This is a genomic window from Stenotrophomonas sp. GD04145 (genome assembly GCF_029835135.1).
In the GTDB taxonomy this organism is placed as follows: domain Bacteria; phylum Pseudomonadota; class Gammaproteobacteria; order Xanthomonadales; family Xanthomonadaceae; genus Stenotrophomonas; species Stenotrophomonas maltophilia_P.
In genome coordinates this window covers 113,615-228,957 of the sequence record NZ_JAODZG010000001.1, presented here as the reverse complement: position 1 = coordinate 228,957, position 115,343 = coordinate 113,615, and the positions used below count along the sequence as shown (strand labels likewise).

The window sequence follows — 115,343 nt, the reverse complement described above, 5'->3', positions numbered from 1 at the left end:
CCTGTGCACGATGGCCGCGCCCTGCGCGCCGGTCAGTGAAAGCAGGCTGTCGGGGTCGCGGCGGAGCGCGGCCATGAAGTCCTCGTCGCCGGCCATGCGGCCCAGCAGCTTGACCAGCAAGGACCGGCGCCCGACCCGTTCCTCCACGGCGCGTGCGCGCTGCTTCAGTGCGATCTGCAGCGACAGGATCTGCCCCATGAACTCGCAGGCCGTGCGCACGTGATAGGGCAGCCGGCGCGGCTGTGCGCTGTGGCACGACACCAGCCCCCACAGCTGTCCCTCGTGGATCAGCGAGACCGACATCGATGCCGCCGTGCCCATGTTGCGCATGTACTGCAGGTGCACCGGCGAGACGCTGCGGAGCGTGGAAAGGCTCAGGTCGGTGGGCGGGGCCTGGCGATGATGCCCGGCCCGCACCAGGGGCACGGGCGTGTAATCGCAATCGGCGATCAGCCGCACCCGGTTATGCAGATACAGGGCGCGCGCCTGCGCCGGAATATCCGATTCCGGGAAGCGCAGATCAAGATACGAAGGCAGGATGCCGTTGCCATCTTCGGCCACGACGGTTCCATTCCAGCCGGCGTCGAACTGGTAGACGAGGGTACGGTCGAATCCGGCGATCCTGCGTATGTGCGCAGCCGCCAGCTGGCAGAGATCCTCGACCGTCGCGGCCCCCTCGATGGCGAGCATCAGTTCGCGGATCGCGGGGTACAGCTCCTCCAGCGAGGCGGGTTGACCGGCAACGGGGGCTTCCAGTTCGATCAGAAGATCGTCATCTGAACGATGCGCGAGCAACTGGTGGCGCCCCAGCCCATCCAGGTGGACCGCGCCCAGGTGCAGCGTGCCGCCGGGTGCGATGTGCCGCAGGCGATGTACGAAGGGGCCGATCACACCGCCCAGTGCGTTCTCGACATGCTGCATCAACGGATCACCGTACTGGCGCAGCGCGATGGGCTGGCTAACGGCACATTCCCGCACCAGCAGCGTCAGCGGATCCAGCACCAGCAGCACGCCGTAGGGCTGGATGGCGCCCGGTGTGTGGATGGGTTCCCGCGCACAGTCCGACAGTGCATCGTTCCAGGTGCGATCAGCGGAAGGCATCAAGGGCGGTACTCATGATTCGTGACGGGCCGGGCGGAATGGAATGGTGACGGAAAATGCTGCTGCCGCATACCGTCCGGACGATGTGAATGCCTGTTCACGCATTGCTGAACACTTCAGCTGCGCAACGCCGCACGAATGCAAACGCCTGTTGAGCCGCGCTGCAGGCCTGCTGGCGTTGCTGCTGCGTGAGGGGTTCCGCATCCAGATGCGCGCGGGTGATCCGCCATTGCTCGGCCACGCCTGCAGGCGAAGGTGCAAGGTGACGGGCGCCATGGCCGGCACCCAGCCCCAGCGCGGCGGCGTACTTGAGCAGGACGGCCGAACCCAGGGCAGAACCCTCGACGGTATACAGCCAACCCAATGCCGACGCACGGGATGCGTGCTGCAGCCTGGGACGCCAGGCATGCGCGCGTGGCAGCGGGGCGCCCATATCCAGCAGATCCTGTTCAACCAGCTGCAGTCGTGCCGTTGCCGGAAGCATCAGCCCGTCCATGTACAGCGGCGCGGCGGCGTGGTGGAAATGCCATTGGACCTGGAGAAAGCGCCCGTAGCGCAATGTGGATTCGAACAGGCGTTGCCCGATCAGGAACGCATCGAGGCTGCCGTGCACCGACCGCGTGGCGTCCCTCAGGTACACGCTCAACGGACTACCGGCAGACTGCTGGCAGCGGGCGGGTGGATCGGAGGACGGCAATGGACTGTGCATCTGCGGCACCCTAGCAGAATCGGTCCGCGGCCCGCACAAGATTTCGCGGTCACTGCATGTGCACTGCACACCCGCTGCACGCCGGTTTCCATAACGTACGCAGGACACTTCCACTGGCGCTCCGTCGTGAACCTGCACACACCCCCGAACACGTCCCACTCCATGCGCGCGATGCCGGACAGCTGCCAGTTCCAGCTGCTGGATGTGGATCTTCTGCAGGACCCCGGCACCCGCCGCATCGTTCACCTGTATTCCATGGTGGCACGCTGCCTGCGCTGCGAGACGGTGTTCAAGGCGGTGGAGGGGCAGGGCCTGGTCAGTATGTCGGCCATCCGCGTGCTGCGCTGCCCGACCGGCTGCGGGCAGCAGTCGCTGAAGGGCGCGACCCTGCGCAGCTGGCAGCCTGCGCCTGAAGCAACCGCCTGAAGCGCGCACCGCCTTACAGGGCCCCGGGGTTGGCCTGCCACACCGCGTAGTTGAGTACGGCGGCGAACCCTACCCACAGCAGATAGGGCAGTAGCAGGATCGCCGCCAGCGTCCGGATGCGCGCGAAGGCAATCACGGTGGCGATGATGAGCGCCAGCAGGGCCAGGATATCCACGAAGGCGAGCGCACCCTGTTTCCATCCAAAGAACAGCCAGCTCCATGCGGTGTTGGCTGCCAGCTGCACGACGTAGAGCACCAATGCCACCATGTTGGGGCGCCGTTCCTTCTCGCGCCAGACCAGCCACGCGGCCACTGCCATCAGCGCGTACAACACCGTCCAGACCGGTCCGAACAGCCCGGCGGGAGGCGCCCACGCGGGCAGCGACAGGGTGGAGTAGAAATCCGATGCCGAGATCGAGGCCCGTGCGCCAAGCGCCGCTGCCACGAAGGTCAGCGTAAGCCAGCCGGCCAGTCCAAGGGCCTGCGTTGTTCGTTTCATCGGGCATCCTCGCGTGGGTCTCGAACCAATACGAACGAGTGGCACGTTTGGATGCAGCGCCGGCCGTCAGTCCCCAGGCGCTTGTTGCGCAGGTGCCGCCGAGGCGGGCAGCAGGGAGGGGCGCTCATCAAACCACTCGCGGGCCTTTGCCAGGTGCCAGCGGCGCTGCTCGCCGTCGAGCTCGAGGCCGGCGCCGAGCACGCCCCAGCGCAGATAGAGATCGCCGCGCTTGTGCTGACCGGGAAGATCGAGGCGGGCGCGGACGGACCACCGGTCATTCTCCGCAGTCAGCTCGTCCAGGGTGAGATGCCCCGGCCGCCAGCGCAGTGCGGTCTGCGCATCGACCTGGCCAGCGTCGAGCAGCGACAGCACCCAGCGCGGATAGTCGCCGCGCTCGGCAAACACCGCCAGCAGGGGCGAGGCATCGCTCATTGCCACGGCGCCACGTGCGTCCACCTGGAACGGCGACTGTGCATCGATGCGCCCGGACTGGATGTCGATACGTCCGCGCCACGGCGTCTTGCGTGCGACACCGGCCATCTGGATGTTGCGCAGCTCGACGGTGCTGCCGGAGACGTCGAAATGGCGGTCAGTGAAGTTGCCGCGGCGCAGGGCTGCATCCAGCTGCACGTCGCCGGCCAGTGACAGCCCGGCGACCTGCGCACGTGCCTGGCGGCCCAGCAGGCGGGCGCTGCCCTGGCCGATGCGACCATTGGTGTCCAGCCGCATCTCGCCGCTCACCTGGCCGGTGCCGCCGAGCAGCCGTACCTGGTCCGTGCCCAGATAGCGGTTGTAGGCCGCCAGGTCCGGAATGGTGGCGTCACTGAAACGCAGGTGCGCGCGCACACCGTTGCGCAGCTCGCGGATACGGCCGTCACCGCTCAGCGTCACCTGCAGATCGCGGCCATCGAACAGCCGTGTGCGCGGCGCGTCCGTCGGGTTGGCAGTGAAGCGGGGCAGGCGTACCGACAGCTCGGCGCGGGTGGGCGATCCGTCCTTGAGCTCACCATGCGCGCTGGCCGTGCCCGCCATCGTCACGCCGGCAATACCGGCAACCGCTTTGGCGGAGGGAATGTCGACCGTGCTGCCCGCCACCAGTTCACCGTTGCGGAGCTTCAGATCCGCCTGCAGGACGCCGCCGCCATCGAGCTGCAGCCAGGGTTTGCGAACGAACAGCGCGGGGATCCAGTTGAGCGAGGTGAAGGTCCACTCGCCGCGCACCGTTCCCGAGGTCCGTTCGATCAACTGGTCGATCTGGCGGAAAGGAATCTCACGGCCAGCAATCCGCAGATCGGCGTCCAGCGCTGCGCCCGTTCCTTCCTTGGGAGGCAGCCGGGCCTGCAGCCGAATGTCGTCGGCGGTGTTGAGCTGCAGGGCCAGAACGCCACGGCCGGGAGCGCCGTCACCGAGCAGCAGGGGCACGTGCCACAGCGCGTGGCTGCCGGGCTGCAGGCGTCCATGGTCCATGCGGATGTCCATCTGCAGTCGCCCCGGCACCGGGGCACTGGCGATCCGCGGCTGCGCCAGGCCGGTATCCAGGCGCAGCCCCTGGCTTCGTGCGTTGACCTCGAGCGCAGCCCGCAACAGGCCCAGTTTGGCCAGGCCGGGCGCCTGGTCGCGGAAATGGCGGGGATAGCTGAAGCGGGACGTGAGTTCTGTGTCCCCCAGCAGCTGAACGCCGTCATAGCTGACGTCGGCGGCATCGAAGCGGACCTGGGAATCGAACAGTTCTGACGGACCGCCGCGCAGTTGCTTGAGGAAACCGACCGTTCCGGCTCCCTTGCCGATGATCAGCAGCTTGCCCAGCCGGGCACTGCGGATGCTGTCGCTATGGATGGCGTTGAAGCGCAGCGTCCACCCGCGGGTGCCGCGGGGGGGCGAGGGGACGACCTGATCGACGCGACTGACGTCGGCCGAAACACCGGTCGCCTGCAGCCGCGGCACCCGGACTTCGCGCCGGAACAGGGGGAGGGGGGCAAGGCGCGCACTGGCACGTTCCGCATGCAGCACATAGACCGTGTGGTTGACGTGGCCGCGCATGTGCACGTTCCAGGCGATCACGTGGCCCGGCACCAGCGTGATCGCCGGGCCCGTGGTCATCACGAACTTCTGCGGCTTGCGGTTGGTGACGTTGTCGAACAGCGGCGTGTTGAGGAAGACGTTGCCCGCCAACAGATAGGCTGCGTAGAGGCCGAGCAGGATGTAGAGCGCTGTGCGCCACCGGCGAGGCAACTGCTTGAGGTGCGCGCGGACTGCTGCCATGAACGCTCAACATGATGACGAACTCCGGCCACTATGGCCGAGTGCCGTGGTTCACCATGTGAAGTGACTGGCGGCGCTGGTGCAGCATGGCCCAGGCGGAAACCGCATGAAGGTGGCGGCGTTCCGCTCGCGCAGGCAGCCGCACTGAACCCTGTGCCGGACCAGCGATGGCTCAGAGCAGCAGCAATGCCCCGAGCAGCGCGGGCGGCATCACCAGTACGCCGATGCGCAGGAAGTCGAGCCCGCTGACATGTTCGCCTTCCCGACGCAGGGCCACCAACCACAGCAGGGTCGCCAGCGAACCGGTCACCGACAGGTTCGGGCCGAGGTCTACACCAATCAGCAGTGCCGCGCGCGTCTGCGCCGGCAGGTCGGCCATCTGCCCCAGTGAGCCTGCGGCCAGGCCCACCGGCAGATTGTTGGCGAGGTTGCTGAGCAGGGCTGCGGCCGAGCCGGCCAGCCACCCGGCCTGGTGGGGTGAGGTGCGGGCAAGGGACTCCAGCGCACTGGCCGCCATCTGTATCACGCCGGTCTGTGCCACGCCTTCGACCAGAACGAACAGACCTGCCACCAGCGGCAGCACGCCCCAGGACACGTTGCGCAGCAGCGGCAGCGGACTCTGGCGCTGGCGAAGGGCGACGGCGACGACGCTCGCGCTGCCTGCGCAGAAGGTCACCAGACCCAGCGGGCCGTTCAACGCCGACGTCACCAGCAGCGCTGAGCCGGTGAACAGCACGCCGTAAGCACTCAGGCGACCGCCAGCAGACAGGGGGCGATGTTCCGGCGCCGGGGCCAGTGGCTGCGCGATCTCGCGGCGGTGCACCCAGCGCAGGACCAGGTAGGTCGCACCGATCGCCGCCAGCGACGGCAACGCGAACTGCGCCAGCCACTGCTGCAGCGGTGGCATGTGCCTGCCATACACCACCAGATTGGCCGGATTGGAGATGGGCAGCACGAAGCTTGCCGCATTGGCGATGAACGCACAGACGAACAGGTAGGGCAGGGGATTGGCGCGGGCCGCCCTGCACGCGGCATAGACCGCAGGGGTCAGCACGACCGCGGTTGCGTCGTTGGAGAGGAATACCGTCACCAGCGTGCCCACCAGGAACACCAGGTCGAACAGCCGCCGCCCGGAGCCCCCCGCGTGCCGCACCGCGTACAGCGCCAGCCAGTCGAACAGGCCCTCCCGCCGCGCGAGCTCTGCCAGAACCATCATCCCAACCAGGAACAGATAGACATCACCGCCTTCGGCGACCGCGCCCAGGACCGTGCCGACCTGCATCACACCGGTCAGCGGCAGCAGCGCCGCCGCCACGACGGCCCAGACATACTCGGGCAGGCGGAAAGGACGGAACAGCAGACCCACGGTGGCGAGCGCCACCGCCGACCAGATGATGGCGGAGGAGTAGGAAGCGAGCATGGGGAGGGGGAGCAGGAAACGCGGCATCATACCGTGTGGGTCGCGCCGCGGCCGCGTGTGCGATGCGCACAAAGGGACTGCCGCGGGAATGATTTGCTGCGCTGCACGGTGACAAGCGGGAACCAGGGTGATTAGTCTGCGCCTCAACGCGATGGTAGCGCTACCAATAGATTCGGGGTTTTGGGTCCAGGGGCTGCCTTCTTTACCGCGTGTTCGTCCTGGCAGGCTTGAAAGCGAGTTTGAGTCGCGGCGCGTCCGGCGCCGGCGATGTTCGGTTTGGAATACGGGCCTCGCCCGTGCGTGCCCCTGGGAGGGGGCGGTACATCCATTCGATCGTATGTCATAGGGGACTTTCATGAGCGCTCGCAGTTTCCGTGCTACTCCAGACCCGAGGACCCGTCCATGAGCCGGACCTTGGCGAAGTTCCGCTCCAGGGCCATGTTCACGTTCGTCGGCGGCGTCCTGGTGATCAATCCCGCCTTCGCACAGGAGGCCTCCACGACCACCGCACAACCGCCTACGGCGCAGACGCAGCCCACGCAGCCTACTCAGCTGGACGCGGTGCAGGTGACCGGTATCCGCAACAGCCTCAGCCAGGCCATGGACATCAAGCGTGATTCGGCTGGCGTGGTGGACGCGATCAGTGCCGAGGATATCGGCAAGTTCCCCGATACCAACCTGGCGGAGTCGCTGCAGCGCATCACCGGCATCTCCATCGAGCGTCGTGACGGCGAAGGTGCACAGGTCACTGCACGTGGCTTCGGTCCGCAGTTCAACATGGTGACCCTCAACGGACGCCAGATGCCTGGTGCCGATGCATTCGGTGCGTCCGGGCAGGTCGCCATCGGTGGCGTCGACGGTGGCACCCGCGCCTTCAACTTCGCGCAGCTGGCCGCCGAGGCCATCAACGGCATCGAGGTCTACAAGACCAGCCAGGCGCAGGTACCCAGCGGCGGCATCGGCGCGACGATCAACATCCTGACCGCGCGGCCGCTGGATCACGAAGGGATCATCGCCAATGCCGGCGCGAAGCTCGTCTCGGACCGCAGCCAGCCGTTCGACAATGATCTGACGCCGGAGCTGTCGGGCATCTTCAGTTACAGCAATCCGGAAAAGACCTTCGGTGTGAGCCTGAGCGCGAGCCAGCAGAAGCGCAAGGGCGGCTCGGTGCAGGCCACGGAGAACTACTGGAACGTGCAGCCGTGGACGGGCTCGATGCCCGGCAACCCGACGGTGGTCAACGCGCCGGAGATCGGCCAGCTCTATGCACGCCCGAACGACCTGCGCTATGCATTCTCGGAGTTCGAGCGGGAACGCGTGAACGGCCAGGCCGTTCTGCAGTTCGCGCCCACGGACAGCCTGACCCTGACCGTGGACTACACCTACTCGACCAACGAGATCACCGAGAACCGTGGCGAGCAGGGCATGTGGCTGCAGAACAGCAACTACACCAACGTCCAGTTCGATACCAGTGGTGCAGTGGCCACCCCGGTCTACATCCGCGAAATCGCCGGCACCAAGGATTTCGGGTTGGAACAGCAGCGCAGCATGCAGGAGTACAAGCTGGGATCGCTTGGCTTCAATGCCGTGTGGAATGTCACCGACCGCTTCAAGCTGAGCTTCGACGCACACAATTCGAAGAACGAGAGTCGTCCGAATGATCCGCTCACCGGCGGCGGCTCGATCTTCATGAGCATTGCCGGCACCAACAACTGTACCCGTGGCCCCCATTGCGGTGGTTCCTGGGTGCAGGAACTGGAGTTCAACAATGGTCTGCCGGTCGGCACCCAGACCTGGTATCCCAGCACGGCAGATGCGATCGCCGGCACCAACGGCGTGGTCAACCCGGGCTTCCAGGAGGGCGAGATCGGCACCCAGGTGCTGCGTGTCAACGCACAGTCGCAGGTGAGCGAGATCAAGCAGGCCCGCGTGGACGGCGAATGGAACTTCGACCAGGGGCGGTTCCAGTTCGGCGTGGATACCAACAAGTCGACCACGCACCGCATCCAGGCAGCCGAGGCCTACTCGACCCTGGGCGACTGGGGCGTGGCCAACGTGAACCGGGATACCGATGCAGGGCTCATGGATCTGCTGCGTCCGGTCAACATCGTCGGCCTGTTCGATGACTACAGCGCCAGCAGCTGGCCCGCATGGCGCGGCAACGCCGGCCAGCTCGCACAGTGGGCGGCGGACGAATATGGCGTGGGACTGGGAGTCAGCCCGCAACGCGCGGCCGACAACTTCGTGGAAGAGAAGACCAAGGCGGCCTACTTCCAGGTGGAACTGGATGGCCAGCTGGGCAGCATGCGCACCAATACCCGGCTGGGCGTGCGCTACGAGACCACCGACGTGGTCTCGACCTCGGTGATCGCCGTTCCCGAGTCCATCGAGTGGCAGGCCAACAACGATTTCCGCATCGTGCTGTCCGACGAGCAGCAGCCCTTCACCGAGAAGGCAAGGTACAGCTACATCCTGCCCAATCTCGATTTCAGCATCGATTTCACCGATGAGCTGAAGGGCCGTGCGTCGTTCGGCAAGAGCATCGCCCGCGCGCCCTACGGCAATCTCTATGCGGGCCCGGGCGCACAGCAGCCGTTCGGATCGGTGCTGATCGATCCGTCGTCGCGCGCGAGCGGCAACGCGCAGAATCCCAGCCTGAAGCCGCTGGAATCGGACAACCTCGACCTCGGGCTGGAGTGGTATTTCGCCGACGCCAGCTATGTGTCGTTGACCTACTGGAACAAGTCGGTCGACAACTTCATCGGCAATACCGTTGTCCAGGAGAGCCTGTACGGGCTGACCGATCCCACGTCCGGCCCGGATGCGCGTGCGGCTCTGGACTTCCTCACCAGTGCAGCCTGTGTCTCCCAGGTCGGTGCTGCCAATGCGGCCGCCTGCTCGGCCAACGACACCTCGCTGTTCACCGCGCTGGCGTTGCTGCGCAACAACCCCGCCGGACTGGCGGCCTACAACGGAACCGACGCGCAGGTGCTGGCCACCGAAGCGGCCTACGATCTGTATGGCCAGGCGGACGATCCGCTGTACCAGTTCAATGTCAACCGCCCGATCAACCAGAACAAGTCCAAGCTGCACGGCTGGGAGCTCGGCGGGCAGTACTTCTTCGGCGACACCGGTTTCGGCGTGCTGGCCAACTACACGATCGTCAGCGGCGACGTCGGCTACAACAATGGCGGCGATCCGGGCATCGACCAGTTCTCGCTCACCGGTCTGAGTGATACCGCCAACGCCATGCTCATGTACGAGAAGTACGGCTGGTCGGTCCGCCTGGCGTGGAACTGGCGCGACCAGTACCTGATCCTGGCCAACCAGGGCGCCAGCCGCAATCCCTACTATGTGGAGGCTTACGAGCAGTGGGATCTGAGCGTGAACTACACGCTGGACGACCACTGGTCGTTCGGACTGGAAGCGATCAACCTGACCGGCGAGGACGTACGCTGGCGCTCGCGCACGTCGCAGATGATCGTGAAGCTGGCTGACCAGAGCCCACGCTACATGCTGGGTGTCCGTTACAAGTTCTGAGTCTGGCGACGGACCCGTCCGGCGCGGTACCGTTGTCCCGGCAACGGTACCGCACGGGCCTGTCCTGACGCAGCACCTGTCGCACGTGCCGGCGGTACCCTGCCGGCCACTGGCCCCGCACCGGACTGGACGCCCTGATGGCCCGCTATGAAATGCTCAACAACATCGCCCATCGGGACCTGAGGGTCGCCACCGGCTTCGGCCCCGAGTTCGGCGACGCCGTGGGCATGGTGCCGGCCTATCCCAGCGAGTTCGCCGAACTGCAGCGGGAATATCCCATCTTCCTGCGCAAACAGGCCGGATCGGGCGAATGGCAGGCCGTCGCCCTGCTCGGGTTTGAACAGCACGAGAACCTGTTCCTGCAGGACGGCCGCTGGAACGCCTCCTATCTTCCGGGAGCCGCAGCGAAGGGGCCGTTCCTGATCGGATTCCAGGAGCATTACGTCGACGGTGTGCTCACCCGGGAGGCGGTGATGCATGTCGATCTGGACCATCCCCGGGTCAACACCGACGCCGGCGAGCCGCTGTTCCTGCCGCAGGGTGGGAACACCCCCTACCTCGACCACATTGCCGGCGTGCTGCGTGGCATCCATGATGGCAGCGCGTTCGGCGCCGCGATGTTTGCAATGCTCGACGAAAGCGGACTGATCCAGCCGGTCACGCTCGATGTGCAGATCACGCAGCATCACCGGGTGAGCGTGAACGGATTGCACGGCATCGACCGTGAGCGCCTGGCGCTGCTGGACGACTCGACGCTGGCCGCGCTGAATCGCGCTGGCTGCCTTGAGGGCGCCTACCTGATGCTGGCGTCGCTGCACAACATGCGCCGCCTGATCGCCGAGAAGCAGCGGCGCCTGCGCGCGCAGGATGCAGCAGCGTCCACGGCCAGGAACTGAGGGCGGGCGATGGGGGCTGCGATGCGGATACTGGAGGGCATCGATCCTGCTGCGCTGCCTCTGGCCTCGCTGGTCGAGGCCGGAGAGCCGGTAGTGCTGCGAGGCATTGCGTCAAACTGGCCGCTGGTCGAGGCTGGACAGCGCTCCACGCTGGACGCGCTGGCCTACCTGGGCGGCGTCGACGCGGGCGTGCCCATCCAGTACTCGTTCGGCGGGCCGGACATCGACGGGCGCCCGTTCTACGCCGCCGACTTCAGCCGGCTGAACTTCGAGGTCCGTCGGGCATCGCTCAGCGAGGTGCTGGACGGGATCGCCTCGACGCTGCATGAGCCAAGACCGCCCACCTACTACGTGGCGTCGCTGCCGGTGGAGCGGGCATTGCTGCCGGCATTCGCACAGGCCAACCAGGCAGGGTTGGCAGGGCAGGGCATCGACGCGTTGGCCAGCATCTGGATCGGCAACCGCGTCACCGCATCGTGCCATTTCGATACCCCCGACAACCTTGCGTGCTGCGCGGTGGGCCGGCGCGAGTTCACGCTGTTCCCGCCCGAACAGATCGACAATCTCTACCCAGGCCCGCTGGATCCCACGCCAGGCGGCCAGGTGGTGAGCGTGGTGGACTTCGAACGTCCCGACTTCGACCGGTATCCCCGCTTCAGGGAGGCCCTGGCGAGTGCACGCAGCGCAGTGCTGGAGCCAGGGGATGCCATCTTCATTCCCAGCATGTGGTGGCACCATGTGCGCAGCCTGGCGCCGTTCAATGTGCTGGTGAACTACTGGTGGCGTAGCTCGCCGGCCTTCCTCGGCTCGCCCCTGCCGGCGCTGCACCATGCGATGTGGGCCCTGCGCGATCTGCCCGCGCGTGAAAAGAAAGCGTGGGAAGCGCTCTTCCAGTATTACGTATTCGGCCCCGGCGAGCGCGCGGGGCAGCACCTGCCCGACGATGCGCGGGGGGATCTTGCACCGTTCGACGAGCAGCGCGCGCGCCGCATGCGCGCGATGCTGCTGGGCAGACTCAACCGCTGAGGGGCACCGTGATCGATACCGCGAGCACAGCAGAAGGGCGCATCCGCAAGGTGGTCATTGCCGGCGGTGGCACCGCCGGTTGGCTGGCCGGATGTGCGCTGTCCCATCAATTCCGCGACCAGCTGGACATCACCCTGGTCGAGTCCGAGCAGATCGGTACGGTCGGTGTCGGCGAGTCCACCGTACCGCCCATCCGCACTTTCCATCACTTTCTGCAGATCGACGAGCAGGAGTTCCTGCGCGCGGTGGCCGGCACGTTCAAGCTGTCGATCTCGTTCGAGAACTGGCGCCTGCCGGGCGAGCGCTTCTTCCATCCGTTCGGCACCATCGGACATGGCACCTGGGCCACGCCGTTCCACCATTTCTGGCTGGACAGCCTCCGCCGCGGGATGCCATCGGACCTGGGCGATTTCTGCCTGGAGAGCGTCGCCTCGCGCGACGACCGCTTCTCGCTGCAGACCCAGCCGCAGCCCAGCTACGCCTATCACTTCGATGCCGGTCTCTACGCCCGGTTCCTGCGCCGCAGAGCCGAGGCGCACGGCCTGCGACGGGTGGAGGGCAGGATCGCCGAGGTCAGACAGCATGCGCATGATGGTTCGGTGCAGTCGCTGGTGCTGGACGACGGGCAGGTCATCGAGGGCGATCTGTTCATCGACTGCACCGGCTTCCGTGGCCTTCTGATCGAGCAGACATTGAAGACCGGCTATGAGGACTGGCACGAATGGCTGCCGTGCGATCGTGCCGTCGCGGTACAGACCGAATCGGTCGCTCCACCGGTGCCGTACACCCGGGCCATCGCCCATGAAGCCGGATGGCGTTGGCATATCGCGCTGCAGCACCGCGTCGGATGCGGGCTGGTCTACTCCAGCCGGCACATGTCCGATGATGAGGCGAGGGCGAAGCTGCTGCGCGACGTGGGCGCACCGCCGCTGCGCGAACCCTGGCAGGTGCCCTTCCGCAGTGGACGCCGTCTGCAGGCCTGGAACAGGAACGTGGTTGCGCTGGGGCTGGCCAGTGGCTTCATCGAACCGTTGGAATCCACCAGCATCCATCTGACGATCAGCGCCGTGGTGCGGCTGATCCAGTTGTTTCCGTTCGATGGGATCGCGGCCTCACTGGTGCAGCTATACAACGAGGTCAGTTGCCAGGAGATGGAACACGTGCGCGATTTCATCATCCTTCATTACCACGCCACCCAGCGCGAAGAGCCGTTGTGGAAGGCGTGCCGCGAGATGGCGGTGCCCGAGTCGTTGCAGCAGCGGCTGCGCGCGTGGCGTGAGCGCGCGCACGCGTGGCAGGACCCCGGCGAGCTGTTCCGGGTCGAGTCGTGGACCAGTGTGCTGCTTGGCCAGGGCATCCAACCGGGCCGCCCGCACCCGCTTGCGCGGGCACTGAGTGACGCCGACCTGCGCACGCTGCTGAAACGCATCCAGCAGCCGGTGCGGCAGGCGGCCACGCAGATGCCATCGCAGGCGGAATTCATCGACCGCTATTGCCGGTCGGGCCCCGAGGTAGGGCACGCGAACAGGGCGGCGTCGTAACAGGTCTGCCTGCAGATGCCGCGACGGCGAGCAGGGTTTTGCATTGCAGCACGCTTTTTCCGCCGCGGCTGGTTACAGTGCGGCATCACGGCGGGCGGCACGCACGCCGTGCAAACGAGGAGGCAGTGCAACAAGGCCTCCTTTTTTGAATGTCAGAAATGGTAGCGCTAACGTTTCGGAGTTCGGAGGCGGTTTCGATGGGTCTGGTTGCCGGTGTCGACGCAGGAACGCAGAGTTTGAAGGTGCTGGTCTACGACCCGGAGGCGCGTGCCGTTGTCGCCCGCACCAGCGCGGCGCTGGAGATGAGCAGCGCCGCCGATGGCAGCCGGGAACAGGTGCCGGCCGACTGGGTGGCAGCGCTGCGCACCTGCTTCGACGGGATTGATCCATCGCTCCGGTCACGCATTGCAGGTCTGGCCGTATCGGGCCAGCAGCACGGCTTCGTGCCGCTGGATGCGGCGGGCGACGTGCTGGCGCCGGCCAAGCTCTGGTGCGATACCAGCACGTCGGCCGAATGCACCCTGATCATGGATGCCGCCGGCGGAATCGACCGGACCATCGCGCTGGCCGGCAATCCGATCCTTGCCGGCTATACGGCCTCCAAGCTGCCGTGGACGAAGACGCATCGCCCGGCAGCCTATGCGCGGCTGGCGACCATCCTGCTGCCGCACGACTATCTCAATTTCGTGTTGACCGGGCAGCGGTTCTGCGAGCACGGAGATGCCTCCGGCACGGGCTGGCTCGATGTGCGCACGCGCACGTGGTCGCAGGCGCTGCTGCGCGCCACGGATCCGGACCGCGATCTTGCCGCCTGCCTTCCCCCCATCGCCCCACCTGATGCGTTGTTCGATATCGACCCCGCGGCTGCCAGCATGCTCGGACTGCCGGTGACGGTGAAGGTGGCGGTCGGCGGTGGCGACAACATGATGGCGGCCATCGGCACCGGCTGCGTCACGGAAGGCCGCCTGGCGATGAGCCTGGGAACGTCGGGCACGTTGTTTGCCTACTCCGATTCACCGGTGATCGATCCGGACGGGGCCTGGGCCGCCTTCTGCTCTTCCACCGGCGGCTGGCTGCCGCTGATCTGCACGATGAACTGCACCGTCGTGACCGAGCAGGTAGCGAGTACCTTTGGTTTCAGTACGCGTGACGGCGATGCCCACCTCGACGCGACGTCGCCCGGCGCTGGCGGATTGGTCATGCTGCCGTTCCTCAATGGCGAGCGCACCCCCGACCTGCCGCTGGGCAAGGGCGTGCTGGCCGGCCTGGACACCCATAACTTCACGCCGGCGCACATTTACCGCGCTGCCATGGAAGGGGCGACCTACAGCCTGAAGTTCGGCTACGACGCGTTCAGGCGCGCCGGCATGCAGTTCGACCGCATCGTGCTTACCGGGGGTGGCAGCAACAGTGCCGCGTGGCGGCAGCTGGTGGCCGATGTGTTCGGACTGCCGGTCGACGTGCCGGTGCAGGCCGAAGGCGCGGCATTCGGTGCGGCGCTGCAGGCCCTGTGGGCCATCGGGCGGTCGCAGGGTGATGCCGCGCCGATCAGCGAGGTCACCGCGCAGCATGTCAGCGTGGACCCGGCACTGTCCGCGCGTCCGGATTCCGGCCGCAGTGCGGCCTATGCCTCCGCCTATTCGCGTTTTCTCCGCCATCTCGAGGCCGTCACGCCGCTGCAGCGCGGCTGAGGTCCGCCTCCCTCCAACATCCCGCACAACGACAGGAGCACGTACCATGACCACGCAGCCCTTCATCGGCGCCAAAGAGTACTTCCCGGGCGTCGGCCGCATTCCGTTCGAGGGCAGGGACTCGGACAATCCGCTCGCCTTCAAGGTCTACGACGCGAACCGGGTCATCGGCGGCAAGACCATGCAGGAGCACCTGCGCTTCGCCGTGTGCTACTGGCACACCTTCTGCAACGCCGGCCACGATCCGTTCGGACCGGGAACCCGGCAGTTTCCGTGGGAGGCCGGTTCGCCGCTGGCCACTGCAGAGGCGAAGGTCGATGCAGCCTTCGAGTTCTTCACCAAGCTGGGCGTGCCGTACTGGTGCTTCCATGACATCGACCTGGCGCCGGATGCAGACGACATTGACCAGTACCAGAAGAATCTCACGCACATGGTGCGCCTGGCCAAGGCCCGCCAGGACGCCACCGGGGTCAAGCTGCTGTGGGGTACGGCCAATCTGTTCTCGCACCCGCGCTACATGAACGGCGCATCGACCAATCCTGATTTCGCCGTGGTTGCCCGTGCCGCGGTGCAGGTGAAGGCCGCGCTGGATGCCACCGTCGAGCTGGGGGGCGAGCACTACGTGTTCTGGGGTGGGCGCGAAGGCTACGCGTCGCTGGCCAATACGCAGATGAAGCGCGAGATCGAGCATTTCGCGCGGTTCCTGACGATGGCCCGCGACTACGGCCGCAGCATCGGACTGAAGGGCAACTTCCTCATCGAGCCCAAGCCGATGGAGCCGATGAAGCACCAGTACGATTTCGACAGCGCGACCGTGGTGGGCTTCCTGAAGGAGCACGGGCTGGACAAGGACTTCAAGCTCAACATCGAAGCGAACCACGCCACGCTCTCGGGGCACACCTTCGAGCATGACCTGCAGGTGGCCTCCGACCATGGCCTGCTTGGCAGCATCGATGCCAACCGTGGCAATGCGCAGAACGGGTGGGACACCGATCAGTTCCCGAGCGATCTGTACGACACCGTAGGCGCGATGCTGGTCGTGCTGCGGCAGGGTGGCCTGGAGGGGGGGCTGAATTTCGACGCCAAGGTGCGCCGGGAGTCGACTGACCTGGAAGACCTGTTCATTGCCCACATCGGCGGCATGGACGCGTTCGCACGAGGTCTGGAAGTGGCACACGCACTGCTCACCGAGTCGCCGTGGGAGCAGTGGCGCAGGGAGCGCTACGCCAGCTTCGACACGGGAGCCGGCAAGGATTTCGAGCGCGGCACGCTGAGCCTTGCCGACCTGGCCACGCTGGCCGCCGATATCGGCGAGCCGCGCCAGACCAGCGGCAAGCAGGAACGCTACGAGAACCTGCTCAACCAGTATCTGCTGCGCTGAGCACGGCAGCGTCAAGGCGGCAATGGAGCGATCGAGGGGATGTCGATGAACCAGGCAGCAGATGGCGGAGAGAACACACGGCTGATCGTTCTGATCAGCGTGGTGGCAACGATTGGCGGGTTCCTGTTCGGGTTTGACAGTGGCGTCATCAACGGCACCCAGGACGGCCTGCACCAGGCGTTCCGCTCCGGGGAATGGATGCAGGGCTTCGAGATCGCCTCGATGTTGCTGGGCTGCGCCGTGGGCGCCTTCAGCGCCGGCAGGTTGGCCGACCGGCTGGGGCGGCGCAATGTGCTGATCCTGTCGGCGGTGATGTTCCTGCTATCGGCGCTGGGGGCCGGCGCTGCGGGTTCTTCCGCGTGGTTCATCGTCGCGCGGGTGATAGGGGGATTTGCAGTTGGCGCGGCGAGCGTGATTTCACCGGCCTACATCGCCGAGGTGGCACCCGCCCGTTACCGTGGCCGACTGGCTACGGTGCAGCAGATCGCGATCATCAGCGGGCTGACCGCAGCGTTCCTGTCCAACTACCTGCTGGCCGCCGCCGCCGGGGCATCGACGGAGCCTCTGTGGGCAGGGCAGGCCGCTTGGCGCTGGATGTTCTGGATGCAGGCGGTGCCCTCGCTGGTGTTCCTGCTGCTGTTGCTGACCATCCCCGAGAGCCCCCGCTACCTGGTGGTGAAGCGGCGCAAGGAGGACGCACTGCGGGTTCTCACCCGGCTGCTGGGCCGCGACAAGGCACAGCTCACGCTCGACGAGATCGAGGCCTCCCTGTCCACCGACCATCATCGTCCGCGGCTGTCCGACCTGAGGAGCAGGGCGACCGGGCGGATCCGTCCCATCGTCTGGGTGGGTGTCGGCCTGGCCTGTTTCCAGCAGCTGGTCGGCATCAACGTGGTCTTCTACTACGGCGCCGTGCTGTGGCAGGCGGTCGGGTTCTCGGAGAACGACGCGCTGCTGATCAATGTGCTGTCCGGCGCACTGAGCATCGGCGCATGCCTCGTCACCGTGCTGCTGATCGACCGTATCGGTCGCAAGCCGCTGCTGTGGATCGGCTCGGTGGGCATGTCCGTCTCCCTGGCGCTGGTGGTGGTGGCCTTCGCCAGCGGCTCGCTGGCCGACGGGCACCTGCAGCTGCCGGGCCGCATGGGCACCCTGGCGCTGGTCGCCGCCAATGCCTACGTCGTGTTCTTCAATCTGTCCTGGGGACCGGTGATGTGGGTGATGCTGGGCGAGATGTTCCCCAACCAGATCCGGGGCTCGGCACTGGCCGTCGCCGGTGCAGCGCAGTGGACGTCGAACTTCGCGGTCACGGTGACGTTTCCGATGCTGCTGGCCGCGGCCGGGCTGGCGGCAACCTACAGCATCTACCTGGTGGCCGCGGTGGTCTCGGTCGTGTTCGTGCTGCGCCATGTGCACGAGACCAAGGGCAAGGAACTGGAGCAGATGGAAGGATGAGCGCCATGACATCGCAGGATTCCATGCGCCGTGCCGGCGCGCTGATCGCCGGACTGATGCTGGCGCTGGTCGGTTGCAAGGGGGGAGACCGGCCAGCGCAGGCCACCGCTACCGAGGCTGATCCATGGCCACAGGTGGCCTGGCCCCTGGCCGAGGATGCCGCACTGGAGAAACGCATCACCGACCTGATGGCCGGCATGACCGTGGAGGAAAAGGTCGGCCAGCTGGTGCAGGGAGACATCGCCAGCATCACCCCCGACGACGTGCGCAGATACCGGCTCGGCTCGATCCTGGCCGGAGGCAACTCCGATCCTGGCGGTCGCTACGATGCATCACCCGCCGAGTGGCTGGCGCTGGCGGACGCGTTCTACGACGCCTCCATGGACACCTCGCAGGGTGGAAAGGCAATTCCGCTGCTGTTCGGCATCGACGCGGTGCACGGGCAGAGCAACATCATCGGCGCCACGCTGTTCCCACATAACATCGGGCTCGGCGCTGCTCGCAATCCCGAGCTGCTGCGCAGGATCGGCGAGATCACCGCGCTGGAGACACGCGTCACCGGCATGGAATGGACGTTCGCGCCAACGGTCGCGGTTCCGCAGGATGACCGCTGGGGGCGCACCTACGAGGGCTATTCGGAGTCTCCCACCGTAGTGGCCAGTTATGCGGGTGCCATGGTGGAGGGCCTGCAGGGCAGGATAGGGTCGCCTGACTTTCTTGATGGCCGCCATGTGATCGCGTCGGTGAAGCACTTCCTGGGCGATGGTGGCACGACCGGCGGGAAGGACCAGGGCGACACCCGCATCAGCGAGGCCGAGCTCGTGCGCATCCATGCGGCCGGCTATCCGCCGGCGATCGCTGCCGGAGCACAGACCGCCATGGCGTCGTTCAACAGCGTCAACGGCGAGAAGATGCACGGCCACCGGCACTACCTCACCGACGTGCTGAAAGGGCGGATGAACTTCGGCGGCTTCGTGGTCGGCGACTGGAATGGCCATGGACAGATCAAGGGCTGCACGACCACCGACTGTCCCGCCACCATCAATGCGGGCCTGGACATGGCCATGGCGTCGGACAGCTGGAAGGGCTTCTACGAAACCACCCTGGCAGCCGTGAAGGACGGCAGGATCACTGCTGAGCGGCTGGATGATGCGGTGCGCAGGATCCTGCGGGTGAAGTTCCGCCTGGGCCTGTTCGAGGCGGGCAGGCCTTCCACCCGGGCGGTCGGCGGCCAGTTCGCGCTGATCGGCGCCCCTGAGCATCGCGCGGTGGCGCGGCAGGCGGTGCGCAAGTCGCTGGTGCTGCTGAAGAACCAGAACGGCATCCTGCCGCTGTCGCCAAAGCAGCGGATCCTCGTGGCCGGCGACGGTGCCGATGATGTCGGCAAGCAGGCCGGCGGCTGGACGCTGAACTGGCAGGGCACCGGCACCACCCGCAAGGACTTCCCCAATGCGGATACGATCTTCGAGGGCATTGCGCAGCAGGCCAGGGCCGCGGGTGGCGAGGCCACGCTTGCCATCGATGGCAGATACACAGTGAAGCCGGATGTGGCGGTGGTGGTGTTCGGTGAAGATCCGTATGCCGAGTTCCAGGGCGACCTGCCCACGCTGGCCTACAAGCCCGGCGATGAAACGGATCTGGGATTGATTCGCCGGCTCAAGGAAGACGGCATTCCAGTGGTGGCGGTCTTCCTGAGCGGGCGACCACTCTGGGTGAACCGGGAAATCAATGCCGCGGACGCCTTCGTGGCGGCGTGGCTGCCGGGATCGGAAGGCGGTGGCGTTGCCGACGTACTGCTGCGTGGTCCGGATGGCCGCATGCAGCACGACTTCAAGGGCAGACTCAGCTTCAGCTGGCCACGTACGGCCACGCAGTACGCCAACAACGTCGGCCAGAAGGACTACGCCCCGCTGTTCCCATTCGGCTTCGGTCTGAGCTATGCCGACAAGGGCGATCTGGCGGCACTGCCGGAAGTTTCGGGCGTCACCGGCAACGAGGGGGCAACCGGTGTCTTCTTTGCCCGCGGCGATGCAGGTGCCGGCATGGCGCTGCGGCTGGAGGATGGTGCGGGGCAGGGCATGACCGTGATCAGCGTGCCGGATGCACTGGCAGATGACCGTCTGAAGATCACCGGTGTGGACCATCTTGCCCAGGAGGACGGCCGGCGTCTTGCCTGGTCGGGTCAGGGGGAAGCCGTGGCCGCACTGCAGTCGCACACGCCGCTGGACCTGCAGCGGGAAGCCAATGGTGATCTGATGCTGTTGACCACGCTGCGTGTCGACGTGGCACCACGTGGCGAGGCGTGGTTGTCGGTGGGCTGTGGTGCCGGGTGCTCGGCCCGCATCGCCATCGGGCCCACGCTGGCGGCGCTTCCGGTCGGCCAGTGGACGCGCGTGGGCATTCCCCTGAAATGCCTGGCTGCGGCCGGAGCGAAGGTGGGTGCGCTGGATCGGCCGTGGTCGGTGGGGACGGCTGATGCAATGACGATCTCCGTGTCCCGCGTGGCGCTGGGCGCGCTGAACGAAGCCGAGACCACCCTCGGATGCGGTGCGTGATGGCATCCTGCCTGAAGGCCAGCGCGCTCGACACAGGCACCGTGCGGGTGCCGGCATGACACGGGCCTGCGCGCTACCGGTGCGTGGGCGGGGCCGCCACCGAATCGCGTGCGATCAGGCGATGCGGCACGACATGATCCCGCAGTACGGGGGCGTTTCCCGCCGGGCGACGGATGGTGCGCAGCAGGATATCGATGGCAGCATTGGCCATCGAGGCGATCGGCTGATGGATCGTCGTCAGTTCCGGCCACACGGTGGTTGCGGCCGATGTGTCATCGAAGCCCACCACCGACAGGTCGCGGGGGACCTCCAGGCCGCGTCGGTGCGCCACGGAGATGGCGGCTGCCGCCATGTCATCGTTGCTGGCGAAGATGGCCGTCGGTGGCCGACGCTGGGACAGCAGCTTCTCGGCGGCGGCCAGTCCGGACCGGTAGGTGTAGTCGCCGTGCTGGACCAGGCCGGGTTCCACCGACAGTCCGGCTTCCTGCAACGCGGTGACGAAACCATCGTAGCGACGCGCACTCGCGCTCAGATCCCGGCGCCCTCGGATGAAGCCGATGCGGCTGTGGCCCTGCCGGATCAGGTGCTCGGTCATTTCCTTGCCTGCGTTGAAGTCGTCGATGCGGACGCAGGACAGGGCCTCGCTCAGGCGCCCCGATGCGATGGCCACCACCGGGATGCCGGCCTTCACCAGTTCACTCACGGCCGCCTGCGATTCGCACAGCGGCGGCGGCAGGATCACCCCGTCGACGCGGCTGGCCAGGGCACGCGCTGCCGTGCGCTCGGACTCATCGTCAAGGTTGTCCCAGTAGTCGATGACCAGTTGGATGGCAGAACTGGACGCGACGCGCAGCAGCCCGACCAGCAGTTCGCGCAGGTAGGCACCGCTGGGATTGGTATAGATCAACGCAATGCGCGTGTGCTGCGCAGCGGCCAGCGAACTGGCCGCCAGATTGGGCGTATAGCCCAGCTCACGCACGGCACGCATCACCCGCTCGCGGGTGACGTCCCGCACCTTGCCCTGGTTGATCACCCGCGACACGGTCATCGGCGAAACGCCGGCAAGGGCCGCAACCTCGTCGATCGTCACGCCAGCGGTTCTGCGGCGAACCGATTTCTTCGGCTTGTCCAATGCACGATCCCCTTGTTCTTGGTGGCGTTGCCGCGCAGGTGCGAGGGCAGATGATGAACCGTTCCGGCGCCGGTCGTAGTCTACAAAGTCGAATGTTAACGCCGTTGTTCCGTGCTGTCGGCGGACGGCTGTGCGCCGCCCTTGCCTTGCTGGCATGCGCCGGTGGCGCACATGCGGAGGATGGCTACGCATTGTGGATGCGCTACGTGCCGGCGGCCGCGGAGGTCGCTGCCGGCTATCGGCTGCAGCTGGGCGAGGTGGTCGCCCCTGACCAGACGCCCACCCAGCGCGCCGCGCGTGATGAACTGGCGCGCGGCCTTCCCGGGGTACTGGGAAAGGCACCGCCCATCCGCACGGACCTCGCCGGTGATCACGCCCTGGTGCTGGGCACGCCGCAGTCCTCGATGCTGGTCGCGCCGTTCCACGAAGACATTGCCACCTTGGGCGAGGATGGCTACCTGATCAGGAGGGTCCGCAGCGGAGGACGCGATCTTCTGCTGGTGGCGGCACGGCAGGACATCGGTGTGCTGTACGGCGTGTTCCACCTGCTGCGGCTGCTGCAGCGTGGCGGATCGCTGGAGTCGCTGGACGTGCGGGAATCGCCCCGGGTTGCGCTGCGGGTGCTCGATCACTGGGACAACCTGGATCGCTACGTCGAACGCGGCTACGCGGGCAGCTCCCTGTGGGACTGGCAGACCCTGCCGCAGTGGCGTGACCCGCGCTATACCGACTACGCCCGCGCCAACGCGTCGCTGGGCATCAATGGCACCGTACTGAACAACGTCAATGCCAGCGCCCTGAGCCTGTCGCCGGCCTATCTCGCCAAGGCCGCCGCGCTGGCGGACCTGTTCCGCCCCTACGGCATCCGTGTGTACCTGAGCGCACGCTTCAGCGCGCCCATCGAGCTCGGTGGCCTGGCCACGGCCGATCCGCTGGATCCGGAGGTGCAGCGCTGGTGGCGGAGAAAGGTCGAAGAGATCTACGCCCTCATCCCGGATTTCGGCGGCTTCCTGGTCAAGGCGAACTCGGAGGGCCAACCGGGCCCGCAGGATTACGGCCGCTCCCATGCCGACGGTGCCAACCTGCTGGGCGATGCCCTGGCGCCGCACAACGGCGTGGTGATGTGGCGTGCCTTCGTCTACTCGCACGAGGTACCCGAAGATCGCGCCAAGCAGGCCTACGGTGAGTTCATCGGCCTGGACGGTGCCTTCCGCCGCAACGTGATCGTGCAGGTGAAGAACGGGCCGATCGATTTCCAGCCCCGCGAGCCGTTCCATCCGCTGTTCGGCGCGATGCCACGCACGCCGTTGATGATGGAGTTCCAGATCACCAAGGAGTATCTGGGATTTGCGACGCACCTGGTGTACCTGGGCACGCTGTACGAGGAAGTGCTGCGGGCCGACACCCGGGTACGCGGGCCGGGCTCCACGGTCGCGCGTGTGGTCGACGGTTCGCTGCACGGCCATGCGCTGACCGGCATCGCCGGCGTCGCCAACATCGGCGTGGACCGGACCTGGAGCGGCTCGCACTTCGATCAGGCCAACTGGTATGCCTTCGGGCGGCTGGCCTGGAATCCGCAGCAGTCTGCCCGCGCCATTGCTGAAGACTGGGCCGCGCTGACGTTCTCGCCGGACCCGCAGGTGACCGGCCCGATCGTGCGGATGATGATGGCCTCGCGCGAAGCGGCGGTGGACTACATGACCCCGCTGGGCCTGCATCACCTCATGGCCCGTGGGCATCACTACGGCCCCGGTCCCTGGGTGGATGGGGGGCCGCGCGCCGACTGGACGTCCGTGTACTACCACCGCGCGGACCGGCACGGCGTGGGCTTCGACCGCACCTCGGCCGGGAGCAACGCGGTATCCCAGTACGCCCCGGCGGTCGCCGCGGAGTACGGCGACCTGGCGCGGGTGCCGGAGTCGCTGTTGCTGTGGTTCCATCATGTGCCGTGGGATCACCGCATGCGTTCGGGGCAGGTGCTGTGGGACGAACTGGTGGGACGCTACTCGCGTGGCGTGCGCCAGGTGCAGTCCTTGCAGGCTGCCTGGGCAACCCTGCAGGGCCGGATCGATCCACAACGCTATCAGCACGTGGCCGCGTTCCTGCAGATCCAGCAGGAGGAGGCGCAATGGTGGCGCGATGCCAGCGTGGCGTACTTCCAGTCGCTCAGCGGCCGGCCGTTGCCGCCCGGCGAACCGCCACCGCCGCACCCGCTGTCGTATTACCAGGCATTGCAGTTTCCTTTCGCACCGGGGGATGGACGATGAGCATGATCGGACGGGCCGGGCGGGCGGCCTTGCTGCTGGCCCTGGCTGCAATGGCCGGGTCCGTCGCGGCATGGGAGCCGGCGGCGTTGCTGCATCCGCTGTTCCAGGATCATGCCGTCCTGCAGCGTGATCAGCCGATCGCGGTCTGGGGCCAGGCGCCTGCGGGACAGGAGGTTTCCGTGACCTTCGCCGGGCAGGCAGTGACCACGCAGGCGGATGCCACGGGCCGATGGCACGCCACGCTGCAGCCGACTCCGGCAGGCGGCCCCCACATGCTGCAGGCAACGTCCGGCAAGGACATCCAGACCGCCCGCGACATCCTGGTCGGCGATGTCTGGCTGTGCTCCGGACAGTCGAACATGGAGCTGCCCGTGTGGCGCGCGCTCAATGCAGGCAGCGAGATCGCCTCCGCCACGCTGCCGACGATCCGCCTGTTCACCGTGCCGCAGGCCGCGGCGGTGCAGGCGCAGACGACATTCCAGAGCGCGGTTGCCTGGGCGCCAGCATCGCCCTCCACGGTGCGTGACTTCTCCGCGACCTGCCTCTACTTCGCACGCGAGCTGCAGCGCACGGTCGCCGTGCCGATGGGATTGATCCAGGCCGCCTGGGGCGGCTCGCGGATCGAGGCATGGACCAGCGTCGAGGCGCTGCGCGCGCAGCGGGGCATGGCAGAGCCCCTGGATATCCTCGCGCTGTATGCCGGTGCCCCCCTGGCGGCACGCGCACGCTGGGGGCGGTACTGGCAGCAGTGGTGGGTGACGCGCGATGAGGCTGTGCCCGGCGCATCGCCGTGGCGCGCCGAGGCCAGCGACAGCGGATGGCAACCGGCGCCTGCAGCGCTGGGCGCATGGGAGCGGTGGAACGTCCCGGCGCTTGCCGATTACAACGGCATGGTGTGGTATCGCACGCAGGTCACGCTGAGTGCGGAACAGGCGGCGCAGGGCGCGACGCTCGAACTGGCATCCGTTGACGAGACGGACATGACCTGGGTGAACGGTGTCGCCGTGGGCAGCCAGTATGGCGCCGGTGAGCGGCGCTATCCGCTGCCGAAGGGGCTGTTGAAGGCCGGGTCCAACAGTGTCGTGGTCAACGTGCTGGACACCTACGGTGAAGGTGGCCTGGCCGGCCCCGCCACCGCACATGCGGTGATCCTGGAGGACGGTCAGCGGGTGGTGCTGGATGCGTCCTGGCAGTACCGGATGGCACCTGGCGGACAAGCGCCCCCGTTCGCTCCCTGGCAGGCGGCGACGGGTCTGTCGACGTTGTACAACGGCATGATCGCGCCACTGGGCGAGGTCGGACTGCGCGGCATGCTGTGGTACCAGGGGGAGTCGAACACCGGCGACGGCGCCGGATATGCGGCACTGCTGCGCTCGCTGCGGGATGATTGGCGACGCCAGTTCGGTGCAGGCACGCCGTTGCTGCTGGTGCAACTGGCTGGCTATGGCCAACCGCCCGTCGCCCCTGCGGACAGCGGATGGGCGCAGGTGCGCGACGCACAGCGCCGGGTCGCGGCCGAAGATCCCCGCAGTGGCCTCGCCGTGGCCATCGACATCGGCGATGCCTACGACATCCACCCACCGAACAAGCAGGAACTGGGTCGCCGTCTGGCCCGGGTCGCGCGTCACGTCATCTACGGCGAGCACGCAGTGGCCCCGTCAGGGCCGGATGCGGCCAGGGCCCTGCGCGTGCCGACAGGCGTGGCCGTCGAATTCGAGGATGTCGACGGCGCCCTGGCAGCAATCGGTTCGAAGCACCCCATCGGCTTTGAACTCTGCGATGCCGCTGCCCCGCGCTGTGAGTACAGCGACGCCGAACTGGATGGACGCCGGGTGGTGTTGCGCAGCCTGCCTTCCCTGCGCCCGACGCATGTCCGCTACTGCTGGGCCGATGGCCCGGTGTGCACGCTGCGTGACAGCAGCGGGGCGCCGGCCGGTCCGTTCGAACTTCCCATTGCCGACGCCGAGGCCCGACGATGAAGATGTTGTCCCTGCAGCACCCTTCTGCCCGGCGCGCCCGGGTGTCACTGGCGCGCCGGATGCTGGCAGCGATGTTCGCGCTGTCGGCGGCGACCGCCCATGCCGCCTCGCCGGAGGCCGCGCCGCCGGTGTACTTCGACTGGTTCGAGTACCGCGGTCATGACACCGCGTTTGAAGCGCCGCTGCCGGCGGGCCACTACCGCAACCCGATCCTGGCCGGCTTCCACGCCGATCCGAGCATCGTGGGCGCGAACGGGAAGTTCTATCTGGTCAACTCCAGCTTCACCTACTACCCGGGCATTCCGGTGTTCGAGAGCGTCGACCTTGTCCACTGGAAGCAGATCGGCAACGTGATCGACCGTCCGACACAGCTGGATTTCGACGGTCTGAGCGTCTCCCGCGGCATCTTCGCGCCCACCATCGAGTTCCACGAGGGAACCTTCTACGTCGTCACCACCGCGACCGACAGTGGTGGCAATTTCATTGCCACCGCGCGGGATCCGGCGGGACCGTGGTCCGATCCGCACTGGTTGCCCAGCATCGATGGCATCGATCCGTCACTATTCTTCGACGACGATGGCAAGGTCTACCTGATCAACAATGATGTGCCGCCTGGTCCGGCCCGCTACGACGGCCACCGCGCCATCTGGATGCAGCAGATCGATCTGTCGGCCTTCAAGCCGGTCGGCCCGCGCAGGGTGCTGGTCGATGGTGGCGTGGAGCCGTCGAAGAACCCCATCTGGATCGAAGGGCCGCACATCTACAAGCGTGAGGGCTGGTACTACCTGTCCGACGCCGAAGGCGGCACAGGGCCGCAGCATTCGCAGGTGGTGCTGCGCAGCCGTGATGTATGGGGGCCGTACATCCCCTATCCGGGCAATCCCATCCTGACCCAGCGGGAGCTGCCGGACGACCGGCCGCTGCCGATCACCAATGCAGGGCACGCCGATCTGATCGAGGGCCCGGACGGCTCGTGGTGGGCAGTGTTCCTTGCCAGCCGCAATTACCAGAAGCGGCACTACAACACCGGGCGCGAAACCTATCTGCTGCCGGTTCGCTGGCAGGATGGCTGGCCGCAGATCCTGCCGACCGACCAGGCCATTCCCTATATGGTCAAGGCACCGTCCTGGATGCAGGGGCAGGCGTCCCAGGCGCCGCTGACCGGCAACTTCGTCGACCGCGACACCTTTGATGGGCCGACGCTTGCCGCCCACTGGCTGCGCGTTCGGGTGCCCAAACAGGCCTGGGCCGACCTGGGTGACCGGCCGGGCATGCTGGCCGTGCACCCGCTTGCGGAGAATCTGGACACGCTGCGCAATCCGGCGTTCCTCGGTCGCCGCCAGCAGCATCTGCGCTTCGAGGCGAGTACCGAGATGTCCCGTCCGGCCATCGGTGTCGCGGCGGGCCTGGCTGCATTCCAGAGCGAGGCCTACTGGTACTTCCTTGGCGTCCGCAGCGTGCGCGGTGATCGTCTGTCGGTCTTCCTCGAGGGTCGCGACGGCAGCGGCAGCACGCGAACGCTGGCCAGCCGCGAGGTACCCGCATCCGCGGTCCTGCGCCTGAAGATCGCCGGGGATGAGGCCGACTACGCGTTCTCGTTCGATACCGGTGACGGGCAGGGCTGGCAAACGCTGGCACGCGGTGTGGATGGCACGGTTCTGAGTACTGATCGCGCAGGCGGCTTCGTAGGCGCACTGCTGGGACCATTCGCGCGCGATGAGCGCGCCGGGAGGAGCAAGTGATGATATCGACTTCGTCCAACGGCGCTGTCCACCGCGGCACGCGGAATGGCCGGCGGGCGCTCTATGCTGCGCTGCTGTGCGTGGCGACCGCCGCGTCAGCCGCTGCACCGCGGCCATGGCTGGATGCGTCGGCCAGCTTCGAGCAGCGGGCCGCATCGCTGGTCGCACAGATGACGCTGGAGGAGAAAGCCGCGCAGATGCAGAATGCCGCGCCGGCGATCGAGCGCCTCGGCGTGCCGGCCTACGACTGGTGGAACGAGGGGCTGCATGGCGTGGCGCGGGCAGGGCAGGCCACTGTCTTTCCACAGGCCATCGGCCTGGCGGCAACGTTCGACGTGCCGCTGATGGGCGAGGTGGCGACGACCATCAGCGACGAGGCCCGTGCCAAGCATCACCAGTTTCTCCGCGAGGGCTCACACGGGCGTTACCAGGGGCTCACGTTCTGGTCCCCGAACGTCAACATCTTCCGTGACCCGCGCTGGGGCCGTGGCCAGGAAACCTACGGCGAGGATCCTTACCTGACTGCCCGCATGGGCGTCGCCTTCGTACGTGGCCTGCAGGGCGATGACCCGGTGTACCGCAAGCTCGATGCCACGGCCAAGCATCTGGCCGTGCACAGCGGGCCGGAGGCCGACCGTCACCACTTCGACGCGCGGCCCAGCCGGCGCGACCTGTACGACACCTACCTGCCGGCGTTCGAGGCGCTGGTGAAGGAGGGCGATGTCGATGCGGTGATGGGCGCATACAACCGGGTGTACGGCGAGTCAGCCAGTGCGAGCCGGTTCCTGCTGGGCGACGTGCTGCGGCGTGACTGGGGCTTCAAGGGCTACGTCGTCTCGGACTGCTGGGCGATCGTCGATATCTGGAAACATCACCGGATCGTTGCCACCCGAGAAGCCGCCGCAGCGCTGGCGGTCAGGAATGGCACCGAGCTGGAGTGCGGACAGGAGTACGCTACGCTGCCCGCAGCCGTGCGCCAGGGCCTGATCACCGAAGCGGAGATCGACGACGCGGTGACACGCCTGTTCGCCGCACGGATGCGCCTGGGCATGTTCGATCCACCGGAGCGGGTGCGTTGGGCGCGGATTCCCGCCTCGGTCAACCAGGCGCCCGCGCACGACACCCTGGCGCTGAAGGCCGCCCAGGAATCGCTGGTCCTGCTGAAGAACGAGGGGGTACTGCCCTTGTCGCGTGACCTCAAGCGCATTGCCGTGGTCGGTCCCACGGCTGACGACACCATGGCGCTGCTCGGCAACTACTTCGGCACACCGGCCGCGCCGGTCACGATACTGCAGGGTATCCGCGATGCGGCGAAGGGTATCGACGTGCGCTACGCCCGTGGCGTGGACCTGGTCGAGGGGCGTGATGATCCCAGCGCGACGCCGCTGATCGAGCCGACCTTCCTGCGGCCGTCGGCGGCGTCGACCGAGCGTGGCCTGCGTGGCGAGTACTTCCGCACGGCCGACCTGTCGGGCACGCCGGCACTGGTCCGCACCGACGCGCAGATCGGCTTCCGCTGGGACCGCGGCTCGCCAACCGACAATCTGCTTGCCCGTGGCGAGGCGGCGCCGGGGCAGGGCATTCCGAGCGATGGTTTCAGCATCCGCTGGACCGGACAGCTGCTGCCGCCGGTATCCGGACGCTATCGGCTGGAGGTGGCCGGCGACGACGGCTTCCGCCTGTATCTGGACGGCAAGCGCGTGCTGGACCACTGGGTGAACTCGGATCGTCTGCACGCCGAAGGTATCGACGTCGATCTGCAGGCGGGCCGCACCTACGAGCTGAAGCTGGAGTACTACGACGACGAGCGCGATGCGGGCGTGCGGCTGGGCTGGCGCATGCCGGGCGCCAAGGCACCCTTCGACGAAGCCCTTGATGCGGCCCGCGACGCCGATGTCGTGGTGTTTGTCGGCGGCCTGACCGGCGACGTCGAGGGCGAGGAGATGACCGTCAACTATCCGGGCTTCGCGGGTGGGGACCGGACCGATCTGCGGCTGCCGGCACCCCAGCGCACCCTGCTGGAGGCACTGCATGCCACTGGCAAGCCGGTGGTGATGGTGCTGACCGGCGGATCGGCAATGGCCGTTGACTGGGCCCAGGACCATCTGCCGGCGATCCTGATGAGCTGGTACCCGGGGCAGCGCGGCGGCACTGCCTTGGGCCAGGCGCTGTTCGGCGACGTCAACCCCGCGGGTCGCCTGCCGGTGACCTTCTACAAGGCCGGTGAAGCGCTGCCGGCGTTCGACGACTACAGCATGGAGGGCCGTACCTACCGGTACTTCCGCGGCACCCCCCTGTATCCGTTTGGCCACGGGCTCTCGTACACCCGTTTCGATTACGCAGCACTGCGCATTGATGCGGACAGGATCAATGCCGATGGCCGGCTGGGTGTGCACGTGGACGTGACCAACACCGGCACACGCAGCGGTGACGAGGTCGTGCAGCTCTATGTGCGACGCCAGCAGGCCGGCAGCGACGAGGCCGTGCAGGAACTGCGTGGCTTCCAGCGTGTCCATCTCGCCGCCGGCGAACGGCGCACCGTGACGTTCTCGCTTGAGGCACCGCGGGACCTGCGCCGTTATGACGAAGCGGGCGGTGCCTATGCGGTGCCACCCGGGGCCTACGAGGTGCGGGTCGGCGCCTCGAGTGCCGATATCCGCGCGCGGGCCGGGTTCTCGGTGGAGGCCTTGCATGGCAAGCACTGAACACACCCTCACGGTGCGCGAGAAGCTGGGCTACAGCCTGGGCGATCTCGCGGCGAACCTGATCTTCCAGACCCTGATCACCTATCTGGCGTTCTTCTACACCGATGTCTACCGGCTGCCGCCGGCAACGGCGGCTACGATCATCTTCGTGGTCGGCATGCTCGGCGCGTTCGTTTTCACCCCGCTGATCGGCATCGCCGCAGACCGCACCTCGACGCGGTGGGGGCGGTTCCGTCCGTGGATCCTGTGGACGGCGATCCCGTTCGGCGTGCTGTCGCTGCTGGCGTTCAGCACGCCAGAACTGGGCGAGCGCGGCAAGGTCATCTATGCGCTGGGCACCTACGCTCTGCTGGTCTTCGTCTATGCAGCGAACAATCTGCCGTACTCCGCACTGAGTGGTGTGCTGACCGGCAGCATGGCACAGCGCAACAGCCTGTCGGCCTACCGTTTCGTGGCCGTGATGATCGCGCAGTTCATCATCCAGGTCCTGCTGATGCCGCTGGTGCTGATCCTGGGTGACGGTGACCGCGTGCGTGGCTTCGAACAGGTGATGACCGTGTTCGCCATCGTCGGGACGGTGTTCTTCCTGATCACCTTCGCAACCACGCGCGAGCGCATCGTCCCCACCCGCGAGCAGACCGGAGGCGTGCTGCAGGATCTGTCTGACCTGCTGCACAACCGGCCGTGGCAGGTGATGCTGGCCCTGACCGTCCTGGTGTTCATCAACCTGGCGCTGAAGGGTGGCACGTACATCTACTACTTCCAGTACTACATGAGCGACGCTGCGCTGACCGGCTTCCTGGAAAACTCAGGATTCAACGGCCTGATCAGCGCGCTGAACGCGGGTCTGGGTAGTGCCGGATTCGCCGGCTTCAGCTGGCCCAGGGACGCGGCAACCTCGGCCTTCAGCCTCTTCAATGCCTGCGGAATCATCTGCATGATCCTGGGCATCGGCGTGTCGCGACGGCTGGCAGACCGCTTCGGCAAGCGTGACGTCTTCGGCGGCGCACTGTTCATCTCCACCCTGTTCCTGCTGGCCTTCTACCTGTTTCCGCCGACGGCGGTCGGCGTGGCCTTTGCTGCCTTCATGCTGCATGGATTCTGCTACGGCATCACCATCCCGCTGCTGTGGGCGATGATCGCCGACGTTGCCGACTACTCGGAATGGAAGAACCATCGCCGGGCCACCGCGATCATCTTCTCGGCGATGCTGTGCGGCCTGAAGATCGGCCTCAGCGTGGGAGGCGCCCTGGTCGCCGGCATTCTTGCCCACTACGGCTACCAGGCGGGCGTGGCGACACAGCCCGAGGGCGTGGTCGAGGGCATCCGCCTGACCGTGAGCGTCTACTGCTCCCTTCCTTTCCTGCTCGCCGTGGCGCTGCTGTTCGCGTACGAAATCGACAAGCGCGCGGAAGCCCGCATCGAACAGGACCTCCAACTGCGTCGCCGCACGGCCGACGCGTCCGCGTAACCCAACGATGACGACCATGATCGACCTCTCTCCAGGCGACGACGGCCGAGCCGACGACGCCCGCCTCGCGCAGCTCACCCGGCACGCCATCTCGCAGCCGCTGGTGACCCATATCTACACCGCCGATCCGTCGGCCCATGTCTTCGAGGGACGGCTCTACATCTATCCCTCGCACGACATCGACGGCGGCCAGCCGTTCGACGACGAGGGTGGGCACTTCGGCATGCAGGACTACCACGTACTGCGGATGGATGCGCCCGACGGCGACGCCATCGATTGCGGCCAGGCGCTGCACCTTGACGACGTGCCGTGGGCGCACAAGCAGATGTGGGCGCCCGACGCCGCCTGCCGCGACGGGCGCTACTACTTCTATTTCCCGGCCAAGGATGCGCAGGGCCTGTTCCGCATCGGTGTGGCGGTCGGCGAACGGCCGGAGGGACCATTCATTCCCCGGCCCGAACCGATGCAGGGCGCGTACTCGATCGACCCGGCCGTATTCGAGGACGAGGACGGCAGCCACTATCTGTACTTCGGTGGGATCTGGGGCGGACAGCTGCAGCACTACCGGGACAATCGGTACGATGCCGCGCACGAGGAGCCGACAGGCAGTGCGCCGGCGCTCGGGCCGAGGGTGGGCCGGCTCGATGCCGGCATGACCGAACTGGCCGAACCCACGCGCGAGGTGCAGATCCTGGACGAGCACGGCCAGCCGCTGCGCGCGGACGATCATGCGCGCCGCTTCTTTGAAGGGCCGTGGGTGCACAAGTATCAGGGCCGGTACTACCTGTCCTATTCCACGGGCAACACGCACCTGCTGTGCTACGCGATCGGCGACAGCCCCTATGGCCCGTTCACCTATGCCGGCGTACTGCTGACGCCCGTGGTGGGCTGGACCACGCACCACTCCATCTGCAGCTTCAAGGGACAGTGGTATCTGTTCTACCACGATGCGCTGATGTCCGGCGGCGTCACGCATCTGCGCTCGGCCAAGTGCACGCCGCTGCACATGGAGGCCGATGGCCGCATCCGGACCATCGACCCCTATGGTGCATGAGCGCAGGCTGCCGGTGGACGACGCACTCGCCCCGCTGCCGGCCGGTGAGCTGCACTGGCTGCAGGCAGGCGATCTCGAAGTGGCGCTGGCGGCCGGGGCAGGGGGGCGCCTGGCACAGATGCGTTACCGGGGCGTGGACTGGCTGGTGGACGCAGATGAGGGCGGAGCGGCGGCGATCGCCTGGGGCTGCTATCCGATGGTGCCGTGGGCTGGGCGCATTCGTCGTGGACACTTCAGCTTCGACGGTGCACCCCATGAATTGCCGGTCAACTTCGGCGGGCACGCCATTCACGGGGTCGGCTTCTCCAGGCCCTGGCAGATCGACAGCCTCGACGCGACGAGCGCCACGCTGACGCTTGATCTGCCACGTGACAGGTACTGGCCCTTCGGTGGCGTTGCCCGACAGGTCATACGCCTGCAGGCACACTGCCTGCAGCTGCACCTCTCGGTGCAGGCTGCGCAGCAGGCCATGCCGGCAGTACTGGGCTGGCACCCGTGGTTCCGCAAGCCGGACCGGCTGCTGTTCAAGCCTGGCGCGATGTACCCGCGTGACGAGGAGGGTATTGCCGTTCTGCCGTGCGTGCCGCCCACGCCAGGTCCATGGGATGACTGTTTCATCACCGACCGTGATCGTGACATCGCGCTGGTGCGCGGCGGGCAGCGCCTGCGGCTGCGATCGGACGGCGACCACTGGGTTGTCTACGACGGTGCCCCCCACGCCACCTGCGTCGAACCGCAGAGCGGGCCACCTGATGGCTTCACGCTTGCGCCGCGCCGGCTGCAGCCCGGTCAGCAGCTGGCGCAGACGTTCGAGCTGGTCTGGGAGCAGGACGCCCCCTGAACTGCGGCGCGGTTCAGCGCAGGGCGGGAACTGCGACGGAACGGGCCATCACAGGCTCCAATCGATGCGCAGGCCTGCAATCAGCGCATCCGGCAGGTCACGCTGGCGCGCAGGTTCGTTGAACTGGTCGGGATGGACGATGTAGTGCAGGTTCGGCGCAATCCGCAGCTGTGGGGTGAGCTGGATGCCGTAGCTCAGCTCCATCATCACCTGGCTCCCATGCGGGGTGCCGCTGCCACCGGCTGCGGCACGCGCCAGGCGCAGGTTCTCCAGGGCAATGCCGCTGTACTTCTGCTGGGTCACGACGAAGGCGATGCTGTCCTGTGGACGGCTAGCGAAGGTGCCTTTCTGCACCAGGCCGGCCTGCAGAAAGTGATCCTCGATCAACTGGCCGGAGGTGCCCTTGAGCGCGGCGCCGAAGACCGTCAGGCCGCGACCGCTGCCATCACCGGTCAGCTGCTGCTCGAAACGGGCAAATGCACCGGAGCGACCGTGGCGGTTCGCGTAGTCCTGGCCACTGAGCACGGCGGGCATTCCGTTGATGTCGCGCAACGGATCACGATAGGTCGAGTTGTCCTGCCAGCCACCCAGTTCATACCGGGCCCGCAATCGCGCCGAAGCCGGGCTGCGCCAGCCGATCGTGTACGGCACGATCCAGCCGGTGGCCTGGTGCGTGCTCCATTTCAGGCCATGCTGGCCGTCTTCGGCCTGACTCGGATCGACCTGGTAGGCGCCGACGCGCAGATAGACATCCGGCGTCAACCAGGTGGTGGCATCGGCCATCCAGCTCGACACCGGCCACCAGGTGAAGTTGCTGGTGCGGAACACGTAGGTCGGGTTGCCGCAGGCCGAATTGCCCTGGAAGTACTGGCACAGTTCGGAGCCGAGGAAGTGGATGTTGGCGACGCTGCGTCCGGCTTCGAGCACCAGGCGGTCGTCGAGCAGTTTCTGTTCGAGGGTCAGATTGGCCAGACGCGTCCCCTGGCCGCCGTAGATTTCCTGCACCGAGGTGCTGTTGCCGGTGCTGCTGGCAGCCAGGTTGGTGCCATGGCGGTTGATGCCGTAGGCCTTGATCGTTGCCCCCTGCCACCCGAACGCGGCCTCCAAGTTCACGTCAGCGCCGAACATCAACTGGCCGGCGTAGGCGGTGCCGCTGTTCTTGCCGCCGTCGAGCGTGGCCGCGGCTTCGCCGGTGTAGGAAAGCTTGGGTGAAACGACCTCGCCCCGGTCGGCGGCCGCGGCCAGCGAGGGCAGCGTCAGCAGGAGTGCGGCCAGCAGCAGGCGGCGGGAGGAGCGGGGCATGGGCGGAAGTCCTGTAGATGGGCAACGACGCGGCCCCGGAAAGCCGGGACAGCCGAGTGATCGAGGCAGGGAGAACGGTCAGGCCGCGGCGGTGACCGGCTTCTTGAGGAGACGGAGCGCGAGCGCCGTCACGGTGACGCCGGCCAGCAGCGCCAGCAGGTAGACGCCCAGATGGGTGACCGCGTTCGGGATCGGCAGCACGAACACGCCGCCATGGGGGACCTTCAGTTCGACGCCCGCGGCCATCGAGATCGCGCCGGCCACGGCCGAGCCAAGGATCAGCGCCGGAATGGTGCGCAGCGGATCGCGCGCGGCGTAGGGGATCGCACCTTCAGTGACGAAACTGAGACCGAGCACGCCGGCGGCTCCGGCAGTGCCGCGTTCCTCGGCCGTGAAGCGGTTGCTGAACAACCACGTCGCCAATGCGATGCCCAATGGCGGCGTCATGCCGCCGATCATCGTCGCTGCCATCGGCGTGTAGACCTGGCTGGAGATCAATGCAGTGGAGAATGCATAGGAAGCCTTGTTGACCGGGCCGCCCATGTCCACCGCCATCATTCCGCCCAGCAGCAGACCGAGCAGGATCGCGCTGCTGCCCTGCATGCCCCGCAGCCATTCGGTCAGCCAGGCCAGCAGCCCTGCGACCGGTGTGCCGATCACGTACATCATCAACAGGCCCACCAGCAGGGTGCCCAGCACCGGCAGGATCAATACCGGCTTGAGGCCCTCCAGGCTGCGCGGCAGGCGCAGCGCTCGGTTGATCCAGTGCACGCCATAGCCGGCAATGAAGCCGGCCAGGATGCCGCCGATGAAGCCCGCGTCCATGTTGACCGCGACCAGCCCGCCGATCATGCCGGGCGCGATGCCGGGGCGGTCGGCGATGGAATAGGCGATGTAGCCGGCAAGTGCCGGCACCATCAAAGTGAAGCCGGCCTTGGCGCCGATCTGGAACAGGGACCAGGCCAGCGTGCCCTTGTGTGCATCGTCGAAGGCATAGATGCCGCCGAGGGCGAATGCCAACGCGATCAGCAGGCCACCTGCGGTCACGAACGGCAGCATGAACGATACGCCGGTCATCAGGTGCTTGTAGGGGCCGGTGCCCTTGCTCTTCTCGGGTGCGCGGCCCGGCGCAGACGCGCCGGCGTGGACATTGGCCTCGGTCAGCGCCTTGCGGAGCAGGTTCTGGCCATCGTTGATCGCGGGCTTGGTGCCACTCTTGAACAGGCGCTTGCCGGCGAAGCGTGACAGATCCACTTCACGGTCTGCGGCGATCAGCACCAGGTCGGCGGCAGCGATTTCCTCGTCGCTCAACGCATCCTGCGCACCGACCGAGCCCTGCGTTTCGACCCGGATTGCGTGGTCAAGCGCCTTGCCGGCCTGCTGCAGGCCTTCGGCCGCCATGAACGTGTGGGCGATGCCGGTCGGGCAGGAGGTGACAGCGACGATGCGCTTGCGAGAGTCCGCCGCATCGGCCTTGGGCACAGCAGTTTCCAGTGATGCCAATGCAGCGAGTGGATCGTCCAGCACTTCGCCGAGGCCGGCGCGCACCACCGTCGCAGTGTCGAAGCGGGTCAGATCGGCCTCGCCGTCGCCCACCAGCAGGAGCGTCGTCGCGGTGGCGTGTGCGGCATCAAGTGCGCCGGTCACGCCCTGTTCGCTGCGGATCTCGATCACCAGTTCGAGGCCACGCTGGCGGGCGGCGCGGCGCAGCGCTTCGGCAGCGAGAACGGCCTCGATGCTGCGCGCGCCAGCGGCGATGATGACGGGGAAAGGGTGCATGGGAACTCCTGGAATTCTTCGGGTTCTGTTCTGCGGGAGGCGCTGGGGCGGGCCGTGGGGCCTGCAGCGCCGCCTGCAGGGTTTCAATCCAATCGTTCGATCAGTACATCGTCCGTCCACCCGCGGACCTGCGCCGGATCCAGCCGTCGCGCGTCGCCGCTGTGCAGGCGACTCATCGAAAAGGCCGTTGCCAGGCGCGCGCAGCTGGCCAGCTCGAAGGCCGGCTCAAGCAGTGCGGCGGCGATACCGGCCACCATGGCGTCGCCCGCACCGACCGTGCTGCCCTGCGACAGACGCGGGGGACGCGCGATCAGTGCGCCGTCGCGATCCATGAACAGCGCGCCGTCGACGCCCATCGAAATCACCACCAGCGCAACCCCGCGTTCAAGCAGGCGCTGGCCGGCAGCGCGCAGGGCGCTCCGATCCGGCAGCGGCGTGCCGGCCCAGGACTCCAGTTCGTGGCGGTTGGGCTTGACCGCATAGGGCACTGACGCGTGCGCGCTGCTCAGGGCGGCTCCGAGCGCATCGCCGCTGGTGTCCAGCAGCACCCGCGCGCCCGCGCTGCACGCCTGCGCCTGCAACCGCGCCCATGCATCGGCCGGCAGGCCGGAGGGCAGGCTGCCGGACAACACCACCGGCAGCTGCGGCTGGAGCAGGGTGGCGAGTCGTCGGCACACTACATCCAGATCGGCGCCGTTCAAGGGCAGGCCGGGCAGGTTGATATCAGTGGTCTCGCCGTGGGTCTCATCCACAAGCTTGATGTTGGTGCGGGTCCGGCCCGGCACGCGCAGGCAGCCGTCGGTGATGCCGCGCGCCGAGAACAGCGCACTGAACACGCCCGGGTTGTCCTCGCCGATCACACCCAGTGCGGCTGTTGGCACGCCCCAGTCGGCCAGGCAGGCGGCAACATTGATGCCCTTGCCCCCCGCGTCGTCGCGGCTGCTGAAGGCACGATGCACATGCCCCGGCTGCAGGCCCGCCAGGCGCACGGTCTGGTCGATCGCCGGGTTCAGGGTGACGGTGACGGCGCGGGGGTTCATGCGCGCGCTCCCTCAAGGGCACGCACCTGTTCGGTGGTTTCGCAGTCCAGTGCCTTGCCGGCCAGCGCCTGCAGATCGGCCAACCGGGTACTGCGCAGGCGGGCCTTCACCGCCGGAATATCGTTCGGGGTCATCGACAGCTCGTCCACGCCGAGACCGGCCAGCAGCATGGCGCCGAACGGGTCGCCAGCCAGGCCACCGCAGACGCCGACCCAGCGCCCATGCGTGCGTGCGCCGTCGACCGTGGCGCGGATCGCGCGCAGCACGGCGGGATGCAGGCTGTCGGCCTCGACGGCGAGTTCCGGATTCTGGCGATCGATCGCCAGCACGTACTGGGTCAGGTCATTGGTGCCGATCGAGAAGAAATCGGCATGGCGCGCCAGCACATCGCTCTGGGCTGCGGCTGCGGGCACTTCGATCATGATGCCGATCGGCACTTCGGGCGCCTCCAGCCCGATGCGCAACCGTTCGCAGATGGCACGCAGCGCGATCAGTTCCGGTACGGACGTGATCATCGGGAACATGATCGACAGGCGCGCACCGTCCCTCGCCGCGCGATACAGCGCCCGCAGCTGCGGCTCCAGAAGATCGGGACAGCGCAGCAGCAGGCGCGCGCCGCGCACGCCGAGGAACGGGTTGTCCTCATGCGGCAGCTCCAGGTGCGCAACCTGCTTGTCGCCGCCGATGTCGAGCGCGCGCACGATCAGCGGGCGGCCATCCAGGGCGCTGGCCATCGCTCGATACGTGGCGTACTGCTCATCCTCGCTGGGCGTGCTGCCGCGCTCGAGGAACAGGAACTCGGTCCGCATCAGGCCAACGCCTTCGGCGCCCTGTTCCAGTGCCAACGGCACCTGTTCGGGCAGGTTGACGTTGGCACCGATGTCGATGCGGTGGCCGTCGGTCGTCTGCGCCGGCTGCGCGCGTTGCGCGGCCTCGCGTTCGCGGATGTGCTGCTGCTCGGCGATCCAGGCGCGGGCCGAAGCGAGATCGGCATCGGACGGAGACAGATAGAGCCGCCCGCTGCTGCCGTCGACGATGGCCTCCACACCCGCTTCAATCGTCAGCAGATCCGCGCCACCGGCAACCAGCGCCGGCAACCCGAGCGTGCGCGAGAGGATCGCGGTATGTGAGGTTGGCCCGCCCTGTGCGGTGGCCAGACCGAGCACGCGACGGGTGTCGAGGTTGGCGGTGTCTGACGGTGACAGGTCGGCAGCGAGCAGGATGCAGGGGTAGGCGGGCAGGTCGGCGAGACCACCGCCGGCCGCAGACGGATCAAGCTGTGTCAGCACACGCCGACCCACGTCACGCAGGTCGGCTGCGCGCCCGGCGAGCACCGGATTGCCCAGCGCCGCCAGCCCGGAGGCAATCTGTTCGATGGCCTGGTGCCATGACCACGCGACGCCATGGCCTTCCACCATCAGCTGACAGGTACGGGTGATCAGGTCTGTGTCGTCGAGCAGCGCGGCCTGGGCCCCGAAGATCGCCGCGTCGGATGCGCCGAGCCGGCGCTGGGTGTCGTCCTGCAGCGCCGCCAGCTGCTGGCGGGTGCGGCCGAGCGCGTCCTGCAGGCGTGCACCGCCTTCCCCGAGCGGGGCGGGGTGGTCGGCGACGTTGGTCTGCCTGCTGGCGAGCACATGGATCCGGCCGATCGCCAACCCGGGGCTGGCACCAATGCCGACGATCGCTGCCTGTGCCTCCGGTGGATTCCAGCCCGCGACCGGCGCCGCCTTGCGCTGTGCCGCGCGTTCGGCATCGGCCTTTTCCTGAGCCACCAACCCCTCCATGACCCTGCGCAGTGCGGCCAGCAGTGCGGGCGCATCCGCGCCTTCGGCAGACACACTCACCGGGTCGCCATGACGCAGACCCAGCTGCAGCAGCGCGACCAGGCTCTTGGCATCGGCCGCCTGGTCGCCTGCGCGCACCTGGGCACGGGCGCTGAAACTGCGGGCCGTCTCGGCCCAGCGCGTGGCAGGCCGTGCATGCAGGCCATTGGGGTAGGCGATGGTCCAGCCGAAATGCTCGGCCAGATCCTGCGCTGGAACATCGTTGGCCAAGGTGGTGACGTCGCCGGCCAGCGCCGTCACGATCTCGCTCGCTTCGGCGGTCGTGAACAGACGCTGCAGCGTGGCGTCATCCTGGATGAGCCGGGTGAGCCGGCGCAGCAGGGTGATGTGGGTATCGGACTGGGCGGCGATGCCGACCACCAGCCGCGTCACCTGGCCCGGATTCCATTCGACACCGTCCGGCAACTGCAGCACGGCAATGCCATCGCGGCGCACCAGATGGCGGTCCTCGCCGAGCCCATGCGGGATCGCCACACCGTGGCCGAGGAAGGTGTTCGCCAGCTGCTCACGGCGGCCCATGCTGGTTTCGTAGCCCGGCGCAACGCAGCCGGCGGCCAGCAGCATCTGTGCGGCCTGGGCGATGGCGTCTGCCTTGTCACGGGCCCGTGCGCCGAGACGGATCAGTTCGTGGCTGACGGGAGCAGGGGCGGGGAGGGAAGACAAGGCGGGCTCCGGGAAGGGTGTGCTGGCGTATTGGGAACGTTCCCAGTCCGCATTTCAATGTGCACTGCACAAAAATCCAATAGTACTTTGGCGTTAGCATTGTCCTGAACGGCCGTCGAGCTGCGGCCAGCACAGTTGACCGGGAACGTTTCCAATCCAATGAGCATCAGCATCAACGACGTGGCGCGCGTGGCGGGCGTCTCCAAATCCACGGTGTCGCGCGTGCTGGGTGGCGGCCCGGTCAGTGGAGAGGTGCGCAGCCGGGTCGAGGCCGCCATCCGCCAGACCGGCTATCGCCCGAACCTGCAGGCCAGGCGCCTGCGCTCCCGGCATACCGGCATCATCGGGCTGGTCGTGGCGGACATCCGCAACCCCTTCTTTACCGCGCTGATCCGCGCGGTGGAGGAGGTCGCCTATCGCGAGGGCCTGCGCGTCACCCTGTGCAACACCGACGAGGACCCCGAGCGCGAGGCACTGTACCTGCAGTTGATGCACGAGGAGCGCATCAGCGGGCTGATCTTCGCGCCGACCCGAACCACGGTGGGGCGGCTGGAACGGCTCGCACTGGACTATCCGACGGTACTGGTCGACCGCGCCGCGCCGGGCGGGGCGATCGACAGCGTGGTGCTGGACAATCCGGCGGCCATGGCCGGCCTGGTCGAGCATCTGGTTGAACGCGGCTACCGACGCATCGGCGGCCTGTTCGGCAGCACCAGCACCACTGCGGCCGAACGTCGTGATGGCTATCTCGCGGCCATGCGCAGGCATGGGCTTGAACCGGACTACCGGGAAGTCGAACCCACGGCCGAGGCCGCCATCAGCACCGCCGGACAGTGGCTGGCTGGGCCCTCGAGGCCCGAGGCGCTGGTTACCAGCAACAGCCTGCTGCTGATGGGAGCACTGAAAGCGGCACGCAGCGCAGGACTGGCGATTCCAGGTGCGCTGGCGCTGGCGGGGTTCGACAACGAGCGCTGGACCGAGCTGGTTGAACCGGGCATCACCGTCGTCGAGCAACCGGTGGAAGAGATGGGGCGGGCGGCGATGTCGCTGCTGCTGGAGCGCCTGCGTGCACCGGAGATGCCAGTGCGCAGGCTGGTGATGACCGGCCGCTGCGTGGTCCGGGGATCAACCGCTTCGCGATAGTTTCCAGACGCCTGGGGCCTGCGGAACTGCGTTGCAGATCGTGGAGAACAGATGATCTGGGCCGATTCGTACCAATTAACGTGACGCGTCACGGTTAATGTGTAATGAGATGCCTTGCTGAGCGACCAGGAGCAGCTGCGCAACGCCAAGGGCGAATGGCTGCGCTGCCGTGAGTAGCAGAACAGGCATCAGTCGCGAGGCTGATGGTTACTCCAGCGAGCTGCGGGCCCGGCGACGGATTACGTCGGCCAGATCAATGATGCCGGCCCGACCAAACGGACGCTTCTGGCCACCTTGCGCGGTCTCCATCAAACGGCGCCATTCATGGGCCTGCACGGCAAGAAGGGAAAGCCATGCCAAGTCCTCGGGGAGCAGTTCACGACCCTCAGGCGTGACCAGTCGGCCGCCCTTGAACGAGAAGCCGGCCCAAGCACCGGTAAATTTCCGATCGCGCATCATTGTGGCTCGATGTCAGAGTAGGAGCCGGGACGCGGCAAGAGGCGTGCCGGGATGCCCTTGCAGGGCCGGGGCTAACATAATATACATTATGCGAAATGTCATGTCTGGCCTGATCCGGTTCGTGGGCTCCGCTTGGCAATGGCTCCGGCTCTGGCTTGGCTCTTGCCTGCCTGCTGGCTCCCCCGACAAGGATGATGACTGCCACAACGGAAACGCCCCAGATCCCACAGCTGTCCGCCCGTATTTCCCCACAAGGACGCCCGCGATTTCCAGATCTCCCCCAAAGATGCCCTTGATTCCTGGATCCGCACCTAAGACGCCCTCGATTTCTGGCTCCACATCCAGCTCGCCCTTGAGTTCCCAACTGCGCACCTGATCGGTCAGAGCTTGTCGCCTGCACTTCCCAGTTCCGCCAGTCGCGACATTGGTCGCAAGAACAATTAGACGAGATCTCGGGCCTGAACGTGCGAACAGTTCAGCGGGTTGAGCAGGACTACAACACCGCGACTTCCCTGGGTGACGCGCCACGCCCCGCTCCACCTGCTCAAGCGCGTCGCTCGCCCCCCTGACCAAGCTTTGACCTTAACTGGGCGTCGGTGACTCCCTCCCGTTCTGGTCGGCATCTGGGCCTTGTAGCGGCTCAAGCGCTGAGCTATAACGCCTTAGCCAGTCGCTATAAAGCGCCGGTGTTGTGCCCGCATAGCCAATAGGCTCCGGGTGCCCGAGGTCCACCCAATGGGGGCACGGGAATCCTTCGATTCCGGAGCCATCCATGACCGCCAAACGCCGCAGATCCCTTCGCACTTCTGCCTTCTACGCCCAATCGGGCCGTTGCTTCTATTGCGGCCTGCCGATGTGGCTCACTGCACCCTCAGAGCTCGGGCTGAAGGCCAGTAAGGCCCGAGCCTTTCAATGCACCGCCGAGCACCTGGTGGCCCAACAGGACGGGGGCAGAGACGTGTCCGGGAACGTGGTGGCCGCGCATAGCCGGTGCAACCAGGGCAGGCACCAGCGGAAGGGACCAGCCCCTTCCGCTGAAGCGTTCCGGGCGCTGGTTCAGACGCGGCTGGCAATGGGGAGATGGTGGTCCCGACTGCCATCAGGGATTGCACGTGCTTCCGTATGGCCAATTGAATTGAATCTTTGCAAGGAATCGGCAGCTGCTTGCCTGATTCGCTAGTCCACACTAGTGGCGCCCGGTTGCGGTGCTAGAACGGCGAGTCTGCTGCGAAATGGTCGCGCATTGGGCCTAACAAGGTCTGCGACCCTGTCAACACGTCCGAGAATTCCACCTGTCGCCACCTTCTCGTTCCAATATCGTTCCATCCACTCGGCTTTATCCAGGATCTTACCCGGAGCGCCTAGCAGCCTCTTGGCGATGAAATGCCGGATGAGAGCGGCCTGGCTATCGAGAATCACGACGCCCGCCCTTGGATTAGAGTCATAAGCGCTGTACGAGATCAGATAGTGGACATAGTGGCGGTCTGGCTCTTCGTCATCCCACGTCAACAGGTTGCTTAACCCCGCAGCGCGAGCATCCGATCGCACCTCTTCGCTCACGAGCACCATGGGATTGCGTGCTTCCTTACATTCCATGCGATAGGCGTCCAGCATCGCCGGTCCGAAGATCATCTGAGAATCATGATGAATGCTTCCAACTGTGAGCCCTCCACGTATCAATATATCAACCACTAGCAGGTTCTCGGCCAACATTCTGATGCAGCTCAGGATGTCGGCAAGGCCAGCAGGAGAGCGGCTGCTTGATATGACGATGCAGTCGCTGAAGTAAGTGAACAAAAGTCCTGTTGCTGGGTTGCAGCACGCTGTGTTCTTTAGTCTGTCGATGGCCTCTGCTATTTCATCAAGCTTGCTCATGTCGGCTGCCGACTCTTGGACAAGTGCGGAGAACCCGAGCATGTCGATGAAGGCGACGTACTTATCTTGGTAGAGCATGAAGAACTCCTTAGATGGTCGTGCCCATGGTGCCGAGGGCGGTTCCATTTGACCAGCGGGTGCGGGGCACGTCATAGGCCATGGAGCAATGTCAGCGACCTGGCTCGCGCACTAGTCTCGCAGAGGCTTGTTACGGCGCATCTTCGCATCGGATAGAAGCGAGCGAACGAGAGAGTTGAAGTCCATCCTGGCCCTAAAAGTTTCCTTCACCCTTGGTTAAACGAATGTCCGCTTTCGGTCAGAAGCGGACCAAAGTAGCCGGTGCTCTTCGCAGCCCGTACGCGACTTGGAGTCATATCATCAATCTGTATCAGGGCTCAGACCTAAGTGCCTGATGGTCCAATTCAGCGACACTATCCAGCTTCGGCGTCATCGCACACTTCGGGATACAGCCAGCGCGATCCGCTTATGGAACCAAACCGCACTGTGCCTTACTCTTAAGGAACATTGCCAACGGCAACCTTCGGCAATTGAATTTAGAGAATCCGGGCGGTTCATCCCGCGCGGCCCGTTAATGTCTACAGCTGTGGAGTTGTGAATGGCAGAAGATCAAGGTGGTGAAGAGGTGATTAGGGAGATAGGGAAGGCGCTAGCCCTTGCGTCTGAGCTTGATCCACAAATTGTTAGATCGCTTCGCTCCGCGATTGTTCAGGCGATGTCTGATTACGAGGACGACACGAATGCACAAGCTGCAGCCGCACTTGCGGCGGTTCTCGATTTTAGACCTGTGACGACCCAAGACGCCCTCTCGCAAACCTTGGGTGAGATCGGGAAGCTGGTCGAAGGTCTCACCGGACTGGAGGACGTTCATTACACTGTTGAGACACCAGAAGGTCGCCGAGTTCGCTCAATCCGGTCACATCTACCAACTGTATCACCCCAGCGTTTGACGGATCACGAGCAGGCAGATCTTGAGGCCTATATCGCTCGATATCTGCCACCGGACGACCCTCGCGAGGAACACGCGCCACGAGGACCGCGACTGTGACGATCAGTAAGTTAGCAATCCTCAACGCTGTGAAAGCAGCCATTTCGCGTGCTAAGGCGAGCGGGTCTCCCTACGCGCAAGGAAAGGCTTACGAACTTCGGGTGCTGCTTAGGCTTCTGCGAATCATCGATAGTGCGGGCTACAAGCTCACGTGTACCCCCAAGATGGCAGGCGTCCTGACGTTTGGAGGATCTCCATGCAAAGCAAACCATCCGGATCACGATTACATCAGTGGATCTACGTCTACTGAGAAGCTCGAGATTAGGATTTCAGTGCAGGTCACCACACTAAGCCATAGCTGGAAAGGCACGACGGTGGTCAAAGCGGCTGACCGTCACGAGATTGACGTCGGTGTATATCGTCCGATTAAGACCCGTCGCTATCCCGCATTTACGGAGTTACTTCTTGGGGTCTCGTGCAAGACTGGCGGCTGGAACAAGGCGTACGTCCGCGAGGCGCTAGGTATGCGTAGGGAGCTAGGATTCCTCACATCACCTAGGACGAGCTTGACGAGCTCAGCTCCGTGGTTCATCGCAACAGTTCCCTGCGATCCTCCGGTTCCCTTTGCCTTGTACGCGACCAACGCTGGGTCCGCCGTGTATGCGTCGTTGGCAGCTTTGGGGCTCTACGTCGAGCACTACAAGGGGTAGCGGAAACAGGCTTTGGAGTACGGATCAACTCAGGTGTGTCGAGAACGATGCCCGCTTTGGGTCGAAGGCGGATGCCATCACCGGGCCGGTCGCCGCCCAATGTCCGCTTCCGGCCAGAAGCGGACATCCACCCTGCCCTCGATAAACATCCCAAATCCACGGACGACCTTGGTCTGCTTTGGCCTTCTGCCTTAGGGCCAGACCTGAACTTCGATTTCAGCCCCTAGCGTATTTGACTCCCGCGACCTAGATCTCTCCTAGATCCTTGAGCAGGGCTTGCCCCTTCTGCAGAAACCCAACTAGCAGTCGACCTCCTGCTACTTTCCGGCCCAATTGCCCATTGAGGTAGCTGACCTGGAGACGCGCATGGGCCAGCAGATCCACCTGGGCCATGCTAGGGGTCGCGGCCTGGAGCGGTTCGCCCGGCGACGCCATCTGCCCCCCGATCGGCTGGACAACGCAAGGGCGCCGGCTGTCACTCTTCGCATACGCCGTGGCCATCATCCGGCCGTTCTTCAACGACCATCCACCAAGCACCAACTCGGTCCCGAGTTGCTCGATCGGCAATCCCGCTTCGCTAACCGCTTTCTCAAAGTTCGGCCAGAGTTGGTCCACCACCAGCCCTAGCTCGGCAGATAGCTGTTCTATTGTGAAATCTGCGCGGAAGCTGGCCTGCAGTGCAAGCTCGTAGATGCGGAGGAAGAATTGCGTAGACCCGCGCGCAGCAAGCACTACGTTGTGCTGAGGGATCAGCAGCAGCTTTGCCCCCGCGGAATACGCCCCTGTGAGAGCATCCTCTGCCAGGGTATCCGCTGCGACGACGAGGTGGTCACGAGTGAGGAGAACGTTGAGGATGCTCATTGCGGGATCGTCTAGACGTTTGCAGACTATCGCCTTCCCCTCCCCTCCTGTCCAGACTGCTATGGCCTCCGCGATCACACAAATTCTTGGTCGCCCCAATGCTTGCGAGAACGCACTTGAGATACGCCGCGGCTACCTCAAGGCGATGGAAGATGCGCTGCGGGTTTCGCTTCTGATCCACCAAGATCCAAGGCTTCTGTTCGACACGTGGGCCAGACTGCTCCCCTTGATCGCTCAAAGCCACGAGAGTGACGGCAGCCAGCCATTTGCGACCGGGATCGTCCGCTCGCGCGATCATGGATCCCGGCGGTTGGCTGGCTGAGCGTATGGTTGCAATATAGGAAGCAATCGCGCGCGGACCAGAACGCTGTTCATCGCAGACATTCTTAGGGTGCCATTGCAGAGATTTCAGCTTTTGAGGAATAAAATTTCAGTGCAAGACGGTCCATTGCAGAAAAACTTGACTTGCGACTGACGCAACGCAGAAATTGCTGATGCACGGATGATGCAATGCAGAGATTACCGGCTAACAGATGCTGCAGCCCAGCCGGCCAACTGAGGGCTTTGCCCGATGGACGAGCCGTTACTCTTGCCTGCAGATCACGATTCTAGGATGACTTGTGCCTCAATCGGCTGACCAGGATCGGGCGTCTGTGCTGGAGGGCTCCTTAGAGCTCTTGGGTGAAATTCGAGCCGCTTGGATGGAGATAGAGCATGGACGTGACCGAAGATCGACGGCGGTGGCGGCACTTTGCCAGATGTCCCTTGATCACGCCGTGGCAGTACAGTCCCTGATCGCTACTCTGCCCCAGTCAGCAATCTCGCTGGTCCGGTCCCAGTATGAGGCCCTCGTGCGTGCAACCTGGGCATGTTATGCAGCTACCGACGCCGACATCGAGAAGCTTCTTGCGCCCCTGACTCTGGAGAGTCAGCAAGCGGCAAAGAGGCTCCCTGGCGTTCAGGACATGCTCGTAAAGCTTGAGTCCTCTGGGCCCCGAGGAGCATCACAGTTGTTGGGCAGAGCCAGACAATGCCTTTATGTCGGCTTGAACTCCTATCTCCATGCCGGGATTCACCCCCTGGCAAGGCAGTTAAATGGCTACCCGGGCGCGCTTCTGGCGGGGGTGGCCATGAACAGCAATGCGCTTGCCATGCTAACCCTTCTGAATCTGGCGCACCTGTGGCCAGGCGAACCAGTTCTGGCATGGATGAATGCACTGCATCATCAATTTGGGGGTGTTTTGCCAGAGTTGGAGCCATTGACCCCCCATCAGCCCTCGCCATAGAGCTGTCCCGGATCGCCTGCGCGTCTAGGGTGGGGTCTGTGGTGAGTGACTAGGCAGTTGGGCCTCGCCCCCCTCTGGGGGCACGGGGAGAACATCACGGGCGCATAAGCAGTTGCCCCGGATTTCTCGTTGGGGCAAGTCCTGGCAGTTGATCTGTGTCGGGGGCCTGTCGGGCGACTGTCATGTTTCCAAGTTCGGCACCCTCCTAATCTGGGCTCCCTACCCCTCCGGAGTTATCTTCTATGACCACCAAGACCCCGCCTCGCCTGCTTACCGCTGCTGAGGTTGGCGCCTGCATTCGCCAGTTCCGCCAGTTGCGTCATTGGTCGCAAGAACAATTGGCCGAGATCTCGGGCCTGAACGTGCGAACAGTTCAGCGGGTTGAGCAGGGTGACTCGGCCAGTTTCGACACCCGTCGCGCACTGGCGCGCGCCTTCGATTTCAATGACATCGATGCACTCAACAAGCCTTTCTCGCTGCCGACAGACGAGGAACTGCAGGCGGCGCAAGCGCAGTTTGAGCGCGACTACATCACCCTGGCGGTGTCCCCGCTTGCTGCTGGGCGCGAGCTGGCCAGCCTGATCGTTTCGTGCGACATGGATCTGTCCGAACCGGCTTTCGAGCTGTCGCGCGAGGCGGCGAGCGAGTTTGCTGCACTGGTCGACTACTACCGTGAGTATCGCGACTGCCAAGACCTGTATTCAGAAGTCGACAAGCTAGACATCTACGACGGGCTGCAGCAGCGCATTGAGGTCCTGCGGGAACTGGGAGTATCACTGTCGCACGGTCAGCGTAAGGTCGTCATTCGGATGGGCTCAGGTATGCCGATGGATGCCACGGTCCTGTACGTCGTGGCGTTTCGCCTCGGCCACGAGTGCAGTCAGATCGTAACTCCTAAGGCAGCACGCATCGGCTGAGTCAGCATTCATTAGATCGATAGTGGTGGCGATACATCTGACAGATGTCTATTGATCGCGCCGTCGCAGTACAGTCCCTGGAGGTTGCCCTGCCTTAGTCAGCGATAGCGCTGGTCCGGCCCCAGCACAAGACCCTGATTCGTGCGACAGCAAGGTTCTTAGCTTTCGAGGCAGCGAATTTTTGATGTGCCCTGAACCCTCGCGAAGATCCACTATGGAGACGCCGTCGATTTCTGGATCCAGACCTAAGAAGCCCTCGAGTTCTGGATCCACAGGCAACTCGTCCTTGAGTTCCTGACTGCGCACCTGAGTGGTCAAGCTCCGCCCGGGTGAAGGCTCTGCGCCCAGTACTCTAGGAACTCCTCTTGAGCAATCGTTTCGATTGCGCCTGGCCTGGCATGCCGCACCATGTGGATGGCATCCGATGCCCGCTTGGCCTCGCCAGACTGCAGCAAAAGCATGGCAGCGACCGTTCCCGCGCGTCCCAACCCCCCCTTGCAGTGGACCACGATCCTTTGACCGCTCAGCATGTCAGCGACGAGCTCAGCACTTAGCTGTAGCCAATCTTTGAGGAGTCTGTCGTCTGGTGCGGCTCCATCAGTGATTGGCAGTCCATGCCAAGAGATGCCCTTCCCCGCCACTATCGCCGGTAAGCTCTCGATTCGAAGGTCCTTGAGCTCCCAAGGCTCAAGCAAGGTGACTAGGTGAGTGGCACCCCAGTCCTGAATAGCCGAGACGTCCACATCTAGGTCTCTCGCCCATGCTCCAGTCATGGCGACTTCCTGGTACTTGCCTGGCGCAAATGTCACCCCTATGCCGCCTCCATGGGCTCCAACAGGCAACTCTGCAATCAGTAACGGGTGGCTAGCGCTGGTGCGCATCATTTCGGCTCTCCCAACATGCGGTAACGTTCTGCGTCGTGCGCCGGGGCGCTCCCCGCTCATTCGCTGCACGGCTAGGATATCGGATGTTCAGATATCGTTGAACTGGAGAGAACACCTAAGGGTCAATATCGGAAAGTCAGATAGACAGTCTGTGGGCAGGTTGATATCCTGACAACTGGTATCGCGATTTGAGGGCTGTGTGGCCTATGTCGTTAGCCAACCGACCCTCATCGCGCCCTGGCCAGAACTGGACAATTTCGTTCGTTCAATAGGTCCCTTTCTTGCGTGCGCGTGGTGCGCGCTAGAGCGCTCAAGAACGGCTAGTTCGCCGGTAGCTGCTGAGGGGTTGGCCTCGCAGGCACTTGACACGCTTGCGACGCTGCGCGTCCTCCATCGCGAACCAGTCGAATGTTCTCGGCTTGCCGCAAGATCTCTGTATGAGCCCCTGGCTTGGTCCTACAAATCTCCGTGGTCTCGCAGTGACTTGAACCTTGAGTCGGCATTGACCCGGTCGCTCACCCAGTGGGCGGCTGAGTGCACGCCCAGTGCGAGGCGGAATCTCGGAATTTCACTGGCATCCACCGAAGCTCGAGCGTACTTGGCAAACCTTCTGCGGAAGCATCGGTTGGACCCGAAGCTAGGCGACGGGCTTCAGTCGATTGGATCGCCTGAATGGAATGCGCTCAGCTTGGGGCGTAAGCGCTACGTGCTGTGGGCGAGCATGCGAAATTCTGCCTCGGAGTTCATACAAAGCGGTTTGGATGAGCATGCCGCGAGGCGAGCACTTGATCGCGAGATAAAACGCAGATGCATCTGGTTAGCTGGACGCGAGCAAGCTGGAACCCTCGCCCGGAAGGATTTTTGCTTCTTGCCTGGTCAGGGTTGGCGTCAGCCGTTGATCCTGGACGTTGCAATGGAGACTTTCCTGCCGCTGGGCATGGCGTACTGGCTGGAACCTAGCGGCAGTTGGCAGCTTTAGCTTCTAGTCTGAGTAGACCGACCAGCTGCCACGGGTCCATGAGATGGTTTGAGGGGGCTCAGGACTCTATCGCGGTAAACGCCCCCCCAGGTCTATATCGACGGTTCTCCAACGAAGCGCTGGACCTTGGTTGACCGGCGAGCCTGTGGCCCATTGGACGCTGGCCAAGAGATGGCCCTCTAGTACTCGTTCAGTCGCTTACGGATTGCCTCGATGGCATCGTCCAGTCCCGCGTCGTCCTCGGGGTAAGGAGAACAAAACAGTTGAACCGGGACCCAGCAATGTTCCTGTCCCGGTTGTACATAGGGGGCGTAATCATCTAGTAGCCATGCAGAGCCGATGGGCTGGGAAACGTTGGCAAGATCCTTCGTCGGCCCAGTCCAGTCTATGTATGGCAAGCGGGCAAACCAACCCGGGGCCGCTCCTTCGCAAGCCAATAGGTCGGCAATCTCGCGAAATCTAGGCTCCGGAACTGTGGTGAAGATGACTAGACCCTCAAAGAGCGACTTTGCCGACTCCAGAAATTCGTAGAGGCCCGGGCGCGGGATCTGGCTTACAGCGTTGGAAATCAGCGTTCCTTCTAAGTCCAAGGCGAGGATGGACGGGCGCATTGTGTAATGGTCCTCTTTGGCGGGGGTGAACGTCGGTACCGCTACCAAGCCCCGCCGGAGGGTGATCCGCCGGCGGGGCTTGGTAGCATCAGACATCTTCGAACTCGCTCGCTTGCTTGAGTTGGTTCTCAAGGAAATCAATGCGCTTCTGAAGATCGGCACTTAGATAGGCTTTGTCCGTAAAGTCCATTGCTGTCTCAGGGATCATCTCCAGCTCGACGCGTGTGGATGTAGCTTGACGAATCGCCAAGGTGGTCCAGGCCTTATCGCCCTTGACGAATCCGACAGTGAATCGAGCCGTAACATGGTGTTCGGGCTTGAGGCCTTCGATGGAACGGAAATCGCTGCGCACCTTCGACGTGGCTACAGGCTGTACATCGCCATTGATGTACAGCGCCGCATTCCAGCTCGCTTCGCTCAATGGCAGTGTTGAGCGGTTGATGATGCGGGCGGTGATGACTGGCTTGGGCCCAAAGAAGCTGTTTTCCATCCGGAACTCTGGATCAACCGCACTGACCCTCTTTAGCTCGGCGATAGTAGGAAGTTGATCGTTGGCCTCCTGTCGTAGCGCTTCTATCTCCTTGGGATTGCTATCCCTGATGTGCTTAACCTGCCCTCTCACCACCTGCCTTACGGAAGCGTTTGGGTAGGTCTGGTTCAGTTTTTCAAGAAGGTCGGCAGGGATTCGTGAGAAAAACAGCCGAATCGTCTCTAACACCATGATTCAACGAGGAAACACCCCTCGACGTCAGGCAGTTCGTGGATTACAGACCTAGGCTTGATTGAACCAGAAGCCGCGTGACACAGGCATTCCTGGAGTACTGCTCAGGCACGCGTGCCCTTCTTGAATATTGGATTCAAGAGTTTCCACGCTCCTGACCCAACGGAAACCTTCAAGAAGGCTCTGACCGTCGCCTGATCCATTGCAGTAGTTCCTCGTGCGGGATCGTACGTCCAGCGTCGACGTCGGCCATACCCTCGCGGGTCCGCCGTTCCTTCTCTTCCTCGGTCAATCCCGGAAGGAGTGCTAGTAGCTTATCTTCAGGGCTCATAGGCCGATGAGCTGTGCTCAAGTTGGCTTGATTCTCGTGAAAAAATATGGGCAGGATCTGGGGATCATCCAAGCCCGCCGGCAAAGGCAGCGATACGTCGTGGACCGCCAAGTCGATGATGACGTCCAAATCTGAGCATAAGGGCTGTATGGCGGTGGTCACCAGACGAGCCGCCCGCTCGGCGAAAGCCAGGTCCACCACCAGCCAGATCAACAGACCGGGAGGCTGTTCGACGCCCCCTGACGAGTGAGTTTCCAGGAGATAGGCCGACGAGACGAAGTCGGCGTGCTCAAGGCTGCCGCTGATGGCCGGAGCGAGCCAAGCCGGCGCGGCCTGGGCAGGTCTCACCGCGAACTCCGCCGGCGCCAGACGTTCCACCCTGGCCAGAAAGCCCGTATCCAACAATGTCGCAACCTCTTCCGGGTACAGGACAACGCCGCCGTAGTTGGGATTGAGCATCAACGTCGCGCCGCGAGTACCGGTTAGCAGCTCACGGCCTGAAACTCCCAGAATTCTGACAGCAGACGAGCTGGCCGCCTGCGCCTTGTCGAGCGAGGTAAAGAAAGGGATCGCATCGAAACCGTCAGGATGGCGGAACTGGACCAGCCGCAGTGTCTGCGCGTCGTCCGAGATGGGCGCATGCACGTACACGATCGCATCCATCAGTCGCTTGAAGAATGCGCGTTCCTCGGCCGCACTGTCGCGGGCCCGTTCAAAGGAAGCCTCCAGCGCTGTCTCCGCAGACGTAGTCCCTCTTCCACGCGGCCTGCTCGGTTGCTTCATGGTCAGATGCGATGAGGGCCAAGCGGGTACCCGGAGAACCAATCCGCCTCGATCTCGCTGCTCAGGTAGGGTCGTACGAAGGCCGACTGGGTCAGCGCTCGCAGCCGCTCTTCGTGCTCAGCAATCGCCTCGATGTCGCTGACGGTTGGATAGTGCCGCAGCAGTCGATATGCCTCTTGCCGCACCTCTTTAGGCACGGCTTGGCTGGCCGCTAGCTGCCTGAGGAACGCGCCCGCCTGCAGCACATTGCGGGTGCGCTCAGATGGCATCGTCATGACATCAAGAATGACTAGCACTAAGGAATGCTTAGCTTATCGCGTTTGTGGCCGGCCAGGGCACGGTGCAACTACAGACCTTGCGATTCCTGTATTAATGTAATATAATCAATAACTTAATTCGCATAAGTGCGCGTTATGTCCATGGAGTGAGGGCCAATAGGAACGAGCAGGTAGCCTGAGCCTTCCCATGATGGGAAGGTCAACAACGCGGGACGGATTACCACTCAACTTGCCTGTCGTTTGACCTTCCCACCGTGGGAAGGCTCATCGTCACGCCGTCGGCAAACCGCCGATGCTTTTGGAGGGTTGTCCATGAATCTCGTTGTTGAAGGTATGACCTGTGGTCACTGTGTCCGAACGGTCACCCAAGCCATTCAGGCCCTTGACCCCCACGCCCAGGTGGACGTCGATCTGGGCAGTGGCGTGGTCAAGATCGAGGGCCTGCTTGCCGTAGAACAGGCGGTTGAGGCTATCCAGCGGCAAGGCTATGTGATCGCTGCGGTGCTCCCTTCTGAGGCTGGTACGCCGGCCGCCCCGGCCGTCGCATCCTCCTGCTGCGGCGGATGCCACCGCTGAGTCCGCGCGAGGGCTTGATCCTGATCAATGACAGTCGGCCCCAAGAGGGCTAGACTGGCCATCATGAGAGCTCGCACGTCCCCTGCCCTGATCTGCCCAGCGTCCGCAGGCGCTGCTTCGGGCGTGCGGGAGCTGTCATGGTGAGGCTGCTGAGGCGATGGCGGCGACCCCGTTCTCGTGCCCGACTGGCATGGCTGGGACTGTGGGCGCTGCTGCTGCAGCAACTCGCGCTGGTGGCTTACGCCTGTCCGCTGGAATCGGTGGAAGCTGGACAAGCGACCCTGATGGTCGGTTGCGAAGAGATGTCCACGCCGGATCCCGATGCTCCGGCGTTGTGCGACCAGCATTGCCAGCGCGATCACATCGCCACGGCCGATGCGAAGGCCCCTCAAGTGCCTTACCAGCCCGCGCTGGCCGCCTTCGCGCTGGTGCAGGCTCTGTTGCCACCGGTACACGCGCAGTTGTATCGGGATGTTCCGGTGTGCGTGTCCGATCCGCCTCCCCTGCAGCGCTTCTGTAGCCTGCTGATTTAAGCCCCCTCCTGGATTGACCCGTGCTCGTGCTGCATGCGTTGCAGCGCGCTCGTTGTCGTTTCCCGGAGGTCTTATGGAGATGTCTTTCTTCTTGCGTGCAAGGCGCAAGATGGCGTGTGGGTTCGTGTTTGCCCTGGCGCTCAGTGGTCCTGTGCTGGCGGCATCGCCCGCTATCCCGATCAGCTACACAGAAGCCCTACAACGGGCGCTTGCTAACGCCCCAACCCTGCAGGTGCGCCGATCGCAGATCGATGCCAGTACCGAAGAAGCCGCGCGTGCTGGCGCGCTTCCCGACCCACGTTTGATCGTGGGGCTGGCGAACTGGCCCGTCAGCGGACCCGATGCCTTCAGCTTGCGGGCCGATGAGATGACCACCCAGCAAATCGGTCTGATGCAGGAGTTTCCTGCGCGTGCGAAACGACGTGCCGAGCACGCGTTGGCGCAAGCGACGCTGGCGCAAGCGCGCTCACTGTCGATGGCCGAACAGCAGATGGTGGCCCAAGCGGCCGCGCTGGCCTGGATCGAGCTGTGGAGTACGCAGCAAGCCGTAGATGCGTTGGAAGGTCTGCGCGAGCCGGCCCGTATAGCCGAGCGTGCGGCGCGTGCTCGCTTGGCAGGCGGCACGGACGGGGCCAGTGATGTGCTTGCCGCCCAGGCCGCCCTACTGCAGTTGGACAATCGCCTGGAGCAGGTACATGCGGAGCACGCCGCCGCGCAGGCCGGCCTGGCGCGGTGGTTGGGTATTGCACCAGAGGCGATCTTGGCCAGTGGTGCGGCACCGGATTTTTCGCAGTTGCCATTGGAGCCCACCCAACTGCTGGCCAAACTGGACCAACACACGCCACTACTGGGCTGGGAGGCACGCGAGAGCTTAGCCCAGGCCCAGGTGGATGCGGCCGTGGCCGAAACCCGCCCGGATTGGAGTGTGGAGCTCACCTACGGACGTCGCGAGCGCGCACCCGACGGCATGGCGCGCAGCGACATGCTCATGGTGGAAGTGGGTGTGGGCCTGCCGCTGTTCCAGAAGAACCGCCAAGCACGAGGCATCGCGGCACGGCGGGCCGAGCTGGAGGCGGTGTCCGCAGAGCGCGATGAGGCCCGGCGCATCCAAGCCGAGTCGGTGCAACGCGCGATAGCGCGATGGCGCGGGTTAACCGGCCAGTTGGAGCGCCAGAACACGCAGAGCCTGCCTTTGGCGCGCGATCGTGCACGCACGGCGTTGGCCGCCTACGGCGCCGGTGCCGACCTGCAGCCGTGGCTGGAAGCGCGGCGCGATGAGATCGAATTGCACCTGGAGAACGCCCGTCTGCTGGGCGAACAGGGCCGTGCCTGGGCGGCACTGGCCTATCTGCTACCCCATGAGGAGAACACGCCATGAGCCCGACCAAGACGCGTCTCACACAGCTCGCCGTGGCCCTCGGGTTGCTGGCGCTCGGCTTTGCCGGCGGCTACGCCTGGATGACTCGAACCTCTGATACCACCCCGCCCCCCGGCACGAGCGTCGCAGATCAAGCACGCAAGGTGCTGTACTGGTACGACCCCATGGCGCCGGAGCAGCGATTCGACAAGCCGGGCAAATCTCCGTTCATGGATATGGAGTTGCTGCCCAAATACGCAGATGAGGCCATAGGGGGCGGAACGCAGATCGATCCGCGCCTGCAGCAGAACGTGGGCATACGCACTCAGGAAGTGACGGTAGAGTTACTAGGGACTGCCGTACGCGTGCCGGGCACACTGACGTGGGATCTGACCCAGGAAAGCGTGATCAGTGCGCGCATGGAAGGCTTGATCACCCACGTGCAGGTAAAGGCGCCGTTTACCGAGGTTCGTCGTGGTCAAACGCTGGCCACCGTGCAGGCCCCGGCATGGAACGCGGCCATCGCCGAAGCACATGCCCTGAGCCAAGCTCAGTCCGCGGGCGCGCGTGAGCTGCAGGGTGCGGCGCAACAACGGTTGCGTTCGTTGGGTGTTCCTTCTGGCGCCTCGGCCAGAAGTGGCGTCGTGCTTAGCGCAGACCACAGTGGTGTCGTGACCGAGATCCTGGCACGCGAGGGACAGACGGTGATGCCCGGTACGCCACTGTTCAAGATCAATGGGCTGGACACGTTGTGGCTGGAGGCCTCGGTACCCCAGGCAGCGCTGGGCACCTTGCGGCCGGGGACCTCAGTGCAGGCCACGGTCAGTGCCTGGCCGGCAGAGCGCTTTGCCGGACAGATCCAGGCGTTGCTTCCCCAGGTCGACATGGCTAGTCGCACGCAGCGGGCGCGAATTGTGCTGCGCAACCCGCAGCGTCGGCTGGTGCCGGGCATGTTCGCCGAGGTTCTGGTGCAGCCCGACGCCGAGCAGGCCCTGCCAGTCGTTCCCACGGAGGCGCTGATCGCCACCGGGCGGGACAGCCGGGTCATCGTGCAGGATCCGGACGGGAGCTTCCGGCCAGTGCGGGTGAGTGTGGGACGTAGCGTGCAAGGGCGCACGCAGATCGTGGCAGGCTTGGCCGGTGGTGAACGCGTGGTCGTCTCGGGTCAGTTCTTGCTCGACTCCGAAGCCAGTCTCTCCGGTGCGTTGGAGCGCCTGGGTGCTGCACAACCGACACGCCCTGCCAGCGCATCAGGTGTGCACGAGCGCCATGACGCCGGGCACGAACCACGCACTGTCGTGCCGTCACCGTCCAGACAGCCGGCGCCTGTCGCGCCAGACACCTCCACCTCTACGCCGCCGCGCTGCCCGGTGCAGTACTGGTATGACCCGATGGTGCCGGAGAAGCATTTCGACAAGCCGGGCAAGTCACCGTTCATGGATATGCAGTTGGTACCCAAGTTCGGCCCCGCCGCAGCCGCTGATTGCCAGGCAAGCGAGGTCATGTCCGAAGCGATGGAGGGCACACCATGATCGCGCGCCTGATCCATGCTTGCATCGCCAATCGCGTGCTGGTGCTGGTTGCCGCCGCGCTGCTGGCGGTGGTCGGTATCTGGTCGGTAAAGAACACGCCGCTGGATGCGCTGCCGGACCTGTCCGATACCCAGGTCATCATCCGCACGCAATGGGCGGGGCAAACCCCGCGCATCATCGAAGACCAGGTCACCTACCCGTTGGCCACCACGATGTTGTCCGTGCCGGGCGTGAAGGCGGTACGCGGCTTCTCCTTCTTCGGTGATTCATTCGTCTACATCCTGTTTGACGATGCCACTGATCTTTACTGGGCGCGCTCTCGAGTGCTCGAGTACTTGAGCCAGGTACGCGATCGACTTCCGCCGAATGTGAATCCGGCGCTGGGTCCTGATGCGACAGGACTGGGCTGGATCTACCAGTACGCCTTGGTGGATCGGACAGGTCAACGTGATGTGGGGCAGCTGCGTGCGTTGCAGGACTGGTTTCTTCGTTATGAGCTAAAAACCGTGCCGGACGTGGCTGAAGTAGCCAGTGTGGGCGGTGCGGTGCGCGCCTGGCAGATCCAGCCCGATCCGCAGGCGTTGGCGGCCCGTGGACTGACGGTGGCCGAGCTCATCGAGGCGGTGGATGCGGCCAACGGCGCTACCGGGGGCTCGGTGATCGAACAAGGCGAAGCCGAACTGATGGTGCGCAGCGAAGGCTACCTGCGCACACAGGAGGCGTTCGAACAGGTGCCGGTAACCGGCAACGACGGCATCCCCGTCCTGCTCGGCGAGGTGGCCACGATCAGTCGCGGGCCGGTCTTCCGTCGTGGTATCGCAGAGTTGGATGGTCAAGGTGAGGTGGCCGGCGGCGTGATCGTCCTGCGGACCGGCAAGGATGCCTTGGGGGCCATTCGGAACGTCAAAGCGCGACTGCAGGCGTTGCAATCCAGCTTGCCCGAGGGCGTGGAAGTGGTGCCGGTGTACGACCGCTCCGAGCTGATCCAGGATGCGGTACGCAACCTCACCCACAAGCTTGGCGAAGAGTTTCTGGTCGTAGCGCTGGTATGCCTGCTGTTCCTGTGGCACCTACGCTCGGCGTTGGTGGCCGTCATCACCCTGCCTTTGGGTATCCTGGCGGCCTTCATCGTGATGCACGCCCAGGGGATCTCCGCCAACTTGCTGTCATTAGGCGGCATCGCCATCGCCATTGGTGCGATGGTCGATGCAGCGGTGGTGATGATCGAAAATGCACACAAGCATCTGGAGCACTGGCGGGAGGCGCACGGCCGGGAACCTCAGGGTGAGGAGCGCTGGCAGCTGATGGCCCGCTCGGCGGCCGAGGTCGGACCGGCCCTGTTCGCCAGCTTGCTGGTCATCACCCTGTCTTTCGTGCCGGTTTTTGCCCTGCAGGCGCAGGAAGGGCGATTGTTCTCGCCTCTGGCCTACACCAAGACCTACGCGATGGCCGCCGCAGCAGGGTTGTCGGTGACCTTGATCCCCGTCTTGATGGGCTACCTGATCCGCGGCCGCATCCGCCCGGAACAGCAGAACCCCATCAATCGCATCCTGATCGCTGGCTATCGGCCCATCCTGCTGTGGGTCCTCAAACATCCCGGTGTCACCTTGCTGCTCAGCGGCCTGCTGCTAGTGCTCACCTTGATCCCCTTTAGCCGGTTGGGCAGTGAGTTCATGCCGCCCTTGGAAGAAGGCAGCCTGTTGTACATGCCCACGGCCCTGCCCGGCCTGTCCGCCGACAAGGCCCGTCAGTTGCTCCAGCTCTCGGGCCGGATGATCAAGACCGTACCGGAGGTTGAGCACGTGTTCGGCAAGGCGGGCCGTGCCGAAAGTGCGACCGATCCGGCACCGATCGAAATGTTTGAGACCACCGTGACCTTCAAGCCGCGGGATCAATGGCGCCCGGGCATGACCCCCCAGAAGCTACGCCAGGAGTTGGACGCAGCGGTCAAGATTCCTGGTCTGACCAACCTATGGGTCCCGCCCATTCGCAATCGCATCGATATGTTGGCCACCGGCATCAAGAGCCCGATTGGGATCAAGGTCTCCGGACCCGATGTGGAGCAGATCGAGCGCCTGAGCCAGCAGATCGAGCAGGTGGCCAAGACTGTGCCCGGCGTGAGTTCGGCACTGGCCGAACGCGTCACGGGTGGGCGCTATGTCGATGTACAGGTGCGCCCGGAAATCGCTGCACGTTACGGATTCACTCAAGGCCAACTCCAGCAACTGATTGCCACGGTCGTTGGCGGTGATCCAATCGGGGAAACGATCGAGGGGCGCGAACGCTATCCCATCGTCTTGCGCTACCCCCGTGGCCAGCGTGACTCGTTGCAGGCCTTGCAGGATCTGCCGCTGATCGCGCCAGGCGGTGTGCAACTGACCTTGAGCCAGGTGGCGGAGCTGTCAATCAGCCCAGGCCCGCCGATGCTCAAGAGCGATAACGGCCGGTTGGTGGGCTACATCTACGTGGATGTGGCCGATCGCGACTTGGGATCGGTGGTCCAGGACCTGCAAGCCGCGGTGCAGACCCAGGTGAGTTTGCCTGCCGGCTATGGTCTGGCGTGGTCGGGGCAGTACGAGTATCTGCAACGGGCTTTGGCACGCCTGCAATGGGTGGTGCCCGCGGCGTTGGCGATCATCTTCCTGGTCATCTGGATGGTGTTTCGCCGGCTTAGCGATGTATCCATCATCCTGCTCAGCTTGCCCTTGGCGTTGGTGGGCGGTTTCTGGTTGATCTGGGGGCTGGGCCATGCGATTTCGGTGGCCAGCATGATCGGATTCATCGCCCTGGGCGGCGTTGCGGCTGAGTTCGGCGTCATCATGCTGCTGTACCTGCGTCATGCCTGGGAGCAGCGCTTGGCCAGCGGTGCGCCGGAAGATGTGTCTACCCTGCAGGAGGCTATCTACGAAGGCGCCGTGCAACGGGTGCGCCCGAAGGCGATGACGGTAGCCGTCATCCTGGCCGGGTTGTTTCCGCTTTTCGTCGGTGCCGGTGCCGGCTCGGAGGTCATGCAACGTATCGCCGCGCCGATGCTGGGTGGCATGCTCACCGCACCGGTGCTCTCTATGGTGGTGATTCCCGCAGCGTTCTATCTAGTGCGGCGACGTGGATTGCGCGCGGCGCGGGGCGACCAATGAGAGACAGACTGAGCACTTGAGGTAAGTCCCCACAAAAAGACGCCAGTCATGGAAGAAGTCATGACTGGCGTCAAAGGGGAGAGTACCGCCTACATGCTTACTTATCAGTGCCCGGCGTGCGGGGAAATCTCAAAGCTCAGCGACGCCCGATCCGACACAAAATCCAAACCCTTTTGTGTAGAGGGCACCATGTGATTGGTGTGGATGTACCAGGTCTTGGCGGTGGTCACCTGGAAACTGGCTTGGCCTTGGGCATCGGTGCGCAGGAGCGTAGCGCTACCGTGCCCACCCTTGACCGGTGCGTCAGCACGATGACCGACGTACACGCGTAGGTTGGGCACTGGCGTGCCCTGCTGCAGCACCTGGAACGACAGCTGTTCGCCGACCTTCACGCTTCCAGGATTGCGGGCCAAGCGGATCTCCAGCGGATAGCCCAGCGAGGCAGCGAAATCGTCGGTCAGTTTTGTGCCCACCTGTCCAATGGTACGAGCATGCTTGGTATAGCTATAGGTGACCCCTTTGGGAAACTTGCTCGCATCATAGGTGGCCAGGGTATCGGGCAAGTCTTCCAACTCCAGGTACTTGCCGAACTCGCTGGCCGTACGCGTGCTGGTGGAGGCCATCGTCGAGACCCCCAGCAGATAGGTGCCCTCGCCCGCCGGATGCACGGTGAGCTGGCTCTGCTTGCCGACCTCTTTCCAACTGGCCAAGTCCGGTGCAGCCTTAGCGCCGCCCTGACTCAGCGAAACGTCCTGTAGACGCGCTCGGGTGACTGCACCTGCACTTTCATCGAAGGTGCCATTGTTCACCAACGCTGTGTTCGCCTCGCCCGCTGCGGTGCCAGGCTTGGAGAAAGCGACAAACAGGTCGTGCGCACCGGCACTGCCGGCCACAGCGAACAGCAGTAGTGTGGCGGATAGTTGCGTGTTTCTCATGATGTGTAGCTCCTCGTGATCGTGGCTTACCAGTGGTAACCAAAGCGGACATTCCAGCGACGACCCAGCAAGTCGTACGTCATGGTGTCGGTGTCGGTGTTGGGGTTGTTCTTCACGAACGGCGCCTTCTTATCGAGCACTTTTTCAACGCCGGCGGAGATATCCCACTTCTTCTTGATGCCGTAGCTCAGTTGCAGGCTGTGGTACACCACGCTGGACACATGCGAGCCGATCGTGTCGGGCACGGCGATGATGTCGTCCGCGCTGCCGATGTACTGCGCCGAATAGACGCCGGTCCAACGGTTCTTGCCCATACGCAGTGAGCCCAAGCCACGCCACTGGGTGTAGCTACCCAAGCCGCTGGTGATCTTGCCGGCGTACTCAATGGTGGTGGCCCCGGGCGTGAGCGCCCCCAACCCACGCGGGGTGAGTCTGGAGGTCCTGGAAGCCCTGCTGGATCTGGTCATGGCCTCGGGCAAGGTACGTGTGGTCGACGTGGCGGAACTGTGTCCGCCCCTGGATCCGGATCAAGCCACCGCACGTGTGGCCGCGCGTTTGATCCACCGAATGGTCAGTGCGCAGGCTCAGTGAAGTGATATCGGCTGGCAAAAGGCAGTGAGCTAATGGGAACGCTCAGCCAGCAACTGCTTCATTTGCGCGATCTCCTGTGTCTGCGAGGTAATAATGTCCTGGCAGAGCTTCACCAACTCAGGATCCTTCAGACGATTCTCCTCACACATCAGGATGGCGCCAGCGTGGTGGGGAATCATCGAACGGATGAACTGTTTGTCAGTGACCGCTGCTTGAGTGCGAATGCCCCACCAGCAGAACAGCATGAACGCCACCGTCAGACCAGCCAGAATCAGATTGCGTCGGCGATCGGGGTACATGCTGGACATTAGCCACAGCTCGATCAGCAGCATGGGAGCGGCCATCAGGCCCGCCATGTAGAACTGGTTCACGTTGTTATAGACGTTAGCCCACTGATCGACCATTGCGTACATCAATGCGTACATGGCCACGAAAGACAGGCCCATCATCAACAACAGGCGGCCGTAATGGCCTTGATGCCCTTGTTGTGCCTGGTGGGCAGGCTGGTGTGAGGCGTGCGGTTTTGCGTGCTGGGACTGCGGGTCTTGCGCGTTTTCGTGCGTACCGTGCGAAGAGGACATAACAATCTCCGTGGGAATGGCAGAACGGCGGAAGAACCCGCGAACTGTTGGAACAGCTCCCGGGCTGAGAACACTTACATACCCTTGCCGGCAGCGAATTCCTGCGGGCTCAGCTTGCCATCTTTGTTGCTATCGAGCATGCCAAAGTGCGGCGCCAGCTTGTGCTTGGCCAGTTCTTCCTTGGACAGCGAGCCGTCCTTGTTGGCATCGAGCTTGGTGAAATCGGCATCGGCCGCCGCCGGCTTGTGCTGACCGTGGTCGGTGGTGGGCGTGGTGGTCTGGCCGCCGGCGAAGGCCGCGCCCGCCATCAGGAACAAGGCCATCATCGAGAGGGAGGCATAACGCTTCATTGCAGTACTCCTTGTGGGATATGAGCCATCAGTGACAGGAATGGCCGCGCGCAGGCTCATCGGCGCGGTCAGGGTGGGGGGTGGCAACAACGGTGGAGCCGGACAAACGCAGGGCATTGGTGACCACCGAAACCGAGCTCAGGCTCATGGCCAGGGCCGCCATCATCGGACTGAGCAAAAGGCCGAAGCTGGGATACAGCAAGCCGGCGGCGATAGGCACGCCGATGGCGTTGTAGACGAAGGCGAAGCCCAGGTTCTGCTTCATATTGGCCACCGTCAAAGACGAGATGGCACGGGCTTGCACGATGCGCCTCAAATCACCCTTGACCAGGGTGAGCTGGGCGCTGGACATGGCCACATCCGTGCCCGTCCCCATCGCGATGCCCACATCGGCTGCCGCCAGGGCCGGCGCATCGTTGATGCCATCGCCAGCCATGGCCACGCGACGACCTTGGGCTTTGAGTTGCTGGACCAGGTCGGCCTTGTCCTGCGGCTTGACGCCACCACGCACATCCTCGATGCCCAGCGTGCGCCCCACGGCCTCGGCCGTCGCCTGTGCGTCACCGGAGGCCATCACCACGTGCAGGCCATCGGCACGTAGCAGGTTCAAGGCAGGCAAGGTCGTGGCTTTGATGGGATCAGCCACCGCAATGGCGCCGGCCAACCGACCATTGACCGCCAGGAACATCACGCTAGCGCCTTCTTTCCGAAGACGCTCGGCGCTGCTTTGCAAAGGTGCTACATCGGCGCCAACCGACGCCATCAGGCTTTGGTTGCCGAGCACGACATCCTGATCGGACACGCGCCCGCGGACGCCTTGGCCGGTGAGCGAATCAAAATCTTGGGCGGCCACCAGGTTCAAGCCACGTCGCTGGGCTTCAGCCACGATGGCCTCGGCCAAGGGGTGCTCACTGCCCTGCTCCAAGCTGCCGGCCAAACAAAGGATCTGATCGGCGTCGAAGCCGGCGTTGGAGAGCGTGTCGCGAAAGGCTGGACGCCCCTCGGTCAACGTACCGGTCTTGTCCACGATCAACGTGTCGATCAGACGTAGCTGCTCGATCGCCTGAGCATCGCGGAACAGGACCCCGACCTGCGCAGCGCGGCCAGTGGCGACCATGATCGACATGGGGGTAGCCAAACCCAAGGCACACGGGCAAGCAATGATCAGAACCGATACGGCATTGAGGACGGCAAAGGTCCAGGACGGTTCGGGTCCAAACAGACCCCATCCGAAGAACGTGAGCACCGCCGTGGCCAGCACGGCCAGGACAAACCAGTACGCCACCTTGTCCGCCATACGCTGCATCGGCGCGCGGGAGCGCTGGGCTTGGGCTACCAACTGCACAATCTGCGCCAGTACCGTCCCGGATCCGACTTTGTCCGCCCGGATGACTAAGGCGCCCGTCCCGTTGAGCGTGGCGCCTATAACGTGATCACCGACAGCCTTCTCCACCGGAATGGGTTCACCGGTCAGCATCGACTCATCGACACTGGCGCGGCCTTCGATGACTTCCCCATCGACCGGCACCTTCTCGCCCGGTCGTACGCGAAGCAGATCACCCACGTGCACGTGATCCAGCGCAACGTCCTCTTCGCCCCCATCGGGTTTGACGCGGCGAGCCGTCTTGGGCGCCAATCCCAGCAGGGACTTGATGGCCGCCGAGGTTTTGGAACGCGCCCGCAGTTCCAGCAGCTGTCCGAGCAGGGTGAGCGAGACGATGACCGCTGCCGCCTCGAAGTAGACCCCTACCCGTCCATGCTCGCGGAAAGAGTCCGGAAACAGGTCCGGTGCCACGGTGGCCACCACGCTGTAGCCAAACGCGGCGGCCACGCCGATGCCGATCAGCGTCCACATGTTGGGGCTGCGATTGCCGATGGACTGTAGGCAGCGCTCAAAGAAAGGCCACCCCGCCCAGAGCACCACCGGGGCGCTCAGCACGAGCTCAATCCAGGTGCGCGCCTGCGTGGACAAGCCGGGCAGACGGTGTCCCAGCATGGCCAAGACCAGGACGATCAACGTCAAAGGCAACGTCCACCAGAACCTTCGGGTGAAATCGCGTAACTCTGGATTGTCGTCCTCCTCCAGCGAGGGCATCTCCGGCTCCAGCGCCATGCCGCAGATCGGACAGGTGCCGGGACCTGGCTGACGAATCTGCGGATGCATCGGGCAGGTGTAGACCGTGGCGTGGGTACCGCTGGGTTGGGCCACCGCTGCTGGGGCGGTCACTTCAACTTGCTGGGGAGCATCGTCCGTATAGCGGACGGGATTGGTGATGACCCGTCCATCCGCAGCCTCGACAGGGGCTGCGCCTGCAGAATGGTGATGGTCATGGGACGACGGTGAGTTCATGCCGATGCTCGCTTTAGTGGGGATGGACTGCCAAGGCAGTGTGCCATTGCGGGTTACACAGCTATTCGGGGCTGAGCGTCCCGAGCACTGAAACAACAATCAGGATCAAGATGGCCAGCGCGGCCTCAGCCGTAACACTCTGCCGCAAAGCCCGCACCTCCTGCGCGGGATCTCCGCTGGTCAGCGCTCGTTCCAAGCGCGGCACCAGCGTCCATCGGTGCAGCGCTCCCAAACCCAGCATTCCAGCGAACAGGGCCAGTTTGAAAAGCAGCAACTTCCCGTAGGTGCTCTGGAACAGGGCCGAAAACGACCACGCGGTGAGATCCCCGTAGTGCGCGATGCCGGACACGATGAGCGCACCAACGAAGATCGTTCCCAGCGTCGAAAAACCATGCAGAAAGTCATGCGTTGATCGCAGACGCCCGCTGCCGTTCGTCTCTTTGCCGCGCAGCAGCATGGCAAGGAACATCAGGACCGCTGCGATCCAGCCGCCTGCCGCGAGAAGATGGACGATGCCTGCAGCAAGCCGGACCGCGCCTGCCAAGCCCTCGCCAGCGGCGGCGTGGCCGTTCCATGCCAGCGAAGCGAGTGCGCCGCCCGCCAGCATCGCCCCCAGCGGGAAGGCGGTCTCCACCTTCCCGCGGCGACGATGCCATCCGAGCACGAACATCAGGGCGACCAGCAGCGCGCCTCTCGCCATGGCTGCCCGGCCCGCGGACGTCTCGAGCAGATACCAGCCAAGCGATGCGCGATCAACCTCGGCAAGCGGCATTCCCATGATGCCCGCGGTCTTGAAGACGACATCGAGCCCGGTGAGCACGAGACCGGCTACGGCACCCGCCAATAGAACGCCCATGAGTGACCACCCGGCCAAGGCGTCGGCGAGTGCCGATCGACGCGACCCGTACCAACCGAAGAGTGGAACCCCGAAAAGAACCATGATGACAAGGTATTCCAAGAATCTCAGTGCATAAGCCGACAGGTCGAACATTCGCGACTCCTCAGCGCACCGTGAAGCTGAAGCTGCCCGGCATGGGGTGGTTGTCACCACCGACGGCGCGGTATTCCACGGTATAGACGCCCGGAGCCAGCGGTCCAGGCAACTTGGCACGCAGGGTCTTGCCGTTGTTGACGATCTCGGTCGTGAAATTCTCGATCGGCATGGTGGAACTGCCGTGCATCATGAGCAACTTGAGACGCGACGCCCGCGGAATCAATGTCTCGTTGAACACGAGATCGATCTGGCCTGGCGAGGCCACCACCGCATTTGCCGCCGGTGTGGACTGCTGCAGCGCGGCGTGGGCGTGCGCGACCTGCAGCGAAAACTGCCCGGCCGCGATTGCGAGGACGAGCGCGAAGGAGCGAATGACGTTGGACGACTTCATATGGATAAATCCTCATTGGAATGTGATGCAAAGCCCGTTCGGGAGGGGCCGCGCTGTGTTCGATGCGACAAGCGTTAGATGTCGGACTGTCACTGAAACCACGATTTGTCGGATTTTCTTGATACTTCCGCTTTCGCGAGACGAGGATCCCACCGGCTCAGGCGGGATCCTCGACGCATTACGCTGCCATGGCGCTGCAGCTTTCCGCGCAGCGGCGACAAACTTCGGCGCAGCGCGTCATCTCAGGGTCGTTCATGGCGTCGCATGCATCGGCGCACTGGCGGCAGATCTCCGCGCAGGCACCGCAAACCACGTCGTGAACGCTGGCACCGCGCAGCATCGCGTCGGCACTGGTTGCGCAGGTATCGGCACACGTCGCCAACAGGGCGATGTGCTCCGGGGCCGCGTGAACACCTCCTTTGGTCAGGCAGTAGTTGATGGTCTCCAGGCAGATCGCATGGCATTGCGTGCAGTTGTCGATGCACTCGTTCATGGCCTGGGGCCGGTGTGCTGCGGAATGGTGAGTCATGTAGTTCTCCTTCTTCCTCGCGGGCGAGAATCGGCGCGCCCGCAACACCGTCCCCTGTTGCTGCGACGGATCAGTGCTGTGCGAACGGTTCAGTGGTTCCGTCGCGATGTATCAGCTCGACCGTGAACGGCTGCTGGCGTCCCTCCGGGACCTCCATGCCCGGAGAACCAAGCGGCATCCCTGGGAGGACCAGGCCGCGTGCGTTCGGCTTTTCTTCGAGGAGACGCTTGATGTCCGCGGCCGGAACGTGGCCTTCGATGACGTATCCGCCGATCTCGGCCGTGTGGCAGGAGCCCTTTGCATAGGGGACACCCAACCGCTCCTTGACCAGACCCAGGTCATCCATGTCGTGCACATCCACGGTGAATCCCGCCTTCTGCACGTGGTCGATCCAGACACCGCAGCACCCGCAGGTCGGGGTCTTGTGGACGGTCATGCGTGGCAGGGCTGCTGGAGTCGCGTCGGCTGATTGGACGACAACCTGTGCGGAGGGCGAGGTTGTGGGTTGCGCGGATGAAGCATCCTGGGTGCAAGCACCCAGACCAGCCACGGCAAGGACCACAAAAGTCAGACGGTGCAATGTGAGCGTAGTCATTTCAATCTCTCGACTCAGCGCTTGGTCCGCGAGGACCAGTGGATGTGGACGATCCGCCAGCCGTCCGCGGTCTCCTTCAGCACCATCGTCTCGTCGCTCTGGACGGTCAGTGGCTGGCCATCCTTCTGGGCATGCAACTCGCTTTCGGTTCCGACCCACGCGAACTCGCCAGCGGCTCGTGCGCGCTGACGGAGCAGCTGGCGATGGGCGCCCTTGAGGAACGCCGCATCGCTGACTGCGTGATGGCCCATGTATTCCTCGCGGCTGCGTTCGGCGCCCCCGGACTCGAGGATGAGAACGTCGGCAGCGAGCAGGGCTTCGACCGTGGCCAGATCGCCGCTAGACAGGGCCCTGTTGAAACGCTCCGCTACGGCGACCGCGGCCTCTGCAGTGACTGGGACGTCGACGTCCGCAGATGCCGCGGCAGCGGGGTGATGTGCGTGCGGCTGTGTCGCCTGCGCCATTGCGGGGGACACGACGGCCAGTGCCAGTGCGAGGGTGAACGAGATTGCTGTTGCGTTCATTGCGTGGGCTCCAAGAAGATCAATGGGGGTGCGCATGGCCGTCATCGGCCACGGGCGTGTGTGGTGCAGGGTGCGACTCCACCTTGCCGTCGGGATGGCCGTGGCTCACCAACCCGACTTCCGTGTCGCTGGGTGTCGGGCCGTGGTGATCGTCGTCCACGCCCGGCGGGTGCGCATGCGGCATGGAGTTGTTGCCCGGCTCGAATAAGGCAGGGTGATCCTCGGCCTTTTCGTCGTCATGGTGGCCTTGCGTCTCGCCGCCGCCATGCGAATGGCCCTCGCTGCTGTCGACAAGTTCCTTGTACGCAGTCGCGTCCAGCGTGGGCAACTTCTGCAGGAAGGCCGACATGTTCCATATGAACTCATCGTCCATGCTGCCGCCCCAAGCGGGCATGCCGCTGGCCTTGATGCCGTGCTTGATCACCCAGAACGCCTCAGCTGGAGCGACCGGCTGTTTGCTTAGGTTCGGTGGCGCGGGGTACAGGCCCTTGCTCATCTCGGTGGCCGCCGCGTCTGGTGAAAGATGGCAGGTCACGCACATGGCGTTGTAGTTGCCCGCACCCTGGCGGATACGCTCAGGATCATCAAGGTTCGTGGGTAGCTGAAGCTTGGCGGCGCGCACCTCAATGGAACGCTCGCGCGCCGTTTCAAGTAGCGCATACACCGGGCGACTATGCGGATCGTCGGCGGCCACGTTGTACACGCCCAGAGAGAGCGTGGCGGTTGCGACCACCGCAACCAATGCCACGCCGGCACCGAGCCATACCCACATCTTTTTGTTGGATTTCATTGTCAGTTCCCCTTAGAACCAGGTACGAAGGCCGATGACCAAGCGCGTGTCTTCAAAGGACTCGCCATGCTCGCGTCGCATGTCTGCGGTATTGCCAAACGCGCGCTCGTACACCACGCCGATGTAGGGAGCGAACTTTCGGGTGAACTCATAGCGAAGTCGTAGCCCCGCCTCAGCGGCACTCAGACCCGAACCTATCCCGCGCAATGGATCGTTCTTGCCATAGGCGGTGACTTCCACCAGCGGCTGCAAGATCAGCCGGTTGGTTAGCAGCAATTCGTACTCGGCCTCGACATTGGCGGCAGTCTGGCCCCCTTCGCCGAGATAGGCTGTGGCGGACACTTCGAACTTCATCGGCGCCAAGCCCTGTACACCGATAGCGGCGAAGTTCTGCGATGCCCCAGGCTTGAAGTCATGACGCACACCGGCCACCACATCCCACCACGTGGAGATACTGCGGCCGTAAAGCACTTCCAGATCAGCCGACTCGGTCTGACCATCCGTGCGTTCGCCTTCACTGCGGAGCCAGACGCGATTGAGGTCCGTACCGATCCAGCCCTGGCCCTCCCAGCCCAGCCCGGTGCCCGGATCGGCATCCCAGGTTTCCAGGCGATTGAGCAGCACGTAGCTCTTGATCGAGTTGTCATGCACCGGATGCGCGTGTTCCGGCGCGATGGCCGCCTTGCGATCCGCGTCCGTCACCGCGGGAATCGGGGTGCGCGGCTGCGTTGGCGCTGCAGGCCCGTGTCCCATCTGACTGTGGTCCATGCCCTCCATCGATTGCATTCCCGCTTCTGGTGTAGCGGGCGCGGGCGAATCATGGCCCATCTGCGAATGGTCCATCCCCTGCATCGCAGGCGTGGCCGTGCCGGAGGTGTCGGCTGCAGCGGGCTGTGCCATCTGACTGTGATCCATGCCCTGCATCGACTGCGCCTGCGCTGTGGGCGCCGCAGGTGTGCTCGCGGGCGAGCCGTGCCCCATCTGCGAATGGTCCATGCCCTGCATGGCAGGCTCGGCTGCGTTAGCCTGCGGCTCGGCGTGGCCCATCGCCGCATGATCGATCGTCGCTTCGCTCGTCTTGGCCGGTGTTGCAGGCTTTTGGGCTGGCGCAGGTTTTGATGTCGGTGCCTGATGTGCAGAGTGATCCTGAGTCTGGGTCTGCGCGCCCTGCTCCATCTGCATGGAGCCGTGCTGCATAGATTGGGCGCTGGCCGCATTGGCCAGGGCCAGCGAGATAGCCGTCAGCGCAGTCAGGGTGGTATCGCGTCTATTGATGTTCATTCGTCGACCCTCACCGTGCGCATCATTCCGGCTTCCATGTGATAAAGCAGGTGGCAATGGAACGCCCAGCTGCCCAACGCATCGGCACGCACGCGATACGTGCGTCGGCTACCTGGCGGCATATCCACCGTGTGCTTGCGCACCATGAAGTTGCCGTTGTCGTCCTCCACGTCACTCCACATGCCGTGCAAATGGATGGGATGGGTCATCATCGTGTCGTTAACCAATACGATGCGCATACGCTCGCCGTAGTTCAGCCGCAGCGGCTCGACATCGGAAAACTTCTGACCGTTGAAGCCCCAGGAGAATTTCTCCATGTGTCCGGTCAGATGCAGCTCGATCTCGCGACCGGGGTCGCGTCCGTCAGGGTCTTCAAAGGTGCTCTTGAGCATGGAATACGTCAGCACATGACGGCCGTTATCGCGCAGGCCATTGCCCGGATCATCCAAGCGCGAACTCACGCTCATGGCTTGGTTGTCCAACAGGGGATTGTTGGTCTCGCTAGCAGGGTGTGATTGCATGCCCCCGTGCTGCATGCCTGCCATGGCACCATCGCCGGCGGCGGGCATCGCATGGCCTGCATGGGCCGAGGTCGCGTTACCGCTGACAGGTGGGGTCATGCCAGGCATGCCCATGGCCGCACCACAGCCGCCTTCCATGCCCTTGCTGCCGCCAGACATATCCATCGACCCATGATCCATGCCCATGTCTGCCATCGTCAGCAGCGGCCGGGGATCCACAGACGGAACGGGCGCGCGTAATCCTTCGCGCACAGCGAGCGTGCCGCTGATGTAGCCGGTGCGACCGGAGTCTTGGGCAAAGATGGTGAATGCGTCCTGCCCGGAGGGCTCCACGATCACATCGAAGGTTTCTGCTACCGCGATGCGGAACTCGTCGACGGAAACCGGATGGACATACAAGCCATCTGCCGCCACCACGGTCATCTTCAGCCCCGGAATACGCACATCGAAGTACGTCATGGCAGAGCCATTGATGAAACGCAGGCGCACCTTCTCGCCACTGCGGAACAAACCGGTCCAGTTGCCCAGTGAGGTCGTGCCGTTCATCAGGTAGGTGTAGGTGTTGGCGTTGACGTCGGACAGGTCCGTGGGCGTCATCCGCATCACGCCCCACATCTTGCGATCTTCCAACGTGGCCGACAGGCCGTTGCGCTTCACATCGCGCGCAAAATCGCCGACCGTGCGCTTGTAGTAATTGTCATGGCCCGGCATCTTCTTCAAACGATCGAACAGGGCCGTCGGGTCCAGGTCTGTCCAATCGCTCAGCATCACGACGTAGTCGCGATCGAAACTGAAGGGCTCCGGCTCCAATGGGTCGATGACGATCGGGCCATAGAGCCCGGCTTGTTCCTGGAACCCTGAGTGGCTGTGGTACCAGTAGGTTCCGCCCTGATGCAGGGTGAACCGGTAGTGGTAGGTCTCACCACGTCCGATACCGTCAAAGCTCAGACCCGGCACGCCGTCCATGTTGGCCGGCAAAATGATGCCGTGCCAATGGATGGAGGTGTCCGCGCCATGGATGGAGTTAGCGGGCAATGCATTAGAGACGCGCAAGTTGACCGTGGTGCCTTCCCGCCACCGCAGCAACGGCGCCGGAACGGACCCGTTGACCGTGATCGCGGTGCGGGTCTTGCCGGTGAAGTTCATCGGCGTCTCGCCAATGGTCAGGTCAAACTCAGTGCCCGATAGTACGTTGGGTTGTCCCGGCCCCTTGAGCGCCCAACTGGCTTTGGGCCAGAAACCTAATCCTGCGACTGCGCCTCCCAAGGCCAAGCCTTGGACAAATCGCCGCCGCGAAGGCAGCAGCGGTCCACCGCGTGGACCACGAAAATCATCATGCGACATGAAAATGCTCCAAGCGTCGTGTTGCCACCGGCGGGCGGTGGTACAGAGCGGGCGGCTGGCCTAAACAGGCATGCAAGCCACACCAACGGCGCCATTGCGGCGCCTAGGGACGCTTAGCCGATCGGTGGTCGGATCAGATGAGGCAAGGCAGGTGCCGCATGCCCTAGGGGCAGCGGCATGACATCCAGGCCCAAGGCCAGTTGCACCGAAACATGCAGGCGCGCAGGAAGTGCGCTCGCGCAAGCGTGTACGCAGGCGCACCGGCACGCAGAAGACTTGCAACAGTCGGGACCGGCATGGTCGCCATGCCCAGTGCCAGCCTTTTCAATCGATGTGGCATCGGGATGATGCTCAGCACTGTGATGGGCGAAGCAGTCTTCGTCGACTTGCACCGCGGCAGCCACTTCGCTGGCCTGCTCTTCCATGACCGGGTTCATACTGACGGACGCAAACGCCGACCACGCGCCGTTAAGCACGAGCATGGCGATCAGGAACAGTCGCAGTAGAAGTGAGGAGGCTGACACGGGCGACATGGTATATCACTTTAGACAAGGCGCGTGTGTATCGGTCGTGAACAAAATCTCAAGTAAGCCTGAGATGTCGCGACTTGTCAGTCGCACTAGCCGCGGACACTGCAGCTCCCTCCAGAAGCGCCCAAAGGGCGGGTTGAGGCGAAGAGTTGCCCATAGGGCGAGCGCTTGTTCGGTTTACTTCTCGGGCGTGGCCTCGATCAGCTTCACCAACTCGCGCTTCTGCTGCTTGCTTAGCGAGCCCCAGCGCAGGAGCAACTTGGCCAGCAGATCATCGTCGGTGTAAAGGAAGGCGGCGGGGATCCCCAACGCTTGGGCCAACCGCTCAGCAATCTCCAGCATGGGCTCGTGCTTGCCACGCTCGTACTGGTTGATTCGGGGGCTGGCCACGTGAGGATCCAGACCGGCCCGGATGCCCAACTCCTTCTGCGACAAACCCGTGTGCAGGCGGGCTTGTTTGAGGCGTCGAGCGAAGGTCGGTGTTGAGTCGACGGACAAAGTCACGCGCGCACCCCATGGAGACCCCATAAGGATGGCGGATGCACCCTGCCTTGCATACTAAGATATTCTTAGCTTTGAGGCAACCGGCGACACCGGTAGCGGCGCCCCCCCAGGAGCCACGCCGCTCCCTCATCCCCGGAAACCGCATGCCCGGAACCTCGTCAATGACGCCATCTGGGGTCGCCAGCATCGAGGAGTTGGGCCTTCGTGGCACCCTTTTCCTAGCCGCACTGTTAGCCGCGCAGCTACGACGCCTACCGGTGGCGCCCACACGCCGCTCCACCTTGCTGGTGCTGGACACGCTGCGAGACTTGGCCTTGATCCAAGTTCCCTGGCCAGCGGATCGATGGCAGATCCGCCCCGATGCCGAGGTCACGCCCATCGAAGATCTGCAATGGGCTTTCGCCTGGTCTACCCACGAGCGCAGGCACCTGCTCCCGGTGCTGGAAGACCAACTCGGCGATATGGCACACGATGTAGACTTGGCGGACGCGAAACTGGAGCTGTGGGATGAACTTGCACTCTGGGAGACCGAGCAGTTTCTGGAGCAGCAATTGCTCAAACATCACTTCGACCCAGGCTGGGCACGTGATGTGGGGTTCGTCTTTCAATCCGGACCGCGGGGCTTGCCGATCGCGCGGTGGCGTTACTGCTGCTGGGCGGCGGTACGCCAAGGTGCCTCGGTGGCGATGCGTCTTGGCGTGCACGACAGCGCCCATGTGCGGGAAGCCATCTTTCAGGAGGTCCAGAAGCGCCTGCGCTACCTGATGACCAGTTCGCCCGAGCAAGGCATGTTCAAGCCCTATCATTTGGCACCGGAGTCCTCAGTAGCCAAACTGTTTGTAGATTGGGTCGTCCCTATGGAATGGGCGTACTGGACAGGTGAGCGCCACCCCAGCCGCTAGCAGACAAACGAGCAGCCTCGTCAGTCGGCTCCCCCATCTTGCGCATGGCCGCGCCGAGTTTTCTTCACCGCATTTTGTGCTGGCGTCAGTTGATTCAGTAGAGGCTCTAGCGCTTCAAGACGTGCATTGGCACGCAACGCATCGGCTTCAGCGCTCTCGCGGCGCTCACGCTCCCGCGCAAGGGTGTCTTGAACTTGAGCTAGCTCGTTGCGCATGGTATCCAAGGTCTTGGCGTCAGTCTTCCAGCGCTCCTGCAGTGCCAAATAGTCCGTCGCGGTCTGGCGCAACGCCACGACCTCGCTGTGTTGGCCTTCGTGGGCCTGTCGTAGCTGGGCAAGCTCACGCTCAATCCGCCCGTGGCGCTCCAGCCATTGACCATTGTCGCGGTTCAGCACCAACAGCTCCTGATTCTTCGCGCCCAAGGCTTCATTGGCCTGACGTAAGGCTACTTGCAGCTCTTGGACCTGATGCTCGTGACGGCGAAGCTCTTGCTCACGCTGCTCTTTGGTTGAAGTGCGGTAGTGCTCAAGCGCTTCCCGGGCATGGGCATGCTTGTCCTCCAGAGAACGCGTATGCGCCTCATGATCAGCCAGCCGCACCGTCATGCCAGCGATGCGCTCGTTCAACTGGGCGATTTCCGCGATCCTGTCACCTAGATTCTGTTGAAGGAGGGTGTGAGCAGCTTGCTCTTGGTGCAGGCTTGCTTCGGTGCGCTGCAGCCGACTGCTCAAGGCGGCAGCCTCCTCTTGGGCACCGGAAAGCGCCTGTTGCCGACTGTGGAGCTCAGCCTGATGGCGCTCACGCTCCTGGGTGAGGATGGCCTCTGCTTCCTCCTGGAGCCGCGAGGCCAAGCGCGCAACCAAGTCCTGCAAAGCATCACTAACGGCTACCGTCCTCGCCGGACCGCCGCCTTCCTCTCCTTCCAGTTCACGCAAGTAGCGGTGGATCGTGGTCTTGGAGCCCGTGTTGCCCAAGGCCACTCGCACCGCGTCGACTGACGGCTTCTTGCGTTGGGCCAGCAGCGCGTCGCGCGCCTTCTGGACGTCACTCTTATAGAGTCCTGCGCGCGCCATCGTGCCACCTCACTTTATTTCGTAATGTATTACATACCATGTAATTACATACTATTAAAGCAGGTAGACGACCGCTCGTCGGCGAAAATAATTATACGGGATAATATTGAATTATCCCGCGTAAGGCGGATTCTGACCCTTCCCCGCGTCCCAAGCAGTACGAAACCGCCCAGGGCCGGCGATCGCTGGGTAGTATGGCCCAGAGCGGAAAGGAGGCCAGCCAGGGTGCAGGCAGGCTCCGCCACCGAGCCCGTTGGCCATCAAAGGACTGTGCATGCCGATCGAACGTATCGTCATCGACAACTTCAAGTCGTTTCGCCATCTGGACCTGCCCCTCAATGCCCACATGAACCTGGTGGTGGGCGACAACGAGGTCGGTAAATCCACCCTGCTGGAGGCCATCCACGCGGTGGTCACCGGCCAGCTGCATGGGCGCAATCTTGCCTACGAGCTCACGCCCTACCTGTTCCACCAGCCCATGGTGCAGGAGTACTTGGGAGCGCTTGCCACGGGCACGCCGGCCTCGCCGCCACGGATCTCCATCGAAGCCTATTTGGGCGCCGACGCCGCGCTGGCGTCGTTACGCGGCACCAACAACTCCCTGCGTCTGGATACCGCCGGCATCCGGCTGCTGGTCGAGCTCAACGACGACTACCGCGAGGAGTTCAACGCCTACCTGCAGCAGCACCAGGGCGCGGTCAGCCTGCCGGTGGAGTACTACACGGTGCGCTGGTACTCCTTCGCCAACAATGGCGTCACCGCCCGTAGTATTCCGTTCGACTCGACCATCATCGACACGCACGGCATCAAGACCTTGTCCGGTGCCGATCGCTATATCGCCGGCATCATCGAGCAGGCACTGACGCCTGCGCAGCGCGTCTCGCTGTCGCTGAGCTTCCGCCGCATGCGGCAGAGCTTTTCCGAAGAAGCGGATGTGGCAGCGATCAATGCCTACTTGACCGAGCACACCGGGGACATCAGCCACAGGGCATTGACGGTAGGCGTGGACACATCGCCGCGCTCAACGTGGGAAACCAGCCTGTCACCCTACCTGGATGAGCTCCCGTTCACCCAGGCCGGCAAGGGCGAGCAAAGCGCGGTGAAGATGAAGCTGGCGATGCACGCGGCCGGCGCGGCTCACGTGCTGCTGATCGAGGAGCCGGAGAACCATCTGTCCTATTCCAGCATGACCCAGCTGATCGACAAGATTGCGGCCCTCTCCACCGCCCAGCAGGTGATCATCGCCACCCACAACAGCTTCGTGTTGAACAAGCTGGGCGTGGACAACGTGATCCTGTTCAGCGCGCAAGGCCAGATGAAGCTGGACCAGCTGCCCAGCGATACCCACGACTATTTCATGAAGCTGCCGGGCCACGACACGCTGCGGTTGATCCTGGCCAAGCAGGCGATCCTGGTGGAAGGCCCTTCCGACGAACTGATCGTGCAGCGTGCCTACAGTGACCATCACGGCGTGGCGCCGATGGCTCACGGCGTAGACATCATTTCGGTCAAGTCGTTGGCATTCAAACGCTTCTTGCAGATTGCCGATCGACTGAGGATTCAGGCCAAGGTGATCACCGACAACGACGGTGATATCGCAGTTGTGCAAGAGCGCTATGCCGAGCACATCAACGCGATCTATTACGATTCCGACGAGAGCGCCCCTTCGCTGGAAGAGCAGCTGATCAAAGCCAACTCGCTGGCCGAACTCAATACCGTGCTGGGCAAGGCCTTTGCCGATGAGGTGGCGCTGCTCAAGTACATGAAGGGCCATAAGACCGATACGGCCTTGGCGATTTTCAATAGCCCGCACTCGATCAGGTTCCCGGACTATGTCCAGCGTGCCATCACCTAACCGGGTCCTGCTCTCGGCAGCCGGCTCGGGCAAGACCACGTTGCTGGTCCGGCAGGCCTTGGAGCGACCTGGGCGCCGCATCGCGATTGTCACCTACACGCTGGAAAACCTGGAAGAGATCCGGCGCTCGTTTGAGGCCCACGCAGGCGCGGTCCCCGCGCATGTCACCTTGCACAGCTGGTATGGCTTTCTGCTGCGCCAGTGCATTCGCCCGTACCAAGCTGCGCTTTGCCCTGAGCCTCGCATCGAGACCATCCTGTTCGTAGAAGGTGTCACCAACAACCGCGCCCCACGCACCCAGGTGGCGCGCCACTACCTGGCGGGCAACCGGATGTATTCGGACCGAGCGGCCGATTTCGCTTTGCGCTGCGATGAGCTGACCCAAGGCCAGGTCGTGGCGCGATTGGCGGCGATGTACGACGAGCTCTACATCGACGAAGTCCAGGATCTGGCCGGCTTTGATCTGGATCTGGTCGAACGGCTGTTGAAGAGCGAGATTGCCATCACGTTGGTAGGCGATACGCGCCAAGCCACGTATGCCACCAACTATGCGCAAAGGTACAGCCAATACCGTGGTCCGAATCTGGCAGCGCTGTTTCAGATTTGGGAGGCCGACGGCTTATGCCGGCTGGATCACCGCCTCACCAGTCTGCGCTGCGTCCAGGCCCTGTGCGATATGGCTGACACGCTCTATCCGCAGATGCCGCGGACCCAATCAGGCAATGGCGAGGTCACCGGACACGATGGCATCTACCTCGTCGCTCCAGGGGATGTGGCCGCGTACATGCAGGAGTTCGCCCCCACCGTGCTCCGGCATGACCGGCGGCAGGCGTGCGACGGACTGCCGGCGGTGAACTTTGGGCAGTGCAAGGGCCGCACCTACAGTCGGGTCCTCATCTTTCCGAACGGGCCGTTGACGCAGTACCTGCGCACGGCCGATGCAGCGCGTATCACCGCGCCGCCGAAATACTACGTGGCCTTCACCCGGGCGCGGCAAAGCGTGGCCTTTGTGTATGCCGGCGCGTGCGCGTTGCCGGGTCATCAGCTCTATGCGCCTGCCAGCGCAGACGCATAGAGCCAGGGGCTGCGATCACATCTTCTTTAACGGCGCCGCGGTGGGCGGCGGCGGTACCGGGCCCGGGTCGTTGAAACACAGCATGATCTGATCGATGCCGAATTGATCGGCCAGGACCTGGGCAATCACAGCATGCACCAGGTCCAGGTCGACCGAGGGCGCCGCGACCGTGATGGTGGCCGCGATCGCACGGCCATGCTCACCGGCGACCAGGCGCAGGTCGTCCACCGCTTTCACGCCCGGGTCGGTAAACATCGCCGCACGGACCTGTTCCAGGTTGAGCTCGTTCATGGGGACTCCAAAGCAGTGCTACCGGCGCGGGGAGCTCGGTCGCGATGCAGCCAACGATAGAGCACCGGCAGCACCAACAAGGTCAATGCGGTGGATGAGACGATGCCGCCGATGACGACAGTGGCCAGCGGCCGCTGCACTTCCGAGCCAGCACCGACATTCAAGGCCATGGGTAGGAAGCCCAGCGAGGCTACCAGGGCGGTCATCAACACCGGTCGCAGGCGTCCAAGGGCGCCGTCGCGCACAGCGTCGTCTAGCGGATCGCCCTGTTCGCGCAGACGGCGGATGAAGGCGATCATGACCAGCCCGTTGAGTACGGCCACGCCCGACAGCGCGATGAAGCCCACACCGGCAGAGATCGACAACGGAATCCCGCGCAGAGCCAGTGCCAGCACACCGCCGGTCAGCGCCAGCGGCACGCCACTGAACACAATGGCCGCATCCTTGGCCGAGCCGAAGGCCATGAATAGCAGAGCGAAGATCAACGCCAGTGTCACCGGAACGACCACGCCCAGGCGTTGGGTGGCCGAGATCAGCTGCTCGAAGGTGCCGCCGTAATCGATCCAGTAGCCCTCTGGAAGCGCGGCATCCTGGCCGATGCGTGTGCGCAACTCGCCGACGAACCCGCCCAGATCGCGCTCGCGCACGTTGGCGGTGATCACCACGCGGCGCTTGCCGTTCTCGCGGTTGATCTGATTGGGCCCGCGCTCTACCTGGATCTTCGCCACTTCCCGCAGCGGCACCGTGCGAGGCCCCCCATTGGCGCCGGCGGCCAGACGGCTGGACTCATCGACACTGGTGCTTGCCGGCAGCGGAATGGGCAGATCTGCCAGCACAGCGGGGTCTTGGCGCTGCGCTTCGGGCAGGCGCACGACCAGGTCGAAGCGGCGGTCGCCCTCGATCAACTGGCCGGCAACACTGCCCCCAATGGCGGTGGCCACCGTTTCCTGCACATCGCCCGGGTTCAGGCCATACCGTGCCAATGCCGCCGGATCTGGCGTGATGGTCAGCAGCGGCAGGCCGGAGACCTGCTCGGCCTTGACGTCTTCGGCGCCGGGGACGCTACGCATGACCCGCTCGACCCGGCTGGCCAGGCGCGTCAACTGGTCAAGGTTGTCGCCGTAGACCTTGACCGCCACGTCCGAACGGACGCCGGAGATCAACTCGTTGGTGCGCATCTGGATGGGCTGGGTGAACTCGTAGTTGCTGCCCGGGATTTCCTTGGCCGCCGCCTCCAGCTCTTCCACCAGCTCGGCCTTGGGCTTGCGCGGGTCGGGCCACTGGTCGCGGGGCTTGAGCATCAGGAAGGTGTCGGCCATCGACGGCGGCATAGGATCGGTGGCCACCTCGGCGGTGCCGATCTTTGAGAAGATGTTGGCCACCTCCGGGAACTGGGCCAGGCGCTTCTCCAGCGTTTCCTGCATGGCCACCGACTGCTCCAAGCTGGTGCCGGGAATACGCATGGGCTGCAAGGTGATGTCGCCCTCATCCAGGCTCGGCACGAACTCCGAACCCAAGCGGGTGGCCAGCACGCCACAGCCCACCACCAGCACGGCCGCGCCGGCCAGCACCACCACGCGCCGACGCAGGGCCCAATCCAGCAGCGGCGTATAACGGGCACGCGACCAGCGCATCAGGCGGTTGTCGTGCTCAGCCACACGGCCGCGCAGGAAGCTGGCGATCGCCGCCGGCACGAAGGTCAGCGACAACACCATGGCGCCGGTCAGGGCCAGCACCACCGTGATCGCCATCGGGTGGAACATTTTTCCTTCTACCCCGGACAGCGCGAAGATCGGCAGGTAGACCGCGGCGATGATGCCCAGGCCAAACAAGCTGGGACGGATCACCTCGGCGGTGGCCGAGGCGGTCAGGTCATAGCGCTCTTCATCGTTGAGCTGGCGGCCCAGCGCGTGCTGCGCCTCGCCGAACCGGCGCAGACAGTTCTCGATGATGATCACCGCCCCGTCCACGATCAGGCCGAAGTCCAGCGCGCCCAGGCTCATCAGGTTGCCCGACACGCCGCCACGCACCATGCCGATGATGGTGAACAGCATCGCCAACGGGATCACCGCCGCGGTGATCAACGAGGCGCGCACATTGCCCAGCAGCAGGAACAGCACCACCACCACCAGCAGCGCGCCCTCGATCAGGTTCTTGGACACCGTGCCGATGGTGCGATCCACCAGTGCGGTGCGGTCATAGACGGCCTTGGCATGGACGCCGGCAGGCAGGCTGGCGTTGGCGGCATCCAGCTTGGCCGCGGCCGCCTGGGAGACTTCCCGGCTGTTGGCGCCGAACAACATGAAGGCGGTACCGACCACGACCTCGTGGCCATTCTGGGTGGCCGCGCCCGTGCGCAGCTCCTTGCCTTCGCCCACGCTAGCGACGTCGCGCACCCGAATGGGCACGCCATCGCGCCGGTCCAGCACGATGTTGCCGATTGCCTCCAGATTGGCTAGCTGGCCCGGCACGCGCACCAGGAACTGCTGTCCGTTGCGCTCGATGTAGCCGGCGCCGATGTTCTGGTTGTTGCGCATGACCGCGGCGACCACGTCGTTCAACGTGAAGCCCAGCGCCACCAACTGAGCTGGATCGGGAGTGATGTGGATCTGCCGCTCGAAGCCGCCGATGGTGTTGACCTCGGTGACGCCGGGCGTGGTGCGCAGCTGCGGCCGGATCACCCAGTCCTGCAGGGTGCGCAGGTCCGTGGCCGTGTACGGGGTGCCGTCGGGCTTGCGAGCGTTGGGCTCGGCCTCCACGGTGTACATGAAGATCTCGCCCAACCCGGTGGAGATCGGCCCCATTTCCGGGTCCAACCCTTCGGGAAGCTGGGAGGCGATCTGCTGCAGGCGCTCGGCGACCTGCTGGCGGGCAAAGTACAGGTCGGTGCCGTCCTTGAAGACGACGGTGACCTGCGAAAGCCCGTAGCGCGACAGCGAGCGGCTGTAGTCCAGCTTGGGCAGACCGGCCATGGCCGTTTCGATGGCAAAGGTGACCCGTTGTTCGGCCTCCAGCGGCGAGTAACCCGGGGCCTGGGTGTTGATCTGGACCTGGACGTTGGTGATGTCGGGTGTGGCGTCAATGGAAAGGTGACGGTAGCTCCACACGCCCAGCGCAACCAGCGCAGCGGTGAGCACTAGCGTCAGCCAGCGATGGCGGATGGACAGCCCAATGAGGCGTTCGAGCATGGCGGGCCTCATTCTTCTTCCACGGTGGACTTTTCGATGTCGGCCTTGATCAGGAAGCTTTGGGCCACCACCACCTGTTCACCGGCCTTGAGGCCTTCCAGCACTTCGGCGCGTTCGGCGTCGCGGCGCCCCAGCTTCACCGGCCGGGTGTGGTAGGTTTCGCCCTGCTGCACGTAGACCACGTCCTGGTCTTCTGCGGTCTGCAGCGCCGTGATCGGCACCACCAACGCTGCCGATTGGCGATCCACGGTGACCCGCGCCTTGACCGCCGACCCCGGCCGCCACAGGCCATCGGTGTTGGCCACCGTGCCGCGCGCAATGGTGCTTTGGCTGGCGGTGGCGGTGCCGGGCAGGACGCGCTCCAAGGTGGTCTGTGCGGTGACGCCATCGCTCAAGCGGGTAACCGTCACCGGCACGCCAGCACCGATGTGCTGGGCGTCGGCGCCGAAGATGTGCAGGTCCACCCACAGCGTGGACAGGTCGGCGACCTCAAACAGCGGCGCGCCCTCAGCGGCGGCCATGCCTACGGCGGCCGTGCGCGCCATGACCACGCCACTGATCGGCGCGGTGACGGTATAGGTGGTCAGGCTCAGGTTGCTCTCTACCGTGGCCAGTGCCTGGCCGGCCCGTACCTGATCACCCACGCCCGCACGCACGGAGCGGACCGGTCCGGGGAAGCGTGCCGTGACCTGCGCGATGCGACCGTCAATCGGGGTCAACAGCCCTTGCACCTCATGCTCGTCAGCAATCTCACCGGGGCCTGCCGGTGCGACCTGGATACCCGCTGCCTGCGCAGCTTTGGCGGCAATCTTGGTTTCCAGCGGCGCTTCCTCGTGCTCGCCGTGCTCTTCGCCCTCAGCGGCGGCGCCGCCTTCGGACGCTTCGTTGGGGGCCGACGCGTTGCAGGCGGCCAGCATCATCAGGGCCATGCCCAGTGCGGTCCAGGAAAAGCGATTCATGGGGTCTCTCCGGTGGAAGCAGCCGCCGGCGGCGCGACAAGCGCCTGGCCGGTCAGGCGTTGAATTTCGATCAGGGCGCGCTGCGCATCGAGCGCCACGTCCAGCTGCTGCTGGGCCATGGCCGTGCGTTCGGACTGCAGCTGTGCCCATTCCAGGTAGCTGATCGCGCCGGCGCGATAGGCGCGCTCGGCGGCCTGCTCAGCCCGGGCCAACTTCGGCAGCACCTCGCCTTGCAGCCGTGCCACCTCGGCCTGCGCCACGGTGTAGCGACCATGGGCTTCGACCAGCGTGGAATACAGCGACAGGCCCTTGGCCTCGCGCTCGATCGTCAGAACCTCCAGCTCCGCTTCGCCGGCGCGGATCTCCGGCTGCGCGCGGCTGCGGCTGCCCAGTGGCATGGACAGGCTGGCCACCAGCGCGGTGTCGTCAGTCTCCTGCAGGCGGCGCACGCCCAGCTGCCACGACAAGTCCGGCGAGGCCGCCGAACGCGCCAGCTGCAGTCGTGCCTGCGCGATCCGGCGGGCATCGGCAAACTGCGCCAACTCGGGAGTGCGCTCCAATTCCTCGGCCAGCGACTGCATGGACGCGATCGCCGGCAGGGTCATGGGATCCGCCGCGGCCACCTCGAAGCTCGGAGCACGTTCGCCCCAGAGGGCAGCAAGGTGCTGCCGGGCGGCAATGCGCTGCTGCTCGGCCCGATCACGGGTCAATTCTGCTCTCGCCAGTGCTGCTTGTGCGGTGAGCATCACCGATTCGGGAGACGCGCCAGCCTGCAGGCGCTGCCGGGCAGCGGCGACGGTCCGCTGGCGCTGGCCGACATCCATGTTCGCCAGGCTGCGTTGCCGGTCGGCACCGACAACGGCCAAATAGCGCTGCGCCGTCTCGGCGAGCAGGTCCAGCCGCCCGGTCTCGCGCTGCACGGCCAGTGCATCAATCCGGCTTTGGGCCAAGGTGCGGCGGGCGTCGAGCTTGCCGCCGCGCTCCAGGACCGAGCTCAGGCTCAAGGTCAACTCCGCGCTGTCCAGGCCACGGGCCGCGCCCGTGCCCAGCGCATTTTCAACCTCCGCCCCCAACGTCCACGGTGGCCGCTGCACGGCCTGGTCGCGCTCGGCAGCGAGCACCGTGGCTCGCGCATCGACCAGGCGCAGCTCGGGGTGGGTTTGGGCCACGCGTGCAAACGCGTCGTCCAAGGTCATCAGCTCTTCTGCTGTCGCCGGCGTTGCCGCCGCGCTCAACAGTAGCCACGCGGCCAGGGCCGCCAATCGCACATGCATGAAGTACTCCAGAATTTTCGATAGCCAACAGGGATCCGGCGCACGCCGGCGCGCATCACCCTGCGATCGGCGGCCGGAACGGCGCGAGCAGGTGCTCATGCCGATATCTGTCCGCATGGGCTGTCGCCGACGGCCAATGCCGGCCGATATGAGCAATGGCCAACACTATTTCTGGAGCCGGCGCGGCCTGGCTACAGCACAGCACCAGCTGCTGTAGCCGGTGCAGCGCGGCGTCTACGCCACGCTCGGAAGCTGGTGATGCCACTGCCGGGTCATGGTCGGCCGCGGCCAGATGGGTTTGAGCATGGAGCTCGCCAACCACTGCCAGCACCGGCTGCGTCACAAGGCCCACGGCCAAGTGCGCCAGCAGCAGCCAGCGCAGGCCACAGCTCAGCCGGCCAAGCGCTGTCATGCAGGCGTTTTGCGCGCGTCGGCACGCGCCCGGCGAGCATCACCCAAGATCTCGAAAGCCTCCTTGATCACATACAGGCCGATCAGGGCGCCGATCACGAAATCCGGGTAGGGGCTGGCCAGCCACCACACCAACAGGCCGGCCAGAATCACCCCAACGTTGGCCACCACATCGGCGCGGGTAAACAGCCAGGTCGCTCGCAGATGCACTTCGCCAGACTTCAAGGGGGCGAGCATACGGAGCACCTTCAGGTTCACGGCCAGCGAGACCAGAGCGGTACCGATCATCCAACCGCTGACCGGCTCGGCGCCGTACATCACCCGGCGGCCGACTTCGACCAGCACGCCTACGCCCAGCACCAGCAGCACGCTGCCACTGACCCACGCGGCGTTGGCCTTGAAGCGCGCCGTGCGCCCGATAGCGACCAGGCCAATGGCATAGGCGGTGGCGTCAGACAGCATGTCCAGCGCGTCAGCCAGCAGCCCGGTGGAATGGGCAATCCAGCCGGCAATGCCGCCGATCACGGCCATCGCTGCATTCAGGACCAAGGCGATCCAGAGGATGCGTCGCTCCTCCTTGTTCTTGGCTTCGTGGTGGCACCCGCAATCACTCATGTCTTGGTCCTCTGCTGTGTTGTTTCATTGCTTGTTTGCGCCTGGCTGTCTACGCACACCGGAACGGGCATTGGCGAGGAACCCCACGATGGCGGCGGTGCCTACCAATACCTGCGCCAGCAGCGACTGCCAGGTGGGATACAGGCCGATCCACTCGATGCGCGGCAACGCGAGCGGTGTTTGAGAGATCCAGCCCGCTTCCTGCAACGCGGCCACGCCTTTACCGATCAGGATGACCGCCATCACCGCGATGAGAATCGAGCTGATCGAAAAGAACCGGCCAATCGGCAGCCGCCTGCTCATGCGCAGCATCCAGTACGCCACCGCAGCCAACACCGCGATTCCCGCCACCAGGCCTGCGAGGATGGCGGTGGACGCCTGATCGCTCCACATCGCGATGTAGAACAAGATCGTCTCAAACACCTCGCGGTACACCGCGACAAAGGCCAGCATGAACAGGAAAACAGCCGAGCGCCGTGTCAGCGCAGTCGTCAGCTTGGCGTGCAGGTACTCCTGCCACCGCCCTGCAAGGCTCTTTTGGTGCATCCAGATGCCTACGCTGAGCAGGACAGCGGCAGCGAACAAGGCCGAGACGCCCTCAGTGACTTCCCGGTTCGCACCGCTGATATCAACAAAGTAAGTGGCCACTGCCCAGGTAGCTGCGCCTGCCAACAACGCGCAGATCCAACCCGCATGCACATACGGCAACACATCAGACCGCTCGGCTTTACGCAAGAACGCCACGATACCAATCACGATCAGCAGCGCTTCCAGTCCTTCGCGTACCAAGATGGTAAAGCTGCCTAGAAACGCGGTGCTGGCGCCTATTCGGGTGTCCTGCAGCGCCACGTCCGCGCGATCAAACAGCTGGGCAATTTGCGCTGCCTGCCCGGCAACGTCAGCCGCAGGCGCATGCTGATCCAGCTGCGCGCGGTAGCCTGCCATGGCCGTCTCGATCTCTCGCAGCAATGACGGATTGCGCGTGGCCAGCGTGGGTTCAAGCGGCTCTACACCATCCAGATAGGACGAGAGCGCAAGCTTTTTGGCTTGAGCCAGGTCCTCATCAGCGTAAGCGCGCTGGCTGGCGGCCAGTCGCTGCCGCGCCACCGCAAAGCGATCGGCTCCTGGTACCGCTTCGTTTACTGCCTGTGGCTGCGAACGCAGGTAGGCGATGATCGCGTTTGCCTGATCGGCGGGCATCGTGGTGGCAAGATCGGCCTCTCGCGTGCGTGTCAGCGCTTCGAGCGAGGGAATGTGCGTATGGGCCTCGGCACTGGTGCGCCATAACGCCTCACCTTGAGCCTTGGCTTGCGAGGAGTACCCCAAGCTGCCCACATAGAATGCCAACGCCCAGCGATCACTTTCTGACAGCCCAGAGAAGCTGACCATGCCGGTACCCGGCACACCCTGGGAAATGACCTCGTACAACGACAGCGGCGTTCGCTGCGCGGCGCGAGTGGCATCGGTGAACGCGATCGGCGGCGGACTTAACGCTTGCGCGGCGGGGCCATCACCGTGACCTGTGGGGCCGTGACAGGCCGCGCACTGCTGGCTGTAGATGGACGCGGCCTGGGAGGTCTTCGGCGCGCTCGCCGGAACAGCGCCGATCGGGTAGCGGGCCAACAGCGTCGTGCCGAGCCCGCGCGCCAACGTTGCCACTTGCGCCGGGTCGGCCTTCTCTGCCACCGCCTGGACCAGGCGGTCGGCCTGGGCCGTCAGCTCCTGCTGGTTCTGGCCACCGGGCAATGCTGCCAGCTGACTGCGCACGGCGCCGGCAAACTCGCTCATTTCGGCGTATTCGTTGGGGGCAATTACGCGACCGGCCTGGACCGCGCCGGGGTAGTCGACCGCGATGTAATCGAGCATCTGCCAGGTTTGGCGCAGGTCTGCTGCGGCAGGCTCCGCCTGAGCAGAAGCGGGCAGAACCCAGCCGATCAGCAAGGCAATCAGGCAGTAGCGAATCAAGGCGATGGGCAGTGGCATGGTCGTCACATGCAGCGCCGCGGCCGGAGTGGCGGCGGATACGGGTTCAGCGTAAAGTCCGTAGCTACTACGGAGTCAAGCGTACTACGAATGAAAATCAGTGAGGCTGCCGACGCCAGCGGATGCCACTTGGAGACGATTCGCTATTACGAGCGGATCGGGTTGCTGCCGCGCCCGGGGCGCACGGGCAACGGCTACCGGGTCTATGGCCCGGCCGACATCGAGCGGCTGCGCTTCATTGCGCGTGGCCGGGACCTGGGCTTCAGCCTGGAGGAGGTCCGCAGCCTGCTGCAGCTGGCCGGCGATGAGGAGCTTTCGTGCGGGGACGTGGACCGGTTGGCCCGCAGCCATCTGGCCGACGTGCGCGCCCGCATGGCCGACCTGCAGCGCATGGCCAGCGAGCTGGAACGGGTGATTGCCAGTTGCCATGGCGGGCAGCGGGCGGAATGCACCATCCTGTCGACGCTGCGCCAGACGACCTCGGTGGAGGCCACGCGCCAGTGACCGAACTGGACCGCTACCTCGATGCGGCCACGCGCCAGAACACGGTGCGCAGCTATGCGTCGGCGCTGCGGCACTTCGAGGTTGAATGGCAAGGCCACCTCCCAGCGACACCTGACAGCGTGGCCCGGTACCTGGCCGCTTATGCGCAGACCTTGGCGACCAGCACCCTCCGCCAACGTCTGGCGGCCATCGCCTCTTGGCACCGCGACCACGGCTTTGTCGACCCGACCCGATCGCCGCTGGTGCGCAAGGTGCTCAAAGGCATCCAGACCCTGCACCCGGGCCAGGTCAAGCAAGCCGCGCCGCTCCAGATTCGGCGGCTGGTCGAGCTCGATGACTGGCTGGCCGCGGCGATCGCTGCGGCACATGCCCGGGGCGATGGGCCGGCGGCGCTGCGCCATCAACGAGACCGAGCGCTGGTGCTGCTCGGGTTCTGGCGGGGATTCCGTGGCGATGAACTGCTGCGTCTGGACGTGGCCCATCTCACGCTGGTGCCGGGACAGGGGATGACCTGCTTCTTGCCACGCAGCAAGGGTGATCGCCAGGCAGCCGGCGTCACCTACAAGGTGCCGGCGCTGTCGCGGTTATGTCCGGTGGAGGCGACCCAGGCGTGGCTGCAGGCGGCCGACCTGCAAGAAGGGCCGGTGTTTCGGGCAGTCAACCAATGGGGCCAGGTGAGCGCCGAAGGCCTGCATCCCAACAGCTTGGTGCGCCTGCTGCGCGAGTTGCTGACCAGTGCCGGCTTTGCCGATGCGGGGCTCCACAGCAGCCATTCGTTGCGCCGCGGCTTTGCCAGCTGGGCCAACGACCAAGGCTGGGACATGAAGGCCTTGATGGAGTACGTGGGCTGGCGCGATGTGCAGTCGGCCATGCGTTACCTGGACGGGCGTGACCCGTTTGCCCGGGACCGCATTGAAGCAAGCCTGCCCAGTCCAACCGTGCCGGTACCGGCGATGGCACTGCCGGCGCCGGAGGGCAAATCGGCCCTGCAGCTGCGCCTGCGCATGGTGCTGACCCCGTTTGCTCGCACGGGCCGCGGCGCGGCCAAGGCCCGAGGCCGAATTGAAGAGATCTGCTTGGCCCCGTTCCAGGCTGTGCGCCTGAACACCGCCAGCAGCGAGTACCAGTTGACTGCTCCCACCGATCCCGAAAGGGATCTGGATGAAATCCTGGCCACGTTGCTCGATGACATGCACCGCATGGCCGATACGCACCAGTGCTTCCTGGAAGCGTCGCTCAGTACAGACGACGGCCGGCACTGGGACTGATCCCCCTCACACCCTCCGGATCCAATGGCTACCCTTCACGAGACCGCCTACCCGCGACTGAAGCCTGATCCCACCGCCAAGGAACTGGAGGAGATCTATACCCCGACCGCCGCTGAGATTGCATTCGCCAAGCAGCTGACCACCCAGCCGGGTCCGCAGCTGGCGGTACTGATTCATCTCAAGCTCTTCCAACGCTTGGGCTACTTCACGCTGTTGGCCGACGTACCCGAGCGGATCCGGAAGCACATCGCCAAGGCCGCCCGACTCGGGCGCGTATTGGACACCGACCAGCTCGAACGCTACGACGCTTCCGGCAGCCAGCGCCGGCATATGCCGCAGCTTCGGCAATTCATCGGGGTACGTCCCCTGGATAAATCGGGCTTGGCTTGGCTGGACACAGTGGCCACCGGAGCAGCCCAGACCAAGCACACCATCCCGGACATCGTGAACGTCCTGCTCGAAGAGCTGGTGCACCATCGCTACGAACTGCCCGGTTTCCGCACTCTGGAGCTGGCCGCCATCGGCGCCCGTGAGCGGGTCAATCTGGGCTACTACCGCAGCATCAGCCACGCGCTGACGCCTGCCACGCGCACGCTCATCGACGAACTGCTGCGCGCACCGGAAGGGTCCAGGTTCACCGGCTGGCAATCACTCAAGCGCGAGCCCGGCCGGCCCACCAACAAGGAAGTTCGGTTCTACCTGCAGCACATCCGCATGCTGCAGCAGTTGGCCGACCAGCTGCCTCCCATCGATGTGCCGGTGCCCAAGCTCAAGCAGTTCCGTGCAATGGCTCGGGCCTATGACGCCAGCGAGCTGGCCGAACTGGCTCCGGACAAGCGCTATGCGCTGGCCACCATCTTCATTCGCGCCCAGCATGCCAAGACACTGGATGATGCAGCCGAGTTGTTCATCAAGCAGGTGCGCGGGCTGGAGAACACGGCCCAGCAGAAATTGCTGGCCTACCAGCTCGAACATGCCAAACGGGCCGACTTCCTCATCGGCCAGCTCAAGGAAATCCTGCAGGCCTATCAGCTAGACGGCAGCGATAGTCAGCGCGTGGATGCCATCGACAACAGCCTGGAAGCGGAAGTGTCGACCTTGCTGGCCGAATGCGAAGAACATATGGCCTACGCCGGGAAGAACTACCTGCCTTTCATGCTGCAGCCCTATGGCGCGGTCAGGCCGCTGCTGTTCAATGGGCTGGAGCTGATGAAACTTCGGGCGACCAGCCACGACGCCGGCATGGAGCCGCTGATCGCAGCGGTGCTCTCGCTGCGCAACCAGCGCCGTGAGCTGATCGAGGTCGCCTCCCTCGGTTTGGACCCGGAAAAGGACTTTGACTGGATGTCCAAGCTCTGGTGTCAGCACGTGTTCGGCAAGCGGGCCAGTGCAGCCGGCGCCGGCTGGATGCACCGTAAGTACTTCGAGCTGGCCGTGCTGGTGCAGGTCAAGGACGAACTGAAGTCCGGAGATCTCTTCATTCCCAGCAGCGAACGGTTTGATGACTACCGTGAGCAGCTGGTCGATGAAGCCACCTTGGCCCAGGAACTGGAAGCCTACGGCCAGGTGTCAGGCCTGCCCACCGACGCCGAGTCTTTCGTGGCGGGATTACGTGCACAACTGACCTCCCTGGCCGATGAGGTCGACGCGCGTTTCCCGGAGAACGTACATGCGGACATCCTGGATGGGCGCCTGGTGCTGCGGAAGGGGCAACGCGCCGAAGTCTCCAGCGCGATTACCACGGTGGATCGCCTCATCGCCGAACGGCTTCCAGAATCCAGCATCGTCGATGTCCTGATCGATGCCAGCCAATGGCTGGATCTGCACCGTTTCTTCCGCCCGATCGCCGGCACCGAGAGCCAGGTCGAAGATCTGCCCCGACGTGTGATCACCACGCTATTCTGCTATGGCTGCAACCTGGGGCCGACGCAGACGGCGCGGTCGATCAAGGGCTTCAGCCGGCGCCAAGTCGCTTGGCTCAACCTGAAATACGTGACCGAGGATGTGCTTGAGAAGGCCATCGTGGAGGTCATCAATACCTACAACAAATTCGACCTGCCTGGCTATTGGGGCAGCGGCAAGAGCGCATCAGCTGATGGCACGAAGTGGAGCGTCTACGAGGACAACCTGCTGTCGGAGTATCACATCCGCTACGGCGGCTACGGTGGCATCGGCTACTACCACGTGTCCGACAAATACGTAGCGCCGTTCAGCCACGTCATTCCCTGTGGCGTGCACGAGGGCATCTACATCCTCGACGGTCTGTTGGCCAACACTTCCGACATCCAGCCTGAGATCGTCCATGGCGACACGCAGGCCCAAAGCTATCCGGTCTTCGGCCTGGCCCACATGCTGGGCATCCAGCTGATGCCCCGGATCCGGAACATCAAGGACCTGACATTCTTTCGGCCCGAACCGGGTAGGGCTTATAAGAACATCCAGGCACTGTTCGGGGACAGCATCGACTGGCAACTGATCGCCACCCATCTCCACGACATGCTGCGGGTGGTGATCTCAATCCGATTGGGCAAGATCACCGCGTCCTCGATCCTGCGCCGGCTGGGCACCTACAGCCGGAAGAACAAGCTGTACTTCGCCTTCCGGGAACTTGGCAAGGCCGTTCGAACGCTGTTCTTGCTGCGCTACATTGATGACAATGAGATCCGCAAAACGATCCATGCTGCCACCAACAAGAGCGAGGAATACAACGGCTTCGTGAAATGGGTGTTCTTTGGCAGCCAGGGGATCATTGCTGAGAACGTCCAACACGAGCAGCGCAAGATCATCAAGTACAGCCAGCTGGTGGCCAACATGATCATCCTCCACAACGTGGAAGGCATGAGCCGGACCTTGGCCGAGATGAGGAAGGAGGGGATTGAACTGACGCCCGAGATCCTGGCCGGCCTGTCGCCTTATCGGACCAGCCACATCAATCGCTTCGGCGACTACCACCTGGATCTTGAAAGGGAAGTGGCGCCGCTGAGCTACACAGCCAAGGTGCTTGAACAGACCCCATAGATGGGGAGAACCTGATCGAGAGACGAGCAATCAACTTTGAAATTCAGTCGCTTAGGCAGCTTTTGGCCCTGTACGTAATGATTCCCTGCCGACCCTCTTCAAGGTTCATCCCAGCGACTGCCCAGTTGAAGGCCGCTCTTTCGTGGGCATTGAGTTCCGGGTCGATAGCGTCAATTGACTGCCGGTATTGCTGCTGGGTTCCATTCGTAACCATCTTCTTGTCTGTCGGACCGCTGCAGGCAGCTAGCAGTGCTGATGCTGCCAGGATCAGTGTTGCTCTGCTTCTGGCCGCGGTGATGAAGCGGTATGGCTGTTCGCTCATGCGTCCCCCTGTCAATGAAGAAGACAGAATATCGGGTTTTTAGATATCGGAGAACTGGATATAGCTTTCTAGGCCGCTCAGCCAAGGCGCGGTCGTGTCGAAGTCCATCCATCGAAAAGAGTACGCTGCCCTCATTGACGCTGTTCGCGAGGCGCGGCTAGCTGCCGGTCTGACCCAGGCCCAGGTGTCCAGCATGCTGGGCCGCAGCCAGTCATTCATCAGCGACGTCGAAACAGGCAAGAGAAGGGTTGATGTGGTGGAGCTGAGAGATATCGCCCGCCTGACAGGCCTTTCGCTGGGCAAGTTGATCACAAACTTTGAGAAGCGAATCAAAGACTAAAGCCCCTTAGGGTGTAGCGGTAGGTTCGCGCTTCTTGCCGGCCGGTCGGGACCAGGCGCACACGCCAGTGACAGACGGCCAACCGGATGGAAGGGGCACGCCCTGCCGGAAATCCGTGACGTAGATCGGCCTCGGCGTGCCGGGTCGAAACTTTAGGCTGTTTTGTGGAACCGTGGGGTCTGAACCCTCGTGTAGATCCGGGTGAAGCGACGTCTTTACAGTTGTTGATGTGAAGACATTTCTCCGGCCCACTCCACAGCAGCTCCACAGGTCGCTAAAGCGAACCCCTAAATGCCTCCGATGGGCTTGTCGCGGGGCCTATACCCTTTCGGCGCGACTGTCTGACGTGGAGGATTGCGCCCTACACAAGCTTCGAGACGCAAAGGCTATCGCTTGGCGGCGGCAGCGCAAGATGCGCAGCTGGGCCGCGAAGCATCCCCGGTTCCTACTGTTAGCCTTTCCGCTTTGGGGTGATCCCCGGTCATTCGCTGAGTTACCGAAACAGAAGCTTTGGCCGCGCATTCTTGGCGTTTTCGCGCTTGTTAGCCCCCATCATCGATGCGCTACAAGCCGATCCAGGAAGTGGCCAGTCACTAGTTCAATGGGCAGAAGTTGCTGGCGTATCCTCTCGGACTCCTGCAAGACGCTGGGTTGCCGCTACTGGCCTGGGATGTTGTGAGTGGCGCCAGAGGCTGAAGCTTGCTGCGTCCCTCCCTCTCCTCCAGAGCGACTGCAAAGTTGGTGATGTTGCCAAGCGGCTGGGCTATAGCGGCCCCTCCCCTTTTATTGCAATGTTTCGCCGACTAACCGGCATGTGCCCAACTCAGCTGAAGAGCGCTGTCTAGATGCAACTTCACCTTGAGGAGAGGGCCCTTTGAACCTGGCTAGCCGAAGAAGCGTTCCCCGAACAAGGAGAACGGGCCTCAAGCGGCCCGTTTTCATTTGAACTGCAGCTATGCAATTGTCTTTCAGCGCTTGGTCGAGGTGTCATCCACGACCATGACCTCGTCAGGCTTCTTGCGAGCTGCGTACTCCGCCAGTACCACACCAAATACTGCCATCAAACCGCCACCCACGACCCAGGTGCTCAGAGACTCTTTGAGGACCACCACCGCAAGCAATGCAGTGACGATCGGGACGAGATTGAAGAACCCGGCCACGCGAGCAGAGCCCAGCCGATGCAGGCCGGTCATCCATGCCAACGGTGCCATGATCGAAGCGCCGATTGCTGCGAATGCAATGCAGCCGATGGCTGCGCCACCCTGGACGCCAGTGCCTGCGACAAGGAAAAGAGGTAGCAGCAGGATCGTTGCAGACATGGCTTGAAGAAACAGGGATTCGATCAGCGTTACGGGAATGCGCCACTTGTGCATCAGCAAATTGTAGGTGGCAAAAGCCAAAGCGCCCAGCAGCATCAGGGCGTCACCTTTGTTGATTCCATGGGAAACCAAGGCTTCAAAGTCACCATGGGACACTACCGCTATCACCCCAACCAAGGAGATGATCGAACCAATCACTGCGCCACCGCGGACTGCGTGACCCATGAAGATGCGCGACAAGGCAAGAGCGATCAACGGGATGAGTGCCTGGATAACGCCCATGTTGGTCGCAGAAGTGAAATGTGCGGCGTAGTACGCCAGGCATTGGAACATGACACCGCCCAAAGCACCGAGCACGAGGAAGCGTGCCCAATTGGCTTTCAGGACCGCTAGGTTCGACTTCAGGCGCGGCAGGGCGAATGGGAGCAAGATGATGGCCGCAGCAAGCCATCGCCAGAAGCTAATATCGACCGGGCCGACGGACCCTGCAGCGAGCTTTGTAACGATGGTGTTGGCGCCCCAGAGAAGGCAGGCCAGGAGGGGGAGCAGGTAGTACATGGCATCCTCAGATACTGGATATCAACAGCCAGTAGCGTAGACTTGGCGGAATTTCGTTACATCCATAATTTGCGCCAATCTTCATCTTGAATGCGACATGGCAATGGACCCCGTCCCCTCGTTCAGCTCCATCCCTGGAGACATCTACGTTCGGCAAGGGACTTTGCCTCCCTCCGACTGGGATGCTCGTGTGCATCCGTGGGGGCAGTTCAACTATGTTGCGCAGGGTGTCATGGAGTTACAGGTAGGCGAGGACTGGATGGTGTCCCCTACCCACTATGCGATATGGATTCCGCCTGGTGTTCACCACTCATCCCGAAACCGTGGTGCGGTTGCTTATCGATCCGCATACCTTTCGGTCGGCGCGTCGGCGCAGATGCCCAGCATTCCGACTGCGTTAGCGGTTAGCTCGTTGCTTAGGGAGATCTTGGACGAACTGGCCCGTCGTGACATCGGCGAGGCCGTTAAGCCAGAAGACCGGCGACTCTCCGCGGTCGCCCTTGACCTGATTCTGGCCGCGCCGGTGATGTCGAGCTTCCTGCCGCTGGCCAGCGGTGACGTGCTAAAGCGGATTCTGAGCTATGCCGAGACCTCCCTTCAGGACTCTCCGTCGGCACTTGAGGTCGCAGAGCGCCACCACATTAGTGTTCGATCACTTGAGCGCTTGGCAAAGCGCGAGCTAGGGATGGGGTTCGGAGAGTGGCGCAGTCGGCTTCGTTTTCTGAGGGCAATTGATGCCTTGGGTTCAGACCGATCAATTACGCAGATTGCAGACGATCTGGGCTATGCAAACTCAACGTCTTTCAGTGAGATGTTCAAGCGACACTCTGGCCGGACCCCAGACCAGTATAGAAGGGGCCTCAGTCCGCTCCAGCGAGAGGTGGAGCCCTCCTCCCGCTGAATCGAGGCAGGCCTCGAAGCTGTTGGGTCAACCATTTAGCTGGCCCAGACAGTGGCCATTCGGATCGATGGATCATCCAGAGGGTGTCAACCACCGGAGATCCACAGTCAACCACCTCAATTGCGTCTTGCCGAGCGAAGGATTCACGGGCGTGTCGCGGAATGACAGTGAATCCCAGCCCGAGCGATACCGGCTCAAGGATGAGCGCAACCTGATTGGTGAAGCCGTGTATAGGAAGCGCGCGTACGCCTGGATTTCCTGGGAACTTGCGGGCGAGAAGGCGGGTGGCCATAGCCTGGCCATCTGGATGATCAACGAAACCCAACTTTTGAAGATCCGCCCAGCTGTCCGCGCAGGCACCTCTCGGAACTACCAGCTCAAGCGCCTCCTCGGTGAAGGGCTCAGCCCGCAGCCGAGGGTCATCCGGCCGAAGTGCAAGTAGACCCACCTCGTACTTCTTCTCCAGTACCGCCGATAGGATTTCTGGGTCCGGCGAGAAGCGATGACGAATGATCAAGCCGGGATGGGTGCGCTGGAAGTCCAGCAACACCGGGTAAAGAGCAAGGCCAACACTCCCGGGGGTTATCAGCGCAAACTCCCCCTGATCGCTGTCCGCGCTCGCGAGCTTGGCTTGAAGCCGGCGATCGGCCGAATCCATCTCTTGGCAGTACTGCAATAGAGCCATTCCCGCCGGCGTCAGCTCAATAAATCGTGGTCTGCGCAGAAACAGGGCACCCAGCTGTTGCTCAAGATGACGTACATGCTGACTGACCGCAGCCTGGGTGAGCTGCAGCTGGCCTGCGGCCCTGGTAAAGCTCCCGACCTCTGCGATAGCCCGAAAGGATCGGAGCCAATGCTCATTCAGCATAAGAATATTTTATCAATCTGATAAAAATGGATCAGATCATGGTTGAGTTGCAGGGTCTAATCTTGCGGCTACCCCTCTCTTCAGTGGTGTGCCGTGCCTGCCCTACCCCCTCCCTACCCTCGCGCCTTCTCCCACATCGGCCTGTCTGTTACCGATCTCGATGCCGCGGTTTCCTTCTATACAGAAGTCTTGGGCTGGTACCTCGTCATGCCGCCGACCAGGATTGCTGAAGACGAAAGCGCAATTGGCGTGATGTGCACGGATGTGTTTGGGCCTGGATGGGGCAGCTTCCGCATTGCACATCTATCCACTGGTGACCGGGTTGGAGTCGAAATCTTCCAGTTCAATAACGCCGAGCGTCCCGCGAACAACTTCGAGTACTGGAAGTCGGGCGTCTTCCACTTCTGTATTCAGGATCCGGACGTTGAAGGCCTGGCCGCTCGGATTGTGGCAGCTGGTGGAAAGCAGCGAATGCCGGTTCGAGAGTACTTCCCAGGGGAGAAGCCCTATCGGATGGTTTACATGGAGGATCCGCTGGGCAACATCCTGGAGATCTACAGCCACAGCTACGAGCTTACGTATTCAGCTGGCGCGTACGTCTAGCTCCACGCACACCCTCAGCCAGCTTTCGACTGCCAGGCAGTCCTCGCCAAACTGAGACACGACGGTACGGAGCAAGTGTCTCGGCTGTAGAAGTCAGAGGTCTGCAAGTTAGAAGCTGGCGAACGTAATTTTAACGATTCATCGGCGAGCCGCGCCGCTAGCCCTAAGGAGCATATGATGAAAATGAACGGCATTCGTTGGCCGGAAGGCTACCTTCCTGGTTACACCGAAAACTTTGTCTCGAATGAGCTGATCGTCCTCGGCCTTGCCGCAGCTGATGTTTGGCCGTTGCTTGAAGAGCCACGTCTGTGGCCGACCTACTACGGAAATTCAGCCAATGTGCGCTTCCACGATGGCGCCGGCCCTCTGTTGCGAAACGGGGATCGATTCTACTTTGAAACCTTTGGCTTCCCGTGGAGGCTCAATGCGTCGAGCATGAGGCTCCTACCTCCGAGGGTCCGGGCCGGATCGCTTGGCATGGCTGGGCCGGTGAGCCCGGGTCTGCCGATCGACTTGACGTTCATCATGCGTGGATTGTCGAAGACCTTGATGGTGGCCGAGTGCGGATCCTCACGCAGGAGACGCAGAAGGGACAGCCTGCAGAAGCCCTGCGTCTGGCCAAGCCGAATCCAATGATCAATGGTCACCAGGATTGGCTGGACGGCCTGGTGGAAGCAGCTCGAGCCGCCAAGTCAACGTCCTAAGCCGGAGTAAATCCCCGTGCTTGCTCCTCTTGCTCTCCCCAAAGCCCCGTTTATGTCTGCCCTGTTTAGCCCATTCGAGCTCAAAGGTGTCACTCTTAAGAATCGTATCGCGGTGCCGCCCATGTGCCAGTACAGTGCGGAGGACGGCCGTATCAACGATTGGCATCTCAGCCACTATGCCGCGCTTGCGCGCGGAGGCGCTGGGCTCGTGATTGTCGAGGCTACCGCCGTGTCTCCGGAAGGACGCATCACCCCGGGATGTGCTGGCCTGTGGGGTGATGAGCAAATTCCAGGAATGGCAGCCATCGCTTCTGCCATCAAGCAAGGCGGTGCCGTAGCTGGCATCCAGATCGGCCACGCAGGGCGCAAGGCTAGTGCAAATCGGCCATGGCAAGGCGATGACCACATCGCAGCCGATGATCCCGCAGGATGGGCGATCCTTGGTCCCTCGCCGATCGCCTTTGGCGGCTCGCTCGATAGAGTTCCCAACGAGATGACGGTTGAGGACATTCATCGCGTTCAAGCGGATTTCGTCGCTGCAGCCAAGCGTGCGCTTGCTGCAGGATTTGAATGGCTGGAGCTTCACTTCGCTCATGGCTATCTGGCGCAGAGCTTCTTCAGCCCCGACAGCAACAAGCGGGAGGATCGCTACGGTGGCAGTGCGGAGAACAGAGCACGCTTCCTGCTGGAGACATTGGCGGCCGTCCGTAAGGTTTGGCCCGAGCATCTGCCGCTGACCGCGCGCTTTGGAGTTGTGGAGTACAACTCGCGCGATGGCCAAGCACTGGTCGACTCCATTGAGATTGGCAAAGAAATGCGAGAGTTGGGGCTTGATCTGCTCAACGTGAGCATTGGCTTCAGTGCTCTTGGTGGCCGCGTCCCATGGGGTACACAGGCGTTCCTGGCACCCCTTGCTGAGCGATTTGCTAATGAAACTGGGCTTCCGGTGGCCACAGGTTGGTGCATCGATGATCCACAGACTGCCGAGCGCGTTGTAGCGGACTGTCAGGTTGACCTAGTGATGATCGGGCGGGCCCACCTATCCAATCCGCACTATCCGTACCAAATGGCCATTGCGCTTGGCCAGGAGCTCCCAGCCAGCGTGCTACCCACGCCTTACAGCTATTGGCTGAGCAGATACAAAGGCCCGGGCAAGGCGTCGGCTCAATAGGAGCGAGCCAGCCCCCTCCTCCATCGAGCAATAGGGGCAAATGATCTGGCTCCCATCGAGAATCCCTAACGCCATTGCAAGCTGCTACCCCGCCTCAACACAGGCGGGGACAGGCACCATTAAAGTTGCTCCGCCTTGTCCGCCAGGGGTCACCGAAGCGGCTGCGTGAGCGAGACGGGATGGGAGGTCTGACTAGGCGCCGAAGAAGACTCGAGCTAGCGAGAGGCACTTGGCCGACGCTGCCTTGCCGGCATGCTCAAGCGCGAGCGCTCCGCCGCCGACAAGATGACCATCAGCACAAAGGGGTTGGCTACCTGAATCATGACTACGGACGTCTCTGAGATTGCACCTTGCAGCAGGAGAATCATCGGAATAGTGAGTAGGGCATGGAACAACACTCCCGCACCAACCAAAAGGGCTAGTGCTCGATAGCTCATACGACCCGCGCCAAAGGATGTGTAGATCATCCAAGCGCAGAGGGGGATGAAGATGATGATCGCAGTTAGCGTTCCCGCGCCGTAGCCGACCCCGAGAATCAGCGGGATCACGTGGAAGACAACGTTGATCATGATGATGCTGTAGATCGCATAGCCCCTTGAGCCAGGGCAAGGCTGGAAAGATTGAAGGCGGCGATCGCCTGCCCTGGGTGAAGACGCGTGGTGAGGACAACTACGCGATCTCAGAGCAAATCGGCTGGCAGGTCCATGTCTATGGACGAGCCAGTACTGAACTAAAGGGCTGGTGCGACAGCCGCGGCATGGCTCTTCGCGAGTTTACCTGGCACGAAGAACATGGCCGCGCTGGACGTCAGCAGGACGCTGTCTACGTTCTGCGGCCTGACACTTGGGTGGGATTGGCACAGCCAACGCAGTCCCTAGACGAGCTGCAGCGCTATTGGGATTCCCGCATGGGCAAGAGATTGAGCACGTGAGCGAGATGCAACCTAAGTGGAGTCGTCGCAAGGAGGCGCGGCCGCTCGAGATTGTAGACGCTGCGGTAGATGTTTTCCTTGAGAACGGCTTTGCTGCCGCAAAGCTCTCTGATATCGCGAAGCGCGCACGAGTCGCGAAGGGCACGATCTACCTCTACTTTGAAACCAAGGAAGAGCTGTTTCGAGCCGCAGCGCGCCAGTTGATCTCCACAAATCTGGAAGGCCTTGAGACGGCACAGGCGACCTTCGACGGGTCGATTGAGGAGCTAATCCCGACGCTCCTCCAGCGAGCGGTCTCATCAGGTGGCGATGCCCGCTTGTCTGCAGCATTGCGAATGGTGCTATCGGAGAGCCGAATGTTTCCTGAGCTTGCGAGGATCTGGCATGACGAAGTTGCATCTCGCATGATCCGGCTGGTGGCAAGCGCTGTCGAGCGGGCGCAGGCCAAGGGGACCGTCCGCGCCGGCGACTCAAATCTCATGGCCTTTTCAATCATGGCTCCGATCGTAATGGGTGTGCTGTTCCACGAGCTGTTCGGGACCTCGAGTCCGCATGCACCTGCGCTGGACAAACTTGCGTCCCAGCATGCTTCAATGATCCTTCATGGCATCACTGTGGATGCGATGTAAGCCGCCCTCACGGAGTTGTTAAGGGTTAGGCCACATCTATCCCTCCATGATTGAGATCAGTTGTCCTAGCCCTGCGACTTCGAGGGTGATCGTCTGCCGGCCAGAAGCAGATTCAGCGCGGCACAATCCTAGCCAGCGCATGCGCCCAAGGCATTGCTACTTGAAGGATGGGCAGCCATTGGCAAGCCACCAGCAGGCTACCGTCCTTCGTCGCCCCATGCGCACCGTCACGCAGTTCGAGCAGGGCATCCGGCCCGGGTTAGTCGTCCATCCCGCTGCAGACGATCAGGTCGAAACGACCCGTCGGCCACTCCTGCAGTTTCTGGGCGCAGGCCGCCGGAAGCGATAGAACGTTGAGTGTCGGTCCGAGGGCTGGCGCACCTCGTAGCCGCTGCCTCGATATCCCCCCGAGAACCGCTGGCCGAACGCAAGCGTCAGCGCCTCCACGCTCAGCACCACGTTCCAGATCCTTCGTGGCCCCACTTGCCGCTTCGCTTCCTGCGTTACGACGGCCAGCGCAACGGCCCCGATGACCGCGGACTGGTACCGGAGTTCAGGCACCACTCGCCGAGCTCCCGCGCGCCTGCGATCAGACGAAGACCTCATCGAGCAGGTCCCGCAGCGCGCCGTTCAGCCTCGGGTCGCCCTGTCCCTGCAAGGACAGGTACAGCGACAACGGGTCCACGACGGTGCCCGCGCCACCCAGGCGGGTGGAGTACGCCCAATGCTGCACGTCTGCATAGCCCTCGCCGGCCACGGGAAACCATTCCGGCTCCGGATGCCGACGGAAGCAGTCTCGTCCGATCGCAGCGATCGGACGCGATGGCGCCGCCAGTTCGGTGAGAACGGACAGGCCGGTTTCTCCCGCAGCACGACAATGATCGGCCAGCAGCATGTCCAAGCCACTTTTGCCGATGCAAGTGGTGCGCAGCACCGGCGAGCGCAGCCGCGGCAGCGCGACCGCCCACAAGGAGCGGCGCGCTTTCAAGAACCGTAGCTTCGTCTCCCGCCCCTCGCGCTGGGCGCTGACGAGGTTAGCCGCCACCAGTTCACGGGCGACCCGCGAGGCAGTCATGCGTGAGTAGCCTGCCTCGCGCGCCAGGTCGAGCGGCACCCACGGGACGCTGCCAGGGATGCCGCGCTCCTCCAAGTCGGGCCGCAACAGGGCCGCGATCAGAACCGCTTGTGCCGGATGGCTCAACCGCTCCCCAGCGGATGTGAGCACCCTTGGAGACGAATCGCGCTCGCGTAAGCTCATCAGGAAGCTCGGAGCGAACAGTTGGCTACCAGGCACAACGAAATCCACCCGAGACTCGATGAGCTTGGAGCGAATGTAGGGCGAAACGCCGGAGAGCACGAGAATGACCCTCAAGCCGGCCTTTTCCGCCAATCGATGCACCTGCGCGATCAGCCGCAAAGGTGGCAACGGTTCCGTCTGCGCCGGGACGGTGGCCAGCAGCACCCTGTGGCCGAGCAGGTCAAGCTCGGCCAGGCCGAATAGGGTGGCGAGGAAGTGGGGTAAGCCGCGCGTCTTGGAGCTGGGCCAGGGCTCGAGCTCACCGACCATGTCGGGTAGTAGACCCTGAAGATAGCGGGCTGCGGCGTCGAGGTCGTTCATAGCAGCGAATGTAACGGAGGTTCTTTACCGTAACAAGGCGCGGTGACAGTGAAACTGCTCTGTTACAGTCCAGTGCACCAGGCCCCTGCTACATCGCCAGGCGAGTTCCCCCGTTCAGACGCCAGCTACTCCCTCCGACTCCGCACGATTTGCCGGATAGCCCTCGGCAGTGGATTACTAGAGAGAGGTTTGTGACTATTACCGCGTAGTTGTAACGAACAGCATTTGCATGGGCTATTCATTAGGCAGCACGATTGTGTCGTAGTTGAAGTCTCGAGGCCGCTGACCGGTTGCCTTGATTGCTTCTTCGACGGCTCTATCGAGCATGAGCAGGTACTTTTTAACGATCTCGCTCCCCCGCCCCTTTTTCATCTCTTCTTTTCTCAGAAAGAGTTCCTGGATCTCCTTAAGTGCACTCACAGCCGTTGCTGATTGCTGCAGCGCAATCGCCAAGGATCGGTTCGGCACGTCAACATAGTTGACTGAATCGAAAGCCTTATGAAGCTGGGTCAGATGCGCCAAGATCAGCCGGGGGCCGCCGAATCCTCCCTCGAACTGCGCCAGCATCAGTGTCGCTGGAAATCGCGCATAGGAAATCAGCTCTATGAGGGACTGTGTGACCTCCCGTCTCCTGACTCTGGCGTGCCAAAGGGGGATCAGTCCCGCGGCGATGATGGCTGCGATGCTGCCGATCGCTTGCACCCACGCCGGCCAGTCAAGCGCTAACGTGGCGGATTTGGGACTCGGCTTGCTCATGAGTGCCCAAGTCAAGACGGCTCCTGCGGCAAAGGTCATCACAGCGACCACCGCCCAATCTCTGTCAGTTCTTCCCTGCTTCATGGCGTTCCTCCTCCGGCGTGCTGGTTTCTACCGTTCGTACGGGGCCTGTCGCGCCGTGCTCTCGGGCGCGGTCGAGGATGAACTTTGGGGGGGGGGGCGTGTACGTCCTCCAAGTCTTTCGGGGAAAGAAGCCTTGATCGAATGGATGGCCTCAAGTCTTAGATTTCCTGCTATTGGGTTCTTGTGTCGGCTCGCCCACTCTTCTGGGCGCGGTGCGGCGTGGCTTGCTTTGCCTGCTTGGCGTTGCCGTGTTCGCTCTCCCTTGTCGGAGTGCCTCGGTAACTTGCCGAGTGGTTTCCTTCAGTGACGTCAGCTGCGCCTCCAAGCCATCAGCCCGCGCGTTCACGCCTTCCAGTCGGCGCAATGCCTGTTGCTCGCGGTTGGCAGCAGCAATGGCTTGTTGCTCGCTCTCTCGCAATGAGGTGGCCAAGGCCATGCGCTCCCGCCCCCACTCCTGCTCGGCTGACCGCAACGCCTGGCGATGCCGGTCAACCTCCGTATGGGCACGATCCTCCACTGCCCTGACGTGCGCCTGGAGCGCCCTCCTCTCTTCTTCGTGAGCGGCCGCGGCCTCGCCCAGACTGCGGCGTACGGCATCCAGTTCCTGCTCGAGTCGCTCCGCCCGTCCATAGGCTCCATCGCGTTGGCGCAGCAGGTCTTGTACTTGTGCCGTCATCTGGGAGACCTGTGCCGCCAACTGCTCCGCGGTGGTGGCGGCGGCCTGAGTCTGGACCTGAGCCTCCCTTTCGCGCTTCTGGCTGGCCTCAATCGCCAGCGTCAGGGCCACCCGGTCCTCCTCCAGCAGGCGCTCGCGTTCCTCCAGTGCGTGCCTGGTCGACTCCAGCTGGGTCTGAGCGAGCTCGCCGGCATCCTGCAGCGCGGCCTGCCACAAACGCTGGCTCAGGTGAGCTACCCGCTCTGGGATGCCTGGAACCGCCGCCTCAATGGCGCGCTGGCGCAGGCGAAAGCCTACGGTCTGCCACCAGGTCTCCAGCCAACGCGTGACGGTGTTGGGCGAGCCGGTGCCCAAGTGGGCTCGGATTCGCTCGACGGTGGGACGTTCGCCGGCGGCGATGATGTCGTCCGCTGCCTGGTGCACATCCAGTTCGCTGATGCCCTTGGCCATTGGGTGTCCTTCTGCGGAACGGTGAGAATTGGCAGGCCATGTCTGATAAGGCATATTTATCAGATGTAGCTCAACCTAATCATAGTGCACAATACATAGTACATATGAATAATATCACTGCTGCGTCAGGGGAACTCGTTTCGGGGCTGGTTCCGGAGCGGCTGGCCACTTCCGCCGCAGAAGCGGTGCGAGACATCCTGCAGGAGGCCGAAGCGCCTAACACCATTCGCAGCTACGCCGGCGCCCTGCGCTATTGGGCGGGCTGGTTCGAAGGGCGCTATGGCAGGCCCATCGCCCTACCCGTCCCCCCGGCGGCAGTGGTTCAGTTCATCGTGGATCACATGGGGCGCTCAGGCGATTTGGGGCTTCGTTGGGATCTGCCTGCAGACTTGGATAGTGCCTTGGTGCATGCGGGCCTGAAGAAGAAGCCTGGGCCGCTGGCGTTCTCCAGCCTGGTCCACCGGGTGGCGGTCTTGTCGGCGGCCCACAAGCAGGCCCGCCAAGACAACCCTTGCGAGGATCGCGCCGTGAGGACCCTACTGTCCAAGGGGCGCAGGGCTTCTCACAAACGAGGCGAGCGCCCGGCCAAGAAGACCGCGCTGTCAGCCGCAGATCTGCGCGCAATGGCGGCCACCTGCGACACCTCGCTCAAGGGGAAGCGCGATCGCGCCCTGCTCTACTTTGCCTTTGCTAGCGGCGGGCGCCGCCGCAGCGAAGTCGCCGAGGCGACGGTGAATCACCTCACCCGACTGCCCGAAGGCGGCTACACCTATCGCTTGGATCACGGAAAAACCTTGCAGTCCGGGCCAGTGGTTGGCAGCAGCCCCGACAAGCCCATCCTGGGAGAGGCAGCCACCGCACTGCAGGACTGGCTGGACGTGGCCGAGATTACCGACGGCCCCCTGTTCCGGCGCGTCTGGCCACGGTCATTGGGCGGCGCGCTCAGCGGCAAGGCGGTCGCCGCCATCGTTAAGGACCGGGCGCGGTTGGCCGGTCTGGACGGGGACTTTGCCGGCCACAGCCTGCGCTCGGGCTTTGTTACCGAAGGTGCGCGGCGTGGGGTGGCCCTGCCGGCGCTGATGGCGATGACCGATCACCGCTCCGTGGCCAGCGTGATCGGATATTTCCAGCAGGGCGGCGTCGGCAGCAACCCCGCCGCGCGCCTGATGGATGAGGACTGAGCCTCCGGCCCGAGCGGCCAGCAGTGCGCGTTGAATGTGCCCCGCTCGGGCCCTATCCTGCACAAGACGCGCACCATCCACGGCAGGAATCAGGGGGCAGCATGAAGCTAGTCAAGGCACGGATCCGAAACTTCCGTTCTGCAGAGGATTCCGGAACGTTCGATGTCGGAGAGCTGACCTGCTTGGTCGGTAAGAACGAGGCGGGCAAGACTGCAATTCTGACGGCGTTGTTTGGTACCCGTCCCATCGCCGACCAGTTTGCTTACGACACGGTGCGCGATTACCCCCGCCGCTTCCTCACGCGGTATGAGGAACGCCACGACGACGAACCCGCACCGGTTGCCACCCTGACCTGGGAGCTCAGCCACGAAGACCAAAAGGCGGTCGCCGACGTCCTGGGTGCCGGCGCGTTAAGTAGTACGACCGTTGACGTAACGACAGATTACAGTGGCCACAGCACTTGGAGCATTCACGTCGATCCCAACGTGGTGCGCGCGTTTCTGCTCGACCAGCACGGTGTGGCAGGCGAAGAGCGGGAGAAGTTTTCCAAGATATTGCTGGATCGACTCGTGGTCGAGATAGATGCGCACCCCGAGCCGTCTGACCAATTGCAGGCGGTCAAGCGGTCCATCAGCGGCTTCCGCAAGGGGAAACCAGTGCTGGCGGCCATCGATATCCTGCAGAAAAGGATGCCGGCGTTCTTCTATACCTCTCACTTTGATCGCATGTCCGGGGAGATATCGCTGGACAAGCTGTCTCGTGACACCCAAAGCGGCGCGACGATCTCCCCGGGTGACCAGATTTTCCTCGACTTCCTCGAGTACGCCGGGACGTCGGTCAGCGAATTGCAGTCCAGCACACGCCTGGAAGAGCTCAACGCACGTTGCCAAGCCGCCTCCAATGAAATTACCGATGAGATCTTCGAGTTTTGGAGTCAGAACGACGCGCTCAGTGTAGAGATAGCGCTTGCCCAAGGCCTCTCCGAGGATCCCGCCCCCTTCAATAGCGGGACTGTTGCCAAAATCCGCATTCGGAATGACAACCACAAGGTTTCGGTGCCCCTGTCTGAGCGCAGCGCCGGATTCGTCTGGTTCTTCTCCTTCCTGTCGCAGTTCAAGCAGATGCGAAAGAGGAACCCCGGTGCGATCATCCTTCTGGATGAGCCTGGATTGACGCTACATGGAAAGGCGCAAGCTGATCTGCTCCGCTACATCATTGAGCGTCTACTCCCCGACCACCAGGTCATCTACAGCACCCACTCGCCCTTTATGGTGCCGGCCGATCGTCTTGCGGACGTTCGCGTCGTCGAGGACGTTGTCACCTACGACCAGCGTCGCCGCCCCACCGTTAAGGGCACACAGGTCTCCGCGGACGTCCTGAGCGTCGATCAGGACACGCTGTTCCCCCTTCAGGCCCATCTCGGTTACGAGGTTACCCAAAGCCTGTTTGTGGGAGCGCATACCCTGTTGGTCGAAGGACCTTCGGATGTGCTCTATCTTCAGGCGGCATCGCACGCGCTCAAGCAACGCAAGCGCCAAGGCTTGGACAGCCGGTGGGTGATCTGCCCCACAGGCGGCATAGACAAAGTGCAATCGTTCGCCTCGCTCTTCTCTGGCAAGGGCATCCACATGGTCGCCTTGTGTGACTACGGCAATGGCGATAAAGGCAAGGTGCAGCGGCTGAGGGAGTCTCAGATCATGAAGACTTCCGGCGTCTTGGTAGCCACGGATTTCACCGGAAAGGCGGAGAGCGACATTGAGGACTTCTTCGCACCCGCCGTCTTCGCCGACATCCTCAACGGTGCCTACGGTCTGAAGGGAAAAGGGCAAATTTCCGCCCGGCAGTTCAGCCAAGACGGTGCCCTGACGCGCCAGGTCAAACAGGCCGAAGCACTGTTTAATGTCATGGGGGCTTCCGTTCCGCCCCTGGATCATTTCACTCCCGCCAACTGGCTCATCCAGAATCAGCACGTGCTGGCCGCGGAAACTACGGCCATCAATGAAACGCTGGAGCGCTTTGAGAAGGCCTTCGCTGAGATCAATGCGGCGCTAGGGGCCGGTGCGTAGATGAACCTCTGCCAGAGCTCCGCAATGGCAGCGGGTTCCTCTCCCGGCGCGCACTCATCGGAGGGCAGGACTCGGCTGCCTGACTCCCGCGCCATGAAATCGGCCTCTAACAGTGCGCCCTTTCCCTGCCATGCTGGCCCTGCGAATGCCGGGTCCGCAGAGGGCGCTTTAGACGCGCCAAGCCCAGTCTGATCCGTGAATGCGGCGACCACCCTGCCGGTTCCAGCGGAACGCCTCCCACATCAGAGTCGGCGGCGTTCCACCGTACTTCAACTCATCAGCCAACCGGATGAACACCTCATCGGTAATCCAGGTTGACGGGGCAAGGTCCAGGTCCGTGAGCTTGGCCGCATGATTGGCCGCGCGTCCAACCCAGACGATGTCGTTGCCGCCTCGAATACCCGTGCGAGCAGCTCGGATTGGGCTGCTGTCGATTCCGACGACATGCCTCACGGTACCTGTCCAGTCGGGGTACTGCTGTTTCAACGCTGGCATGACGATCATCTTGACCGCATAGTTGATTTTCAACCCGGCCTTAGCCGCCGGCGTGGCTTGCCGGTCACCCACCCAGATGCCCATGACACGATCTCCGTCGTAGGAGGTGATCTTGCCGCCCTCTTTCCTGATGATCGTCGCTGCACAGTGCAGGAACGCTTTGTAGATCTCTGCACTCAACTGCCAGGCTTCGGTGTCGACCATATTCGTTGAGCCGTTCAGGTCCGCGTACAAAACAGTGGCACGATCAAACTCCACTGCGTCATTGCCCAATCGCAGATCTTCTGGATCGGGTACAACTTGACCTCTCCGTGTAGACCATCGGGTTTGTGCTATCGCCTGCACGGCGGCCGTCATCTCTTCCAGCAGTGCCACCGTCAGTCCCTCGGCCCAGCTTCGAGAATGCGGGAGCGAATTTGTTCGCATGCCGGTGCAATCAAAGCCCGGGCGTCCGGGCCAGGGGTGTATCGGTAGGGGACGGTCGTGAGCCCCGTGAGATCACTGGGAAGCTTCAGCTTGTCTTCGCGCGGCTCCATCAAGAAGGCGCGCCGACGCCCCAGGAATCCAATGAACATACCCAGTTCAAAGACGACGTTGTCGCGCATGACAGGCCACTCGTCACCGCGGCTGATGACCATGTCATCCGCGTGGGCCACGGCAATGGCAAAGTCTGCCTGTTCCAGCTGGCGCTCGAGCTCGTCAAGTGTGTAGTTGGCGGCGCGGAACACCCCGTGGTCCCATACCACCGTCAGGAACGGGTCGTGCTCGAAGTGCTGTACCAGCAACCGCGTGACAGGGAGCGCCTCCACCGACGACATCACAAAGACCCGGACCTGTCCGCGAGGTTGGGTAATCATGTGATTGCGCTCTTTTAGACGGCGCGAAAGGGTCGCGGCCAGCCGCCGCCAGATGACGGGGTGTGAATCCGCAATCCTGCTGAAATCGATTTCCGGCACCTTTAGCACTACGGTCGGCTCGCGTGCAGTAACAGTTGCCGCCCGCAGTTGCGCCGGTTCGATGGCTGCCATTTCGCCGACGTGGTCCCCAGCCCTTCGGGTATTAACCACTTTGCCGTTGACCAGCACGTCCACGGAGCCGGAGACAATGAAGAAAACGTCGGTCTCTGGGGCGCCCTGAGTGATAAAGGCCTGCCCTGTCCCCACGTCGAGCAATTCCCCGGCCTGTGCCAGCTGGGCTGCGGCCGCGTCCAAGCCGGCCAGCAGGCGGAACTCAGCCAAGGCGGCGATCAGTCGCCTGCCATCATCCGCCGCGAGGCGCTCGACGATCCCAGTCCCCATACTGCCCCCTTGAAAGTGTGAACTGGGTCCCAATATACGCCCAAAGGAGCTGGAATGAATCCGGCTGCCAGCCACGCCGTAGGCGACGCGACCCGCCCGGCCTGGCCTCCTCTTGGGCGCAGGGAGTAGCACGATGGGACACAGCTGGAAAAAAGATCGCACCAAGAAGCGCATTGCCACCCGTTACGCCGAAGTCCGCGACGTGGACATCCGCGATTACAAGCGGGAAACCTCGCTGGTGGATATTCCAGTCAATCGCGCCTATCGCGTCCAAGGGGCGCATGTCTACATCGACATCGTCAATCTGGCGGACATGCTTAGCTGCACTGACATCGAAGGCGAAACCTGCCACAAGCGGGCCCTTCGATTCCTGAATCAGCACTACCGCGCCGTCCATCGCATCCTCGTTGAAAGTGATGCCATCCGTGTGGACTTTCACAACCAGCGGCTGCATGCGGTTGTGACCAAGCCGTACGGCGATGCCAACGAACGCGCCCGGATCGAGCGCGCGGTTGCGATCGCCCAGCTCGCCATCGATGTGCTGGCTGAAACGGGCGACTCGGACGCGCACATCCCCAATGCCCAGGTTCGTGTCGGCATTGACAGCGGGATGGCGTTGGCCGTCAACAATGGTCGTCGCGCCAGCCGAGAACCTCTTTTCTTAGGCTCCCCAGCCAATCAGGCGGCCAAGTGTGCCGGGCATGGAGGGGCTGAAGGCATCTACCTGACGCACGGCGCACGTGCCGTGCTTGAACTGCCTACCTTGACCGGCAACAAGGACCGCACCACTTCGCTGACCGATGCTCAGATTTCCGCATGCGTCGAGGCCGCTGCACTCGGCATTTCCAAGTCGCGCATCATCGAACTCTGGAAAGATGAACAGGCCGAGCTCCCTATCGGCGAATTCAAGTTCAGTCGACCGACGCCTCCGCTTTCTGATCTGGACTTCTCCCTGCTCAGCGCGGCGAACTCAAGGCGATTTGATGGCGTTTCGATCTATGCCGACATTGACGGATTCACCGACTTCGTGGACAAGCACTTAGAGGAGGATCCCGAACATCTGGTTCGAACACTGCACGTATTGCGCTCTGAGCTGGATGCGGTCGTACACGAGGATTTTGGAGGGCGTCGTGTCCGTATTATTGGCGACTGCCTTCATGGGGTGCTGCTGGAGGGCACGTCACAGACGACAGATGCGCAGGACACGGTCAGCACCGCTGCCCAGTGCGCGGGTGCATTGCGCAGCAGTTTCTCCACTGCCCTAGAGCAACTGAGCGCCGAAGGCGCGGAAGTGGCAGAGCTGGGATTGGCCATTGGCTTCGAACTTGGCCCCCTTGCCATTTCCCGCCTGGGCATGAAGGGGAGCCTTCTGCGGTGTGCCACGGGGCGAGCGGTGTTGGAATCTGAAGCCCAACAACGACTCTGCGACGGTGTGGAGACGGCCATTGGTGAAAATGCCTACAAGGCCGCCAGCGCCGCGATACGGACCGTCTTTACCGACAAGCGAAAGGCGGCGAACCTAGACTATGCCGCAGCGGTGGAGGAACTCGCCGCATCCGGGGACCGCGTGGCGAAGGCAACACTGGAGGCACACTACGCTGAAGTGGCACCCGCAGTGGCTCCTGCGCTCGCGCAGCCGATCCGTCCTCATGTGGCCGCGACGTGACGCCAAGGCCTTTGGAGCTGCTGCAGCGCGTGGCACCGGACTACGGTGCCACGTTGATCGTAGACCCTGTCGGGGGGCTGGTTGGGATCACAGTGGTTCGGGCCGGCGGAGCCGAGTACGCATTTAGATTGCTCGTCTCCGTTGCAGGCGAGCACGTCTCAGTGCGCGAGATCGCCGACCCCGGCATGCTGCCGGGGTTCTGTCCCGATCGGCATATCAACGGTGACCGTAGCTTCTGCCTCGGCTGGGGAGAAGACAATCCGAGCCGGATCCAAGACGAAGCAGCAGCGAGGCATTGGTGGGCCACGGTCTACCAGTACCTGACCTACCAGATCGGCGCGAACGCCCGCCGGGTCTTTCCTGGAGCGGAGAACGGCCGCGCGCACGGTCGTGCTGCGCAGCATCAGGCCAATGCTGAGCAGGCAGCCGAACGACTGGGTCCGGCATTCAAGGCAGATGTGCTCGCGGGGCAGTTCATGGTCCGCAAGGATTCGCGCCCTCAGAAGCGGAGGCTCGAGCTCTGGCACGGCAAACTACTCCTTGCTCGGGTGTCGACGCGCACTGAAACCTTGGTCGGGAGACCCCCAGTCTGCCCATGTGGCCGCGATCCTGACGGTGCGATCACTGCATGTGGCGACCACGCTGCGGCCCTGGTCACTTTCATCTTGGAACAGCACCGATGTGCGCTGGCCGACACAGCTTTCCTTGAGGATTGTGCGGCTGCAGGAGCGCGCTGCTGCGGAACGCTGGACATCTGCGGTCTTCGATCTGCCATCAAACGAACACAAACCGTATCCCTCAAGACAGAGAACTCACCCCGTGCAAGAACCTCAAAATTCTGGCGGCCACCCGCCAAATCAAAGCGACCGCGTTAGTGCCGCTTGGCAGCAGCTGAATTTGGTCTTGGGCTTCTTCTCCCGTGTAGACACAAAACTCTCGGTCGGCCTGGGTATCAACCTGGGCATGCTTGCCATGATCGCGACGCGGCTGCCGAAACTTGATGAACTAACGGCCCTGATCTCGGTTGTGGGCGTTTTGTTCCTTACACCGCTTACTGTTAGCTTCTGGCACCTGTGGTACGGATATTTTCCGGAACTGCGAGGCGGGTCAAATTCGCTCATCTTCTTTGAACGGGTGTCGAGCATGGCCGAGCACGAGTTCTTGCAGAAGTGCGCGGAGCGTACGCTGATGGAGTTCGAGGAAGACCTCCTGGGTCAATGTTGGCGCAATTCCAAGATTCTCTCGTCAAAATTCAGCTGTTTGAAGTACGCGTACATTGCCACTGTTCTGGCAATCGCCCCATGGATGGCACTCATCGTTGTGCTGCCTCCGCCGGCAAAGTGACACACAAGTGGCTTCTGCTCATCCAGTTGTTGAGCCGGAGCCCCGGGCAGCGCTGACAGGGCCGGGCCTTCCGGCCCAAGTCGGCCCAAGGTGAGAAACGGTGCTGGCCATTGCCGGAGTTTGGCCATCGGCTATCACACGCACGTCGCAGTTAGCTCCCTTTCGGAAGGGGATGCCAGCCTAGACGTGCAGCAAACTCACGACGATAGACGGTGTCAATCTGGGGCGGGGCTCGCCGGACGTACTCTTCTGCGAGCGTCGCAGTTTGCCCTGAGAGGCTTGCGAGGTAGGCAACTGCTTCTTCCACTGATGGGACGCGTTGATTTTCCCCGTTGAACTTCGGTGGCAGCGCCGTCCATAGCACAGTGGTAATCCCGCGAGCAGCGGCCCAGTCAGCGAGCCCAGGAATACTCGCCGGTGCTGGACAGCCATGTGTCCAGACCCCCAAGTGTCGCTCCATGTTCTTTGAGGGAATGGCTTCCCGCTCACGCAAGGCTCGCTTGGCGTCGCCCTCGTCGTCGGTACCAGCCTCAACCCAGAAGGAGGTGACAGCAGACGCGGCCGCATGCATGACCAACGTAAGCCGTCCATTGCCGGATTGCCTTAAAAACTCTACGCAAACCGTTGGCCCGTCTGCCAGCCACTGTCCACGAACCGGTAGACCGTCGGGTTGCCATACCAGCGACCCCCAACCAAGATAGGCAATCATCTTGAGCCTCTACTCGACTGCGACAGCCGTGCCGCCCACCACAAGCGGCTCATTTCGTAATCGGTCGAGCCTTTAGTCTCTGCGCTCACCATCCTGGGTGCCTCCTCGTCTCAACAAGACTCTGTATTGATAGCGCTACCGCGCCATCTGCCGCGATGTTGCGCTGCAGGGTCCGACGCCGGGCGAGAAGAAGCGCGAAGACGGAGCATGCTGCTGATTGCGGACTACCCGCAAGAGCGGGTGACGCATGCCTGGGAGATAGTCGAACCCGCTGTCTTCAAGCTCAAGTACGAGGCGGGAGAGAACCTCATGCTGCAGGAGCAAGCGGCGTCGCGACGATGCAATCCGAACACCCCGGCACCCTGTGAAAGGAAGCACGAAATGGCTGAAGTACCAGAACAGCTCTTCGGCAATAAGCTGGATGGGACTATCCTGCCCCACCAGTAGCAGGCAATCGTGCAGTGCACGCCCCAAGGCAAAGCAGTCATGCCGTCTGCCCTGCTCATGGGCGACCCTCAACATCACCACTAGTGCCGCCAGGCTATCCAGAGTGCCCAGCCCGCACAAGCCCTCGGTGATCTCTCGTAACCGACGGTCTCGGCGGACAAACATGCCGGCTCGCAAGCTCGCTCCGCTGAACACTTCCAGTTGCACAGGTGCACTGAGCGACATGAGTATTGATTCTCCACAACCGCCAAGTGCCTCGTGGACATTCAGAGCGGCCCAGACCGGTGAACATAGAACCATGCGGGAGCCGGGATAGCGCGCCTCGGCTGCTGCCTGCGTCGCCTGGGACGGGACGTGTTCCGCATGGGCATATTTCACCCACACATTGGAGTGGCAGCCGGGACGCTCCGGGGATATCGACTGTCCGAGCGCGTATGCGCTGGATAGGCCCATTCGGCTTCGCAAGCATTCAAACCACAATCCGACACTGAGTGATCGCAGGCAGTACGGCACGGCTCGGTTGGCGGGAAGTATGCTCGTGCTTGCACGCATGCGGGCAAGTCGCGCCTCGCCGTAAAAGGGTATCTCTTTGAGCGCCATGGCCGTGCCCCTCCCCATTCACCTTTGATGGGTAACGAAACGCGAGTTTGTTACTCCTTCCACCATCCGTATTAGAGGGGCAGAATCAGGAGGACACAAGCGACGGGGTGTGACCACGCCATGACGGAGCGGACCAACGAATCAATCCTGGCCCCGGAACGCCGTGAGATCGAAAGAGAATTGACCTTTCATTTCGGGCCTCTCATCGGCTATGAAAACTTGCCGCGAGCTCTTGGCTATCGCTCCAGCCACGCGCTCCGCCAAGCAGAGGCACGCGGAACCTTGCCCGTGAAGATATTCAAAGTGCCCGGCCGCCGCGGCAAATTTGCCTTTGCGATGGACATCGCCGACTGGATGGTTGGGCTGAGGGCCGCAATCAGTCCGCCGGCAGTATCTGGCACCCCGCAAGATGAAGCGGCTGCTCTGAAGCCCAACCAGGAATGACGCCCCACAACCCAAACTCAAGGGGCCGGGCTTGTAGCGTTTCAAGAACAGACTCAAGACGTCCCCGAAGATGCGCTCGCCGAGCGCCGAGGAGAGTACCAAGAGCCGGAAACTAACATCTCCGAACCCTGGAAATGACTTGCCCCCGTTGGCGCGGGGGCAAGTGACATCTGTTGGAGCAGATGGTGGTGAAACTCAGCCTGTACCCTGAGGCTCACCCTTTTCCTTGACAAAGTCAAGCGACTTCCCGTTCGCGCGGAGGGGTGCGCCCATTTCCTCCCCATCTCATATGGCGGAGGCGAACCTGAATGGGCACCTTGTTCCAATCTCGAGACCGGGCAGACGTTCGCAAGCCGACGGCTGAGGAGCAGGATGATGACCGCAGGAAAAAGCGCGACCGCCAAACCGACGGACGAAGACCGCCGTGAGGGGCATCTGCCCCATTCCCCTCTCGAGCTAGCACGCGGCAAGCGCGACCGCCGCGAAATCTTTGTATTTCAGTCCCCGAAGAATGGGCGGACCGTAACGGTGGCCGACCTGGTCAACTTTTGCCAGGCGCTGATGCTCGAATTTGACCCCCAGGTGGAGATGTATGTTGAGAGGCCGCGTCGAATCACGGTAGGCGAGAAGCGCAACCTTGAGTTGAGCTTCTGGGTCGGGCGGAGGGATGGCACCCAGCACTACCAGTTTGTAATCCCTACAAAACGGGTGGCTTCACTGAGCGTTGGCTTAGTCAAGCTTCCCGCAGATGACGAGCTCATCCACATGGCCTTGAATCAAGGGCTCGTATTGCGACTTGTCCACGAAAACTCTCTGGCATCTCGCGCCAGCGAGGTCGCTGTTGCCTACGAACTACTTCCGCTTGTCTGGGCCAATGCAAAGATCGCGGGGGCCAGGCAGTTGGAAGTGAGGATTGAGGACATGCTCCAGAACGTTGAGCGCCTCACCATGAGCGCATTACAACTGCAGACGGGCCAGGCCCGGTTCGCAGTGGCTTGCGCAGTGGCAAGCCTCGTCTACACCGGCCGCGTACAACTCGTGGACTATCGCCCAGGGGATCCGGATGCCCTCGTGGAGGTGCGTCATGGCTAGGTACGAAATCTATGATCAGGCGACACTCGACGAGTGGTACTCCCCACATCCGGTTGATATTGCACCAGATCATCTCTCCAAGTTCCGCGTGGCCAAGGAAGCACTCACCGCCTTGCTTCTGGGCCGTTCCACCATCACCGCTATATCCCGGAGATATGGAATCTGCCACAAACGCCTGAAGCGCATGGCAATGAAAGCGCCCACGATAGCCCACGATGGCATGCCGCACGGATTTCGCGTATGCATTCCATGGGGCAGTTACTCGACTGAGCTTTCCTTCGAACCCGCGGAATTGCCGCTGGTTCCAGGAAGATTTGCGTGGCACAAAGTCTCCGAAGCTGTGCCAAGTGTTAAAGCCTTGATCGATGGCTTTGCAACCCATCTGCCGCCGGGCCGCCCTCCAAGCGCGTTCGTAAAATTGCACCAACGAGTCCTTGCGGAGCTGAAGCAGCACAACCTGGAGGACAAATTCCCCCTGAACGATCCTGGCAAGGGGAAGCGCTCGCTGCTTGCTTTGCTCAAGCGGCGGCAGTCGGCAGTAGCCG

General features: G+C 63.6%; 97 protein-coding genes and 1 pseudogene (2 of these 98 running past the window's edge). 49 read left to right on the top strand and 49 right to left on the bottom strand.

The features are described 5' to 3' along the window. Together N7367_RS00990 and N7367_RS00985 are read right to left on the bottom strand one after the other, a co-directional pair. Positions 1-1,101, bottom strand: partial view of an ATP-binding protein gene (locus N7367_RS00990; RefSeq protein WP_262218091.1) — the beginning only. The gene continues 1,137 nt to the left of window position 1, outside the view; the window shows 1,101 of its 2,238 coding nt (coding positions 1-1,101); the start codon lies at positions 1,099-1,101; its stop codon lies off the left edge, out of view. A 97-nt stretch (positions 1,102-1,198) separates the two neighbouring features. After that, the gene (locus N7367_RS00985) at positions 1,199-1,741 is read right to left on the bottom strand and encodes a biliverdin-producing heme oxygenase (RefSeq protein WP_231107782.1); all 543 of its coding nucleotides are present in this window, start codon (positions 1,739-1,741) and stop codon (positions 1,199-1,201) included. A gap of 240 nt (positions 1,742-1,981) precedes the next feature. On the opposite strand from N7367_RS00985, the gene N7367_RS00980 reads away from it, so the two are divergent. Beyond that, the gene (locus N7367_RS00980; RefSeq protein ID WP_181452142.1) at positions 1,982-2,236 is read left to right on the top strand and encodes a hypothetical protein; all 255 of its coding nucleotides are present in this window, start codon (positions 1,982-1,984) and stop codon (positions 2,234-2,236) included. A gap of 13 nt (positions 2,237-2,249) precedes the next feature. Here the strand turns inward: N7367_RS00980 and N7367_RS00975 are convergent, their stop codons facing one another. The 3 genes from N7367_RS00975 to N7367_RS00965 form a co-directional block, all read right to left on the bottom strand. Further along, entirely contained in the window at positions 2,250-2,735 is a 486-nt protein-coding gene (locus tag N7367_RS00975) for a TspO/MBR family protein (RefSeq protein WP_128988619.1), read from the bottom strand. 66 nt (positions 2,736-2,801) lie between these two features. Further along, positions 2,802-4,997 (bottom strand): hypothetical protein, encoded by a 2,196-nt coding sequence (locus N7367_RS00970; protein ID WP_279941522.1) that lies wholly within the window; start codon positions 4,995-4,997, stop codon positions 2,802-2,804. A 172-nt stretch (positions 4,998-5,169) separates the two neighbouring features. Further along, on the bottom strand, positions 5,170-6,417 hold the full coding sequence (locus N7367_RS00965) for an arsenic transporter (protein ID WP_053518519.1): 1,248 nt from the start codon (positions 6,415-6,417) through the stop codon (positions 5,170-5,172). A 402-nt stretch (positions 6,418-6,819) separates the two neighbouring features. Between N7367_RS00965 and N7367_RS00960 the strand changes: the two genes are divergently transcribed. The 8 genes from N7367_RS00960 (at position 6,820) to N7367_RS00925 (ending at position 20,502) form a co-directional block, all read left to right on the top strand. After that, entirely contained in the window at positions 6,820-9,957 is a 3,138-nt protein-coding gene (locus N7367_RS00960) for a TonB-dependent receptor (RefSeq protein WP_053518517.1), read from the top strand. Between the two features lie 137 nt (positions 9,958-10,094). Next, positions 10,095-10,853, top strand: a complete 759-nt coding sequence (locus tag N7367_RS00955; protein WP_263178286.1) for a SapC family protein — start codon at positions 10,095-10,097, stop codon at positions 10,851-10,853. A gap of 9 nt (positions 10,854-10,862) precedes the next feature. Continuing rightward, positions 10,863-11,879, top strand: coding sequence for a cupin-like domain-containing protein (locus tag N7367_RS00950; protein WP_279941521.1), 1,017 nt, complete (start codon positions 10,863-10,865; stop codon positions 11,877-11,879). An 8-nt stretch (positions 11,880-11,887) separates the two neighbouring features. After that, complete coding sequence (locus tag N7367_RS00945; protein WP_279941520.1) at positions 11,888-13,420, top strand: tryptophan 7-halogenase; 1,533 nt, start codon at positions 11,888-11,890, stop codon at positions 13,418-13,420. A gap of 197 nt (positions 13,421-13,617) precedes the next feature. Further along, positions 13,618-15,111: a xylulokinase gene (xylB, locus tag N7367_RS00940; protein WP_279941519.1), complete on the top strand. Its 1,494-nt coding sequence runs from the start codon at positions 13,618-13,620 to the stop codon at positions 15,109-15,111. 46 nt (positions 15,112-15,157) lie between these two features. Then, on the top strand, positions 15,158-16,492 hold the full coding sequence (gene xylA / locus N7367_RS00935) for a xylose isomerase (RefSeq protein WP_197571018.1): 1,335 nt from the start codon (positions 15,158-15,160) through the stop codon (positions 16,490-16,492). 30 nt (positions 16,493-16,522) lie between these two features. Further along, positions 16,523-17,947 carry a sugar porter family MFS transporter gene (locus N7367_RS00930; RefSeq protein ID WP_180875208.1) on the top strand — a complete coding sequence of 475 codons (1,425 nt, stop codon included), beginning with the start codon at positions 16,523-16,525 and terminating at the stop codon, positions 17,945-17,947. A 5-nt stretch (positions 17,948-17,952) separates the two neighbouring features. Next, complete coding sequence (locus N7367_RS00925; RefSeq protein WP_279941515.1) at positions 17,953-20,502, top strand: exo 1,3/1,4-beta-D-glucan glucohydrolase; 2,550 nt, start codon at positions 17,953-17,955, stop codon at positions 20,500-20,502. A 73-nt stretch (positions 20,503-20,575) separates the two neighbouring features. On the opposite strand, the gene N7367_RS00920 is transcribed toward N7367_RS00925, so the two are convergent. Continuing rightward, a complete protein-coding gene (locus N7367_RS00920) occupies positions 20,576-21,634 on the bottom strand; it encodes a LacI family DNA-binding transcriptional regulator (RefSeq protein WP_053516379.1) in 1,059 nt (352 codons plus the stop codon). Between the two features lie 92 nt (positions 21,635-21,726). Between N7367_RS00920 and N7367_RS00915 the strand changes: the two genes are divergently transcribed. Genes N7367_RS00915 through N7367_RS00885 form a run of 7 tightly spaced genes read left to right on the top strand, consistent with a single transcriptional unit; the run spans position 21,727 to position 33,693 of the window. Then, positions 21,727-23,901, top strand: coding sequence for an alpha-glucuronidase family glycosyl hydrolase (locus N7367_RS00915; protein WP_279941514.1), 2,175 nt, complete (start codon positions 21,727-21,729; stop codon positions 23,899-23,901). After that, entirely contained in the window at positions 23,898-25,880 is a 1,983-nt protein-coding gene (locus tag N7367_RS00910) for a sialate O-acetylesterase (protein WP_279941513.1), read from the top strand. Before N7367_RS00915 ends, N7367_RS00910 begins: the two co-directional genes overlap by 4 nt. A gap of 59 nt (positions 25,881-25,939) precedes the next feature. Further along, positions 25,940-27,622 carry a glycoside hydrolase family 43 protein gene (locus tag N7367_RS00905; protein ID WP_164152125.1) on the top strand — a complete coding sequence of 561 codons (1,683 nt, stop codon included), beginning with the start codon at positions 25,940-25,942 and terminating at the stop codon, positions 27,620-27,622. Further along, on the top strand, positions 27,622-30,327 hold the full coding sequence (locus tag N7367_RS00900) for a glycoside hydrolase family 3 protein (protein WP_279941512.1): 2,706 nt from the start codon (positions 27,622-27,624) through the stop codon (positions 30,325-30,327). Before N7367_RS00905 ends, N7367_RS00900 begins: the two co-directional genes overlap by 1 nt. After that, positions 30,314-31,798 carry an MFS transporter gene (locus N7367_RS00895; protein ID WP_111186967.1) on the top strand — a complete coding sequence of 495 codons (1,485 nt, stop codon included), beginning with the start codon at positions 30,314-30,316 and terminating at the stop codon, positions 31,796-31,798. The genes N7367_RS00900 and N7367_RS00895 overlap by 14 nt, the downstream gene beginning before the upstream one ends. 16 nt (positions 31,799-31,814) lie before the next feature. Beyond that, on the top strand, positions 31,815-32,852 hold the full coding sequence (locus N7367_RS00890; protein ID WP_279941511.1) for a glycoside hydrolase family 43 protein: 1,038 nt from the start codon (positions 31,815-31,817) through the stop codon (positions 32,850-32,852). Then, a complete protein-coding gene (locus N7367_RS00885; RefSeq protein WP_279941510.1) occupies positions 32,842-33,693 on the top strand; it encodes an aldose epimerase in 852 nt (283 codons plus the stop codon). Before N7367_RS00890 ends, N7367_RS00885 begins: the two co-directional genes overlap by 11 nt. Positions 33,694-33,741: 48 nt before the next feature. On the opposite strand, the gene N7367_RS00880 is transcribed toward N7367_RS00885, so the two are convergent. From N7367_RS00880 to ptsP, 4 genes are all read right to left on the bottom strand, one after another. Then, positions 33,742-34,995 carry a carbohydrate porin gene (locus N7367_RS00880; RefSeq protein WP_279941509.1) on the bottom strand — a complete coding sequence of 418 codons (1,254 nt, stop codon included), beginning with the start codon at positions 34,993-34,995 and terminating at the stop codon, positions 33,742-33,744. A gap of 78 nt (positions 34,996-35,073) precedes the next feature. Then, on the bottom strand, positions 35,074-36,774 hold the full coding sequence (locus tag N7367_RS00875; RefSeq protein WP_279941508.1) for a fructose-specific PTS transporter subunit EIIC: 1,701 nt from the start codon (positions 36,772-36,774) through the stop codon (positions 35,074-35,076). A gap of 83 nt (positions 36,775-36,857) precedes the next feature. Continuing rightward, positions 36,858-37,814, bottom strand: a complete 957-nt coding sequence (locus N7367_RS00870) for a 1-phosphofructokinase family hexose kinase (protein ID WP_279941506.1) — start codon at positions 37,812-37,814, stop codon at positions 36,858-36,860. Next, positions 37,811-40,321: a phosphoenolpyruvate--protein phosphotransferase gene (gene ptsP / locus N7367_RS00865; RefSeq protein WP_279941505.1), complete on the bottom strand. Its 2,511-nt coding sequence runs from the start codon at positions 40,319-40,321 to the stop codon at positions 37,811-37,813. Before ptsP ends, N7367_RS00870 begins: the two co-directional genes overlap by 4 nt. 159 nt (positions 40,322-40,480) lie before the next feature. On the opposite strand from ptsP, the gene N7367_RS00860 reads away from it, so the two are divergent. Then, positions 40,481-41,464: a LacI family DNA-binding transcriptional regulator gene (locus N7367_RS00860; protein ID WP_053516400.1), complete on the top strand. Its 984-nt coding sequence runs from the start codon at positions 40,481-40,483 to the stop codon at positions 41,462-41,464. A gap of 207 nt (positions 41,465-41,671) precedes the next feature. On the opposite strand, the gene N7367_RS00855 is transcribed toward N7367_RS00860, so the two are convergent. Continuing rightward, positions 41,672-41,920 (bottom strand): DUF3653 domain-containing protein, encoded by a 249-nt coding sequence (locus tag N7367_RS00855; protein WP_164152119.1) that lies wholly within the window; start codon positions 41,918-41,920, stop codon positions 41,672-41,674. Between the two features lie 419 nt (positions 41,921-42,339). On the opposite strand from N7367_RS00855, the pseudogene N7367_RS19360 reads away from it, so the two are divergent. Further along, positions 42,340-42,492: pseudogene (locus N7367_RS19360) on the top strand (hypothetical protein); the annotation flags it as partial. A gap of 607 nt (positions 42,493-43,099) precedes the next feature. Here the strand turns inward: N7367_RS19360 and N7367_RS00850 are convergent. Further along, on the bottom strand, positions 43,100-43,876 hold the full coding sequence (locus N7367_RS00850; RefSeq protein WP_032966761.1) for a hypothetical protein: 777 nt from the start codon (positions 43,874-43,876) through the stop codon (positions 43,100-43,102). 538 nt (positions 43,877-44,414) lie between these two features. Here N7367_RS00850 and N7367_RS00845 point away from each other — a divergent pair. Further along, on the top strand, positions 44,415-44,864 hold the full coding sequence (locus N7367_RS00845; protein WP_141653545.1) for a hypothetical protein: 450 nt from the start codon (positions 44,415-44,417) through the stop codon (positions 44,862-44,864). Between the two features lie 896 nt (positions 44,865-45,760). Here the strand turns inward: N7367_RS00845 and N7367_RS00840 are convergent. Continuing rightward, positions 45,761-46,375, bottom strand: a complete 615-nt coding sequence (locus N7367_RS00840; RefSeq protein WP_033835133.1) for a hypothetical protein — start codon at positions 46,373-46,375, stop codon at positions 45,761-45,763. Positions 46,376-46,436: 61 nt separating this feature from the next. Between N7367_RS00840 and N7367_RS00835 the strand changes: the two genes are divergently transcribed. Next, positions 46,437-46,697 (top strand): hypothetical protein, encoded by a 261-nt coding sequence (locus N7367_RS00835; protein ID WP_049401600.1) that lies wholly within the window; start codon positions 46,437-46,439, stop codon positions 46,695-46,697. Positions 46,698-47,903: 1,206 nt separating this feature from the next. Beyond that, a complete protein-coding gene (locus N7367_RS00830; RefSeq protein WP_005413401.1) occupies positions 47,904-48,578 on the top strand; it encodes a helix-turn-helix transcriptional regulator in 675 nt (224 codons plus the stop codon). Between the two features lie 314 nt (positions 48,579-48,892). Here N7367_RS00830 and N7367_RS00825 read toward each other — a convergent pair whose 3' ends face one another. The 5 genes from N7367_RS00825 to N7367_RS00805 form a co-directional block, all read right to left on the bottom strand. Then, positions 48,893-49,351 carry a cyclin-dependent kinase inhibitor 3 family protein gene (locus N7367_RS00825; protein ID WP_021201830.1) on the bottom strand — a complete coding sequence of 153 codons (459 nt, stop codon included), beginning with the start codon at positions 49,349-49,351 and terminating at the stop codon, positions 48,893-48,895. A 1,269-nt stretch (positions 49,352-50,620) separates the two neighbouring features. Beyond that, the gene (locus N7367_RS00820; RefSeq protein ID WP_031269101.1) at positions 50,621-51,052 is read right to left on the bottom strand and encodes an NIF family HAD-type phosphatase; all 432 of its coding nucleotides are present in this window, start codon (positions 51,050-51,052) and stop codon (positions 50,621-50,623) included. An 88-nt stretch (positions 51,053-51,140) separates the two neighbouring features. Beyond that, a complete protein-coding gene (locus N7367_RS00815) occupies positions 51,141-51,773 on the bottom strand; it encodes a hypothetical protein (protein ID WP_021201832.1) in 633 nt (210 codons plus the stop codon). A gap of 172 nt (positions 51,774-51,945) precedes the next feature. Further along, complete coding sequence (locus N7367_RS00810; protein WP_049401588.1) at positions 51,946-52,887, bottom strand: SseB family protein; 942 nt, start codon at positions 52,885-52,887, stop codon at positions 51,946-51,948. A 2-nt stretch (positions 52,888-52,889) separates the two neighbouring features. After that, positions 52,890-53,183, bottom strand: coding sequence for a BPSL0761 family protein (locus N7367_RS00805; RefSeq protein ID WP_223224794.1), 294 nt, complete (start codon positions 53,181-53,183; stop codon positions 52,890-52,892). A 294-nt stretch (positions 53,184-53,477) separates the two neighbouring features. On the opposite strand from N7367_RS00805, the gene N7367_RS00800 reads away from it, so the two are divergent. The 5 genes from N7367_RS00800 (at position 53,478) to N7367_RS00780 (ending at position 60,300) form a co-directional block, all read left to right on the top strand. Continuing rightward, the gene (locus tag N7367_RS00800; RefSeq protein WP_021201833.1) at positions 53,478-53,741 is read left to right on the top strand and encodes a cation transporter; all 264 of its coding nucleotides are present in this window, start codon (positions 53,478-53,480) and stop codon (positions 53,739-53,741) included. A 137-nt stretch (positions 53,742-53,878) separates the two neighbouring features. Continuing rightward, positions 53,879-54,274: a hypothetical protein gene (locus N7367_RS00795; RefSeq protein ID WP_005413404.1), complete on the top strand. Its 396-nt coding sequence runs from the start codon at positions 53,879-53,881 to the stop codon at positions 54,272-54,274. 73 nt (positions 54,275-54,347) lie between these two features. Next, positions 54,348-55,652, top strand: coding sequence for a TolC family protein (locus N7367_RS00790; RefSeq protein WP_172476251.1), 1,305 nt, complete (start codon positions 54,348-54,350; stop codon positions 55,650-55,652). Next, positions 55,649-57,163, top strand: a complete 1,515-nt coding sequence (locus N7367_RS00785; protein ID WP_005413406.1) for an efflux RND transporter periplasmic adaptor subunit — start codon at positions 55,649-55,651, stop codon at positions 57,161-57,163. The genes N7367_RS00790 and N7367_RS00785 overlap by 4 nt, the downstream gene beginning before the upstream one ends. Further along, on the top strand, positions 57,160-60,300 hold the full coding sequence (locus N7367_RS00780; RefSeq protein WP_005413407.1) for a CusA/CzcA family heavy metal efflux RND transporter: 3,141 nt from the start codon (positions 57,160-57,162) through the stop codon (positions 60,298-60,300). Before N7367_RS00785 ends, N7367_RS00780 begins: the two co-directional genes overlap by 4 nt. Positions 60,301-60,404: 104 nt before the next feature. Here the strand turns inward: N7367_RS00780 and N7367_RS00775 are convergent, their stop codons facing one another. Both N7367_RS00775 and N7367_RS00770 read right to left on the bottom strand, forming a co-directional pair. Next, positions 60,405-61,235 carry a DUF4198 domain-containing protein gene (locus N7367_RS00775; protein WP_049452571.1) on the bottom strand — a complete coding sequence of 277 codons (831 nt, stop codon included), beginning with the start codon at positions 61,233-61,235 and terminating at the stop codon, positions 60,405-60,407. A 26-nt stretch (positions 61,236-61,261) separates the two neighbouring features. Then, the gene (locus N7367_RS00770) at positions 61,262-61,549 is read right to left on the bottom strand and encodes a TonB-dependent receptor (protein ID WP_005413409.1); all 288 of its coding nucleotides are present in this window, start codon (positions 61,547-61,549) and stop codon (positions 61,262-61,264) included. Positions 61,550-61,637: 88 nt separating this feature from the next. Between N7367_RS00770 and N7367_RS00765 the strand changes: the two genes are divergently transcribed. Beyond that, entirely contained in the window at positions 61,638-61,826 is a 189-nt protein-coding gene (locus N7367_RS00765; RefSeq protein ID WP_187756563.1) for an arginase family protein, read from the top strand. A 29-nt stretch (positions 61,827-61,855) separates the two neighbouring features. Here the strand turns inward: N7367_RS00765 and N7367_RS00760 are convergent, their stop codons facing one another. The 13 genes from N7367_RS00760 to N7367_RS00700 form a co-directional block, all read right to left on the bottom strand. Beyond that, positions 61,856-62,407, bottom strand: a complete 552-nt coding sequence (locus N7367_RS00760) for a DUF305 domain-containing protein (RefSeq protein WP_031269107.1) — start codon at positions 62,405-62,407, stop codon at positions 61,856-61,858. Between the two features lie 74 nt (positions 62,408-62,481). Continuing rightward, the gene (locus N7367_RS00755) at positions 62,482-62,757 is read right to left on the bottom strand and encodes a hypothetical protein (protein WP_005413412.1); all 276 of its coding nucleotides are present in this window, start codon (positions 62,755-62,757) and stop codon (positions 62,482-62,484) included. Positions 62,758-62,785: 28 nt separating this feature from the next. After that, the gene (locus tag N7367_RS00750) at positions 62,786-65,107 is read right to left on the bottom strand and encodes a copper-translocating P-type ATPase (RefSeq protein ID WP_219625521.1); all 2,322 of its coding nucleotides are present in this window, start codon (positions 65,105-65,107) and stop codon (positions 62,786-62,788) included. 61 nt (positions 65,108-65,168) lie between these two features. Then, positions 65,169-66,098: a copper homeostasis membrane protein CopD gene (gene copD, locus N7367_RS00745; RefSeq protein ID WP_017354978.1), complete on the bottom strand. Its 930-nt coding sequence runs from the start codon at positions 66,096-66,098 to the stop codon at positions 65,169-65,171. 10 nt (positions 66,099-66,108) lie between these two features. Further along, complete coding sequence (gene copC, locus N7367_RS00740) at positions 66,109-66,492, bottom strand: copper homeostasis periplasmic binding protein CopC (RefSeq protein WP_279941504.1); 384 nt, start codon at positions 66,490-66,492, stop codon at positions 66,109-66,111. A gap of 178 nt (positions 66,493-66,670) precedes the next feature. After that, a complete protein-coding gene (locus N7367_RS00735; RefSeq protein ID WP_012480213.1) occupies positions 66,671-67,021 on the bottom strand; it encodes a four-helix bundle copper-binding protein in 351 nt (116 codons plus the stop codon). Positions 67,022-67,091: 70 nt separating this feature from the next. Beyond that, positions 67,092-67,457: a DUF411 domain-containing protein gene (locus N7367_RS00730; RefSeq protein WP_019184727.1), complete on the bottom strand. Its 366-nt coding sequence runs from the start codon at positions 67,455-67,457 to the stop codon at positions 67,092-67,094. Between the two features lie 173 nt (positions 67,458-67,630). After that, positions 67,631-68,176, bottom strand: a complete 546-nt coding sequence (locus N7367_RS00725) for a nuclear transport factor 2 family protein (RefSeq protein WP_223224792.1) — start codon at positions 68,174-68,176, stop codon at positions 67,631-67,633. Then, on the bottom strand, positions 68,160-68,930 hold the full coding sequence (locus tag N7367_RS00720; protein ID WP_005413420.1) for a cytochrome c: 771 nt from the start codon (positions 68,928-68,930) through the stop codon (positions 68,160-68,162). Before N7367_RS00720 ends, N7367_RS00725 begins: the two co-directional genes overlap by 17 nt. Positions 68,931-68,942: 12 nt before the next feature. Further along, positions 68,943-70,211, bottom strand: a complete 1,269-nt coding sequence (locus tag N7367_RS00715) for a copper-binding protein CopB (protein ID WP_005413421.1) — start codon at positions 70,209-70,211, stop codon at positions 68,943-68,945. Beyond that, positions 70,208-72,076: a copper resistance system multicopper oxidase gene (locus tag N7367_RS00710; RefSeq protein WP_012480217.1), complete on the bottom strand. Its 1,869-nt coding sequence runs from the start codon at positions 72,074-72,076 to the stop codon at positions 70,208-70,210. Before N7367_RS00710 ends, N7367_RS00715 begins: the two co-directional genes overlap by 4 nt. Positions 72,077-72,189: 113 nt before the next feature. Further along, positions 72,190-72,609, bottom strand: coding sequence for a transcriptional regulator CopL (gene copL / locus N7367_RS00705; protein WP_012480218.1), 420 nt, complete (start codon positions 72,607-72,609; stop codon positions 72,190-72,192). 174 nt (positions 72,610-72,783) lie between these two features. After that, the gene (locus N7367_RS00700; RefSeq protein ID WP_043033515.1) at positions 72,784-73,134 is read right to left on the bottom strand and encodes a helix-turn-helix transcriptional regulator; all 351 of its coding nucleotides are present in this window, start codon (positions 73,132-73,134) and stop codon (positions 72,784-72,786) included. A gap of 119 nt (positions 73,135-73,253) precedes the next feature. On the opposite strand from N7367_RS00700, the gene N7367_RS00695 reads away from it, so the two are divergent. Further along, a complete protein-coding gene (locus N7367_RS00695; protein WP_223224790.1) occupies positions 73,254-74,012 on the top strand; it encodes a hypothetical protein in 759 nt (252 codons plus the stop codon). Positions 74,013-74,032: 20 nt separating this feature from the next. Here the strand turns inward: N7367_RS00695 and N7367_RS00690 are convergent, their stop codons facing one another. Then, positions 74,033-75,085 (bottom strand): DNA-binding protein, encoded by a 1,053-nt coding sequence (locus tag N7367_RS00690; protein ID WP_111722991.1) that lies wholly within the window; start codon positions 75,083-75,085, stop codon positions 74,033-74,035. A 274-nt stretch (positions 75,086-75,359) separates the two neighbouring features. Here N7367_RS00690 and N7367_RS00685 point away from each other — a divergent pair, with 274 nt between their 5' ends. Next, on the top strand, positions 75,360-76,940 hold the full coding sequence (locus tag N7367_RS00685) for an AAA family ATPase (RefSeq protein WP_154350813.1): 1,581 nt from the start codon (positions 75,360-75,362) through the stop codon (positions 76,938-76,940). Next, positions 76,918-78,015, top strand: a complete 1,098-nt coding sequence (locus tag N7367_RS00680) for a UvrD-helicase domain-containing protein (RefSeq protein ID WP_279941502.1) — start codon at positions 76,918-76,920, stop codon at positions 78,013-78,015. The genes N7367_RS00685 and N7367_RS00680 overlap by 23 nt, the downstream gene beginning before the upstream one ends. A gap of 15 nt (positions 78,016-78,030) precedes the next feature. On the opposite strand, the gene N7367_RS00675 is transcribed toward N7367_RS00680, so the two are convergent. Genes N7367_RS00675 through N7367_RS00645 form a run of 7 tightly spaced genes read right to left on the bottom strand, consistent with a single transcriptional unit; the run spans position 78,031 to position 86,736 of the window. Then, positions 78,031-78,306, bottom strand: a complete 276-nt coding sequence (locus N7367_RS00675; protein ID WP_019184735.1) for a hypothetical protein — start codon at positions 78,304-78,306, stop codon at positions 78,031-78,033. Further along, entirely contained in the window at positions 78,303-81,494 is a 3,192-nt protein-coding gene (locus tag N7367_RS00670) for a CusA/CzcA family heavy metal efflux RND transporter (protein ID WP_021201905.1), read from the bottom strand. Before N7367_RS00670 ends, N7367_RS00675 begins: the two co-directional genes overlap by 4 nt. Before the next feature lie 8 nt (positions 81,495-81,502). Next, the gene (locus N7367_RS00665; RefSeq protein ID WP_021201906.1) at positions 81,503-82,453 is read right to left on the bottom strand and encodes an efflux RND transporter periplasmic adaptor subunit; all 951 of its coding nucleotides are present in this window, start codon (positions 82,451-82,453) and stop codon (positions 81,503-81,505) included. Then, entirely contained in the window at positions 82,450-83,727 is a 1,278-nt protein-coding gene (locus N7367_RS00660; protein WP_012480227.1) for a TolC family protein, read from the bottom strand. The genes N7367_RS00665 and N7367_RS00660 overlap by 4 nt, the downstream gene beginning before the upstream one ends. A gap of 55 nt (positions 83,728-83,782) precedes the next feature. After that, entirely contained in the window at positions 83,783-84,139 is a 357-nt protein-coding gene (locus N7367_RS00655) for a hypothetical protein (protein ID WP_012480228.1), read from the bottom strand. Further along, on the bottom strand, positions 84,136-84,753 hold the full coding sequence (locus N7367_RS00650) for a cation transporter (protein ID WP_005413376.1): 618 nt from the start codon (positions 84,751-84,753) through the stop codon (positions 84,136-84,138). The genes N7367_RS00655 and N7367_RS00650 overlap by 4 nt, the downstream gene beginning before the upstream one ends. A gap of 24 nt (positions 84,754-84,777) precedes the next feature. After that, entirely contained in the window at positions 84,778-86,736 is a 1,959-nt protein-coding gene (locus tag N7367_RS00645; protein ID WP_021201907.1) for an FTR1 family protein, read from the bottom strand. A gap of 90 nt (positions 86,737-86,826) precedes the next feature. Between N7367_RS00645 and N7367_RS00640 the strand changes: the two genes are divergently transcribed. From N7367_RS00640 to N7367_RS00630, 3 genes are read left to right on the top strand one after another with little or no spacing between them, the layout of a single operon-like run. After that, positions 86,827-87,240 carry a helix-turn-helix domain-containing protein gene (locus N7367_RS00640; protein ID WP_012480230.1) on the top strand — a complete coding sequence of 138 codons (414 nt, stop codon included), beginning with the start codon at positions 86,827-86,829 and terminating at the stop codon, positions 87,238-87,240. After that, entirely contained in the window at positions 87,237-88,508 is a 1,272-nt protein-coding gene (locus N7367_RS00635; RefSeq protein ID WP_005413373.1) for a site-specific integrase, read from the top strand. Before N7367_RS00640 ends, N7367_RS00635 begins: the two co-directional genes overlap by 4 nt. 24 nt (positions 88,509-88,532) lie before the next feature. Next, the gene (locus tag N7367_RS00630) at positions 88,533-91,526 is read left to right on the top strand and encodes a Tn3 family transposase (RefSeq protein WP_154350815.1); all 2,994 of its coding nucleotides are present in this window, start codon (positions 88,533-88,535) and stop codon (positions 91,524-91,526) included. Positions 91,527-91,569: 43 nt separating this feature from the next. Here N7367_RS00630 and N7367_RS00625 read toward each other — a convergent pair whose 3' ends face one another. Then, positions 91,570-91,848, bottom strand: a complete 279-nt coding sequence (locus N7367_RS00625) for a hypothetical protein (RefSeq protein WP_141653546.1) — start codon at positions 91,846-91,848, stop codon at positions 91,570-91,572. Between the two features lie 94 nt (positions 91,849-91,942). Here N7367_RS00625 and N7367_RS00620 point away from each other — a divergent pair, with 94 nt between their 5' ends. Continuing rightward, positions 91,943-92,188 carry a helix-turn-helix transcriptional regulator gene (locus N7367_RS00620; protein ID WP_072167019.1) on the top strand — a complete coding sequence of 82 codons (246 nt, stop codon included), beginning with the start codon at positions 91,943-91,945 and terminating at the stop codon, positions 92,186-92,188. A 968-nt stretch (positions 92,189-93,156) separates the two neighbouring features. Here N7367_RS00620 and N7367_RS00615 read toward each other — a convergent pair. Further along, complete coding sequence (locus N7367_RS00615; protein WP_072167021.1) at positions 93,157-94,065, bottom strand: DMT family transporter; 909 nt, start codon at positions 94,063-94,065, stop codon at positions 93,157-93,159. 97 nt (positions 94,066-94,162) lie between these two features. Here N7367_RS00615 and N7367_RS00610 point away from each other — a divergent pair, with 97 nt between their 5' ends. From N7367_RS00610 to N7367_RS00590, 5 genes are all read left to right on the top strand, one after another. Then, the gene (locus tag N7367_RS00610) at positions 94,163-94,966 is read left to right on the top strand and encodes a helix-turn-helix transcriptional regulator (RefSeq protein WP_043033503.1); all 804 of its coding nucleotides are present in this window, start codon (positions 94,163-94,165) and stop codon (positions 94,964-94,966) included. Positions 94,967-95,117: 151 nt separating this feature from the next. Next, on the top strand, positions 95,118-95,408 hold the full coding sequence (locus N7367_RS00605; protein ID WP_049402761.1) for a hypothetical protein: 291 nt from the start codon (positions 95,118-95,120) through the stop codon (positions 95,406-95,408). Between the two features lie 519 nt (positions 95,409-95,927). Further along, positions 95,928-96,437 (top strand): lactoylglutathione lyase family protein, encoded by a 510-nt coding sequence (locus N7367_RS00600; protein WP_033836000.1) that lies wholly within the window; start codon positions 95,928-95,930, stop codon positions 96,435-96,437. A gap of 177 nt (positions 96,438-96,614) precedes the next feature. Beyond that, entirely contained in the window at positions 96,615-97,073 is a 459-nt protein-coding gene (locus tag N7367_RS00595; RefSeq protein ID WP_229298441.1) for a hypothetical protein, read from the top strand. 120 nt (positions 97,074-97,193) lie between these two features. Continuing rightward, positions 97,194-98,312, top strand: coding sequence for an NADH:flavin oxidoreductase/NADH oxidase (locus N7367_RS00590; protein WP_049402762.1), 1,119 nt, complete (start codon positions 97,194-97,196; stop codon positions 98,310-98,312). A 215-nt stretch (positions 98,313-98,527) separates the two neighbouring features. Here the strand turns inward: N7367_RS00590 and N7367_RS00585 are convergent, their stop codons facing one another. After that, entirely contained in the window at positions 98,528-98,881 is a 354-nt protein-coding gene (locus N7367_RS00585) for a hypothetical protein (RefSeq protein ID WP_043033501.1), read from the bottom strand. Between the two features lie 26 nt (positions 98,882-98,907). Here N7367_RS00585 and N7367_RS00580 point away from each other — a divergent pair, with 26 nt between their 5' ends. Both N7367_RS00580 and N7367_RS00575 read left to right on the top strand, forming a co-directional pair. Beyond that, the gene (locus N7367_RS00580) at positions 98,908-99,243 is read left to right on the top strand and encodes a hypothetical protein (protein WP_043033500.1); all 336 of its coding nucleotides are present in this window, start codon (positions 98,908-98,910) and stop codon (positions 99,241-99,243) included. Positions 99,244-99,248: 5 nt separating this feature from the next. Then, positions 99,249-99,872, top strand: a complete 624-nt coding sequence (locus tag N7367_RS00575; protein ID WP_043033616.1) for a TetR/AcrR family transcriptional regulator — start codon at positions 99,249-99,251, stop codon at positions 99,870-99,872. A gap of 589 nt (positions 99,873-100,461) precedes the next feature. Here N7367_RS00575 and N7367_RS00570 read toward each other — a convergent pair. The 3 genes from N7367_RS00570 to N7367_RS00560 all read right to left on the bottom strand — a co-directional run bounded on the left by N7367_RS00570 (position 100,462) and on the right by N7367_RS00560 (position 103,456). After that, entirely contained in the window at positions 100,462-101,490 is a 1,029-nt protein-coding gene (locus tag N7367_RS00570; RefSeq protein ID WP_049402763.1) for a hypothetical protein, read from the bottom strand. 234 nt (positions 101,491-101,724) lie between these two features. Continuing rightward, the gene (locus N7367_RS00565) at positions 101,725-102,330 is read right to left on the bottom strand and encodes a hypothetical protein (RefSeq protein ID WP_033836002.1); all 606 of its coding nucleotides are present in this window, start codon (positions 102,328-102,330) and stop codon (positions 101,725-101,727) included. Between the two features lie 151 nt (positions 102,331-102,481). Then, on the bottom strand, positions 102,482-103,456 hold the full coding sequence (locus tag N7367_RS00560) for a DNA-binding protein (RefSeq protein ID WP_049402764.1): 975 nt from the start codon (positions 103,454-103,456) through the stop codon (positions 102,482-102,484). A 104-nt stretch (positions 103,457-103,560) separates the two neighbouring features. On the opposite strand from N7367_RS00560, the gene N7367_RS00555 reads away from it, so the two are divergent. Together N7367_RS00555 and N7367_RS00550 are read left to right on the top strand one after the other, a co-directional pair. Next, positions 103,561-104,637, top strand: a complete 1,077-nt coding sequence (locus N7367_RS00555; protein ID WP_049453654.1) for a site-specific integrase — start codon at positions 103,561-103,563, stop codon at positions 104,635-104,637. A 101-nt stretch (positions 104,638-104,738) separates the two neighbouring features. After that, positions 104,739-106,703 (top strand): AAA family ATPase, encoded by a 1,965-nt coding sequence (locus N7367_RS00550; protein WP_024956865.1) that lies wholly within the window; start codon positions 104,739-104,741, stop codon positions 106,701-106,703. Between the two features lie 168 nt (positions 106,704-106,871). Here the strand turns inward: N7367_RS00550 and N7367_RS00545 are convergent, their stop codons facing one another. Then, the gene (locus N7367_RS00545; RefSeq protein WP_024956864.1) at positions 106,872-107,573 is read right to left on the bottom strand and encodes an adenylate/guanylate cyclase domain-containing protein; all 702 of its coding nucleotides are present in this window, start codon (positions 107,571-107,573) and stop codon (positions 106,872-106,874) included. A gap of 2 nt (positions 107,574-107,575) precedes the next feature. Beyond that, the gene (locus N7367_RS00540) at positions 107,576-108,496 is read right to left on the bottom strand and encodes a TIR domain-containing protein (protein WP_088428977.1); all 921 of its coding nucleotides are present in this window, start codon (positions 108,494-108,496) and stop codon (positions 107,576-107,578) included. A 133-nt stretch (positions 108,497-108,629) separates the two neighbouring features. Between N7367_RS00540 and N7367_RS00535 the strand changes: the two genes are divergently transcribed. The 6 genes from N7367_RS00535 to N7367_RS00510 all read left to right on the top strand — a co-directional run. Next, entirely contained in the window at positions 108,630-110,162 is a 1,533-nt protein-coding gene (locus N7367_RS00535; RefSeq protein WP_279941499.1) for an adenylate/guanylate cyclase domain-containing protein, read from the top strand. Positions 110,163-110,759: 597 nt separating this feature from the next. After that, a complete protein-coding gene (locus tag N7367_RS00530; RefSeq protein ID WP_128990601.1) occupies positions 110,760-111,506 on the top strand; it encodes a Pycsar system effector family protein in 747 nt (248 codons plus the stop codon). A gap of 916 nt (positions 111,507-112,422) precedes the next feature. Next, positions 112,423-112,662 (top strand): hypothetical protein, encoded by a 240-nt coding sequence (locus tag N7367_RS00525; protein WP_126412177.1) that lies wholly within the window; start codon positions 112,423-112,425, stop codon positions 112,660-112,662. A gap of 720 nt (positions 112,663-113,382) precedes the next feature. Further along, positions 113,383-113,706, top strand: a complete 324-nt coding sequence (locus N7367_RS00520; RefSeq protein ID WP_024956858.1) for a hypothetical protein — start codon at positions 113,383-113,385, stop codon at positions 113,704-113,706. A gap of 375 nt (positions 113,707-114,081) precedes the next feature. Beyond that, positions 114,082-114,798: a hypothetical protein gene (locus tag N7367_RS00515; protein WP_141653547.1), complete on the top strand. Its 717-nt coding sequence runs from the start codon at positions 114,082-114,084 to the stop codon at positions 114,796-114,798. Further along, on the top strand, positions 114,791-115,343 hold the start of the coding sequence (locus N7367_RS00510) for a hypothetical protein (protein ID WP_024956856.1). It continues 1,298 nt past the right edge of the window; 553 of the gene's 1,851 nt are visible here — the first part of the coding sequence; its start codon is at positions 114,791-114,793; its stop codon lies beyond the right edge, outside the window. The genes N7367_RS00515 and N7367_RS00510 overlap by 8 nt, the downstream gene beginning before the upstream one ends.

Excerpts from the sequence above, each read along its gene's own strand:
- N7367_RS00845 (WP_141653545.1), top strand. The coding sequence starts at position 44,415 with ATGGCAGAAGATCAAGGTGGTGAAGAGGTGATTAGGGAGATAGGGAAG.
- N7367_RS00595 (WP_229298441.1), top strand. The coding sequence starts at position 96,615 with ATGAAAATGAACGGCATTCGTTGGCCGGAAGGCTACCTTCCTGGTTAC.
- xylA (WP_197571018.1), top strand. The coding sequence starts at position 15,158 with ATGACCACGCAGCCCTTCATCGGCGCCAAAGAGTACTTCCCGGGCGTC.
- N7367_RS00710 (WP_012480217.1), bottom strand. The coding sequence starts at position 72,076 with ATGTCGCATGATGATTTTCGTGGTCCACGCGGTGGACCGCTGCTGCCT.
- N7367_RS00965 (WP_053518519.1), bottom strand. The coding sequence starts at position 6,417 with ATGCTCGCTTCCTACTCCTCCGCCATCATCTGGTCGGCGGTGGCGCTC.
- N7367_RS00525 (WP_126412177.1), top strand. The coding sequence starts at position 112,423 with ATGCTGCTGATTGCGGACTACCCGCAAGAGCGGGTGACGCATGCCTGG.
- N7367_RS00715 (WP_005413421.1), bottom strand. The coding sequence starts at position 70,211 with ATGAACATCAATAGACGCGATACCACCCTGACTGCGCTGACGGCTATC.
- N7367_RS00735 (WP_012480213.1), bottom strand. The coding sequence starts at position 67,021 with ATGACTCACCATTCCGCAGCACACCGGCCCCAGGCCATGAACGAGTGC.
- N7367_RS00655 (WP_012480228.1), bottom strand. The coding sequence starts at position 84,139 with ATGACAGCGCTTGGCCGGCTGAGCTGTGGCCTGCGCTGGCTGCTGCTG.
- N7367_RS00665 (WP_021201906.1), bottom strand. The coding sequence starts at position 82,453 with ATGAATCGCTTTTCCTGGACCGCACTGGGCATGGCCCTGATGATGCTG.
- N7367_RS00870 (WP_279941506.1), bottom strand. The coding sequence starts at position 37,814 with ATGAACCCCCGCGCCGTCACCGTCACCCTGAACCCGGCGATCGACCAG.
- N7367_RS00720 (WP_005413420.1), bottom strand. The coding sequence starts at position 68,930 with ATGAAATCCAACAAAAAGATGTGGGTATGGCTCGGTGCCGGCGTGGCA.
- N7367_RS00890 (WP_279941511.1), top strand. The coding sequence starts at position 31,815 with ATGATCGACCTCTCTCCAGGCGACGACGGCCGAGCCGACGACGCCCGC.
- N7367_RS00555 (WP_049453654.1), top strand. The coding sequence starts at position 103,561 with ATGAATAATATCACTGCTGCGTCAGGGGAACTCGTTTCGGGGCTGGTT.
- N7367_RS00780 (WP_005413407.1), top strand. The coding sequence starts at position 57,160 with ATGATCGCGCGCCTGATCCATGCTTGCATCGCCAATCGCGTGCTGGTG.
- N7367_RS00830 (WP_005413401.1), top strand. The coding sequence starts at position 47,904 with ATGACCACCAAGACCCCGCCTCGCCTGCTTACCGCTGCTGAGGTTGGC.
- N7367_RS00565 (WP_033836002.1), bottom strand. The coding sequence starts at position 102,330 with ATGAAGCAGGGAAGAACTGACAGAGATTGGGCGGTGGTCGCTGTGATG.
- N7367_RS00645 (WP_021201907.1), bottom strand. The coding sequence starts at position 86,736 with ATGCCACTGCCCATCGCCTTGATTCGCTACTGCCTGATTGCCTTGCTG.
- N7367_RS00515 (WP_141653547.1), top strand. The coding sequence starts at position 114,082 with ATGACCGCAGGAAAAAGCGCGACCGCCAAACCGACGGACGAAGACCGC.
- N7367_RS00535 (WP_279941499.1), top strand. The coding sequence starts at position 108,630 with ATGGGACACAGCTGGAAAAAAGATCGCACCAAGAAGCGCATTGCCACC.
- N7367_RS00860 (WP_053516400.1), top strand. The coding sequence starts at position 40,481 with ATGAGCATCAGCATCAACGACGTGGCGCGCGTGGCGGGCGTCTCCAAA.
- N7367_RS00650 (WP_005413376.1), bottom strand. The coding sequence starts at position 84,753 with ATGAGTGATTGCGGGTGCCACCACGAAGCCAAGAACAAGGAGGAGCGA.
- N7367_RS00670 (WP_021201905.1), bottom strand. The coding sequence starts at position 81,494 with ATGCTCGAACGCCTCATTGGGCTGTCCATCCGCCATCGCTGGCTGACG.
- N7367_RS00520 (WP_024956858.1), top strand. The coding sequence starts at position 113,383 with ATGACGGAGCGGACCAACGAATCAATCCTGGCCCCGGAACGCCGTGAG.
- N7367_RS00910 (WP_279941513.1), top strand. The coding sequence starts at position 23,898 with ATGAGCATGATCGGACGGGCCGGGCGGGCGGCCTTGCTGCTGGCCCTG.
- N7367_RS00540 (WP_088428977.1), bottom strand. The coding sequence starts at position 108,496 with ATGGGGACTGGGATCGTCGAGCGCCTCGCGGCGGATGATGGCAGGCGA.
- N7367_RS00560 (WP_049402764.1), bottom strand. The coding sequence starts at position 103,456 with ATGGCCAAGGGCATCAGCGAACTGGATGTGCACCAGGCAGCGGACGAC.
- N7367_RS00750 (WP_219625521.1), bottom strand. The coding sequence starts at position 65,107 with ATGAACTCACCGTCGTCCCATGACCATCACCATTCTGCAGGCGCAGCC.
- N7367_RS00680 (WP_279941502.1), top strand. The coding sequence starts at position 76,918 with ATGTCCAGCGTGCCATCACCTAACCGGGTCCTGCTCTCGGCAGCCGGC.
- N7367_RS00855 (WP_164152119.1), bottom strand. The coding sequence starts at position 41,920 with ATGCGCGATCGGAAATTTACCGGTGCTTGGGCCGGCTTCTCGTTCAAG.
- N7367_RS00770 (WP_005413409.1), bottom strand. The coding sequence starts at position 61,549 with ATGGGCAAGAACCGTTGGACCGGCGTCTATTCGGCGCAGTACATCGGC.
- N7367_RS00725 (WP_223224792.1), bottom strand. The coding sequence starts at position 68,176 with ATGCGCACCCCCATTGATCTTCTTGGAGCCCACGCAATGAACGCAACA.
- N7367_RS00795 (WP_005413404.1), top strand. The coding sequence starts at position 53,879 with ATGGTGAGGCTGCTGAGGCGATGGCGGCGACCCCGTTCTCGTGCCCGA.
- copL (WP_012480218.1), bottom strand. The coding sequence starts at position 72,609 with ATGTCGCCCGTGTCAGCCTCCTCACTTCTACTGCGACTGTTCCTGATC.
- xylB (WP_279941519.1), top strand. The coding sequence starts at position 13,618 with ATGGGTCTGGTTGCCGGTGTCGACGCAGGAACGCAGAGTTTGAAGGTG.
- N7367_RS00700 (WP_043033515.1), bottom strand. The coding sequence starts at position 73,134 with ATGGGGTCTCCATGGGGTGCGCGCGTGACTTTGTCCGTCGACTCAACA.
- N7367_RS00575 (WP_043033616.1), top strand. The coding sequence starts at position 99,249 with ATGCAACCTAAGTGGAGTCGTCGCAAGGAGGCGCGGCCGCTCGAGATT.
- N7367_RS00685 (WP_154350813.1), top strand. The coding sequence starts at position 75,360 with ATGCCGATCGAACGTATCGTCATCGACAACTTCAAGTCGTTTCGCCAT.
- N7367_RS00835 (WP_049401600.1), top strand. The coding sequence starts at position 46,437 with ATGGCCTCCGCGATCACACAAATTCTTGGTCGCCCCAATGCTTGCGAG.
- N7367_RS00815 (WP_021201832.1), bottom strand. The coding sequence starts at position 51,773 with ATGGTGTTAGAGACGATTCGGCTGTTTTTCTCACGAATCCCTGCCGAC.
- N7367_RS00570 (WP_049402763.1), bottom strand. The coding sequence starts at position 101,490 with ATGAACGACCTCGACGCCGCAGCCCGCTATCTTCAGGGTCTACTACCC.
- N7367_RS00810 (WP_049401588.1), bottom strand. The coding sequence starts at position 52,887 with ATGAAGCAACCGAGCAGGCCGCGTGGAAGAGGGACTACGTCTGCGGAG.
- N7367_RS00690 (WP_111722991.1), bottom strand. The coding sequence starts at position 75,085 with ATGGCGCGCGCAGGACTCTATAAGAGTGACGTCCAGAAGGCGCGCGAC.
- N7367_RS00615 (WP_072167021.1), bottom strand. The coding sequence starts at position 94,065 with ATGTACTACCTGCTCCCCCTCCTGGCCTGCCTTCTCTGGGGCGCCAAC.
- N7367_RS00675 (WP_019184735.1), bottom strand. The coding sequence starts at position 78,306 with ATGAACGAGCTCAACCTGGAACAGGTCCGTGCGGCGATGTTTACCGAC.
- N7367_RS00900 (WP_279941512.1), top strand. The coding sequence starts at position 27,622 with ATGATATCGACTTCGTCCAACGGCGCTGTCCACCGCGGCACGCGGAAT.
- N7367_RS00915 (WP_279941514.1), top strand. The coding sequence starts at position 21,727 with ATGTTAACGCCGTTGTTCCGTGCTGTCGGCGGACGGCTGTGCGCCGCC.
- N7367_RS00840 (WP_033835133.1), bottom strand. The coding sequence starts at position 46,375 with ATGAGCATCCTCAACGTTCTCCTCACTCGTGACCACCTCGTCGTCGCA.
- N7367_RS00585 (WP_043033501.1), bottom strand. The coding sequence starts at position 98,881 with ATGATCAACGTTGTCTTCCACGTGATCCCGCTGATTCTCGGGGTCGGC.
- N7367_RS00925 (WP_279941515.1), top strand. The coding sequence starts at position 17,953 with ATGACATCGCAGGATTCCATGCGCCGTGCCGGCGCGCTGATCGCCGGA.
- N7367_RS00755 (WP_005413412.1), bottom strand. The coding sequence starts at position 62,757 with ATGAAGCGTTATGCCTCCCTCTCGATGATGGCCTTGTTCCTGATGGCG.
- N7367_RS00975 (WP_128988619.1), bottom strand. The coding sequence starts at position 2,735 with ATGAAACGAACAACGCAGGCCCTTGGACTGGCCGGCTGGCTTACGCTG.
- N7367_RS00550 (WP_024956865.1), top strand. The coding sequence starts at position 104,739 with ATGAAGCTAGTCAAGGCACGGATCCGAAACTTCCGTTCTGCAGAGGAT.
- N7367_RS00695 (WP_223224790.1), top strand. The coding sequence starts at position 73,254 with ATGCCCGGAACCTCGTCAATGACGCCATCTGGGGTCGCCAGCATCGAG.
- N7367_RS00640 (WP_012480230.1), top strand. The coding sequence starts at position 86,827 with ATGAAAATCAGTGAGGCTGCCGACGCCAGCGGATGCCACTTGGAGACG.
- N7367_RS00880 (WP_279941509.1), bottom strand. The coding sequence starts at position 34,995 with ATGCCCCGCTCCTCCCGCCGCCTGCTGCTGGCCGCACTCCTGCTGACG.
- N7367_RS00825 (WP_021201830.1), bottom strand. The coding sequence starts at position 49,351 with ATGACTGGAGCATGGGCGAGAGACCTAGATGTGGACGTCTCGGCTATT.
- N7367_RS00980 (WP_181452142.1), top strand. The coding sequence starts at position 1,982 with ATGCCGGACAGCTGCCAGTTCCAGCTGCTGGATGTGGATCTTCTGCAG.
- N7367_RS00895 (WP_111186967.1), top strand. The coding sequence starts at position 30,314 with ATGGCAAGCACTGAACACACCCTCACGGTGCGCGAGAAGCTGGGCTAC.
- N7367_RS00790 (WP_172476251.1), top strand. The coding sequence starts at position 54,348 with ATGGAGATGTCTTTCTTCTTGCGTGCAAGGCGCAAGATGGCGTGTGGG.
- N7367_RS00885 (WP_279941510.1), top strand. The coding sequence starts at position 32,842 with ATGGTGCATGAGCGCAGGCTGCCGGTGGACGACGCACTCGCCCCGCTG.
- N7367_RS00590 (WP_049402762.1), top strand. The coding sequence starts at position 97,194 with ATGTCTGCCCTGTTTAGCCCATTCGAGCTCAAAGGTGTCACTCTTAAG.
- N7367_RS00960 (WP_053518517.1), top strand. The coding sequence starts at position 6,820 with ATGAGCCGGACCTTGGCGAAGTTCCGCTCCAGGGCCATGTTCACGTTC.
- copC (WP_279941504.1), bottom strand. The coding sequence starts at position 66,492 with ATGAAGTCGTCCAACGTCATTCGCTCCTTCGCGCTCGTCCTCGCAATC.
- copD (WP_017354978.1), bottom strand. The coding sequence starts at position 66,098 with ATGTTCGACCTGTCGGCTTATGCACTGAGATTCTTGGAATACCTTGTC.
- N7367_RS00625 (WP_141653546.1), bottom strand. The coding sequence starts at position 91,848 with ATGAGCGAACAGCCATACCGCTTCATCACCGCGGCCAGAAGCAGAGCA.
- N7367_RS00970 (WP_279941522.1), bottom strand. The coding sequence starts at position 4,997 with ATGGCAGCAGTCCGCGCGCACCTCAAGCAGTTGCCTCGCCGGTGGCGC.
- N7367_RS00730 (WP_019184727.1), bottom strand. The coding sequence starts at position 67,457 with ATGACCGTCCACAAGACCCCGACCTGCGGGTGCTGCGGTGTCTGGATC.
- N7367_RS00775 (WP_049452571.1), bottom strand. The coding sequence starts at position 61,235 with ATGAGAAACACGCAACTATCCGCCACACTACTGCTGTTCGCTGTGGCC.
- N7367_RS00610 (WP_043033503.1), top strand. The coding sequence starts at position 94,163 with ATGGCAATGGACCCCGTCCCCTCGTTCAGCTCCATCCCTGGAGACATC.
- N7367_RS00850 (WP_032966761.1), bottom strand. The coding sequence starts at position 43,876 with ATGCTCTACCAAGATAAGTACGTCGCCTTCATCGACATGCTCGGGTTC.
- N7367_RS00950 (WP_279941521.1), top strand. The coding sequence starts at position 10,863 with ATGGGGGCTGCGATGCGGATACTGGAGGGCATCGATCCTGCTGCGCTG.
- N7367_RS00875 (WP_279941508.1), bottom strand. The coding sequence starts at position 36,774 with ATGCACCCTTTCCCCGTCATCATCGCCGCTGGCGCGCGCAGCATCGAG.
- N7367_RS00800 (WP_021201833.1), top strand. The coding sequence starts at position 53,478 with ATGAATCTCGTTGTTGAAGGTATGACCTGTGGTCACTGTGTCCGAACG.
- N7367_RS00785 (WP_005413406.1), top strand. The coding sequence starts at position 55,649 with ATGAGCCCGACCAAGACGCGTCTCACACAGCTCGCCGTGGCCCTCGGG.
- N7367_RS00905 (WP_164152125.1), top strand. The coding sequence starts at position 25,940 with ATGCTGGCAGCGATGTTCGCGCTGTCGGCGGCGACCGCCCATGCCGCC.
- N7367_RS00760 (WP_031269107.1), bottom strand. The coding sequence starts at position 62,407 with ATGTCCTCTTCGCACGGTACGCACGAAAACGCGCAAGACCCGCAGTCC.
- N7367_RS00955 (WP_263178286.1), top strand. The coding sequence starts at position 10,095 with ATGGCCCGCTATGAAATGCTCAACAACATCGCCCATCGGGACCTGAGG.
- N7367_RS00820 (WP_031269101.1), bottom strand. The coding sequence starts at position 51,052 with ATGCGCCCGTCCATCCTCGCCTTGGACTTAGAAGGAACGCTGATTTCC.
- N7367_RS00660 (WP_012480227.1), bottom strand. The coding sequence starts at position 83,727 with ATGCATGTGCGATTGGCGGCCCTGGCCGCGTGGCTACTGTTGAGCGCG.
- N7367_RS00630 (WP_154350815.1), top strand. The coding sequence starts at position 88,533 with ATGGCTACCCTTCACGAGACCGCCTACCCGCGACTGAAGCCTGATCCC.